Origin of the sequence: Brevundimonas sp. TSRC1-1 (genome assembly GCF_049898245.1) — a bacterium.
In the GTDB taxonomy this organism is placed as follows: Bacteria; Pseudomonadota; Alphaproteobacteria; order Caulobacterales; family Caulobacteraceae; genus Brevundimonas; species Brevundimonas mediterranea_A.
The window spans coordinates 1,112,784-1,199,686 of sequence record NZ_JAFCXI010000001.1; the positions used below are offsets into that span (position 1 = coordinate 1,112,784).

The 86,903-nt window shown below is 66.7% G+C and carries 93 protein-coding genes, 1 tRNA gene and 1 other RNA gene (1 of these 95 only partly in view); 60 read left to right on the forward strand and 35 right to left on the reverse strand.

Annotation, left to right across the window (positions count from 1 at the left end):
* A protein-coding gene (locus ACP7CK_RS05580; RefSeq protein ID WP_426025365.1) for an MBL fold metallo-hydrolase crosses the window boundary here: on the forward strand, positions 1-292 show its final stretch. The gene continues 503 nt to the left of window position 1, outside the view; only the last 292 of its 795 coding nucleotides appear in the window; its start codon lies beyond the left edge, outside the window; the stop codon is at positions 290-292.
* Positions 293-787: 495 nt separating this feature from the next.
* On the opposite strand, the gene ACP7CK_RS05585 is transcribed toward ACP7CK_RS05580, so the two are convergent.
* From ACP7CK_RS05585 to recG, 4 genes are all read right to left on the reverse strand, one after another.
* Positions 788-1,687, reverse strand: coding sequence for a hypothetical protein (locus tag ACP7CK_RS05585; protein WP_426025366.1), 900 nt, complete (start codon positions 1,685-1,687; stop codon positions 788-790).
* A 115-nt stretch (positions 1,688-1,802) separates the two neighbouring features.
* Positions 1,803-2,435, reverse strand: coding sequence for a hypothetical protein (locus tag ACP7CK_RS05590; protein ID WP_426025367.1), 633 nt, complete (start codon positions 2,433-2,435; stop codon positions 1,803-1,805).
* 292 nt (positions 2,436-2,727) lie between these two features.
* Positions 2,728-4,341, reverse strand: a complete 1,614-nt coding sequence (locus ACP7CK_RS05595; protein WP_426025368.1) for an NAD(P)/FAD-dependent oxidoreductase — start codon at positions 4,339-4,341, stop codon at positions 2,728-2,730.
* An 80-nt stretch (positions 4,342-4,421) separates the two neighbouring features.
* Positions 4,422-6,509: an ATP-dependent DNA helicase RecG gene (gene recG, locus ACP7CK_RS05600; protein ID WP_426025369.1), complete on the reverse strand. Its 2,088-nt coding sequence runs from the start codon at positions 6,507-6,509 to the stop codon at positions 4,422-4,424.
* A 192-nt stretch (positions 6,510-6,701) separates the two neighbouring features.
* On the opposite strand from recG, the gene ACP7CK_RS05605 reads away from it, so the two are divergent.
* Both ACP7CK_RS05605 and mfd read left to right on the forward strand, forming a co-directional pair.
* Positions 6,702-6,995, forward strand: coding sequence for a succinate dehydrogenase assembly factor 2 (locus ACP7CK_RS05605; protein ID WP_292147379.1), 294 nt, complete (start codon positions 6,702-6,704; stop codon positions 6,993-6,995).
* A complete protein-coding gene (gene mfd / locus ACP7CK_RS05610) occupies positions 6,995-10,465 on the forward strand; it encodes a transcription-repair coupling factor (RefSeq protein WP_426025370.1) in 3,471 nt (1,156 codons plus the stop codon). The genes ACP7CK_RS05605 and mfd overlap by 1 nt, the downstream gene beginning before the upstream one ends.
* Before the next feature lie 3 nt (positions 10,466-10,468).
* On the opposite strand, the gene ACP7CK_RS05615 is transcribed toward mfd, so the two are convergent.
* On the reverse strand, positions 10,469-11,776 hold the full coding sequence (locus tag ACP7CK_RS05615) for a diguanylate cyclase domain-containing protein (RefSeq protein WP_426025371.1): 1,308 nt from the start codon (positions 11,774-11,776) through the stop codon (positions 10,469-10,471).
* A gap of 289 nt (positions 11,777-12,065) precedes the next feature.
* Between ACP7CK_RS05615 and ACP7CK_RS05620 the strand changes: the two genes are divergently transcribed.
* A complete protein-coding gene (locus tag ACP7CK_RS05620) occupies positions 12,066-12,923 on the forward strand; it encodes a YihY/virulence factor BrkB family protein (protein ID WP_372704782.1) in 858 nt (285 codons plus the stop codon).
* Here the strand turns inward: ACP7CK_RS05620 and ACP7CK_RS05625 are convergent.
* Both ACP7CK_RS05625 and ACP7CK_RS05630 read right to left on the reverse strand, forming a co-directional pair.
* Positions 12,920-13,162, reverse strand: a complete 243-nt coding sequence (locus tag ACP7CK_RS05625; RefSeq protein ID WP_292147384.1) for a sulfurtransferase TusA family protein — start codon at positions 13,160-13,162, stop codon at positions 12,920-12,922. The two genes, ACP7CK_RS05620 and ACP7CK_RS05625, sit on opposite strands and share 4 nt — an antisense overlap.
* Positions 13,159-13,650 (reverse strand): CinA family protein, encoded by a 492-nt coding sequence (locus tag ACP7CK_RS05630; protein WP_426025372.1) that lies wholly within the window; start codon positions 13,648-13,650, stop codon positions 13,159-13,161. The genes ACP7CK_RS05625 and ACP7CK_RS05630 overlap by 4 nt, the downstream gene beginning before the upstream one ends.
* 40 nt (positions 13,651-13,690) lie before the next feature.
* Here ACP7CK_RS05630 and ACP7CK_RS05635 point away from each other — a divergent pair, with 40 nt between their 5' ends.
* Positions 13,691-15,979, forward strand: a complete 2,289-nt coding sequence (locus ACP7CK_RS05635; protein WP_426025373.1) for a spermidine synthase — start codon at positions 13,691-13,693, stop codon at positions 15,977-15,979.
* 1 nt (position 15,980) lies between these two features.
* On the opposite strand, the gene ACP7CK_RS05640 is transcribed toward ACP7CK_RS05635, so the two are convergent.
* Positions 15,981-17,135, reverse strand: a complete 1,155-nt coding sequence (locus tag ACP7CK_RS05640; RefSeq protein WP_426025374.1) for a bifunctional 2-C-methyl-D-erythritol 4-phosphate cytidylyltransferase/2-C-methyl-D-erythritol 2,4-cyclodiphosphate synthase — start codon at positions 17,133-17,135, stop codon at positions 15,981-15,983.
* A gap of 93 nt (positions 17,136-17,228) precedes the next feature.
* Between ACP7CK_RS05640 and dusB the strand changes: the two genes are divergently transcribed.
* The 7 genes from dusB (at position 17,229) to ACP7CK_RS05675 (ending at position 26,138) form a co-directional block, all read left to right on the forward strand.
* On the forward strand, positions 17,229-18,284 hold the full coding sequence (dusB, locus tag ACP7CK_RS05645) for a tRNA dihydrouridine synthase DusB (RefSeq protein ID WP_035305946.1): 1,056 nt from the start codon (positions 17,229-17,231) through the stop codon (positions 18,282-18,284).
* Entirely contained in the window at positions 18,281-20,548 is a 2,268-nt protein-coding gene (locus ACP7CK_RS05650; RefSeq protein ID WP_426025375.1) for an ATP-binding protein, read from the forward strand. The genes dusB and ACP7CK_RS05650 overlap by 4 nt, the downstream gene beginning before the upstream one ends.
* 10 nt (positions 20,549-20,558) lie before the next feature.
* Positions 20,559-21,965, forward strand: a complete 1,407-nt coding sequence (locus ACP7CK_RS05655) for a sigma-54-dependent transcriptional regulator (protein WP_008261747.1) — start codon at positions 20,559-20,561, stop codon at positions 21,963-21,965.
* Positions 21,965-22,828, forward strand: coding sequence for a D-amino-acid transaminase (locus ACP7CK_RS05660; protein ID WP_426025376.1), 864 nt, complete (start codon positions 21,965-21,967; stop codon positions 22,826-22,828). Before ACP7CK_RS05655 ends, ACP7CK_RS05660 begins: the two co-directional genes overlap by 1 nt.
* Before the next feature lie 106 nt (positions 22,829-22,934).
* On the forward strand, positions 22,935-23,180 hold the full coding sequence (gene hfq / locus ACP7CK_RS05665; RefSeq protein WP_003164861.1) for an RNA chaperone Hfq: 246 nt from the start codon (positions 22,935-22,937) through the stop codon (positions 23,178-23,180).
* On the forward strand, positions 23,181-24,494 hold the full coding sequence (gene hflX / locus ACP7CK_RS05670) for a GTPase HflX (RefSeq protein ID WP_426025377.1): 1,314 nt from the start codon (positions 23,181-23,183) through the stop codon (positions 24,492-24,494).
* Between the two features lie 3 nt (positions 24,495-24,497).
* Positions 24,498-26,138, forward strand: coding sequence for a Na+/H+ antiporter (locus ACP7CK_RS05675; protein WP_426025378.1), 1,641 nt, complete (start codon positions 24,498-24,500; stop codon positions 26,136-26,138).
* Between the two features lie 3 nt (positions 26,139-26,141).
* Here ACP7CK_RS05675 and ACP7CK_RS05680 read toward each other — a convergent pair whose 3' ends face one another.
* From ACP7CK_RS05680 to ACP7CK_RS05690, 3 genes are read right to left on the reverse strand one after another with little or no spacing between them, the layout of a single operon-like run.
* Positions 26,142-26,798, reverse strand: coding sequence for an HAD family hydrolase (locus ACP7CK_RS05680; RefSeq protein WP_426025379.1), 657 nt, complete (start codon positions 26,796-26,798; stop codon positions 26,142-26,144).
* Between the two features lie 8 nt (positions 26,799-26,806).
* Positions 26,807-27,601, reverse strand: a complete 795-nt coding sequence (mazG, locus tag ACP7CK_RS05685) for a nucleoside triphosphate pyrophosphohydrolase (protein WP_426025380.1) — start codon at positions 27,599-27,601, stop codon at positions 26,807-26,809.
* Positions 27,598-28,956, reverse strand: a complete 1,359-nt coding sequence (locus ACP7CK_RS05690; protein WP_426025381.1) for an MFS transporter — start codon at positions 28,954-28,956, stop codon at positions 27,598-27,600. Before ACP7CK_RS05690 ends, mazG begins: the two co-directional genes overlap by 4 nt.
* Before the next feature lie 124 nt (positions 28,957-29,080).
* Between ACP7CK_RS05690 and ACP7CK_RS05695 the strand changes: the two genes are divergently transcribed.
* Entirely contained in the window at positions 29,081-29,950 is an 870-nt protein-coding gene (locus ACP7CK_RS05695) for a D-alanyl-D-alanine carboxypeptidase family protein (RefSeq protein WP_426025382.1), read from the forward strand.
* On the opposite strand, the gene ACP7CK_RS05700 is transcribed toward ACP7CK_RS05695, so the two are convergent.
* Positions 29,893-30,420, reverse strand: coding sequence for a hypothetical protein (locus ACP7CK_RS05700; protein WP_426025383.1), 528 nt, complete (start codon positions 30,418-30,420; stop codon positions 29,893-29,895). The two genes, ACP7CK_RS05695 and ACP7CK_RS05700, sit on opposite strands and share 58 nt — an antisense overlap.
* Before the next feature lie 59 nt (positions 30,421-30,479).
* Between ACP7CK_RS05700 and wrbA the strand changes: the two genes are divergently transcribed.
* Both wrbA and ygiD read left to right on the forward strand, forming a co-directional pair.
* Positions 30,480-31,082 carry an NAD(P)H:quinone oxidoreductase gene (gene wrbA / locus ACP7CK_RS05705; protein ID WP_008258668.1) on the forward strand — a complete coding sequence of 201 codons (603 nt, stop codon included), beginning with the start codon at positions 30,480-30,482 and terminating at the stop codon, positions 31,080-31,082.
* 4 nt (positions 31,083-31,086) lie between these two features.
* The gene (gene ygiD, locus ACP7CK_RS05710; protein WP_426025384.1) at positions 31,087-31,845 is read left to right on the forward strand and encodes a 4,5-DOPA dioxygenase extradiol; all 759 of its coding nucleotides are present in this window, start codon (positions 31,087-31,089) and stop codon (positions 31,843-31,845) included.
* 5 nt (positions 31,846-31,850) lie between these two features.
* On the opposite strand, the gene ACP7CK_RS05715 is transcribed toward ygiD, so the two are convergent.
* The gene (locus ACP7CK_RS05715) at positions 31,851-33,404 is read right to left on the reverse strand and encodes an AMP-binding protein (protein WP_426025385.1); all 1,554 of its coding nucleotides are present in this window, start codon (positions 33,402-33,404) and stop codon (positions 31,851-31,853) included.
* A 171-nt stretch (positions 33,405-33,575) separates the two neighbouring features.
* Here ACP7CK_RS05715 and lipA point away from each other — a divergent pair, with 171 nt between their 5' ends.
* The 16 genes from lipA (at position 33,576) to ACP7CK_RS05795 (ending at position 46,364) form a co-directional block, all read left to right on the forward strand.
* Positions 33,576-34,538, forward strand: coding sequence for a lipoyl synthase (lipA, locus tag ACP7CK_RS05720; RefSeq protein WP_426025386.1), 963 nt, complete (start codon positions 33,576-33,578; stop codon positions 34,536-34,538).
* Positions 34,539-34,545: 7 nt separating this feature from the next.
* Positions 34,546-34,992, forward strand: a complete 447-nt coding sequence (locus tag ACP7CK_RS05725; RefSeq protein WP_426025387.1) for a type II toxin-antitoxin system RatA family toxin — start codon at positions 34,546-34,548, stop codon at positions 34,990-34,992.
* Entirely contained in the window at positions 34,989-35,309 is a 321-nt protein-coding gene (locus tag ACP7CK_RS05730) for a hypothetical protein (protein ID WP_426025388.1), read from the forward strand. Before ACP7CK_RS05725 ends, ACP7CK_RS05730 begins: the two co-directional genes overlap by 4 nt.
* On the forward strand, positions 35,303-36,424 hold the full coding sequence (locus tag ACP7CK_RS05735) for an NAD(P)/FAD-dependent oxidoreductase (protein WP_426025389.1): 1,122 nt from the start codon (positions 35,303-35,305) through the stop codon (positions 36,422-36,424). The genes ACP7CK_RS05730 and ACP7CK_RS05735 overlap by 7 nt, the downstream gene beginning before the upstream one ends.
* Entirely contained in the window at positions 36,421-36,981 is a 561-nt protein-coding gene (locus tag ACP7CK_RS05740; protein WP_426025390.1) for a sugar O-acetyltransferase, read from the forward strand. The genes ACP7CK_RS05735 and ACP7CK_RS05740 overlap by 4 nt, the downstream gene beginning before the upstream one ends.
* Positions 36,978-37,502, forward strand: a complete 525-nt coding sequence (locus ACP7CK_RS05745; RefSeq protein ID WP_035305964.1) for a GNAT family N-acetyltransferase — start codon at positions 36,978-36,980, stop codon at positions 37,500-37,502. The genes ACP7CK_RS05740 and ACP7CK_RS05745 overlap by 4 nt, the downstream gene beginning before the upstream one ends.
* Before the next feature lie 145 nt (positions 37,503-37,647).
* Complete coding sequence (gene rpmF, locus ACP7CK_RS05750) at positions 37,648-37,830, forward strand: 50S ribosomal protein L32 (RefSeq protein ID WP_035305966.1); 183 nt, start codon at positions 37,648-37,650, stop codon at positions 37,828-37,830.
* Positions 37,831-37,939: 109 nt separating this feature from the next.
* Positions 37,940-38,557: a hypothetical protein gene (locus tag ACP7CK_RS05755; protein ID WP_035305967.1), complete on the forward strand. Its 618-nt coding sequence runs from the start codon at positions 37,940-37,942 to the stop codon at positions 38,555-38,557.
* Between the two features lie 89 nt (positions 38,558-38,646).
* The gene (gene eno, locus ACP7CK_RS05760; protein WP_035305968.1) at positions 38,647-39,924 is read left to right on the forward strand and encodes a phosphopyruvate hydratase; all 1,278 of its coding nucleotides are present in this window, start codon (positions 38,647-38,649) and stop codon (positions 39,922-39,924) included.
* 139 nt (positions 39,925-40,063) lie between these two features.
* Positions 40,064-40,363, forward strand: coding sequence for an FtsB family cell division protein (locus tag ACP7CK_RS05765; RefSeq protein ID WP_426025431.1), 300 nt, complete (start codon positions 40,064-40,066; stop codon positions 40,361-40,363).
* Positions 40,364-40,496: 133 nt separating this feature from the next.
* Entirely contained in the window at positions 40,497-41,525 is a 1,029-nt protein-coding gene (gene pdhA, locus ACP7CK_RS05770; RefSeq protein ID WP_008260859.1) for a pyruvate dehydrogenase (acetyl-transferring) E1 component subunit alpha, read from the forward strand.
* A 3-nt stretch (positions 41,526-41,528) separates the two neighbouring features.
* Positions 41,529-42,908: a pyruvate dehydrogenase complex E1 component subunit beta gene (locus tag ACP7CK_RS05775; protein ID WP_426025391.1), complete on the forward strand. Its 1,380-nt coding sequence runs from the start codon at positions 41,529-41,531 to the stop codon at positions 42,906-42,908.
* Positions 42,905-44,200, forward strand: a complete 1,296-nt coding sequence (locus ACP7CK_RS05780) for a pyruvate dehydrogenase complex dihydrolipoamide acetyltransferase (RefSeq protein WP_426025392.1) — start codon at positions 42,905-42,907, stop codon at positions 44,198-44,200. The genes ACP7CK_RS05775 and ACP7CK_RS05780 overlap by 4 nt, the downstream gene beginning before the upstream one ends.
* A 69-nt stretch (positions 44,201-44,269) precedes the next feature.
* Complete coding sequence (locus tag ACP7CK_RS05785) at positions 44,270-44,749, forward strand: glutathione peroxidase (protein ID WP_372704540.1); 480 nt, start codon at positions 44,270-44,272, stop codon at positions 44,747-44,749.
* A gap of 2 nt (positions 44,750-44,751) precedes the next feature.
* Entirely contained in the window at positions 44,752-46,158 is a 1,407-nt protein-coding gene (lpdA, locus tag ACP7CK_RS05790) for a dihydrolipoyl dehydrogenase (protein ID WP_426025393.1), read from the forward strand.
* Positions 46,159-46,169: 11 nt separating this feature from the next.
* Positions 46,170-46,364 carry a hypothetical protein gene (locus ACP7CK_RS05795; RefSeq protein ID WP_426025394.1) on the forward strand — a complete coding sequence of 65 codons (195 nt, stop codon included), beginning with the start codon at positions 46,170-46,172 and terminating at the stop codon, positions 46,362-46,364.
* Positions 46,365-46,367: 3 nt separating this feature from the next.
* Here the strand turns inward: ACP7CK_RS05795 and ACP7CK_RS05800 are convergent, their stop codons facing one another.
* From ACP7CK_RS05800 to ACP7CK_RS05810, 3 genes are all read right to left on the reverse strand, one after another.
* Complete coding sequence (locus ACP7CK_RS05800; RefSeq protein ID WP_055753752.1) at positions 46,368-46,550, reverse strand: DUF3606 domain-containing protein; 183 nt, start codon at positions 46,548-46,550, stop codon at positions 46,368-46,370.
* 79 nt (positions 46,551-46,629) lie between these two features.
* A complete protein-coding gene (locus ACP7CK_RS05805) occupies positions 46,630-47,721 on the reverse strand; it encodes a PLP-dependent cysteine synthase family protein (RefSeq protein WP_426025395.1) in 1,092 nt (363 codons plus the stop codon).
* A gap of 94 nt (positions 47,722-47,815) precedes the next feature.
* Positions 47,816-50,194 (reverse strand): ATP-dependent helicase, encoded by a 2,379-nt coding sequence (locus tag ACP7CK_RS05810; RefSeq protein WP_426025432.1) that lies wholly within the window; start codon positions 50,192-50,194, stop codon positions 47,816-47,818.
* A 100-nt stretch (positions 50,195-50,294) separates the two neighbouring features.
* Here ACP7CK_RS05810 and ACP7CK_RS05815 point away from each other — a divergent pair, with 100 nt between their 5' ends.
* Positions 50,295-50,549 carry a hypothetical protein gene (locus ACP7CK_RS05815; RefSeq protein WP_426025396.1) on the forward strand — a complete coding sequence of 85 codons (255 nt, stop codon included), beginning with the start codon at positions 50,295-50,297 and terminating at the stop codon, positions 50,547-50,549.
* Here the strand turns inward: ACP7CK_RS05815 and ACP7CK_RS05820 are convergent.
* The 3 genes from ACP7CK_RS05820 to ACP7CK_RS05830 are packed head-to-tail and all read right to left on the reverse strand — an operon-like array spanning position 50,530 to position 51,912.
* On the reverse strand, positions 50,530-51,249 hold the full coding sequence (locus ACP7CK_RS05820) for an SIMPL domain-containing protein (protein ID WP_035305993.1): 720 nt from the start codon (positions 51,247-51,249) through the stop codon (positions 50,530-50,532). The two genes, ACP7CK_RS05815 and ACP7CK_RS05820, sit on opposite strands and share 20 nt — an antisense overlap.
* Positions 51,250-51,274: 25 nt before the next feature.
* The gene (locus tag ACP7CK_RS05825; RefSeq protein WP_035305995.1) at positions 51,275-51,499 is read right to left on the reverse strand and encodes a ribbon-helix-helix domain-containing protein; all 225 of its coding nucleotides are present in this window, start codon (positions 51,497-51,499) and stop codon (positions 51,275-51,277) included.
* Positions 51,496-51,912: a YbaY family lipoprotein gene (locus ACP7CK_RS05830; protein ID WP_426025397.1), complete on the reverse strand. Its 417-nt coding sequence runs from the start codon at positions 51,910-51,912 to the stop codon at positions 51,496-51,498. The genes ACP7CK_RS05825 and ACP7CK_RS05830 overlap by 4 nt, the downstream gene beginning before the upstream one ends.
* A 107-nt stretch (positions 51,913-52,019) precedes the next feature.
* On the opposite strand from ACP7CK_RS05830, the gene ACP7CK_RS05835 reads away from it, so the two are divergent.
* Positions 52,020-52,910, forward strand: a complete 891-nt coding sequence (locus ACP7CK_RS05835; RefSeq protein WP_426025398.1) for a DMT family transporter — start codon at positions 52,020-52,022, stop codon at positions 52,908-52,910.
* Positions 52,911-52,914: 4 nt separating this feature from the next.
* On the opposite strand, the gene ACP7CK_RS05840 is transcribed toward ACP7CK_RS05835, so the two are convergent.
* Both ACP7CK_RS05840 and ACP7CK_RS05845 read right to left on the reverse strand, forming a co-directional pair.
* The gene (locus ACP7CK_RS05840) at positions 52,915-53,091 is read right to left on the reverse strand and encodes a DUF4169 family protein (protein WP_426025399.1); all 177 of its coding nucleotides are present in this window, start codon (positions 53,089-53,091) and stop codon (positions 52,915-52,917) included.
* A gap of 2 nt (positions 53,092-53,093) precedes the next feature.
* Complete coding sequence (locus tag ACP7CK_RS05845) at positions 53,094-54,338, reverse strand: patatin-like phospholipase family protein (RefSeq protein ID WP_426025400.1); 1,245 nt, start codon at positions 54,336-54,338, stop codon at positions 53,094-53,096.
* Between the two features lie 229 nt (positions 54,339-54,567).
* Here ACP7CK_RS05845 and ACP7CK_RS05850 point away from each other — a divergent pair, with 229 nt between their 5' ends.
* Positions 54,568-54,954, forward strand: coding sequence for a YccF domain-containing protein (locus tag ACP7CK_RS05850; protein WP_292147437.1), 387 nt, complete (start codon positions 54,568-54,570; stop codon positions 54,952-54,954).
* A gap of 2 nt (positions 54,955-54,956) precedes the next feature.
* On the opposite strand, the gene ACP7CK_RS05855 is transcribed toward ACP7CK_RS05850, so the two are convergent.
* Positions 54,957-55,715, reverse strand: a complete 759-nt coding sequence (locus tag ACP7CK_RS05855; protein WP_426025401.1) for an AAA family ATPase — start codon at positions 55,713-55,715, stop codon at positions 54,957-54,959.
* A gap of 4 nt (positions 55,716-55,719) precedes the next feature.
* Positions 55,720-57,111 (reverse strand): class II fumarate hydratase, encoded by a 1,392-nt coding sequence (fumC, locus tag ACP7CK_RS05860; protein ID WP_035306008.1) that lies wholly within the window; start codon positions 57,109-57,111, stop codon positions 55,720-55,722.
* Between the two features lie 105 nt (positions 57,112-57,216).
* Here fumC and ACP7CK_RS05865 point away from each other — a divergent pair, with 105 nt between their 5' ends.
* On the forward strand, positions 57,217-57,573 hold the full coding sequence (locus tag ACP7CK_RS05865) for a RusA family crossover junction endodeoxyribonuclease (RefSeq protein ID WP_426025402.1): 357 nt from the start codon (positions 57,217-57,219) through the stop codon (positions 57,571-57,573).
* Positions 57,574-57,577: 4 nt separating this feature from the next.
* Here the strand turns inward: ACP7CK_RS05865 and ACP7CK_RS05870 are convergent, their stop codons facing one another.
* The 3 genes from ACP7CK_RS05870 to miaA form a co-directional block, all read right to left on the reverse strand.
* Positions 57,578-58,048 (reverse strand): SspB family protein, encoded by a 471-nt coding sequence (locus ACP7CK_RS05870; RefSeq protein WP_008262374.1) that lies wholly within the window; start codon positions 58,046-58,048, stop codon positions 57,578-57,580.
* Between the two features lie 89 nt (positions 58,049-58,137).
* Positions 58,138-58,505: a transfer-messenger RNA gene (gene ssrA / locus ACP7CK_RS05875) on the reverse strand.
* 10 nt (positions 58,506-58,515) lie between these two features.
* Positions 58,516-59,388: a tRNA (adenosine(37)-N6)-dimethylallyltransferase MiaA gene (gene miaA, locus ACP7CK_RS05880; protein WP_426025403.1), complete on the reverse strand. Its 873-nt coding sequence runs from the start codon at positions 59,386-59,388 to the stop codon at positions 58,516-58,518.
* 74 nt (positions 59,389-59,462) lie between these two features.
* Here miaA and ACP7CK_RS05885 point away from each other — a divergent pair, with 74 nt between their 5' ends.
* Together ACP7CK_RS05885 and ACP7CK_RS05890 are read left to right on the forward strand one after the other, a co-directional pair.
* A complete protein-coding gene (locus tag ACP7CK_RS05885) occupies positions 59,463-60,539 on the forward strand; it encodes an Mrp/NBP35 family ATP-binding protein (RefSeq protein WP_426025404.1) in 1,077 nt (358 codons plus the stop codon).
* Positions 60,540-60,614: 75 nt separating this feature from the next.
* Positions 60,615-61,712 (forward strand): NADH:flavin oxidoreductase, encoded by a 1,098-nt coding sequence (locus ACP7CK_RS05890; protein ID WP_426025405.1) that lies wholly within the window; start codon positions 60,615-60,617, stop codon positions 61,710-61,712.
* A gap of 34 nt (positions 61,713-61,746) precedes the next feature.
* Here the strand turns inward: ACP7CK_RS05890 and ACP7CK_RS05895 are convergent, their stop codons facing one another.
* Genes ACP7CK_RS05895 through ACP7CK_RS05910 form a run of 4 tightly spaced genes read right to left on the reverse strand, consistent with a single transcriptional unit; the run spans position 61,747 to position 63,757 of the window.
* The gene (locus tag ACP7CK_RS05895; protein WP_292147442.1) at positions 61,747-62,067 is read right to left on the reverse strand and encodes a YbjQ family protein; all 321 of its coding nucleotides are present in this window, start codon (positions 62,065-62,067) and stop codon (positions 61,747-61,749) included.
* Between the two features lie 9 nt (positions 62,068-62,076).
* Positions 62,077-62,604: a dihydrofolate reductase gene (locus ACP7CK_RS05900; protein WP_426025406.1), complete on the reverse strand. Its 528-nt coding sequence runs from the start codon at positions 62,602-62,604 to the stop codon at positions 62,077-62,079.
* Positions 62,601-62,912 carry a phosphoribosyl-ATP pyrophosphohydrolase gene (locus tag ACP7CK_RS05905; protein ID WP_426025407.1) on the reverse strand — a complete coding sequence of 104 codons (312 nt, stop codon included), beginning with the start codon at positions 62,910-62,912 and terminating at the stop codon, positions 62,601-62,603. The genes ACP7CK_RS05900 and ACP7CK_RS05905 overlap by 4 nt, the downstream gene beginning before the upstream one ends.
* On the reverse strand, positions 62,912-63,757 hold the full coding sequence (locus tag ACP7CK_RS05910; protein ID WP_426025408.1) for a thymidylate synthase: 846 nt from the start codon (positions 63,755-63,757) through the stop codon (positions 62,912-62,914). The genes ACP7CK_RS05905 and ACP7CK_RS05910 overlap by 1 nt, the downstream gene beginning before the upstream one ends.
* Before the next feature lie 253 nt (positions 63,758-64,010).
* Between ACP7CK_RS05910 and hemA the strand changes: the two genes are divergently transcribed.
* The 13 genes from hemA to ACP7CK_RS05975 all read left to right on the forward strand — a co-directional run bounded on the left by hemA (position 64,011) and on the right by ACP7CK_RS05975 (position 74,965).
* Entirely contained in the window at positions 64,011-65,237 is a 1,227-nt protein-coding gene (hemA, locus tag ACP7CK_RS05915; protein WP_426025409.1) for a 5-aminolevulinate synthase, read from the forward strand.
* Between the two features lie 7 nt (positions 65,238-65,244).
* Entirely contained in the window at positions 65,245-65,433 is a 189-nt protein-coding gene (locus ACP7CK_RS05920) for a DUF6898 family protein (RefSeq protein WP_426025410.1), read from the forward strand.
* Between the two features lie 60 nt (positions 65,434-65,493).
* Positions 65,494-65,895 carry a hypothetical protein gene (locus ACP7CK_RS05925; RefSeq protein WP_040349519.1) on the forward strand — a complete coding sequence of 134 codons (402 nt, stop codon included), beginning with the start codon at positions 65,494-65,496 and terminating at the stop codon, positions 65,893-65,895.
* Between the two features lie 88 nt (positions 65,896-65,983).
* The gene (gene glyA / locus ACP7CK_RS05930; protein ID WP_292147446.1) at positions 65,984-67,267 is read left to right on the forward strand and encodes a serine hydroxymethyltransferase; all 1,284 of its coding nucleotides are present in this window, start codon (positions 65,984-65,986) and stop codon (positions 67,265-67,267) included.
* A gap of 8 nt (positions 67,268-67,275) precedes the next feature.
* Positions 67,276-67,761 (forward strand): transcriptional regulator NrdR, encoded by a 486-nt coding sequence (gene nrdR / locus ACP7CK_RS05935; RefSeq protein WP_008264203.1) that lies wholly within the window; start codon positions 67,276-67,278, stop codon positions 67,759-67,761.
* Complete coding sequence (locus ACP7CK_RS05940) at positions 67,761-68,387, forward strand: RibD family protein (RefSeq protein WP_372704527.1); 627 nt, start codon at positions 67,761-67,763, stop codon at positions 68,385-68,387. Before nrdR ends, ACP7CK_RS05940 begins: the two co-directional genes overlap by 1 nt.
* A gap of 90 nt (positions 68,388-68,477) precedes the next feature.
* On the forward strand, positions 68,478-69,068 hold the full coding sequence (locus tag ACP7CK_RS05945) for a riboflavin synthase (protein ID WP_426025411.1): 591 nt from the start codon (positions 68,478-68,480) through the stop codon (positions 69,066-69,068).
* Positions 69,068-70,201, forward strand: coding sequence for a 3,4-dihydroxy-2-butanone-4-phosphate synthase (gene ribB, locus ACP7CK_RS05950; RefSeq protein ID WP_292147451.1), 1,134 nt, complete (start codon positions 69,068-69,070; stop codon positions 70,199-70,201). The genes ACP7CK_RS05945 and ribB overlap by 1 nt, the downstream gene beginning before the upstream one ends.
* Positions 70,198-70,659, forward strand: a complete 462-nt coding sequence (gene ribH, locus ACP7CK_RS05955; RefSeq protein ID WP_008263826.1) for a 6,7-dimethyl-8-ribityllumazine synthase — start codon at positions 70,198-70,200, stop codon at positions 70,657-70,659. The genes ribB and ribH overlap by 4 nt, the downstream gene beginning before the upstream one ends.
* A complete protein-coding gene (gene nusB, locus ACP7CK_RS05960; RefSeq protein WP_008258889.1) occupies positions 70,656-71,180 on the forward strand; it encodes a transcription antitermination factor NusB in 525 nt (174 codons plus the stop codon). Before ribH ends, nusB begins: the two co-directional genes overlap by 4 nt.
* Positions 71,180-72,169 (forward strand): thiamine-phosphate kinase, encoded by a 990-nt coding sequence (thiL, locus tag ACP7CK_RS05965; protein ID WP_426025412.1) that lies wholly within the window; start codon positions 71,180-71,182, stop codon positions 72,167-72,169. Before nusB ends, thiL begins: the two co-directional genes overlap by 1 nt.
* Before the next feature lie 43 nt (positions 72,170-72,212).
* Complete coding sequence (locus tag ACP7CK_RS05970) at positions 72,213-72,644, forward strand: hypothetical protein (RefSeq protein WP_154725498.1); 432 nt, start codon at positions 72,213-72,215, stop codon at positions 72,642-72,644.
* A 173-nt stretch (positions 72,645-72,817) separates the two neighbouring features.
* Entirely contained in the window at positions 72,818-74,965 is a 2,148-nt protein-coding gene (locus ACP7CK_RS05975) for a sodium-translocating pyrophosphatase (RefSeq protein WP_426025413.1), read from the forward strand.
* 78 nt (positions 74,966-75,043) lie between these two features.
* Here the strand turns inward: ACP7CK_RS05975 and ACP7CK_RS05980 are convergent, their stop codons facing one another.
* Positions 75,044-75,523 (reverse strand): outer membrane protein assembly factor BamE, encoded by a 480-nt coding sequence (locus ACP7CK_RS05980; protein WP_008262615.1) that lies wholly within the window; start codon positions 75,521-75,523, stop codon positions 75,044-75,046.
* 91 nt (positions 75,524-75,614) lie between these two features.
* On the opposite strand from ACP7CK_RS05980, the gene ACP7CK_RS05985 reads away from it, so the two are divergent.
* From ACP7CK_RS05985 to ACP7CK_RS06025, 9 genes are all read left to right on the forward strand, one after another.
* Positions 75,615-76,139, forward strand: coding sequence for a ubiquinol-cytochrome C chaperone family protein (locus ACP7CK_RS05985; RefSeq protein ID WP_008259732.1), 525 nt, complete (start codon positions 75,615-75,617; stop codon positions 76,137-76,139).
* 4 nt (positions 76,140-76,143) lie between these two features.
* Positions 76,144-76,662 (forward strand): YceD family protein, encoded by a 519-nt coding sequence (locus ACP7CK_RS05990; protein ID WP_035310147.1) that lies wholly within the window; start codon positions 76,144-76,146, stop codon positions 76,660-76,662.
* A gap of 106 nt (positions 76,663-76,768) precedes the next feature.
* Positions 76,769-77,845: a phosphate acyltransferase PlsX gene (gene plsX / locus ACP7CK_RS05995; RefSeq protein ID WP_426025414.1), complete on the forward strand. Its 1,077-nt coding sequence runs from the start codon at positions 76,769-76,771 to the stop codon at positions 77,843-77,845.
* Positions 77,842-78,819: a beta-ketoacyl-ACP synthase III gene (locus ACP7CK_RS06000; RefSeq protein WP_154726839.1), complete on the forward strand. Its 978-nt coding sequence runs from the start codon at positions 77,842-77,844 to the stop codon at positions 78,817-78,819. Before plsX ends, ACP7CK_RS06000 begins: the two co-directional genes overlap by 4 nt.
* A gap of 76 nt (positions 78,820-78,895) precedes the next feature.
* Positions 78,896-79,204, forward strand: coding sequence for an integration host factor subunit alpha (locus ACP7CK_RS06005; RefSeq protein ID WP_035306862.1), 309 nt, complete (start codon positions 78,896-78,898; stop codon positions 79,202-79,204).
* A 5-nt stretch (positions 79,205-79,209) separates the two neighbouring features.
* Positions 79,210-79,662, forward strand: coding sequence for a MerR family transcriptional regulator (locus ACP7CK_RS06010; RefSeq protein WP_035306827.1), 453 nt, complete (start codon positions 79,210-79,212; stop codon positions 79,660-79,662).
* Positions 79,663-79,703: 41 nt separating this feature from the next.
* Positions 79,704-79,780, forward strand: a tRNA-Pro gene (locus ACP7CK_RS06015).
* Positions 79,781-80,086: 306 nt separating this feature from the next.
* Positions 80,087-81,169, forward strand: a complete 1,083-nt coding sequence (gene rsgA / locus ACP7CK_RS06020; RefSeq protein WP_426025415.1) for a ribosome small subunit-dependent GTPase A — start codon at positions 80,087-80,089, stop codon at positions 81,167-81,169.
* A 98-nt stretch (positions 81,170-81,267) separates the two neighbouring features.
* On the forward strand, positions 81,268-81,594 hold the full coding sequence (locus tag ACP7CK_RS06025) for a hypothetical protein (RefSeq protein WP_154725997.1): 327 nt from the start codon (positions 81,268-81,270) through the stop codon (positions 81,592-81,594).
* 335 nt (positions 81,595-81,929) lie between these two features.
* Here the strand turns inward: ACP7CK_RS06025 and ACP7CK_RS06030 are convergent, their stop codons facing one another.
* On the reverse strand, positions 81,930-82,493 hold the full coding sequence (locus ACP7CK_RS06030; RefSeq protein WP_426025416.1) for a helix-turn-helix domain-containing protein: 564 nt from the start codon (positions 82,491-82,493) through the stop codon (positions 81,930-81,932).
* Positions 82,494-82,826: 333 nt separating this feature from the next.
* Between ACP7CK_RS06030 and ACP7CK_RS06035 the strand changes: the two genes are divergently transcribed.
* On the forward strand, positions 82,827-84,152 hold the full coding sequence (locus ACP7CK_RS06035) for an acetamidase/formamidase family protein (RefSeq protein ID WP_426025417.1): 1,326 nt from the start codon (positions 82,827-82,829) through the stop codon (positions 84,150-84,152).
* A 279-nt stretch (positions 84,153-84,431) separates the two neighbouring features.
* Here the strand turns inward: ACP7CK_RS06035 and ACP7CK_RS06040 are convergent, their stop codons facing one another.
* The 3 genes from ACP7CK_RS06040 to ACP7CK_RS06050 form a co-directional block, all read right to left on the reverse strand.
* Positions 84,432-85,694, reverse strand: a complete 1,263-nt coding sequence (locus tag ACP7CK_RS06040; protein ID WP_426025418.1) for a sugar MFS transporter — start codon at positions 85,692-85,694, stop codon at positions 84,432-84,434.
* A gap of 63 nt (positions 85,695-85,757) precedes the next feature.
* The gene (locus ACP7CK_RS06045) at positions 85,758-86,660 is read right to left on the reverse strand and encodes an amidohydrolase family protein (RefSeq protein WP_426025419.1); all 903 of its coding nucleotides are present in this window, start codon (positions 86,658-86,660) and stop codon (positions 85,758-85,760) included.
* A gap of 9 nt (positions 86,661-86,669) precedes the next feature.
* The coding region (locus ACP7CK_RS06050) for an SDR family oxidoreductase (protein WP_291756718.1) at positions 86,670-86,903 on the reverse strand (234 nt) is incomplete at its 5' end.

The following is an 86,903-nucleotide window of genomic DNA, read 5'->3' on the forward strand; positions in this document are numbered from 1 at the left end:
GGTCGGCTATCGGCTGGGCGACATGGCCTATTCCAGCGACGTGTCGGACCTGGACGAGGCGGCGATCCGTGCGGTGGCGGGGAGCCAGATCTGGATCGTCGACGCCCTGCGCTACACCCCCCATCCGACCCATGCCCATCTGGACCGGACGCTGGAATGGATTGCGGCGGCGGACGTCGAGCGCGCGGTGCTGACGAACCTGCATATCGACATGGATTACAAGGAACTGTCGGCGATTGTTCCGGCAAATGTCGAGGTCGGGTTCGACGGCTGGCGCTGCATGATCGGCTGAGATCCGGTCGGTTTGTCGTAAAAACAGGGTGACAAACCGCCAAACCGCCAAATGCGCCTGGGCGACTGGTGTGGCGTTAGGATCGGCTGAGGTCGGTCGGTTTGGCGCGAAAACAGGGTGACAACCGTGCCAAAGGCGCCAAACGCGCCAGGGGCGACGACTGTGGCGTTGATGGGGGGGCGGACTGCGGCGCGCGCCCGATGTCAAAGACCGGACGACGAGGCTAACACAGTCTGGAAGCGTGGTAGGTCGATGGCGGTTGGGGCGCGTTAGGGTGTTGAAAGGATTAGGTTCAGTTCGACAAATTGGGGGAGGTGACCTTCGTTTGTCTTCCTTGGGTCATCTATGCGAACCGCTCTCCTCACATTTGCATTCAGCAGGGCCGCGCTGGAAAGCGGACGTCCCGAACATCTGTTCGGGGTGGTTAGAGGACATTGGCTTTCCTTGGGCAAACGCCCCAAGGCGACGCTTAAGCCGGAGCGGCGCCGGTTGCGCCTAGTTGGTGTGCTGGCATGTCAGACACATACGTTCTTCGTCGAGAACATTGCCTTTGCAGTCCTCAACTTCACAGTCGGACCGCTCGACGGTGCTTGTAATGCCGCAAACGCGGCAGTCCAACTGGGTCTCGCCCGGCATCTTTGTACGAAGCTGCGCCATTTTGGGAAAATCTTCTGCTCCCCAGTCGCGGTTGGCCTTCGCGTAGCAGGAAGGGCAAAGATACGTCCGTTGCTTCGTTATTCCAAGAAACCGCTCGGCCTCAGCGGGCTGGAGGTGCTCCAAGGCTAACTCCATCTCGCCCATCACATGGTTCACGACATTGTCGCCGCCGTCGTAGAGCCGGATGCGGTTCTCGGCTTCAAGATCAAGGCAGTGCTGGGACCAGCGTTTTTCGCCGTAGAGGGCCTCAGCCGCCTTCAACACATTGAGGATGAGTGTGCCCGGCTCGAAGACATCTTTGGGAACTGAGTGCATCAGCCGGTTTCGCTTGCGGCGAACATCGTCGAAGAAAGCCCGGAAGTGGTCGTCAAATGGCGGGGTCGCGATTGCGTTGTGGACGCGGATCAGGTCCACCGCGTCCACCGTACGAAACTCGCTGAACGGCGAGTCTTCCATCGGCCACTGTCGATGCTCTTGGGCAATCAGGATGAAGGGGGATACTGCAGCGATCCGTCCTTTGATCCCCAGCTCCATTGCCTGTTGAATCAAGCTGAAGGCATTGCCTAGTGGGACTTGGGACTTCTGCCAATATTCTTCGAGGCTCACCTCATCTAGTTCCCAGCCGGTGTATTTCTCATCGGCGTCACGGAGAAGATTTGTCGCCGTTTCCCACGCGAGATGAAGTTGGTTCAGCCCGGCGTCATAAAACTCTTGGGCGGTTGGTATCTCGGTGATCATTGCCGAGTGAGTACCTGATAAATAATGCCTCGCAAGAAGACCTTCCCAATGTCCACAATGGTTCGATTCAAGAAATAGTCGGCGGGCCAAGATCTGATCCCGCACCCGAGAATGGTCATATGTGGCCGCCATCGATTGCGGCGCGCCAACTTTCGTTGTTATGGACTCGGCTGTGTGTGAAGTTGATCTCCTCGCAGCCAACAAATTCGCACGCGATATCCTTGAGGGTCATCGCTAAACTGCGTGGCATGAGCGGACCCAGGGTTACCTTTTTTATCAGCCTCGCTGGCATCGGAAGAGCGTAGGTCACGCCCGCAAATAGGTCTTCCTCCCAGGCAACCACCCGATACTCGCTCTCTGCTTCGAACGTCACGCGCTTAAGAAATGGGAGATCATCGTCCGGTATCGGTGAGAGATCTCTAACTTGCGTAAGATTGAGGTACCTCATCGGCCCATGCAGTATGTCACGCTCTAGGCTATCTAAATGAAGTCTAAATTCATCCAGATCGAAGTGAACGCATACGCCGTGGCTTGATCCAGCAAATAACTGCCAGTGATGTCCGGTCTCGGGGCCAGCCGTCATGCAAAGAGCATATACCTCGCCCGCTCCTCTCCGTTTTCCATACTCACGTAGCCCGTAACTGTCGTTTCGGTCGAACCAAGTATCTGGAGAAAGCAAGGTTAGGCGGTTGTGCTTGAGCATATCAAGCAATGAGAGGACGTCAGTATAACGGCGGAGATAAGTCATCGAACGACGATCTACGACGACTAGGGGGAGTTGCCTAGGGCGGGCCCTTAATTTTTGACGCGAGTCTAGAACCGAGCATCCCCATCACCCTCAAGGGTTTGGGTCCCCTATGGCGGACGTCAGGAATGTCTGAGAGGGGGCGGGATCCGTCTTAGGCTAGCGACCGGCAAGCCGATCAGCGCCCTCTGACGAGGTCCGCATTGTCGCACGATCGCGGCTGCTACGCACGAGTAGCAGCAGGGCAAGGGCATCCAAAAACTGACGATGAGGATCGTGTCTGTGTTCGGCCGATCTACGCCGCCGCCTCCGCCACCATCGACCGAGCGACGGCTTCGGCCACCTTGATGCCGTCAACGGCGGCCGACAGGATGCCGCCGGCATAGCCGGCGCCTTCGCCGGCAGGGAACAGGCCGCGCACGTTCAGGCTCTGGAAGTCGGCGCCGCGGGTCATTCGGATCGGGGATGAACTGCGGGTCTCGACGCCCGTCAGAACCGCCTGGGCGTCGTCGTAGCGGGCGATCTTGCGGCCGAAGACGGGCAGGGCCTCGCGCATTGCGGCGATCACATAGTCGGGCATCAGGGGCGCCAGGTCGGTCGGGCGCACGCCCGGCTTATAGCTGGGGACGACCTCGCCCAGCGTGGTCGAGGCGCGGCCCGCCAGGAAGTCGCCGACCAGCTGGCCTGGCGCGAAATAGTCGCCGCCGCCGGCCGCATAGGCGCGGGTCTCCAGCTCCCGTTGCAGTTCGATGCCGGCCAGCGGATGGTCGCTCCCGTAATCCTCGGGCGAGATGCCGACCACGAAGCCGGAGTTGGCGTTCCGCTCGTTGCGCGAATATTGGCTCATGCCGTTGGTCACGACGCGGCCGGGCTCGCTGGTCGCCGCGACCACCGTGCCGCCCGGGCACATGCAGAAGCTGTAGACGGTGCGGCCGTTCGAGCAGTGGTGCGAGAGCGTATAGGCCGCCGCGCCCAGATCGGGGTGGCCGGCGCAGGGGCCGAACATGGCCCGGTCGATCCACGACTGCGGATGCTCGATGCGGAAACCGATCGAGAACGGCTTGGCCTCGATATGGACGCCACGGTCGTAGAGGGTCTGGAAGGTGTCACGCGACGAATGGCCGATGGCGAAGACGACGTGGTCGGCCTCCAGCGTCTCGCCGGTGTGCAGGCGCACGCCCCGGAGGGCGCCCTTGTCGAGATCGATGTCCGTGACACGGTGCTCGAAGCGGTATTCGCCGCCCAGCTTTTCGATCTTCTCGCGCATGGCCTCGACCATGGTCACCAGGCGGAAGGTGCCGATGTGCGGGTGGGCCTCGGTGAGGATTTCCTCCGGCGCCCCGGCCGCGACGAATTCGGTCAACACCTTGCGGGCCAGGAAGCGCGGATCCTTGATCTGGCTGTAGAGCTTGCCGTCGGAGAAGGTGCCCGCGCCGCCCTCGCCGAACTGGACGTTGGATTCCGGGTCCAACTTGCTGCTCCGCCACAGGCCCCAGGTGTCCTTGGTCCGCTGCCGCACCACTTTTCCGCGGTCGAGGATGATCGGCTTGAACCCCATCTCGGCCAGGATCAGCCCGGCGAACAGGCCGCACGGCCCGGCCCCGATCACGACCGGCCGAAGGCGCTCGGTCTTGGGTGCGACAGCGACCGGGCGATAGGCGACGTCTGGCGTCGGCGCCACGTGCACGTCGTCTGCAAGGCGGGCCAGCACCGCCGCTTTATCCCTCACCTCGACGTCGAGGATATAGACTTTCAGAATCGCGGATTTCCGGCGGGCGTCGTGCGCCCGCTTCCATATCGACCAGGAGATAAGATCGTGCGGCGGCACGCCCAGGCGGGCGGCGATCGCGGCGGGCAAGGCCTCCGGCGGGTGGTCGAGGGGCAGTTTGAGTTCTGACAGGCGCAACATCGGGGGCGTTCTAGCCTGTCGAGTCTTTGGATCCTAGGCGCAAGGCCTAGGATGACGGACGTAAGCGTGGGCGTGGCGCCTCAATCCGCCCCCGCCTTATGCCCCTTCCAGTCGAACAACTCCTCCAGCACCTGAACCGCCTGGCCGCGCTCGGACGCCAGGTCGGGGTCGCGGTTGAGGATCAGGCGGGCGTCGTCGGCGGCGGCCAGCATCAGGGACCGGTGGCGGATCGGGTCGGCGAAGCGGTAGGCGGGGAAACCGCTCTGTTTCAGGCCCAGGGGGTCGCCGCCGCCGCGCAGGCGGAAGTCTTCCTCGGCGATGACGAAGCCGTCTTCGGTGCGGCGCAGGGTTTCGAGGCGTTCTTTCGCCGTTTCACCGAGGGCGCCGTCCTGGCCCCCGTACAGCAGGATGCAGGAGCTGGCCTTTGAGCCGCGGCCGACGCGGCCGCGCAGTTGGTGCAACTGGGCCAGGCCGAAGCGGTCGGCGTGTTCGATGACCATGATGGAGGCGTTGGGCACGTCCAGCCCGACCTCGACCACGGTGGTGGCGACCAGCAGGGGAATGCGGCCGTCGGCGAAGTCGGCCATGACGGCCTCGCGCTCGGCGCCGGGCATCTGGCCGTGGGCCAGGCCGACCTCTACGCCCAGCAGGCGGCGCAGGTCGTCGGCGCGGTCGACGGCGGCGGCGAGGTCTATGGCCTCGGATTCGGCGACCAGGGGGCAGATCCAATAGGCCTGGGCGCCGGCGTCCAGCGCCGTCTTCAGCCGGGCGGCGACCTCGCCGATGCGGGCCAGGGGGACGACGGCGGTGGTGACGGGGGTGCGGCCCGGCGGCTTCTCCATCAGGCGGCTGACTTCCAGCTCGCCGTACTGGGTCAGTTCCAGGGTGCGGGGGATGGGGGTGGCCGACATGGTCAGCAGGTGGACGGCGCCGATGCGCGGATCACCCTTGGCCTGGAGCCGCTGGCGCTCGCTGACGCCGAACCGGTGCTGTTCGTCGATGACGGCCAGGGCCAGGCGGTCGAAGCGGACGGCGTCCTGGAACAGGGCGTGGGTGCCGATGGCGACCTGGGCCTGACCGGAGGCCAGGGCGGCCAGCTTCTCGCGCCGCTGGCCGTTGGTGTCGCGGCCGGTGAGCAGGACGGAGGCGACGCCGGCCGACTCCAGCAGGGGGCCGAGCTTTTCGTAGTGCTGGCGGGCCAGGATCTCGGTCGGGGCCATCAGGGCCGCCTGGAAGCCGCTGGAGGCCGCGTCGGCCAGGGCCAGGGCGGCGACGGCGGTCTTGCCTGAACCCACATCGCCTTGGAGCAGCCGGCCCATCTGTTTGCCGGAGGCCAGGTCGCGGCGGATTTCGGCGACGGCCTGGGCCTGGGCGTTGGTCAGGGTGAAGGGCAGGGCCTGGAGCAGGTGGTCTGAGGCGGAGCCGGGGGCGATGACGGGCGAGGGCTTGATCTCGCGGGCGCGACGGCGGCGGGCCAGGGCCAGCTGATGGGCCAGGAACTCGTCATAGGCCAGGCGCTGGCGGGCGGGGGCGTCGGGCGTCAGGTCCAGCTCGCCCGCCGGGGCGTGCAGGGCGTCCAGGGCGGCGCGCCAGGACAGCCAGTTCTGCTTCTTCAGCCAGGCGGGGTCCTGCCATTCCGGCAGGTCGGGGGCGGCGGGCAGGGCGGCCTGGACCAGTTTGCGCAGCTGGCGCGAGGTCAAGCCCTGGGTCGCCGGATAGACGGGTTCGGAGGCCGGGATGTCGGCGGCCTTGTCCAGGGTGACGATGTCCGGGTGGACGATCTGGACCTCGCCGTTGAAGCGTTCGACCTTGCCCGAGACCAGCCGGGTCTCGCCGCGCGGCAGCAGCCGGTCGATATGCTGGGGCGAGCCGCCGAACCAGACCAGGTGAACGAAGCCGGTCGCGTCGCTGGCGCGGACCTTCAGCGGGGCGCCGGGGCGGCTGGGGACGAACAGGCGGTCGATGACGATCTCGAAGATCCCGACCTCGCCGTCCACGGCGGTCGCGGCCTCCATGGGCCGGCGCACGATGACGCCCGAGGGGCTGAGGAAGACCAGATCGCGCACCAGCGGCCCCGCCACCTTATGCACCAGGGGCAGGATGCGGGGGCCCACGCCCTTCAGGCTGGAGACCTCGGCGAACAGGGGAAAGAGAATCTGCGGACGCATCGCCGGGAACATAGCGTGACCATGACGGGTGGCGAAGTCCGTTCAGGAAGGCTATCTGCGCTTCTTCCATTCCGGGTGCGCGATCGCGCGCCGCGCGGCGGCTCTCTGCTTGAGCGCACCTGGCATATTCAACGGGCAAGGATCCTTGTGACCGACATCGACGCGCGTCCCCTAAACCAAAGTGGCGACGAAATGACTCCTGAGCGGAAACAGCGGCTGGGCCGGATCCAGTTCCGGTCCTGGCGGCGGGGCTTCCGGGAGGCCGACATGGTGCTGGGTCCGTTCTCGGACCAGGTGGCGCCGACGCTGACCGACGCCGAGCTGGACCAGTTCGAACTGCTGATCGACGAGGAGGACCAGTGGCTCTACGGCTGGATCATCGAACGTGACCCGACCCCGCCTGAGTTCGAGACGCCGGTGATGGCCAAGGTGCGGGCCTTCATGCGCGAGCATGTGGCGGCCGAGGTTGGCAAGGGCATCGGCTGATGGATCAGCAGGTCACTGTGCAGCACCGCGCCGACGCCGATCTGGGCGGGGCGCCGGAGGGGCTGGACGCCCTGGTCGTCGCCGAGCGGATCAAGGCCAGCGGCGGGGTCGGCGTCTTCGTGGCGCGCGATTATCAGCGGTCGGGCGGGTTTGTTCAGGCGTTCCGCTTTTTCTCGCAAGATATCGAAATTCTTGAATATCCGGCCTGGGACTGCCTGCCCTATGACCGGCTGAGCCCGACGGCGGGGATCGCCGCCCAGCGGATGGCGACCCTGACGCGGCTGGCCCAGCGCAAGACGGGGGACGCGCCGGTTCTGGTGGTCACGACCGTCGGTGCGGCCATGCAGAGGACGCCGCCCAAGTCGGTGACGACCCAGGCGGGGTTCGAGACCAAGGTCGGGCGTGATCTGGATATCCAGGCGCTGGAGCGGTATTTCGCCGCCAACGGCTATGTCCGGGCCTCGACCGTGTCAGAGCGGGGCGAGTTCGCGGTGCGGGGCGGGGTGGTCGATGTGTACCCGCCGGGCTTCGAGGAGCCGGTGCGGCTGGACATGTTCGGGTCCGAGCTGGAATCGATCCGCACCTTCGATCCCGAGACCCAGAGGTCGACGGGCCAGATGACGGCGGTGTCGCTGGCGCCCGTGTCGGAGGCGTTGCTGGACGCGGATGCGATTTCGCGCTTCCGCACCGGCTATCTGAAGCTGTTCGGGGCGCCGGGCGACGACCCGCTTTATGCGACCATCAGCGAGGGCGCGCGGCGTCAGGGCATGGAGCAGTGGCTGCCGCTGTTCTACGAGACGCTGGATTCGCTGTTCGACTATCTGCCGGATCAGGCGCAAATCTTCCTCGACAATCAGGCTGAGAGCGCGCGGGCAGAGCGCTGGGACCTGATCGCTGACGCCTATGAGGGGCGGACGGAAGCCGCCAAGGCACAAAATGGCAAGGGTGGGGGCCATGCGGCGGCCAATCGCGCGCTGCCGCCCCGATCGCTGTATCTGGACGCCGGCGACTGGAACCAGGCGCTGGCGGGTCGCGCCGTGCGACGGTTCACGCCGTTCTCGGGCGGCGGCGAGGACGCCGGCGGTCGGTTGGGCCGGACCTTTGCGGCCGAGCGGGCGCAGGACAGCGTCAACCTGTTCGAGGCGGTGGCGGCCCATGCCGCGGCGCTGAAGGCCGACGGCAAGCGGGTGCTGTTCGCCTCGTGGACCGAGGGCTCGTCGGAACGTCTGGCGACCATGCTGGCCGATCACGGCCTGGATCATATCGTCGCCGTGCGCGACTGGGCCGATGTGCTGGCCGCGCCCAAGGACCTGTATCTGCGCGGCGTCCTGCCGGTGGAGCACGGGTTCGCGACGGATGAGGTCGCGGTCATTTCCGAGACCGACATCCTGGGCGATCGGTTGGCGCGACCGCGCAAGAAGCGGCGGGCGTCGAACTTCCTGGCCGAGGCCTCAGCCCTGACGACAGGGGATCTGGTGGTCCACCTGGATCACGGCATCGGGCGGTATGAGGGGTTGAAGACGCTGGAGATCCAGCAGGCGCCGCACGACTGCCTGGAGCTGTTGTACGCCGGTGAGAGCAAACTCTATCTGCCGGTTGAAAACATTGACCTCCTGACCCGTTACGGCACGGACGCCGACGGGGTGCAGCTGGACAAGCTGGGCGGCGCCGGCTGGCAGGCGCGCAAGTCAAAGGCCAAGGAGCGCCTGCGGGCCATGGCCGAGGGGCTGATCGCGCTCGCCGCCAAGCGGGCGCTGCGCGAGACCGACGCGGTGGTGCCGCCGCCGGGCCTGTTCGCCGAATTCTGCGCCCGCTTCCCCTATGAGGAGACGGACGACCAGCTGAACGCCATCGGCGACGTGCTGGAGGATCTGGGCAAGGGCACGCCGATGGATCGGCTGATCTGCGGCGACGTCGGCTTCGGCAAGACCGAGGTGGCGCTGCGGGCCGCCTTTGTGGTGGCCATGACGGGTCAGCAGGTGGCCATTGTGGCCCCGACGACCTTGCTGGCGCGGCAACACTACAAGACCTTCACCGAACGGTTCGCCGGCTGGCCTGTGAAGGTGCGCCAACTGTCGCGGATGGTGGGGTCCAAGGAGGCGTCAGAGACGCGGGCGGGGCTGAAGGACGGCTCAGTGGAGATCGTCGTCGGCACCCATGCGGTGCTGTCCGAACAGGTCGGTTTCCGCGACCTGGGCCTGGTGATCGTCGACGAGGAGCAGCATTTCGGCGTCAAGCACAAGGAGAAGCTGAAGTCGCTGCGCGCCGATGTCCACCTGCTGACCCTGACCGCCACGCCGATCCCGCGCACTTTGCAGATGGCCCTGTCGGGCATTCGCGAGATGTCGATCATCGCCACCCCGCCGGTCGACCGTCTGGCGGTGCGGACCTATGTGACGCCGTGGGATCCGGTGCTGGTGCGCGAGGCCCTGCTGCGGGAGAAATATCGCGGGGGCCAGGCCTATTATGTCGCGCCGCGCCTGAAGGACCTGCCGGCCATCGAGAAATTCCTGCGCGAGCAGGTGCCCGAGGTGAAGTTCGTCGTCGGTCACGGCCAGATGTCGGCGACCCAGCTGGAGGAGGTGATGAGCGCCTTCTACGAGGGGGAGTACGACGTGCTGGTCTCGACCACCATCGTCGAGAGCGGGCTGGATATTCCGACCGCCAACACCCTGGTGGTGCACCGCGCCGACATGTTCGGCCTGGCGCAGCTGTACCAGATCCGGGGCCGGGTCGGCCGCTCCAAGGCGCGCGCCTTCGCCTATCTGACCACGGATGCGGTCAAGCCGATGACCCTGTCGGCCGAACGGCGGTTGCAGGTGCTGCAGTCGCTGGACAATCTGGGCGCCGGCTTCCAGCTGGCCAGCCACGACCTGGACCAGCGCGGTGGCGGCAATCTGCTGGGCGACGAACAGTCGGGCCATATCCGTGAGGTCGGGGTCGAACTGTATCAGCAGATGCTGGAGGACGCGGTCGCCGAGCTGCGCGAGAAGGGCGAGGGGGCCAATGTGGATCGTGGCTGGTCGCCGTCGATCAACGTCGGCGCTTCCGTCCTGATTCCAGAGGAATATGTGCCGGACCTGAACGTCCGTCTCAGCCTGTACCGCCGCCTGTCTGACGCCGAACAGGCCGAGGACCGCGAAGCCCTGGCCGCCGAACTGATCGACCGGTTCGGACCCCTGCCGGACGAGGCGCAGCAACTGCTGAAGATCGTCGGCATCAAGTCCAACTGCCGCCGCGCCTGTATCGAGAAGATCGATATCGGGCCGCGCGGCGCGGTGCTGACCCTGCGCGACAACAGCTTCCCCAATCCCGTTGGATTGGTTGGGCTGATCCAGAAGAACCAGGCCTTCTGGAAGATCCGGCCGGATCAGAAGATCGTCGTGTCCGGCGATTGGCCGACGGCGGAAGAGCGGCTGAAGGTCGCGGAACGGATCACCGCCGACCTGGCGCGGGTGGCGGGGGCGTAAGCCCTACCGCGTCTTGTCGAACAGATCGGCGGAGGCGCGTTCCAGCAGGGTGGCGGCGCTCTCGTTCGGCTGCATCTCGGCGGCGCCCACGTCGAATTCGGCGACGAAGGGGGAGCGGTCGGGACCGGCGTCGAAGGCGGTGCAGCCGATGACGGCGGCGATCCGCTCCGCCGCCAGGCGTGCGGCCTCGCCCCGGGTCGCCGGCAGGGCCAGGGCGAAGACTTCCTTGGCCAGGCGGGCGGGCGTGTCCTCGACCCGGACCAGCCGCGAGACCATGGCGCCGATCTGGGGCATGGCCCGATCCAGCCAGCCGCCCTGCCGCGCCCCGGCTACGGCCTCGTTCTCCTTCACGCGCAGCACGCAGACCGACAGGGGGCGGCGGCGGGCGCGTGAGGCGTCGGCGACGCGCGCCAGATGGGCGGCGAACAATTCAGGTGTGAACAAGCCGGTCGAGGCGTCCATTTCCGCCAGCGCCCGGACCGAATCCAGAGCCTTGCGAATGGTCAGGTGACGTCGGTGCGACCCCGCCAGGGCCAGAAGCCGCTCGGCCGTCTCATCCTCGGGCGTGTCGGCGGTGGCGACGTCGGCGAAGCCCCGATTGAACAGTTCGTCGAGACCGATCTCGCTGCCGTCCCGGAGATAGAGCATCAGGGGAATGTGGTAGAGGCGGGTGTTGCGCTTCATGCCCGAGGCGATCGACAGGGCCGGGGCGTGGTCCTTGGCGCCCCACAGGACGGCGGCGTCGAACGGGCTTTCGTGCAGATAGTCGAAAGCGGTGTAGGGGGTGGGCGCAGCGACGACCTCGACGCCGGAGGCGGTGAGGGCGTTGGACAGGGCCAGAAACCGGCGCTCGGCCACGCCGGCGGCCAGGACGCGCAGCGGCGCCCGTTCGTCGCCGCCGGCCTCCAGATCAATGCCGCGAGCGGCGAAGGTGGCGCGGCGCAGATGGAATTCTTCTTCGGCTATCGCGGCGCGGGTCATCTGCTCCAGCCTCAGCGCCGCCTGGGCGGGGTGGGGCGGCAGCGTCACGGCCAGTTCCGCGTCCATGACGGAACCGCGCGGCGCGCCTACAACCATGATCGGCAGACTGCGCGGCTCGGCCGCAGACCGCAGCCGCGCCACGACGTCGTCGGTGAGCGAATCGAAATCGACCACGGCGGCGTCCAGGGGGAAGTCCTGCAAGACAGCCTCGGCCGACGTCAGGTCGCGAGCGGTGACGGTGGTCCAGCCGAGGGCGTCCAGCCCAGCCACCAGCGGCCCGAGCCGACCGTCCTGGGCCGCCAGGATCAATACACGCGCATCGAAAGCCAAGTTGGTCGTCTCCCCCGGACGTCGCAGCGCCCATAGCCCCTTGAAGGCCGCGGGACCATAGCGATGCGTCCCTTAACGAAGCAATGTCTTGGCGTGGAGCGACGGGGAAAAGAGGGGCTCGCGCGGATGGTGTTTTCCTTGCCGATGGAATGGTCTAGGTTTCGCCGCCTGTTCAACGGTTGTGGGAACCGGCTTGAGTGATCACCTGACCCGATCGGTACTGAAGGCGCCCGGATTTTGGGGCGGTCTTGCGGTGCGCGCCTTCACCCGCAGCTGGGGGCGTGACGTCATGCTCTACACCGGCGGCGTGTCATTCTTCGCCCTTCTGGCCGTGTTTCCCGCCATCGCCATCCTGATCGGTTTCTACAAGCTGGGTCTGTCGATCAATGAGGTCAGCGCTCAGGCCGCCGCCCTTTCGGACCTGTTGCCTCGGGCGGCCCAGACGATATTCCGGGATGAGATCGCCCGGTTGAGCAATGCTTCTGCGCGAACGATCTCGACCCAGAGCGCCTTTGCATTGTTCGTCGGCGCCTATGCTGCCCATCGTGGATTCAAGGCCTTGCTGGCGGGCCTTAATCTCATTCATGATGAAACCGAGCCGCACGGCTTCTTCAAGTTCAACCTTCTGGCCTTCTTCGTCGCCGTCTTCGCCTTCGCGCTTTTCACGGTCGTGTCAGGCGCTGTGGTGACGGCCCGAATCCTGGCCCATACGGCGTCGCCGATGACGGACCAGTTCGATGGCGGTTTGCTGCCGCTGGACGCCTTCCTGCCGGCGCTTGGCCTCGCGGTCGGCCTGACCCTTTTGTACCGCTACGCCATGAGCCACAGGTCGCCCGTCGCCTGGCTGCCGGCGATCACCGGCGGGCTGGTGGCGACCCTGATGTCGGTGATCTCGTCCTGGCTTTGCGCCATCTATGTGGAGCAGATCGCGCCCCTGGGGGCGACCTACGGGTCTGTGGGCGCGGTGGTGGTGCTGCTGATCTGGCTGTCGTGGAACGTCAACGCCATCTTCTACGGCGGCGCCTTCGCCACCGAGATGGAGATTGCGGCCAAGGCCGATGAAGCCGCCAAGGCTCAAACCCCGACGGTTCCCGCCGATGTGGTCGATCTGTCGGAGCGGCGGGCCAGCCGCCGGTCGCGCTCCTAACCCGCCTCGACCGTAAGGCGAATCACGCCGTCCGCCTCGTCCACGGCGATCACGCGGCCGTTCTTCTGGGCCATCAGAAAGGGCACGTCGATCCGCGCCATCGGGTCGGTGGCCAGCAGGATGAAGCGACGCCCCGGCGCAGCACCCTCCATCGCCTTCATCAATCGAAGGCTGGGCGTCGGGCAGAGGTGGCCGCGCGCATCGACGACGGAGGCTTCAACCTCTTGGAGGTCGGTCACGACGCCAGTCGGTCGGCCAGCAGGGCCAGGGCGATCCGGACACTGGCGAGACGGACCGCGTCACGGCCGATGTCGCCGAATCGTTCCTGGCGATGGATCAGGCCGCCCGGTCCCTGAGCGGCGAAATGGACCAGTCCGACCGGCTTGTCGGCCGAGCCGCCGCCGGGGCCGGCGATCCCGGTGACGGCGACGCTGACGGCGGCGCGCGAATGGGCGACGGCGCCCTGGGCCATGGCCCGCGCGGTCGGTTCGGACACGGCGCCGTGGGCGATCAGCGTGGCCTCGGGCACGCCCAGCATCTGCTGTTTGGCGTCGTTGCTGTAGGTGACGAAGCCCCGGTCCAGGGCGTCGGACGAGCCGGGAACGGCGGTCAGGGCGGCGGCGACCAGACCGCCGGTGCAGCTTTCGGCGGTGGCCAGCATCAGCCCCCGCGCGGACGCGGTTGCGACGATCTGTTGCGCCAGGCGCTGAATGTCTTCGGGGAACATGATCTTTTCATAGGCCGCGAGTCCCGCTCTAACCAGAGCCATGACCAATGTCGCCGAGGCTCCTGTTCTCCCCCTCGACCGGCCCGCCCGCGCGACCGCGATCCTGTTCGCCGTCGCCGTCTTCACCTCGGCCTGTCTGGTCTTCGTGGTGCAGCCGATGGCGACCAAACTGATCCTGCCGACCCTGGGGGGATCGCCGTCGGTGTGGAATGCAGCCATGGTCTTTTTTCAGACGGCGCTGCTGGCCGGCTATGGCTACGCCCATCTGCTGCAACGGATCGGATCGATGCGGCGACAGGTGGCGGTCCATCTGGGTCTGCTGCTGATCGCGGCCTTGTTCCTGCCGCTGCGGATCAGCGGCCTGCTGGGCGATCCTGATCCCTCGGCGCCGACCCTGTGGATGCTGGCGACCCTGACCCTGTCCCTCGGGGCGCCGTTCGCCGTGCTGTCGGCGACCGCCCCGCTGTTGCAGGCCTGGTATGCGCGGGCCAGCGCCGGGCGGGCGGGGCGCAGCGATCCCTACGTGCTTTACGCCGCGTCGAACCTGGGCAGTTTTCTGGCCCTGCTGGCCTATCCGGTCCTGATCGAGCCGCTGGTCAGTCTGTCGTCGCAGCGGTGGGGATGGACCCTCGGCTACGGTCTGTTCGTGCTGATGGTTGTGGGGCTGGGCCTTGTCGTCTGGCGTCGGCGGGAGACTGTTGCGGCCGAGCCCGCCCCGCTGGCGGCCGGACCGCGCATCGCCTGGCGCGAGAAGGGGCTGCTGATCCTGCTGGCGGCGGCGCCGTCCAGCCTGATGCTGGGCGTGACGGCGCACCTGTCGACCGACGTGGCCTCGGCGCCCTTCCTGTGGGTCATTCCGCTGGCGCTCTATCTGCTGACCTTCGTCATCGCCTTCCAGGCGCGGCCGATCATCCCGTTGCATCTGACCCTGGCGATCCAGGCGGGGACGCTGGCGGCCTGCGCCGCCCTGGCGGCGTTCCGGACGACGGAATGGCTGTTCGTCTTCGGGGTCAATCTCACGGCCTTCTTCTTCACGGCCCTGATGTGCCACCAACGGATGGCCGAGCGTCGTCCCGCGCCGGGCCGGCTGACGGAATTCTATCTGCTGCTGTCGCTGGGGGGCGTGCTGGGCGGGGTGTTCAACGCCCTGATCGCGCCCGTCGTGTTCGACATGGTGTGGGAATATCCACTGATCCTGGTGGCCGTAGGCCTGTTGCGGCCCTGGGGGCGGCGCGAGATGCGATCATGGGAGATCATCTGTTGCGTCGTCGGCGTGCTGATCGCCGTGGCGGGGCCGCTGGGCCTGGCCCTGGTCCGCTATGCGCCTGACATCCGCGCTGTCGTGCCGGACCATGAGCTGGTGCGGATCGCCCAGGCGGTGCTGGGTGTGGCGGCCCTGTTCGCCTTCCTCTTGAGAGATCGGGCGGTGATGTTCACCGTGGTCATCGGGGCCATGGTCTGGTCCGGCTATCATGTGGCGCGCGGTTATGACTGGGTGCTGACCGAGCGGAGCTTCTTCGGGGTGATGCGGGTGGCCAGCACGCCGATCGAGGGCCTGGATGGACCGGTCCATGTGCTGATGCACGGCACCACCCTGCACGGCGCCCAGGCGCAGGCGGCGCGGTATCGCTGCATGCCGACCCTCTATTACGCCACCTCCACCCCCCTCGGTCAGGCGGCCCTGATGACCCAGGCCGGACGGCCGGATGGGGCCGTCATCGGCGTGGTGGGGCAGGGATCGGGCGCCATGGCCGCCTACAAGCGGGCCCAGGACCGAATGAGCTTCTTCGAGATCGATCCGATGGTGGATCGCCTGTCGCGCGACCCCCGCTGGTTCAGTTTCATCAACGGCTGCGCCCAGGGACCGGTCCGGACGGTTCTGGGGGATGCGCGGCTGACGATGGGACGGGAGGCGCCGGCCAGTTATGACCTGCTGATCATCGACGCCTTTTCGTCGGATGCGGTGCCGACCCATTTGCTGACAGTCGAGGCCATCGCCGGCTATCTGCGGCTGCTGAAGCCCGAGGGGGTGGTGGTGTTGCACCTGTCGAACCGGAACCTGGAGATCACCCTGCCGGCCGAGGCGGCGGCGGCGGCCCTGGAGGCGCCGGCCCTGCATCAGATCTATATCGAACGGCGGGACGCCGCCTCCATGTCTGAATCCTCGACCGAGGCGCTGATCGTCGGCAAGAGCGAGGCGGCCCTGGCGCCCTATCGCCAGGATCCGCGCTGGCGCACTCTGGAGGCGACCGGGGTGCGGCCGTGGACCGACGACTATGTCAATCTGTTCGGAGCCCTGGTCCGCCAGATGCAGTACGCGGTCCGGTAGTTCAGGCGGAAACGGGCGTCTCGACCGTCGCAACCGCCTGGGCGGCCAGGCCCTCGCCCCGGCCGGTGAAGCCCAGACCCTCGGTCGTGGTGGCCTTGACGCTGACGGCGTCCAGCGGGAGCGCCAGAAGGCCGGCGATCCGTTCGCGCATGGCCTGGCGGTGCGGCTTCACCTTGGGGCGTTCGCAGATCAGGGTCACGTCAACATTGACGATCCGACCGCCGCGCGCGGCGACAAGCTGGGCGGCGTGCAGCAGGAATAGGTCGGAAGACGCGCCCTTCCACTTCGGATCGGTCGGCGGGAAGTGATCGCCGATGTCGCCCTCGGCGATGGCGCCGAGAAGCGCGTCGGTCAGGGCGTGCAGACCGGCGTCCGCGTCGGAATGGCCGATCAGTGTCTGGTCATGCGGCACCTCGATCCCGCAGAGCCAGACCGAACCGCCCGGACCCCAGCGGTGGACGTCATAGCCGGAGCCGATCCGGGTCTGGTAGCGGGTCTGTTGCGACAACAGGGCCTCGGCCATGGCGAAATCCTCGGGATAGGTCAGTTTCATCAGACGGGGATCGCCCTCGACCAGGGCGACGCGGCCGCCGTGGCCCTGGACGACCGCGGCTTCGTCGGTCGGGGCCTCGGTTCCGGTCCAGGCGGCGTAGGCGGCTTCTATCGTATCGCGCCGGAAGGCCTGAGGCGTCTGGGCCCGCCACAGGCCGTCGCGTTCGACCACGCCCGCCATCAGGCTGTCTGCCCCGCGCCGCAGGCTGTCGGCCACGGGCAGGGCGGGCAGGGCTCCGTCGGCATGGTCCAGGGCCGCGATAAGCCGGTCGATGACGGCGCGGTCCAGCAGGGGGCGGGCGGCGTCATGGATCAACACCGGTCGGTCGGGGCCGCAGGTGAGGGCCGCAAGACCGGCGCTGACCGACGCGGCCCGGACGCCGCCGCCCGTCACGGTCCGCCAGTTCGACAGGCCGGCAAGGGTTTCGGCCGCGCGGTCTTCGGCGCCGGCAGCCACCACGACCACCAGCTCGTCGGCGCCGGCGTTCAGCAGCGCCTCAGCCGACCAGCGCAGCACGGGCTTGCCGCCCAGGGCGCGCCACTGTTTGTCGCCGCCTGCGCGCGAACCGGATCCGGCCGCGACGATGATGCCCGAGAAACTCATGCCGGCCTTCTAGAGCGCGCCGTCGCGCGACGAAACATCAATCCGCCGCCGTCAGGCTTGACGAGGGGGTGTTGGATGCTGCGAAAGGCGCGAATGGCCAAGACTTTACAGATCGGCGACGTGACCGTGCCCGGCCAGGTGCTGATGGCGCCCATGACGGGCGTGACCGACCTGCCGTTCCGTGTGCTCGCCTCGCGGCTGGGCGCGGCCTATGTGGCCACCGAAATGGTGGCGGCCAAGGAGCTGGCGCGCGAACGGCCCGACGTGGTGCGACGCGCGGCGGTCGGCGCCGGCCTGCCGCTGACGGTGATCCAGCTGGTCGGGCGCGATCCGGGCCAGATGGCCGAGGGCGCGCGGATGGCGGAAAAGGCGGGCGCGGACATCGTCGATCTGAACTTCGGCTGTCCGGCCAAGGAGGTCACAGGCTCCGCCGCCGGCTCGGCCCTGATGCGGACCCCGGACCTGGCCTGTCGCATCATGGAGGCGGCGGTCCAGGCGACCAGCCGGCCGGTGACGGTGAAGATGCGGCTGGGCTGGGACGACGACAGCCGCAACGCGGCCGAACTGGCGAAGCGGGCTGAAGAGATCGGGGTCAGGGCGGTGACGGTCCACGGCCGCACGCGCAAGCAGTTCTATACCGGCGTGGCCGACTGGGCGGCGGTGGGCGAGGTCAAGGCGGCGGTCGGCATACCGGTCATCGTCAACGGCGACATCACCACGGCGGAAGCGGCCCGCCAGGCCCTGGCCCAATCGGGCGCCGACGGCCTGATGCTGGGGCGGGGCGTCTATGGACGGCCATGGCTGGCGGCCCACCTGGAGCGGGCGCTGATCGACGGGGTTTCGCTTGATGAGCCGGGGCCAGAGGCGCGACTTGGGATTGTCGTCGAGCATTTGCGGGCGTCGGTGGAATTCTACGGACTCCCGCTGGGGCTGCGTATGTTCCGCAAACACCTGGGCTGGTACATTGAACAGGCGCCCTGGCCGGCTGATCCGCAACACCGCCGCGAGGCAAAGGCAATAATTTGCCGTCTGGATGAGCCTCTGGCCGTCGAGGCGGCGATGGCGGATCTTTGGCGCGAAATTTTGCCGAAGATGAACAAGTCGGATGTTGAAGATGAGCCACAGTTAGTGGACACTGCTGTGGCATGACGGATACGCCTTCACCTGCGGCCTCTTCAACCGACACCGTGTCGGTGGATGAGTCGTTCTGGGGGCGTTTCGACGCGGAACGGGCCCGGGCGGGGTTCGGTTTCGCCTATTTCATCGCGGTCGTCATCACGGCCGCGGCGGTCTGGCTGGTGGCGGCGGCGCCCGGTGCGACGTCCGGCACGGCGCGGGGATCGACCAGCCAGGCGGTGCTGTTCGTCCTGCTGGCCAATCTGGCGCTGATATCGGGTCTGGCCTTTATCGTCGGGCGACGGGTCCTGGCCCTGGCGCGCAGCACGGGTGACGCGGGGTCGCGGCTGCACCTGCGGTTCGTCGCCCTGTTCTCCATGGTGGCCGTCGTTCCGGCGGTGTTGATCGCCCTGGTGTTCGGCCTGCTGGTGACGCGGGGCGTCGACCAGTGGTTCAGCCAGAATGTCCAGGCTTCGGTCGAGAACGGCGCCGTGGTCGGGCGCGCCTATATCCGGGATGTCGCCACGACGGTGGACGCGGATCTGGTGACGATCTCCGATCAGCTGGATAGCGCACGCGGCCTGTTCGACGACCGGATCCAGTTCAATGACGCCCTCGCCCAGGTCGGGGAGATTTTCGGCTATCCCGCCATCTACATCCTGAATGGCGACGGCCAGGTTCTGGCGCGCGCGGAGCGGCCCGACGCGCCGCCTTATCTGGCGCCCCCCCGGACCTATCTGGAGGACGCGGCCCAGGGCGGAAAGCCGCCGACCGACGTGACGCAGAACCCCGACACGGTTCGATCCATCATCGCCCTGCCGGCCTATGGCGACGCCTATCTCTATCTGGTGCGGCCCCTGCAAGATGGGCTGGTCGCGCGTATGAACGCCTCCATTCAGTCGATCGAAGCCTATCGCGAGGCCCAGGAAAGCCGGTCGCGGATCCAGTCGGCCTTCATCCTCAGCTATCTGGAGACCGCGCTGCTGGTTCTGGTCGGCGCCGTCTGGCTGGGCATGTCGGCGGCCAGCAGCATCTCCGCCCCGATCGGGCGTCTCGTGCAGGCGGCGGACCAGGTGGCGGGCGGCGATTTCAGCGCCCGGGTGGACAGCCAGGGCGCCCCGGCCGAAATCGCTTTGCTTTCCGACGCCTTCAATCGCATGACCGGTGATCTTCAGGCGCAACAGACCGCGTTGAAGGCGGCCAGCGACGACGCCCAGAACCGCAGCCGGTTCATCGAGACCGTGCTGTCGGGCGTCAGCGCAGGGGTTATCGGCCTGGACCGGCGTGGGCGGGTTTCGGCGATCAACGACAGCGCCCTGCAACTGCTGCACATCGAAGAAGACGAGGTTCTGGGCCACGAACTGGCGGCGCTTTCGCCCGAGCTGAGCGACCTGGTCGGCCGGGTCGAGGCCCATATCGAAGAAGACATCGATGTCAGCCGAGGCGGCGAGACCCAGAGACTGCGGGTCCGGATCGAGGGCGGGCAGGGCGGCGAGATGGTCCTGACCTTCGACGACATCACCCGGCTGGTCACCGCTCAACGCAACGCCGCCTGGCGTGACGTCGCCCGTCGTATCGCCCACGAGATCAAGAACCCGCTGACGCCGATCCAGCTCTCGGCCGAACGGCTGAAACGGAAATATCGCGACAAGGTGGACGAGGTCGAGATCTTCGACCGCTGCACCGACACCATCATCCGTCAGGTCGGCGATATTGGCCGGATGGTGGACGAGTTCTCGTCTTTCGCTCGCATGCCGGCGCCGCGCTTCGGCTCGGCCAATCCGGCGGAGATGCTGCGCGAGGCCGTGTTCGCCCAGCGGGTCGCCGCCGCCGACATCGTCGTGGATATGGACGAGCCCCTGCCCAAGGCCACGCTGCGTTGCGACGCCCGCATGGTGGGCCAGGCCCTGATCAATATTCTGAAGAACGCAGGCGAGTCCGTCGCCGCTCGGCGTCTGGCGGCCGGGGAAGACGCAGCGTCAGAGGCCGAGGGCATCATCGCCTCCCTGGTCGTTGAAAACGGCACGGCGACCTTCGTGGTCGAGGACGACGGGGTCGGCCTGCCGGCCAAGGACCGCGACCGTCTGACCGAACCCTATGTCACCACGCGCGAGAAGGGCACGGGCCTGGGCCTGGCCATCGTCAAACGCATTTGCGAGGACCACGGCGGCGAGCTGAAGCTGGCCGACGCCGAGACCCTGCGCGGCGCGCGGGTGTGCCTGATTTTTCCCTTGAAACCCCACGGCAAGACCGGCGACGTGACGGAGCGCAAGCTCCAAACCGTCGTCGCCGAATAAGCGAGGCAAGATGCGACCTACCGGTTCCGACATTCTGGTCGTCGATGACGAGGCGGACATCCGCGATCTGGTTTCGGGCCTGCTCGAGGACGAGGGGCACGCCGTGCGCGTAGCCGCAAACTCCGACGAGGCCCTGGCTGCTATCCGCGCGAGGAAGCCGTCGCTGGCGATCCTCGACATCTGGATGCAGGGCGGCGGTCTGGACGGGCTGGAGCTGCTGGAGGTGGTCAAGGAGATCGACCCCGACCTGCCTGTGGTAATGATCTCGGGGCACGGCAATATCGAGACGGCGGTGACGGCCCTGAAGCGCGGCGCCTATGACTTCATCGAAAAGCCGTTCAAGTCTGACCGACTGGTGGTCGTGGTCGAAAGGGCCATCGAGGCGGCGACGCTGAAGCGCGAGAACCGCCGTCTGCGGGCCCAGACGATGACCCCGTCAGGTCTGATCGGCCGGTCCCAGGCGGCCCAGGCGTTACGGGGCACCATCGCCAAGGTGGCCCAGGCCAACAGCCGCGTCCTGATCGCCGGGCCGGCGGGATCGGGCAAGGAACTGGTCGCGCGTCAGATCCACGAGGCCAGCCCGCGCGCCCGGGCCGAGTTCGTCGCCATTTCGGCCGCCGGGATGACGCCGGAGCGGCTGGACGTCGAACTGTTCGGAGAGGAAGGCCAGGACGGCCGTCCGCGCAAGATCGGGGTGTTCGAGCGCGCCCATAACGGCACCCTGTATCTGGATGAGATCAGCGACATGCCGCGTGAGAGCCAGAGCCGCATCCTGCGTGTCCTGGTCGATCAGCGTTTCCGGCGCGTCGGCGGCGAACAGGACGTGCAGGTCGATGTGCGGGTCGTGACCTCCACCTCACGCGACCTGAAGATCGAGATCGCCGAGGGTCGGTTCCGCGAGGATCTGTTCCACCGTCTGAACGTGGTGCCGATCCGGGTGCCGGCTTTGTCGGAACGGCGCGAGGACATCACCGAACTGGTGGAATATTTCGTCGACACGATCAGCGCCTCGCAAGGCCTGCCGCGCCGCATCATCGGCGATGACGCCGTGGCGGTTCTGCAAGTCCATCCCTGGCCGGGCAATATTCGCCAGTTGCGCAACAATATCGAACGGTTGCTGATTCTGGCGACCGGTGATCCGAACGAACCGATCACCGCCGACATGCTGCCGCAGGAGGTGGCGACGTCGAACGGAGGCTCCTCGAACCTGGGGGCCGAACGCACCATCGCCCTGCCGCTGCGCGAGGCGCGGGAAGTGTTCGAGCGGGAGTATCTGGCGGCCCAGATCATGCGGTTCGGCGGCAATATCTCGCGCACTGCCGCCTTCATCGGCATGGAACGCTCGGCCCTGCACCGTAAGTTGAAGTCGCTGGGGGTCTCGCCGGCCCGCGGTGGAGAAGAGGAAGATCCGGCCTGATGTCCCGCGTCGCCTATGTCAACGGAACCTACAGCCAGCATGGTCAGGCCGTGGTCCATATCGAGGATCGCGGCTTCCAGTTTGCCGACGGGGTCTATGAAGTCTGGTCGGTGTTCGACGGACGGCTGGCGGACTTCGACGGCCATATGACGCGCCTGCACCGCAGCCTGAACGAACTGCGCATCGACATCCCCATGTCGGTGGCGTCCCTGACGCGGGTGCTGCGCGAAACCGTCCGTCGCAATCGGGTGAGGAACGGCATCGTCTATCTGCAGGTCACGCGCGGCACGGCGCGCCGCGATCACCCATTCCCCACGCCGGGCACGCCGCCCAGCGTCATCGTCACCGCCAAGTCGATCTCGCCGGCGCGCGGAGAGGCGCAGGCGCAGAAAGGGGTCGCCGTCCTGACCCAGCCCGACATCCGTTGGGGGCGGTGCGACATCAAGACGGTCGGGCTTCTGCCCAACATCCTGGCCAAACAGGCCGCGCGCGAGGCCGGCGCCTATGAGGCCTGGCTGGTGGACGATATGGGCCTGGTGACCGAGGGCTCCTCGACCAACGCCTGGATCGTGGATGAGCACGGCAAGCTGCGGACCCGCGACACCCAGGCCAACATCCTGAAAGGCTGCACCCGCACCAGCCTGATGGCGCTGATCAAGGAACATGGGGTGGAACTGGACGAGCGTCCGTTCAGCGTCGAGGAGGCCAAGCGGGCGCGGGAAGCCTTCTTCACCGCCGCCGGCGCCTTTGTCACTCCGGCGATCTCGATCGACGGAACGAAGATTGGCGACGGCAGGCCGGGACCGATTACGCTGAAGCTGCGTCAGCTCTATCTTGATCAGGCGCGCCGAGACGCCATTTAGGGCGTTGCCGGAGCACGGAGGCGGCGTTTAAGGTCGCTTCCGGCCGCCATCCGGCCCCGACGCCGCTCCCTCGGCGACGAACAACAAAGAACAGGAAAAACCTGCCATGTCGCAAGACAAACGTCAGAACCTTCAGGACACCTTCCTCAACTCGGTCCGCAAGACCAAGACGCCGCTGACCATTTTCCTGGTCAACGGGGTCAAGCTGCAGGGCATCGTGACCTGGTTCGACAACTTCTGTGTGCTGCTGCGCCGCGATGGCCAGTCCCAGCTGGTGTACAAGCACGCCATCTCCACCATCATGCCGTCCGCGCCCGTGCAACTGTACGAGCCCGACGCCGAAGAAGACTGATTGACCCAAAAACTGATCGACCACGCCGTCCCGCTGATCCGGGCGGTCGTCATCCATCCCGACCGACGCTCAGACAGCCCTCGGCTGGCAAGCGAGCGTCTTGAGGAAGCCGTGGGCCTCGCCCGCGCGTTGGACCTTGACGTGCGCGCTGAAGAGATCGTGCGACTGCGTGGGACCACGCCTGCCACCCTGTTCGGAAGCGGCAAGGTCGAGGAACTGGCCGCCCTGGTCCGCGCGGCCGATGCCGAGGCGGTCATTATCGACGACGCCCTGACGCCGGTGCAGCAACGCAATCTGGAGAAGGCGTGGGAGGTGAAGGTCATCGACCGCACCGGCCTGATCCTGGAGATCTTCGGACGCCGCGCGCGCACCAAGGAAGGCCGGCTTCAGGTCGAACTGGCGCGGCTCGACTATGAGCGGTCGCGCCTGGTGCGGACCTGGACCCACCTGGAACGCCAGCGCGGCGGCACCGGCTCGACCGGCGGTCCCGGCGAAACCCAGATCGAGCTGGACCGGCGTCTGATCGCCGACCGGATCGTGCGGCTGAAGGCCGAACTGGAAGAGGTGCGCCGCACGCGCGGTCTGCACCGCAAGCAGCGCCAGAAGGTCCCGTTCCCGACCATCGCCCTGGTCGGCTACACCAACGCCGGCAAGTCGACCCTGTTCAACCGGCTGACGGGATCCGAGGTCTTCGCCAAGGACCTGTTGTTCGCCACCCTGGACACGACCCAGCGCACCATCCGCCTGCCGCAGGGCCGGCCGGCCATCGTGGCGGACACCGTCGGCTTCATCTCCGACCTGCCGCACGAACTGGTCGAAAGCTTCCGCGCCACCCTGGAAGAGGTCGGCGAGGCCGATCTGATCCTGCACGTCCGCGACATCGCCTCGGCCGACAGCGACGCCCAGGCCAAGGACGTCGAGACGGTGCTGAAACAGATCGAGACGCCCGAGGGCAAGACCCGTCGGGTGCTCGAGGTCTGGAACAAGATCGACCTGCTGGACGATGAGGCGCGTGAGGCCGTGCTGGGTCAGGCCGAACGGCTGGCCAAGGACGGCGAGGCGGTCGCCGTCTCGGCCTGGACGGGCGAGGGGATCGAGCCTCTGCGCCAGACCATCGCCGGCCTGATCGACGACGATCCCGAGACCCGGCTGACGCTGGCGCCCGACCAGGGCGAAGCCCTGGCCTGGCTGTATGAACACGGCCGGGTGGTCTTCCGCGACACGGATGACGCCGGCCGCACTCACGTCACGGTCAGGCTTCACCCTGCAGCCCTGGGGCGATTCGAGCGTCTGTATCCCGACCTGGCTGACTGACCTATGCATCTGATCGAGACCGTCCTGCTGCTGCTTCTGGCCGTCGTGGTGTCGGGCTCGGTCGCGCGGATCACGCGCATCGCCTTGCCTCTGGTGCAGATCGGCCTGGGGGCCGCCATCGTGCTGGCGACAGGCACGACGGTGGATCTGGAGCCGGACATCTTCTTCCTCCTGTTCCTGCCGCCCCTGCTGTTTCTGGACGGCTGGCGCATCCCCAAGGAGGCGCTGTTCCGCGACCGGGCGGTGATCCTGGAGCTGGCCCTGGGCCTGGTCCTGTTCACCGTCATCGGTCTGGGCTTCCTGATCTGGTGGATGATCCCGGAGATGCCGCTGGCGGTGGCTTTCGCCCTGGCCGCCATCCTGTCTCCGACCGACCCCATCGCGGTTCAGGCCATCGCCGCCCGGGCGCCGATTCCCAAACGGCTGATGCACATCCTGGAGGGCGAGTCGCTGTTGAACGACGCCACCGGCCTGACCTGCATGCGGATCGCGGTGGTTGCGGCCACGACCGGCGCCTTCTCGATCGGCAGCGCCATCGGATCCTTCGCCTGGCTGGCCCTGGTCGGCGTGGTGACAGGGGTTCTGGTCACCATGGCCATCAGTTACGCCAAGGGTTTCGTCAGTCGCCGCTGGGGCGAGGACGTCGGGGCGCAGATTCTGGTCAGCCTGCTGATCCCCTTCGCCGCCTATCTGGTCGCTGAAGAACTGCACGCTTCCGGCATCCTGGCGGCGGTGGCGGCGGGCGTGACCATGAGCTTCACCGAGCGGGGCGGCGGGATCGGAGGCCAGTCCCTGGCCATGACCCGAATTCGGCGCGGCGTAGTGTGGGACACGGTCCAGTTCGTCGCCAACGGCATCATCTTCGTCATCCTGGGCGAACAGATGCCGTCGATCCTGGCGCGGGCGGCCGAGGTGGTGCGGGGCACCAGCCGGCCGGAAGTCTGGTGGCTGGCCGTCTATGTGTTCACCATCGTCGCCGCCCTGGCGGTCATGCGTTTCGTCTGGGTCTGGACCTCGCTGAAGCTGACCCTGTTCCGGCGGCGCCATCGCGGCCCGCCCGCCAAGGTCGGGTTGCGCCTGACCCTGGTGATGTCGCTGGCGGGCGTGCGCGGGGCCATCACCCTGGCGGGCATATTGACCCTGCCGTTCGTCCTGGGCGACGGATCGCCGATGCCGTCGCGCAACCTGGCCATCTTCCTGGCAGCGGGGGTGATCATTGTTTCGCTGCTGGTGGCGACCTTCGCCCTGCCGCGCCTGATGAAGGGGGTCGAACTCCCGCCTGAGCCGTCGCAGGAACGCGAAGAGGACCGGGGCCGCGTCGCCGCCGCCTCGGCCGCCCTGCGCGCCGTCGAGGACGCCTCCCACGCCATGGCCGAGGGCAAGACCAACCCCGATCTCTATTCCGATGTCGCCAGCCGGATCATGGAAGTCTATCGCCGGCGCATCGAGACCCATACCCGCACCGACGAGGATGACGCGGTTGTGGCGCGCAAGATCGACGCTGTGGAACGCCGACTGTGGCTGGCCGGTCTGGCGGCCGAGCGAGAAGAACTGGGGCGGTTGGCGCGGGCGCGTCAACTGGACGAGGTCGCCGCGCGCAAGATGATCCGTGAAGTGGATCTGCAGGAATTGCGGTATCTTTAGCGGTCAGCGATCCATGAACGCCGCGACCGCCGCGTAGCTGTCGGCGATGTGGTGGGCGCCGCGCGCCACCAGGCGTTCGGCGTGGCCGTCGCGGATATGGCCGCCGGCGGTCAGACCGACCACCGTCATGCCGGCGGCGATCCCGGCGGTGACGCCCGCCTCGCTGTCCTCGATCACCAGGACGCGGGCCGGATCGACGCCCATGCTGTCGGCGGCGTGCAGGAAGATGTCGGGGTGGGGCTTGCCGCGCTCGACCACCAGGCCGGTGAAGACGGCGCCGTCGAAATGATCGGTCAGGCCGAACAGGTCCAGGCCGACGCCGATCCAGTCGGGGCCGCTGGACGAGGCGATGCAGCGGGCCTCGGACCGGGCGGCGACGAAGTCGATCATGCCGGGGACGGGCTTCAGATGGATCGGCGCGCGGGCGCGGCAGGTGGCGAACCAGGTGGTGTGGAAGTCCTCGGGGCAGGGCCGGCCCAAGGCGGCTTCGACCGCCGGCCGGTTGTCGCGCCAGCGCTTGCCCGTATAGGCGGCCAAGACGTCGTCCAAGCTGGTCGGCAGGCCGATGGCGGTCAGTTGCTCGGCCATGACGGTGCTGTTCAGCACCTCGCTGTCGGCGACCACGCCGTCGTAGTCGAAGATGATCAGGTCGTAGGGCATGCGCGGGCTCAGGATGGGGAGCCGGCCTTCTCGGCGACCTTTGCGGCGTCCCAGAGGCGGTCCATCTCCTCCAGCGTCGATTGGTCGGGGGTGCGGCCGTCCTTGGCCAGTTCCGCCTCGATGAAGCCGAAGCGGCGCACGAACTTGGCGTTGGTGGCGCGCAGGGCGTCTTCGGGCTCGACGTCCAGCTTGCGGGCCAGGTTGGCCAAGACGAACAGCAGGTCGCCCATCTCCTCGCGCGCCTTGGCCATGTCGCCGGCCGCGATCTCGACGCGCAGTTCCGCAACCTCTTCGGCCAGCTTGTCGAACACCTCGTCGGTCGAGGGCCAGTCGAAGCCGACGCGGCCGGCGCGCTTGGTCAGTTTGGCGGCGCGGGTCAGGGCGGGCAGGCCGACGGGGACGTCGTCGAGGACGCCGGGCTTCTTGCGGTCCTTGCGTTCGGCGGCCTTGATGGCTTCCCAGGCGACGGTCTGTTCTTTCGAGGTGCGCTGCGCTTCATCGCCAAAGACGTGGGGGTGGCGGCGTTCCAGCTTGTCGGCGATGGCCGTGACCACGTCGTCGAAGGCGAACAGGCCCTGTTCCTCGGCCATGCGGGCATGGAAGACGACCTGGAACAGCAGGTCGCCGAGTTCGCCCTTCAGCTCGTTCAGGTCGTTGCGCTCGATGGCGTCGGCGACCTCATAGGCCTCTTCGATCGTATAGGGGGCGATGGTGGCGAAGGTCTGCTCAACGTCCCAGGGGCAGCCGCCGTCCGGGTCGCGCAGCCGTTCCATGACGCCCAGCAGGCGGTCGATGGGCCTCACGCTCGAGCCTCCGCGTCGCGGGCGTCGAGGGCCTGGCGGATCTCGTTGTGACGCGCCGCCGTCAGCGGATAGTTCTTCAGCGCCCAGCTCGCCAACACCAGCAGCACGCCGGGAACCAGGATGAAGAGGATCTGGAGCGTGAGCAGGGCTGTCTCGCTGTTGCCGGCGAGGCCGGGAACGGCGCGGAAGCCGACCCCCTGGAGGATCAGATAGGGCACGAGGGCCACGACGTGGCCGATCTTGGTCGTGGCCGACAGGATGGACAGCATCAGGCCGGTGCGGTCGACGCCGGTCTCGAACCGCTCCTGGTCGCCGGCGTCGGCCATCATGGCGCGGGTCAGGAACAGGCCCGCGGCATAGGGCAGGCCGGCGATGAACATGACGACGGCGGTCAGGACGAAGTTTCCACCGGGGACCAGGGTGGCGCCGACATACAGAACGGCCGAGACGAGGCTGGCGATCGCCAGGCCGCGGTCCTTGCCGACGCGGGTCGCCAGCCAGGCCCAGAAGGGCGCGCCGCACAGGCCGGCGACGAAGTAGAACAGCATGAACAGGCCGGCCTCGGTATGGTCGTAGCCGCGGATCTGGCCGAAGAAGAAGAACAGCAGCGAGCCGGTGATGCCCGGCGCCACGCCCAGCAGCAGGTCGGCGATCAGCAGTTTCTGCACCACGGGCGTCTTCAGCAGCGTCAGATAGGCGTTCAGGCTGCCGTGCGGCTGGTCGCCGGCGGTGACGGGCTCGGGCACGGCGATCATGGCCAGGCCGATGGTGACGGGCAGGGCGATGACGATGGCCCAGCCCATGATCCGCACCCCGTCGGCATAGGTCCCGATGCCGGTCTGGACCACCACGGTCGGCAGGACCAGGATCAGCACCACCCCGATGATGTTGAACACCTGCCACCAGCCGTAGACGCGGCTGCGCTGATCATACTGGGGCGCGAGGACGGCGGCCCAGCCCAGTTGGCCTAGGGTGCCGATGGAGAAGCCGAGGTAGAGGAACAGCAGCCAGCCGAACAGATAGATGGGCGGCGCGCCGGGCTGGACCACGACGAACATCATGAAGGCGGCCAGCATCAGCATCGGCGTCGAGATCGCCATCCAGGGGCGGTAGCGGCCGAACCGGGTCCTGGTCTTGTCCATGCCCCAGCCGATGAAGGGGTCGAAGACGATGTCGATCAGACGCACGGCCATGAAGACGGCCGCGACCACGCCCAGCTCGAGCCCGACGTAGGTGGCGTAGAATTCCGGCAGGGTGACGGGCAGGGCGACGCCGAAGGCCGCCAGCGGCAGGCAGGGGCCGGAGAAGGCGGCGAGCACGGCGTTGGAGCGACGGGGCGCGGCGGCGACGGTCATGCAGCGGGTCCGGAACAGCCCGGATGAGTCGGGCCGGTTCACCATCGCAGCTTTACGGACGGACGCGGAGTCGGATTTGGGCGCTGCGGTCTCTCTGTGCTTGCTCCAGCGACCGGCTTGGGGCTTGCTGTTCGGCATGTGGCGAAACCTTATTGCCTTTCTGTCGGTCTGTTTCGTCCTGGCTGCGGCCGGCGGCGCGCGTGCGGCTGGACCCTGTCACACCAACGCCGACGTCTGGGGCGGACAGGCCCTGGTCAACGCCGCCTCGGCTTACGCGATGGAATGGACCCCGTTCGGGGCGACCGAATGGGGGTGGCGGACCTATGTTCCCCTGATCCAGCGCGAACTGCACACGACTTGCGGTCCGGGCACGCCGATCTTCGCCTCTCAGTTGGCGGGCTTCCAGCAGACCCATGGCCTTGCGCCGACAGGCCTGTTCGATGCGTCGACCTTTCAGGTCCTGCGGGGGCTGTGGCAGGAGCGTCGACCGTTCGTCATGGCCCGCACCCGCCAGGAATGCCCCGACCCGCCGCCGATCAACCAATTGGGCTATCTGGTCGAATCCGAGGAACACGCTGACCGGCTGACGCGCCTGTTGCGACGCGACGTTCTGGACGCCTATCGCCGGATGGTCGCCGCCGCCCGCGCCGAGGTTCCCGAGGTCGCGGCCGATCCCGAACTGCTGCAAATTTTTTCCGGCTTCCGCGATCCAGAGGCGGACGCCGCGCGCTGCGCCCAGCAGGGCAATTGCGACGGCCTGCGCCGCGCCGTCTGTTCGCCGCATCGGACGGGGACGGCGGTCGATCTCTATGTCGGCCAGGCGCAGGGGCGGGGAGTCGATTCGACCACTTTGGCCAGCCGCGAACATATGGCGCGGACGGCGACCTATCGCTGGCTGGTCGCCAACGCCGGGCGGTTCGGGTTCGTACCCTATGTCTATGAGCCCTGGCATTGGGAGTATGTGCGGCCGTGGGATCCGTCATTCGCGCCCTGACCGAAGGGGAGGCGGCCCTGGCGCGTGAGGCGTTCGGGGCGGCCCTTCGTCTGGATCAGATTCGGTTGATCGCCTGGCCCTTTGGTCGCGCCTTCGTCGCCGGCCGCTGGTTCGGGCGCGACTGGATCGTCTGGCCCAGACGGGCGTTTCAGACGGACTTCGGCCAGGCGTCGCAGCAGATTCAAGGCGTGCTGGTGCACGAACTGACCCATGTCTGGCAGGCGCAGCAGGGGGTGAATCTGCTGTTCGCCAAGCTGAAGGCGGGCGACAGCGCCGCCGCCTACGCCTATCCAGCCGATCCGGACTGCCGCTGGGATTCGCTGAATATCGAGCAGCAGGCCATGGTGATGGAGCATCGCTTTCACGGCCTGCGCGGCGGCGAAACGCCCGGGACCCGCGCATTTTATGATGCGGTTTGTCCCTTCGTGCGGGGAAACCCGCCCGAGGGCTTGCAAGGGCAGGATGGACACGCCAAGTTAGCAACGGTCGTTGTTGCGAATGACGGCCTGTCATTCAATGGAGCCTCCCCATGCCCAAGATTCTCGTCCTCTATCACTCCACCTACGGTCATATCGAAGCCATGGCCGAAGCCGTCGCCGAAGGCGCGCGCGAAGTCGAAGGCGCCGTCGTCGACATCAAGCGCGTGCCCGAACTGGTGCCGGACGAACTGGCCAAGGCGTCGGGCTACAAGCTGGATCAGGCGGCCCCCATCGCCAAGGTCGAGGATCTGGCGAACTATGACGCGATCATCATCGGCGCCGGCACCCGCTTCGGCACCGTCGCCTCGCAGATGCGCAACTTCCTCGATCAGACCGGCGGCCTGTGGTTCAACGGCGCCCTGGTGGGCAAGGTCGGCGGCGCCTTCACCTCGACCGCGACTCAGCACGGCGGCCAGGAAACCACCCTGATGGGCCTGGTTCAGACCCTGATGCATCACGGCCTGATCGTGGTCGGCCTGCCCTATGCCTTCCAGGGCCAGATGAACATGGACGAGATCGTCGGCGGCAGCCCCTATGGCGCCACCACCCTGACCAAGGGCGACGGCTCGCGCATGCCCAGCCAGATCGACCTGGACGGCGCCCGCTTCCAGGGCAAGCACATCGCCGAGATCGCCAAGAAGCAGTTCGGCTGATCCGATGCGCCAGCCCGCCGTCTTCTTCGGCCACGGCTCGCCCATGAACGCGCTTGGCGGTCCCTTCGGGGCCGCTTGGCGCGGGTTGGGTGAAGACATCGGCAAGCCCAAGGGGGTGGTGATGATCTCCGCCCATTGGGAGACGCGCGGGCTGGGCGTTACGGCGCAGGAACGGCCTGAAACCATCCATGATTTCGGGAATTTTCCGCCTGAGCTTCACGCGTTTCAGTATCCCGCGCCTGGTTCGCCCGAATTGGCGGCCCGGGTGGCGGAGCTGACGGGGGCGGTCCAGACGCAACAATGGGGCCTAGATCACGGGACCTGGTCGGTGCTGTGCCATGTGTGGCCGGACGCCGACGTGCCGGTGGTGCAGCTGTCTTTGAATCGTGAACTGACGGCGCGCCAGCACTACGAACTGGCCAAGGCCCTGCGGCCGCTGCGAGACGAGGGAATCGTCATCGCCGGCTCGGGCGACTTCGTCCACAATCTGCGGACCTGGAAGCGCGATGCGGGGGCCGAGCCCTACGCCTGGGCGAACGGCTTCAATGAGGCGGTCAAACAGGCTTTTGTGGTCGGCGACCACGAAGCCCTGATCGATTGGGTCGGCCTGGCCGAGGACGCCCAGCTGAGCGTGCCGACTGACGAACACTACCTGCCGGTGCTCTATATCGCCGCCCAGCAGACGCCGGGCGAGCCGGTGTCCTTCTTCAACGACAGCATCGACGGCGGGTCGATTTCGATGACGGGGGTGCGGATCGGGTAGGGCGGTCAGGCCGCCTTTTCCGCCTCGACCATTTTCTGGATCGCGACATAGTCCGTCTTGCCGCTGCCCAGGACTGGAACCTCGGCGACCTTGACGATCTTCTTGGGCACGATCAGTTCGGGGGCCCCATTCGAGCGGGCCCATTCGGCCAGGGGCGCGACCTCGGCCTCGGCGTGGTCAGTGACCAGGACCAGTTTTTCGCCCTTGCGGGTGTCGGGAATGGAGACGACGGCGTGGCGCTGGTCGGGCCAGACCGCGCCGGCGATGCCTTCGACCGCCGTCAGGGAGACCATCTCGCCGCCGATCTTGGCGAAGCGTTTGGCGCGGCCCTTGATGGTGACATAGCCCTCGGCGTCCACATCGACGATGTCGCCGGTGTCCAGCCAGCCGTCCTCGACCGGGGACCATTCCAGGGGCTCGGCCGAGGTGACGTAGCCGCTCATCACATTGGGGCCGCGCAGATACAGGCGGCCGCCGTCCGCGATGCCCTCCACCGGCTCCAGCTTCCAGTCGATGCCGGGCAGAATCTGGCCCACCGTGCCGGGGGCGTTGCGATCCGGGTGGTTGACGGCGACGACCGGCGAGGCTTCGGTCGCGCCATAGCCTTCCAGCAGTTCGACGCCGCCGAATTTTGAGTTGAACAGGTTGCGGGTTTCCTGGCGCACCTTTTCGGCGCCGGCGACTACAAACTTCAGGGTGGCGAAGTCGTCCGCCTCGGCGACGCGACCATACTGGTTCAGGAAGGTGTCGGTCGCGAACAGGATCGAGGCCTTCACCTGGGGCAGCAGGTCGGTTATCTGTTTGGCGTGCAGCGGCGACGGATACTGGAAGGCCTTCAAGCCTTGAAGCAGCGGCAGGATGACCCCGCCGGTGAGGCCGAAACAGTGGAAGGTGGGCAGGGGATTGAACATCACCCATTCCGGCAGCAGGTCGATATGGGCCGCCACCTGGCGGGCGTTGGCGACCAGGTTCCTCTGGCTCAGCACCACGCCCTTGGGCGTTCCGAAACTGCCCGACGTGAACAGGACTACGCCGGGCGCGTCCGGGTCGGTCTTGACGCGGAACCGCTTGGGCGCAACGCCGGCGCTGAGGCCGTACAGCTTGTCGGCCAGGCCGATGGTCTTGCGTACGTCATCCAGCCAGACGACCTCGGCCACCGTCTTCAGCTCGACGATCAGGTCGTCCAGCTTGGCCTGATCGATGAAGCGTTTGGCGGTCAGGACCTTCTTGACGCCCGAGGCCTTGATGGCCGCCTTCAGATTTGTCTCGCCCGCGGTGAAGTTCAGCATGACCGGCACGCGGCCGTGGGCGTGCAGGCCGAAGAAGGTGACGACGACGCCCATCGACGACGGCAGCAGGATGGCGACCCGGTCGCCCGGATCGGTCATGTTCGCGATCTTGCGCCCCAGGACGAAGGCGGCGCGGATCAAGCCGGTGTAGGTGAGGGGGTGGCGATCCTGGTCCTCCAGAATTTCCTTGTCCCCGAACCGGGCGCGCGCGTCGATCAGCGCGTCGATCAGCGTGGTGTCGTACAGCGAGGAATCCAGGGCCTGGCGCAAACGCGTCTCCTGCGGAGGGCGCGAGAGGCCCTCTCTGTTGTCGGGCGTCCGTCATTAATGACGCGACGGTGTCTTGAAAAGATAGGTTACGCGGCGTGAGTTCCCAAGCGCGCCATCATCTGTAACCGGCCGTGGCTTGCCATCGGGGCGCGGAAGGCCGAAATACCGGCCATGGTCACACTGATCGACACCCTTCAGCGCAAGCCGTCGGAGCTGCGCCACCCGGAAAAACAGAACCGCCCGGAGTCGGTGGTTCTGAAAAAGCCCGACTGGCTGCGCGTCAAGGCGCCGGGCTCGGGGGAATACAACGCCACCAAGGACATCGTCCGCTCCAAGGGCCTGCACACGGTCTGCGAAGAGGCGGCCTGTCCGAACATCGGCGAGTGCTGGAGCCAGAAGCAGGCCACCCTGATGATCATGGGCGACACCTGCACGCGGGCCTGCGCCTTCTGCAACGTCAAGACGGGCCTGCCCCAGCCGCTGGACCCGGAGGAGCCGGGCAAGGTCGGGCTTGCGGTGTCGCAGATGGCCCTGAACCATGTGGTGATCACCTCGGTCGATCGCGACGACGTGGCGGACGGCGGCGCGGCCCATTTCGCCGAAGTGGTGCGCCAGATTCGCCTTCAGGCGCCGAAGACGACCATCGAGATCCTGACGCCCGACTTCCTGCGCAAGGACGGCGCCGCCGCAGTGATGATCGACGCCAAGCCCGACGTCTTCAACCACAACCTCGAGACCGTTCCGCGCCTGTATCTGAAGATCCGGCCCGGCGCCCGCTACTTCCATTCCCTGCGCCTGTTGCAGATGGTCAAGGAACGCGACCCGGAACAGTTCACCAAGTCCGGCATCATGGTCGGCCTGGGCGAGACCAAGGAAGAGGTCATGCAGGTGATGGACGACATGCGGTCCGCCGGCGTCGACTTCATCACCATCGGCCAGTACCTGCAGCCGACACGCAAACACGCCGCCATCGACCGGTTCGTCACGCCGGAAGAGTTCAAGGCCTATGAGGCGATCGCCCGGGCCAAGGGCTTCCTGATGGTGTCCTCGTCGCCGCTGACGCGCTCGTCGCACCACGCCGGCGACGACTTCGCCCGGCTGAAGGCCGCGCGTGAGGCGCGGCTGCGCCGCTAAGGTTCGAATGGCCGTCCACCGCGTAACGCGCATCCTTCCCTATGCGCCCGAACAGCTTGCCGATCTGGTCGCCGACGTGCGCGCCTATCCCGACTTCGTGCCCTGGGTCACGTCGATGCGGGTCTGGAACGAGCGGGCCGAAGGCGAGGGCGTCTCCGTGCTGGACGCCGAGGCCGGGGTCGGCTTCTCCTTCCTGAAGGAGCGGTTCTCCACCTGGGTCCGGCATGATCGCAATGCGCCCAAGGTCGAGGTCGGCCTGTTGCGCGGGCCGTTCAAGCACCTGAAGAATCGGTGGGAGTTCTTCCCGCATCCCGATGGCGCCAGGCTGGAGTTCATGATCGACTTCGCCTTCAAATCACGCATGCTGGATCTGATGCTGTCGGCCAACTTCGACCGGGCGGTGGAAAAGCTGATCGGCTGTTTCGAAGCTGAGGCGAAGCGGAGGTACGGATGATGGACCGCGCAAGCGCTCGTCAATTTACCCTGGCAGCTCTCATTGCGACCACCATGGGCGGGCTGTTTGCTGCCTTTTTGCTTGTGCCCATAGCCCTGTACTCGATGCTCGCAGTCGTCGCTGTCGAATGTGGCGTTGTTAAAGGGCTTGGACTGATCGGCTCGATGTCGCCCGTGATCGTATTGGTCGCCATAGGGTTCGCGTGGCGAGCTTGGATAACCTGGAGCCGAAGACCTGCGATCATCGCCGCCCTGATCTTGGTTGTTCCCGCTTTGCTAGCGGGAGCGCTGACAGTGCTCGGACCGGCGGTATGCTGACAGGCTTCGATTTCGACGCGACCGTCGTGGGCGCCGGGGCGGTTGGCCTGGCCTGCGGTCGGGCGTTGTCGAAACGGGGCCTGACGGTGCTGGTGCTGGAGAAGGAAGGCCACATCGGCCAGGGCGTCTCGTCGCGCAATTCCGAGGTCATCCACGGCGGCCTCTATTATCCGTCCGGTTCGTTGAAGGCGCGGTTCTGCGTCGAGGGGCGGCGGGCGCTTTATGACTTCCTGGCCAGCCGCAAGATCGACCATCGGAAGTGCGGCAAGCTGGTCGTGGCCACGCAAGAGGCCGAGGTCGAGCGGATCGAGGCCATCTTCGAACAGGCGACGGCGAACGGGGTCGAGGGGCTGGCGCATCTGACCGGCGCCCAGGCGCGGGCGCTGGAGCCCGAGCTGAACGCCCACGCCGCCATCCTGTCGCCGGAGAGCGGGTTGTTCGACAGCCACGGCTATATGCTGGCCCTGCAGGGCGAGATCGAGGATGCGGGCGGCTCCGTCGTGGTCTCGGCCCCGTTCGGGGGCGCTGAATCGCGGCCGGGCGGCGGCTTCACGATCCGCGTGGGCGGGGAGGGGGCGATGGAGGTCTCCAGCCGCCTGCTGGTGACGGCGCCCGGTCTGTCGGCCCAAGCCGTCGCGGCGGCTGTCGAGGGCTATCCGGCCGGCGACATTCCGGCGGCCCATTTCGGCAAGGGCGTCTACTTCCGGCTGGTCGGCAAGGCGCCGTTCGACCGACTGATCTATCCGCCGCCGATTCCCGGCGCCCTGGGCACCCATTATCGCAAGGATCTGGGGGGGCAGGCGGTGTTCGGCCCCGACCTGGCCTATGTCGAGACCGAGGACTATTCGGTCGATCCGGCCAAGGCGCAGGTGTTCGCCGCCTATATCCGCCGCTTCTGGCCCGGCTTGCCCGACGGCGCCCTGACGCCCGACTACGCCGGGATCCGGCCGAAGCTGCATGGTCCGGGCGAACCGCAGCCGGACTTCCAACTGCACGGCGTCGAGCACCACGGGATCGAGGGGCTGATGGCCCTGTTCGGCATAGAAAGCCCCGGCCTGACCAGTTCGCTGGCGATAGGCGAGGCGGTGGCCAAGACCCTGACGAGCCCGTCGTGACCGAGCGCGAGAAGATGCTGGCGGGCCTGCCGTACAATCCGGGCGACCCGGACCTGCGCGACGGCCGCGCCCGCGCCGTGGGCCTGACCATCGCCATCAATACAGAGCCGGATCGCGACAAGCGCCGCGTCCTGGTCAATGAACTTGTGCGCGCGGCCGACGGCGGGGCGATCATCATGCCGGGCTTCTTCTGCGACTATGGCGTCAATATCCAGTTCGGAGCGAACGCCTTCGTCAACGCCAACAGCGTCTTTCTGGACTGCGCCGAAATCCGAATCGGCGACAATTTTCAGGCCGGACCAGGGGTGCAGTTGTTGACGCCGGAACATCCGCTGGACGCCGTCGAGCGGCGAGGGCTGGAATCCGCTCGACCGATCACGATCGGCGACGATGTGTGGATCGGCGGCGGGGCGATCGTTCTGGCGGGCGTGACGATCGGCGATCGCGCCGTCGTCGGAGCAGGCAGCGTCGTGACCAGGGACGTGCCGCCCGACGTTGTCGTGGTCGGCAACCCGGCCAAGGTGGTCAAACACCTGACGCGGAACGCCGCGCAATGATCTCTCAACTCGTCACGCCGCGCCTGATTCTGCGACGGGCGAGGCCGGACGATGTCGATGATCTGCATCAGGTCTTTTCATCTCCGGAAGCGATGCGGTGGTGGTCGACCATGCCGCATGCGGCCAGGGAAAAGACGGCGGAGTGGCTGGAGAGCATGATCGCCGCCGCCCCGGAAACCAGCGACGATTTCGTCATTGAGGCGCAAGGCCGAGTCATCGGCAAGGCGGGGTTCTGGCGGCTGCCAGAGATCGGCTACATCCTGCATCCCGACTATTGGGGGCGAGGGCTGGCGAAGGAGGCGCTGACCGCCGTGATCGATCATGTCATGGTCACGCGGGATATCGATGCGATCACCGCCGACGTGGACCCCTCCAATGCGGCGTCCATTCGCCTGCTGGGGCGTTTGGGCTTCGAACAGACGGGGGCCGCCAGCCGGACCTGGCAGGTTGGGGGCGTCTGGATGGACAGTCTTTACTTCGGGCTGGACCGTGATCGCTGGAAGTCGCTCAAGACGCCTTGAAATCGTCGTGCGGTTCATGCATAAGCCGCGCCTCGCGTGGCGGCTCGGCGTTCTTCTCACGAAGGACCGGGGCCGCCGCTATCGTTTTCGCGCTTGATCAGGCTTCGGCTCTGGGCGGCGCCCGACTTAGAAGATTGAGACGGACATGGCCGTTCCGAAGCGGAAAGTATCCCCCTCGCGTCGCAACATGCGCCGCGCCCACGACGCCCTGAGCTCGAACGTCTATGTCGAGGACAAGGACACCGGCGAGCTGAAGCGCCCGCACCACATCGACCTGAAGACCGGCACCTATCGCGGTCGCCAGGTCATCACGCCGAAGGAAGACTAGTCTTCCACGGCCCGGTTTCGACCGGACGAAGTTTATTACGGCGCGCGGTCACCCGCGCGCCGTTTTCGTGCGTTCTGTGCTGTGAAGCTTCTCAGAAGGACGCACGCCCATGATCCGTTTCGCCGCCGTCAGCGCACTTGCGCTGCTCACACTCGCCGCCTGTGAACGCCGTGACGACCCCGTGGCCCAGCCGCCTTCCGCTGCGGCTCCTGCGCCGGCCGAAGCACCGCCGCCGCCGCCGGCCAATGCTTCGACCCTGACGGCCGATGGTCTGGGGGCGGCGCGAATCGGCATGACCCGCGCCGAGCTGGTCCAGGTCTGGGGCGAGGATTCCCAACCAAACGCCGTCGGCGGGGCCGATCCGGAGACCTGCGACGAGTTTCATCCGGTCGATGCGCCCAAGGATGTGCGCGTCATGATCCAGAACGGCGTGCTGACCCGTATCACCGCCGCGCGCGGCGCGACGATCAAGACCGACCGCGGGTTCGGCGTCGGCGACACGGGCATGGCGATCAAACAGGCCTATGGCGGCGCCGTTTTCGCCCAATCGCACAAGTATCAGTCGGCGCCGGCGGAGGACCTGTTCGTCTGGTCGCGCGGCGGATCGACGACCTATGTGACCGATCCGGCCGCGCGCGGGATCCGTTACGAGGTCGGCTCTGACGGCAAGGTGATGATGATCCACGCCGGCGATCCGTCCATTCAACTGGTCGAGGGCTGTTCCTGACGACCAAGGGCGACGCAGGCATTGGCGATTCGCGGGGAGACGTCTAAACCCCTCGGACCTGTTTTCCGCCTGAGCCAAAGAGCCGAGCCATGACCGACATCGCCGACATCGTCGCCCGCCAGATCCTCGACAGCCGGGGCAATCCGACGGTGGAAGTCGACGTGATCCTGGATGACGGCTCATTCGGTCGCGCCTCTGTGCCGTCGGGCGCTTCGACCGGCGCTCACGAAGCCGTCGAACTGCGCGACGGCGACAAGGATCTGTGGGGCGGCAAGGGCGTGCAGAAGGCGGTCGACGCCGTCAACGGCGAGATCTTCGACGCCCTGTCCGGCATGGACGCCGAGGATCAACGCCGTATCGACGAGGCGATGATCGACCTGGACGGCACGCCCAACAAGGCCCGTCTGGGCGCCAACGCCATCCTGGGCGTGTCCCTGGCCGCCGCCAAGGCCAGCGCCATTTCGGCCGGCCTGCCGCTGCACCGCTATGTTGGCGGCGTCTCGGCCCGCGTCCTGCCGACGCCGATGATGAACATCATTAACGGCGGCGCCCATGCCGACAATCCGATCGACATCCAGGAGTTCATGATCCTGCCGACCGGGGCTGAGACCTTCACCGACGCCCTGCGCATGGGCGCGGAAATCTTCCACGCCCTGAAGAAGCAGCTGAAGGACGCCGGCCATAACACCAACGTCGGCGACGAGGGCGGCTTCGCCCCGAACCTGGCCTCGGCCGAAGAAGCCCTGAGCTTCATCACCAAGGCGGGCCAGGCGGCCGGTTATCTGGCCGGCGAGGACTTCCACCTGGGTCTGGACGTCGCCTCGACCGAGTTCTTCAAGGACGGCAAATACGTCATGGCGGGCGAAGGCAAGACCGTCGACGCCGAGGGCATGGCCGCCTATCTGGTGGACCTGTGCGAGCGGTTCCCGATCGTCTCGATCGAGGACGCCATGGCCGAGGACGATTTCGACGGCTGGCGCCTGCTGACCGAGCGGCTCGGCGACCGGGTCCAGTTGGTCGGCGACGACCTGTTCGTGACCAACCCCGCGCGTCTGGCCGCCGGCATCGGCGAGGGCCTGGCCAACTCCATCCTGATCAAGGTCAACCAGATCGGCACCCTGTCCGAGACCCTGGACGCCGTCGATATGGCCCACCGCGCCGGCTATACCGCCGTAATGAGCCACCGTTCGGGCGAGACCGAGGATTCGACCATCGCCGACCTGGCCGTGGCCACCAACTGCGGGCAGATCAAGACCGGCTCGCTGGCCCGCTCGGACCGGGTGGCGAAATACAATCAGCTGCTGCGCCTGGAAGAGATGCTGGGCGACCAGGCCGTCTATTTCGGCGACGGCATGCTGCTGCGCTAAACCTGTGAATTGTCGGCGAAGAATCAGCGTTCTTCGTCGACGTCCTTACGGCCAAGCTACATTTTGTTAGGCATTTTCGGGCACGGTTCCTGAACTGTGTTTTTCGCGCTCAGAAGGAGCGTCGGTCGTGCCTGAACGGATGAAACCTTACCGCCTGTCCCTCGCCCTGTTGTTGCTGCTCGCCTATCTGGGCGTTCAGGCTCTGACGGGCGAGCGAGGCCTGCTGAGCGGATCGTCGCGTGACGCCCTGATGGGGCGGCGTGAGAACCAGCTCGCCCATCTCACAGAACAGCGCCGCGACCTTGAGACGCGGGTGCGCTATCTCCGCACCGACAGCCTGTCGAAGGACTTGCTGGAGGAGCGCGCACGCGCCGTTCTCGGCTTTTCGGACCCACGCGACTATGTGATCCGCGTTTCGGCGCAACCCGTTCAGGGATGAAAACCTTCGCCGCTTGAACTATTGTTACAGTCGAGCCCGCACCCCTTTGCGTTCCGGGAAGGAAGGCTGCTAAAGCCCCCTTCCGTAACGATAAGAAGGCGTCGCTTCCCGACGCCTAGCCGGGAGATGCCGGATGGCGAAAGCCCCAGCCAAAGCCGCTCAGACCACTGCGCCTGACAAGCTTTCAAACACGCCTTCGGCGTCCAAGGAGGACCTCCTCCGCTTTTACCGCGAGATGGTTCTCATCCGCCGCTTCGAGGAGCGTGCGGGCCAACTTTACGGCATGGGTCTGATCGGGGGCTTCTGCCACCTGTATATCGGCCAGGAAGCCGTGGCCGTCGGCGTTCAGGAGAGCGTCAGACAGGGCCACGACAAGATCATCACGGGCTACCGCGACCACGGCCACATGCTGGCCGCCGGCATGGACCCCAAGGAAGTCATGGCCGAACTGACCGGCCGCATCGGCGGTTCGTCGCGCGGCAAGGGCGGTTCGATGCACATGTTCGACGTGCCGACCGGCTTCTACGGCGGTCACGGCATCGTCGGCGCCCAGGTGTCGCTGGGCACCGGCCTGGCCTTCGCCGGCAAGTATCGCGGCGATGATTCGGTGGCCTTCGTCTATTTCGGCGACGGCGCCTCGAACCAGGGGCAGGTCTACGAGAGCTTCAACATGGCCCAGCTGTGGAAGCTGCCGGCCATCTACATCATCGAGAACAACCAGTACGCCATGGGTACGAGCATCGAGCGCTCGTCGTCCACGACCCAGCTTAGCCAGCGCGGCGCCAGCTTCGGCATTCCGGGCGAGCAGGTGGACGGCATGGATGTTCTGGCCGTGCGTGATGCGGTCAAGAAGGCCGTCGAGCGCGCCCGCGCCGGCGAGGGGCCCTACATCCTCGAGGTCAAGACCTACCGTTATCGCGGTCACTCGATGTCCGATCCGGCCAAATACCGGACCAAGGAAGAGGTGGACGAGGTCAAGAAGACCCGCGACCCGATCGACCACATCAAGACCCTGCTGGCCGCCGCCAATGCGACGGAAGACGAGCTGAAGGCCATCGATAACGAGATCAAGGCCATCGTCGCCGAGGCCGTTCAATTCGCCCAAGAGAGCCCGGAGCCCGATCCGTCCGAGCTCTATACCGACGTCTACGTGGAGGCCTGATCCGTGACCGACATCCTCATGCCGGCGCTGTCCCCCACGATGGAAGAGGGCACGCTGACCAAATGGCACATCAAGGCAGGCGACACCGTGTCGGCCGGCCAGGTGATCGCCGAGATCGAAACCGACAAGGCCACGATGGAAGTCGAGGCCGTGGATGAAGGCGAAGTGCTGGAAATCCTGGTCGCCGAGGGCTCCGAGAACGTGAAGGTCAATACGCCCATTGCGCGTCTGGCCGGCGAAGACGGCGCGGCTGCGCCCGCGCCGAAGGCCGAGGCCGACAAGGCTCAGGCCGATACGCCCAAGGCGACGGCCGAAGGCAAGACCGGCGATCCCGAGAAGGCGCCGACCCAGACCTCGACCCCCAAGGTTGAACTGCGCGATCCGGAAATCCCGGCCGACGCCAAGCTGGTGAAGACGACCATCCGCGACGCCCTGCGCGACGCCATGGCCGAGGAAATGCGCCGCGACGACAAGGTCTTCCTGATCGGCGAGGAAGTCGCCCAGTATCAGGGCGCCTACAAGGTCAGCCGCGAACTGCTGCAGGAGTTCGGCGACCAGCGCGTCGTCGACACCCCGATCACCGAGCACGGCTTCGCCGGCCTGGGCGTCGGCGCGGCCATGGCGGGCCTGAAGCCCATCGTCGAGTTCATGACGTTCAACTTCGCCATGCAGGCGATCGACCACATCATCAACTCGGCCGCCAAGACCCTGTACATGTCGGGCGGTCAGATCCGCGCGCCCATCGTCTTCCGCGGCCCGAACGGCGCCGCCTCGCGCGTCGGCGCCCAGCACAGCCAGGACTATTCGGCCTGGTACGCCCAGGTGCCGGGCCTGAAGGTCGTCGCGCCCTATGACGCGGCCGACGCCAAGGGCCTGCTGAAGGCCTCGATCCGCGACCCGAACCCCGTCGTCTTCCTCGAGCACGAGATGATGTACGGCCTCGAGTTCGACGTGCCGGAGATCGAGGACTATGTCGTGCCGATCGGCAAGGCCAAGGTCCGTCGCGAAGGCAGGGACGTCACCATCACGGCGCACAGCCGCATGGTCGGCTTCGCCCTCCAGGCCGCCGAGAAGCTGGCCGAGGAAGGCATCGAGTGCGAGGTCGTGGACCTGCGCACCCTGCGTCCGCTGGATCACGAGACCATCGTCGAGAGCGTCAAGAAGACCAGCCGTCTGGTCTCGGCCGAAGAGGGCTGGGGTCCGATGGGCGTCGGCGCCGAGGTCGTGGCGCGGGTCATCGAACACGCCTTCGACTATCTGGATGCGCCGCCGCTGCGGGTGCACCAGGAAGACGTGCCGCTGCCTTACGCCGCCAATCTGGAAGCCCTGTCGCTGCCGGGCGTGGACAAGATCATCGCGGCCGTGAAGCAGGTGATGGCATGACTGATATCCTGATGCCCGCCCTGTCTCCGACCATGGAAGAGGGCGTCCTGGCCAAGTGGCACGTCAAGGTGGGCGACGTCGTCTCCGCCGGCGACGTGATCGCCGAGATCGAAACCGACAAGGCCACGATGGAAGTCGAGGCCGTGGACGAGGGCGAGATCACCGACATCCTGGTCGCCGAAGGTACCGAAGGCGTGAAGGTCAACACCCCGATCGCCCGTCTGAAGGACGAGGGCGGGGCCGCTGCGCCCCAGAAATCTGAAAAGCCGGCCGCCAAGGCTGAGGAGGCCCCGAAGGCCGCACCGGCCGCAGTCGAGGCGCCCAAGGCGTCCGCACCGGTCGCGCCGGCTCCGGCCGCGCCGAAGTCGGACAGTGGCGAACGCATCTTCTCGTCGCCGCTGGCGCGGCGCATCGCCGCCCAGAACGGCGTCGATCTGAAGTCGGTCAAGGGCACGGGCCCGCACGGCCGGATCGTCAGACGCGATGTCGAAGCCGCAGGCAAGGGCGCGGCCCAACCCGCCGCCGCGACGACCGCCGCCGCCGCGACTTCGGGCATTGCGCCGCGTCAGGTGCAGTCGCTGGCCCAGATGGGGATCCCGGACGGCAGCTACGACCTGATCCCGCTGGACGGGATGAAGAAGGCCGTGGCGCGTCGCATGGTCGACAGCATCCAGAACGTGCCGCACTTCCCACTGTTCATCGACTGCGAGATCGACCAGCTGATGGCGGTTCGCGCCAAGGTGAACAAGATGCTGGAGCCGCAGGGGATCAAGGTCTCGGTCAACGACTTCATCATCAAGGCTGCGGCCCTGGCGCTGAAGATGGTGCCGGAGGCGAACGCCTCCTACACCCCCGAAGGCATCGCCATGCACCACAACGCCGACGTCTCGATGGCGGTGGCGATCGACGGCGGCCTGATCACCCCGATCATTCGCAAGGCCGAGACCAAGGGCCTGGCGCAGATCGCGACCGAGTCCAAGGACCTGGCCAAGCGCGCCCGCGAACGCAAGCTGAAGCCCGAAGAGTTCCAGGGCGGCACCTTCTCGGTGTCCAACCTGGGCATGTTCGGCATCAAGCAGTTCACCTCGATCATCAATGAGCCCCAGGGCTGTATCATGAGCGTGGGCGCGGGCGAGCAGCGCGCGGTCGTCAAGAACGGACAGATCGTGCCGGCCACGGTCATGACCGTGACCCTGACCTGCGATCACCGCGTTGTGGACGGCGCGACCGGCGCCCGTTTCCTGCAGGCGTTCAAGCCGCTGATCGAAGATCCCGTCGCGATGCTGGCGTAGTCGCATGATCCCGAAAAGTGTCAGCGGTTTTCGGAATAGATCATGCGCTGAAAATGACAGGGTGAGGTCATGACCTCGGTCTATGACTTCTCCGCCCGCGCCATCGACGGCACGGAGGTTTCGCTGGACCGTTTTCGCGGTCAGGCGCTGCTGATCGTCAATACGGCGTCCAAGTGCGGCTTCACCGGCCAGTATAATGGTCTGGAAAAGCTGCACCGGACGTTCGCCGACCGGCCGTTCGAGGTGCTGGGCTTTCCCTGCAACCAGTTCGGCGAGCAGGAGCCGGGACGGGCGGCGGAGATCGCCGCCTTCTGCGCCACCAGTTTCGACGTGACCTTCCCCCTGTTCGACAAGGTGGAGGTCAATGGGCCGAACCGGCATCCGCTCTATGCCTGGCTGACCAGGCAGAAGCGCGGCTTCCTCGGCTCGCAATCCATCAAGTGGAACTTCACCAAGTTCCTGACCGACCGCGAGGGCAGGGTGGTCGCCCGCTACGCCCCGCAAACAGAACCCGAGGCCATCAAGGCCGACATCGAGAAGTTGATCTGATCATGGCTGCTGAATTCGATCTCGTCGTCATCGGCTCGGGCCCCGGCGGTTACGTCGCGGCCATCCGCGCCAGCCAACTGGGCCAGAAGGTCGCCATCGTCGAGCGCGAGAACCTGGGCGGCATCTGCCTGAACTGGGGCTGTATCCCGACCAAGGCCCTGCTGAAGTCGGGCGAGAAGTTCGAGAGCCTGAGCCATCTGAAGGAATACGGCCTGTCGGCGTCCGGCGCGTCGTTCGACTTTGACGCTATCATCCAGCGCTCGCGCGGGGTCGCGGCGACGATGAACAAGGGCGTCGCCTTCCTGATGAAGAAGAACAAGATCGAGGTGATCGAGGGCTCGGCCAAGCTGGAGAAGGGCGCTGCGGCGCCCAAGGTCGTCATCGCCCTGAAGGCCGGCGGTTCGCGCACGGTCGAGGCCAAGGCGGTCATGCTGGCCGTCGGCGCGCGGGCGCGCGCCCTGCCGCAGATCGGCCTGGAGGCCGACGGCGACAAGATCTGGGCCTATCGCGACGCCCTGGCGCCGAAGAAACTGCCCAAGTCCTTCGTCGTCATCGGCTCGGGCGCCATCGGCATCGAGTTCGCCAGCTTCTATCGCGCCCTGGGCGCCGAGGTGACGGTCGTCGAGGCGGTCGAGCGCATCATGCCGGTCGAGGACGAGGAGGTCTCCAAGGCCGCCCAGAAGTCGTTCGAGAAGCGCGGCATCAAGTTCAAGCTCGGCGCCAAGGTGACCAAGGTCTCCAAGACCGGCGCCGGCGTGAAGGTGGACATCGAGGTCGGCGGCAAGGCCGAGTCGCTCGAGGCCGAGGTCTGCATCTCGGCCGTCGGCATCACCGCCAACACCGACGGCATCGGCCTGGAGGCGCTGGGCGTCGAACTGGACCGCGGCCACATCAAGACCGACGGCCACTGCCAGACCAACGTCAAGGGCCTGTTCGCCATCGGCGACTGCGCCGGCGCGCCCTGGCTGGCGCACAAGGCTAGCCACGAAGGCATCCACGCCGCCGAATTCATCGCCGGCTACAAGACCCCGAACGTCCATTCGCCCATCGCCGGCTGCACCTACGCCCAGCCGCAGGTCGCCTCGGTCGGCGTCACCGAACAGGCCGCCCGCGCCGAGAAGCGCGAGGTCAAGATCGGTCGCTTCCCGTTCCGCGTGAACGGCAAGGCCGTGGCCGCCGGCGAGATCGACGGCTTCGTCAAGGTGATCTTCGACGCCAAGACCGGCGCCCTGATCGGCGCCCATATGATCGGCCACGAAGTGACTGAGATGATCCAGGGCTATGTCACCGCCATCACCATGGAGGCGACGGAAGAGGACATTCACGGCATCGTTTATCCGCACCCGACCATGTCGGAAGCCATGCACGAGGCGGCGCTGGACGCCTACGGGCGGGTGCTGCACATCTGATGGAGAGGCCGATGTTCGCCAAGGTCACCGAGACAAACGGCGTGGTTCACTGGGTCAACCTGAACCAAGTCCGCGAATTGATCGTGAAGGACGGCAAACATGGTCAGCCGACGCTGACGGAAGTCAGCATCGATAACCAGTTCGTGGCCAAGGTGTTTCGCGTCAGGGAAACGCCCGAGATGATCCTGACACAGACCTGGGACTAAGGATCAGCGCTTCTTGCCCAGCTCCGCCGCGATGTCCTTGGTCATGCGGCCAACCTTGCGGTGGGCGGCGGTGATCTGGTCTTTGGTCACGCCCCAGCGCTTCATCCAGTATTCGACCGACTGCCGCTCTGACAGGTCGATGCGGTCCTTGTCGATGAAGCCGCGCTTGTCCTTTAGTCCCGCCATGGTCGGCTCCTGTTGAGGTTTTGACCGGTCCGGCCGCTTGGGCCTTCTTAGACCTGTCCGCCCCGACGAAACAGGCGGTTCAGGCGTCCGGCAAGACTCCCGTTTCGAAGAAGGCGTCCAGGCGGGCCTCCCACGGGGCGGTGTCCAGGCCCTGGGCGGCGATCCAGGCGTCGTCGAAATAGGTGGAGGCGTAGCGGTCGCCGTGGTCGCACAGGATCGACACGATCGAGCCGCACTCGCCCGCGCGCGCCATTTCCTGAACCAACTGAACACAGGCCCACAGGTTGGTGCCGGTCGATCCGCCGCAGGGGCGGCCGAGACGCCGGCTCAGCACGCGCGTGGCGGCGATGGAGGCGACGTCGGGCACGACGATCATCCGATCCACCAAGCTGGGGATGAAGGAGGGTTCAACCCGCGCCCGGCCGATGCCCTCGATCAGGGACGGACGGTCGAGGCTGGTCTGGACCGTCGCATCGGCCCAGTGACGGTGAAAGACGGAGGCTTCCGGATCGGCCACGCAGATCCGGGTGTCGTGGCGGTTGAAGCGGGCGAACCGGCCGATGGTCGCCGAGGTGCCGCCGGTGCCCGCGCCGCACACGATCCAGCGCGGGACGGGGCAGGGCTCGCGTCGCATCTGGGCGAAGATGGACTCGGCGATATTGTTGTTGCCGCGCCAGTCCGTCGCCCGCTCGGCATAGGTGAACTGGTCCATGTAGTGGCCGCCCAGTTCGTCGGCGAGCCGCTGGCTTTCCGAATAGGCCTGGCCCGGAACGTCCACGAAATGGCAGCGGCCGCCATAGAATTCGATGGCGGCGGTCTTCTCCTGAGCGGTGGAGCGCGGCACCACGGCGATGAAGGGCAGGTTCAGCATCCGGGCGAAATAGGCTTCGGACACGGCGGTCGAACCGCTGGACGCCTCGACGATGGTCATCCCCTCGCCGATCCAGCCGTTGCTGAGGGAATAGAGGAACAGCGACCGCGCCAGACGGTGCTTCAGGCTGCCGGTCGGGTGGTTGGATTCGTCCTTCAGATACAGGGCGATGTCCGACAGGGCCGGCATGTCCACCGGGATCAGATGGGTGTCGGCCGAGCGGTTGTAGTCCGCCTCTATCCGCCGCATGGCCCAGCTCAGCCAGGCGCGATCGACGGTAGGACGGGCAGGGGCGGACATGGCGGACTCGGTCGAAGACGGGAAGGCGATGGCTTAGGCCAAAGCTTGGCCGCGGCAAAGGCGGTTGAGGCCCGGCGCGTGGGTTTGGACCCGTCTACTCCGCCTTCTCCACGAAACTGTCGATGACCCGTTTCTCGCCGGCTTTTTCGAAATCGACCAGCAGTTTGTTGCCCTCGATGACGCGGACGTGGCCGTAGCCGAACTTCTGGTGGAAGACGCGTTCGCCCTTTTTCCAGCCGGAGCCGGACTTGGGATCGGCGGTGGCGATCAGGCGGCCGTCGCCCTCGATCACGGCCTTGCGGGCGGGGATCTTGTTCGGCGTCTGGGCGGCGGTGAAGCTTTGGGCGCGTTTCCAGCCGGGCGAGGAATAGCCGCTGCCGAAGCTGGGTGCGTCGTCCCAGCGGCTCTTGGCCTCCTTCATGCCGGCGGAGGCGCCGTAGTAGCCGGTGTCGGATTGCGGATCGACGTGGGCGATCGGCAGTTCGTCGACGAAGCGGCTGGGCAGTTGCGAGGTCCAGCGGCCGTAGACCAGACGGTTGGCGGCGAAGCTGATCCGCGCGTCCTGCTTGGCGCGGGTGACGCCGACATAGGCCAGGCGGCGTTCCTCCTCGAGCCCCTTCTCGCCCTTCTCGTCGATGCTGCGCTGGCTGGGGAAGACGCCTTCCTCCCAGCCGGGCAGGAAGACCAGCGGGAACTCCAGCCCCTTGGCGCCGTGCAGGGTCATGATCTGGACCGCCCCGTCGCCGTTCGGATCGTCGCTGTTGGCGCGCTCCAGATCCATGACCAGGGAGACGTGCTCCAGATAGGCCTGCAGCGTCTCAAACTGCTGCATCGACTGGGTCAGTTCCTTCAGGTTGTCCAACCGGGTCTGGCCGCAGGTCCGGTCGGCCTTCTGCATGTCGGTGTAGCCGCTCTCTTCCAGCACTGTCTCCATGACCTCCCAATGGGGCGTGGTCTCGGACAGGGCGCGCCAGCGGTCGAGGTCGCGCACGAAGTTGGACAGGGCGGTGCGGGTGCGGGCCTGAAGCTCGTCGGTGTTGATCAGGCCGCGCACCGCCGTCAGGGCCGACAGGTCGTGTTGGCGGGCCAGTTGTAGGATCTTCTGTACGCTGGTGTCGCCGATGCCGCGCTTGGGCACATTGACGATCCGCTCGAAGGCCAGATCGTCGTCCTCGGACTGGATCAGCCGCATATAGGCGTGGGCGTCGCGGATCTCGGCCCGTTCGAAGAAGCGCGGGCCGCCGATGACGGCATAGGGGATGGCCAGCATGACCAGCCGTTCCTCGAAGGCCCGCATCTGGAACGAGGCGCGGACCAGGATGGCCATGTCCTTGTATTTCAGCCCCGGTTCGCCGGCGTGGGGACGGCGCGCGGTCTCGATCTCGTCGGCGATCAGACGGGCCTCGGCCTCGCCGTCCCAGACGCCGCGCACCCGCACCTTGTCGCCGCTGTCGTCCTCAGTCCACAGGGTCTTGCCCAGCCGGTCGCGGTTGGCGGCGATCAGGCCCGAGGCGGCGCCGAGGATATGGCTGGTCGAGCGATAGTTGCGCTCCAGCTTGACGATCTTGGCGCCGGGGAAGTCGCGTTCGAAGCGCAGGATGTTGTCCACCTCGGCCCCGCGCCAGCCGTAGATCGACTGGTCGTCGTCGCCGACACAGCAGACATTGCCGGTCGAGGCCGTCAGCAGCCGCAGCCACAGATACTGGGCGACGTTGGTGTCCTGATATTCGTCGACCAGGATGTAGCGGAAGCGGCGGCGATATTCGTCCGCCAGGTCCGCATGTTTGGACAGGATAGTGATGTTGTGCAGCAGCAGGTCGCCGAAGTCGCAGGCGTTCAGGCTGCGCAGGCGGGCCTGATAGGCGGCGTAAAGACCCTGGCCCTTGCCGTTGGCGAAATCCTCGCCGGGCGGCAGTTTCTCGGGCGTCCAGCCGCGGTTCTTCCAGTGGTCGATCAGGCCGGACAGCGACTTGGGCGTCCAGCGCTTGGTGTCGATATTGGCGGCTTCCAGCAGCTGTTTCAGCACCCGTTCCTGGTCGTCGGTGTCCAGGATGGTGAAGCTGGACTTCAGCCCGACCAGTTCGGCGTGACGGCGCAGGATCTGGGCGGCGATGGAGTGGAAGGTGCCCAGCCAGCGCAACCCTTCGGCCGAGGGGCCGATCAGATGGGTGATCCGCTCGCGCATCTCGCGGGCGGCCTTGTTGGTGAAGGTGACGGCCAGCAGCTCCCACGGTTTGGCCCGGCCGGTCGCCAGGATGTGCGCCAGCCGCGTGGTCAGCACCCGCGTCTTGCCTGTGCCGGCGCCGGCCAGAACCAGGACCGGCCCCTCGGTCGTCTCGACCGCCTCGCGTTGTTCCGGATTCAGCCCTTCGAGATAGTCGCGCGGTCCCGCCCCGTCGGGCGCTCGTGCGCGGGCCAGGTCGGAGATGCGGGGGGCGGGAAGATCGGTCACAGGCTTTGAGACATCCGGCAGGCAGAATCAAAACCGGAACATAAGGGGACCGGAGGGCGATGTCAGGGCCGTCGCCCAAATGAAACCTTGGAACTGGCTTCGGCGCAGGCCGGTTCCTTGGATGATGAGACGAGACGACCAGAAGATCGAGGAGACGCCGGATTGCACCCCCAAGGCTGCGAAGGCGGGTTGGCGCGCCTTCGCCTTGGGCATGATCGGCATGTTCGCGCTCATCATCCTGTGGATCGTCATGGCCGAAGCGGCACACGATCCCCACGGCGACGCGGCGTTGATCGAACGGCCGCAATCCGCCGAGGAGAGGACGCTGGAACGCCGCGAGGCGCGGGCCGATCGGCCTATTTCAGACCATAGGTGATGGTGGTCACGACCCGGACCTTCTTGTCGATCGAGGCGGCTTCGTCTCCGCCTGCACCGTCACGCGGCAGGATTTCGAAAGAGCCCTGGGTGGCCTGACGGATCGGGCCAAGCGGGGTGCCGGAATCCTTGGCGAACTGTTCGGCCCCGGTTCGCGCCGCCGCCGTGCCCTCTGCGATCATCTGGGGCCGAACATCGTTCAGCTTGGTGAAGACATAGGAGGGACCCTGGAAGTCCTGCAACACCACGCCCTGCCGCACCAGATCGTTCAGGGCGCGGGTCGTCGTCTGAACCCGGGCGACGTCGTTCGTGCGGACGATGACCGTCTGGGCCAGGATGAAGCGCGGCCCGCCGTTCTGGGCGGCGTATTCGCGCGACCGGGTGTCGGCCACCTCAAGCCGGCCCAGATCGACGGCGTCGGCCGGATAACCCTGAGCCGTCAGGAACTGCCGCACCAGGGACAGGTCGCCGTCGATGCGTGTCTGAACTTCAGACAGAACATCGCCCGATGCGGTGAAGCGCAGCGGCAGGACCGCCAGATCGGCCTTCACATTGCGTTCCGACAGGCCGCGAACCGTCACGGTCCGGTCCCCGGCTCGCGCATGGATCACGCCCTGACCGACCAGGGCGCCGGCGCCGATGAGCCCCAGGGCCAGAAGGCTCCCGATGACGGTGGCGGGAATGAGACGGCTATTGTCCATGGCGGCTTCCTTTTATGCTCAAGGTTTACGCTTTTACGCCATGCTCCGCCACCCAGTTCAGCGCCAGCAGGCGGCAGGCTGAAGCCAGGGGACGGCGTCCCCGGCCGGCGTCGATGTCGGCCAGAAGCTGGGCCTTGCTGAGGCTGCGGGTCTGGGCAATCCGGTCCAGAACCGCCCAGAACTCGGGCTCCAGCGCGACCGAGGTGGCGTGGCCCGCCAGAACGACGGACCGTTTGGCCAGGCCGCTCACCGCGCCGACTTCAGCACGATCTCGGCGAAGGCCGGAGCGCCCTGGGTCAGGACCGCGTGACGGGTGTCGGTGACGAAGACCAGGGCGCCGGCGGCGTCGCGGATCTCGGCGCGCGCGGCATAGGCATGGCGCGGGTCGATCTGGGCCGTGGGGAGGCCCAGGCTGACGCGATAGGGCGGGGCGCCGGTCAGGGGCTCGCTGGCCTCGGCCAGGACCAGGGCCGGGGCGTCGGCCCGGCTGACGTCCTCGACCCGCACCGTCAGCACATGGCCGGGCGGCAGCATGATTCGCTCGCGGTACAGGGCGGTGACCGTCACGACGGTCGTGCCTGCGCTCATCTCCGGACCGGTCGGCGCGACGGCGCAGGCGGCCAGCACCAGACCGGCGGGCAGGATCAGGGGGGCGTAACGCATGGCGGTCTCCTCTAGAGGAAAATCAGTCTGTCATACTCGGGCGCAAGACGTGAGCGGCGCTTTCGCGACGTCGGTGATAAGCGGACTTCGCCCGCCGGAGACAGTCCATGAGTCGCCCCATCACCATCCTCGCCATCGCCGTCTGCGCCCTGATCTGGGGCACGACCTGGTTCGCCATCACCCTGCAGCTGGGCGTGGTGGATCCGATCGTCTCCATCGTCTGGCGGTTCGGTCTGGCTGCGGTCGTTCTGTTCGCCTTCTGCGCCCTGACGCGGCGTCCGCTGCGCCTGACCCGCGCCCAGCATCTGGCCGCCGTGGGGCAGGGCGCCTTCGTCTTCGCCGTCAGCTACGGCTTCGTCTATGCGGCGGAGGAACGCGTGGCCTCGGCCGTCGTCGCCGTCATCTTCGCCGCCCTGGCCTTCGTGAACCTGATCCTGTTTCGGGTTATGGAGCGCCAGAAGGCCGCCGCCAGCGCCTGGCAGGGGGCGATCCTGGGGGTGTGCGGGGTCGCCGTCCTGTCGTTCGGACAGTTGTCGGGGGCAGGCGTCTCCGCGGGCGTGGCGCCCGTTCTGGGCGTGGTCTTCGCCTTGATCGCCGTCCTCGCCTCGGCCTTCGGCAACTGGTTCGCCTGGCGCGGCCAACAGGCCGGCGCGCCGGTCATGGCCGCGACTGCCTGGGCCATGGCCTATGGCACGGCCATGGTGGCGGTCTATGGGTTCGCGACCGGCGTGGAATGGCGGATCGAGCCGACCCCGGCCTATATTCTGTCTCTGCTGCACCTGTCCCTGTTTGGATCGGTGATCGCCTTCGGGCTGTATTTCACCTTGGCGCGGCAACGCGGCTATGCCCTGGCCAGCTATATTTCGGCGCTGACCCCGCCGATCGCCGTCATCATGTCGGTCCTGTTTGAGGGCGCCCATGTCGGCGTGACCATGCTGATCGGCCTGATCCTGGTGCTGGGCGGCCAAGTCCTGTTGATCCGCGCGCCGAAGGCCTAGGGGATCAGTCGTCTAGCTTCTGTCCATCGAGCTGCCGGGCCGCGCGCTCGCGCTCCTTGTCCGCAGACTGTCTCTGAGCCTTGGTGCGGCCATGGGCGGCGCGGTTGGCGGCGGCGCGGGTCTTGTCCTCGGCCTTGGTCCGCGCCTTTCGCGCCCGGTTCAGATTTATGATCTCGGCCATGTCTAGGGCTGCGGCGCGGCGGAAGTCGGCGTCTCCGGCTCCTTGGGCCTTAGGGCCTCGGGCACTTGATCCTCCGGAAGGACAGCGGGGGGAATGAAGACGGGACCCGACGCGGCCTGGTCGAGCCGGGTCCAGCCGTCCGCTGACCGGCCCCGCTCGCGGCCCAGGTTGAACAGGGCGGTCATGGTCGGCTGGTCGAATTTCAGGCTGGACGCCTCGACGTTGTCGGGGATGGCCGCCAGCGACATGGTCATGCCGTTGCGCTGGGCGAAAGCCGCCGTGGTCGCCAGATGGGTTCGCAGCGAGGCCTTGCTCATACTGTCGTAGCTTCGCATCAGAATGGCCGTCAGCCGGCCCGAGGTGACCCCGTCATTGCGACCGACCTGTCCATTGACGACGACGTACAGGCTGCCGACGCCCCGCTCTTCGCGCTTGCGGGTCCATAGGGTCAGGTTCTCCGGAATGGCGAGGAAAGGGGTGTTCACGCCGCCGTCGGCGTGCATCTCCATCACCACGGTTTGGTCCGGTTGCAGCCCCGCGATGAGGACCGGCGGGAAGACGCCGGGAATACTGGCCGAGGCCACCAGCACTTCCTTGAACAGGGCGCGCGAATTCTCGTCGTTCTGGCTGGCCAGCAGGCCCATGTCCCAGATGACGGTCTCTTCGCTGTCGAGGTTCGTCGTGGCCACCAGCAGGCGGCGGCCCTTGGCGTGTTCACGGGCGATGGCCTGCAACAGGTCCAGGGTGACGTTCTCGTCCACCAGCTTGCGCAGGGCGCCGGCGCTGAACAGGCTGGGGTAGAGGAAGATCGCCAGACTGCGCCAGCTCAACAGGCTGCTGGCGCCCCCTCCCGTATAGGCATAGCCCAGTTGCGGATCCCATTCGGACCCGGCGAAGGCGAAGGGCGCGGCGAGAGCGCCCGTGCTGACCCCCGTGACGATGTCGAAGACCGGACGGTCGCCCCGCTCGGTCCAGCCCACCAGAAGCCCGGCGCCATAGGCTCCGTTGGCGCCGCCGCCGGACAGGGCCAGGATCGAAAGGGGCCGCCCCGTGGATAGCCGCTCGCCCACTTCCTGGGAGAAAGCCGCCAGCCGGGCCGCGTCATTGGCGCGAATGCGCGGATCGCGCGCCGGTATCAGGGCGCCGTCCGCGAGGCGCAGCGGTCCTGTCGGCCGGTCCAAGGTGCCGCATGACGCCACCGACAAGGCCATGACGACCGCCAGCAGACTCGAACAGATTCGTCTCATCCGATGCGTTCTCATTGAAAATCCCCGTCAGCGTTCATACCGCTGCGACGGGCCCCTTGTCATCACCGGGGGGTGCAAGGGCGGTCTCAAAGCACTGCGTTTTGACGTCGAGCGGGTGACCGGTCCCCCTGAGCCAGGAGAGCCGGGTGAAAGCGAATTAACGAATGCCCCGCTGTCGCAGGCGGGGCGTTTTGGCTATCTGTATGGCCACGCCTGCCGGAGAGCTGAAATGATCCGCCTGATCCTGAATATCCTGTGGTTCATTTTTGGCGGCTGGCTGTCGGGTCTGCTGTGGTTGCTGGGCGGTGCGATCCTGGCCCTGACCATCGTCGGCCTGCCGTGGAGTTTTGCGGCCTGGCGGATCGCCAGCTATTCCTTCTGGCCGTTCGGGCGGGAGATCGTCTGGCAGGACACCCATCCGGTGGCGGGCTGCTTGGGACTGGTGCTGAACGTCGTCTGGTTCGTCGTGGCCGGCTGGTACATCGCCCTCTCGCACCTGATCATCGCGGTGGCCGAGTTCGTATCCATCATCGGCATCCCCTTCGCCCTGAAGGACCTGGAGCTGGCCAAGCTGGCCCTGGCGCCGGTGGGACGAACGATCCGCGACAAGCCCTGAGCTCAATCGAGTTCCAGCAAGATGTCCAACATCATGTCGCGACGAGTAAGGAAGTTGCGAGTGACCTGATAATGGTCGGTATCCTCGTACTCGATCCGTTCGAGCCCATGGTCTGACGCCTGATAGATCCAGGCGTTGGGATAGCCGAGCAGGATGGGCGAATGGGTGGCGATGATCAGCTGCGACCGCGCCAGGACCAACTCGTGCATTTTAGCCAGAAAGGAAAGCTGGCGAGTGGGCGACAGGGCGGCCTCGGGTTCGTCGAGGATGTATAGACCGTCGCCGCCAAACCGATTGTCAAATAGGGCGAAGAAGCTTTCGCCATGAGACTGTTCGTGCAGCGACTTACCGCCATAAGAAGCCTTGATCGGCACCCCCGCGCCAGGAATCGCATCTAATCGCTCAATCTCCGAGGCAAGATTGAAATAGCTTTCTGCTCTAAGGAAAAAGCCGTCGCGGGCCCTACTCGACGACCTGACCGGGCGTACAAAGCTGTGAAGGGGTGAATGGGCATGGTGCGTGGAAAAACTGAAGTTCTTCGTCCCACCTTCAGCATTGAATCCCCACGCCACCGCCAAGGCCTCGATCAAAGTGGACTTTCCGGAGCCGTTTTCACCGACCAGAAACGTCACGTTCGGATGGAAGGCCAGCCGGTCGAGCGTGCGCACGACTGGCAGGTTGAAAGGATAGACGGAAGCGTCCCAGCCGTCTCGGCGCTCGAAAACGGCCTCGATCCAGTAGGGACGCTCCAGCGCGGTCATCGCATCAGCCCGGCGAGATCATCTTCTCGGGTCGGACCGCTTCGTCGAACTCGGCGTCGGTCAGATAGCCGCCGCCGACGGCTTCCTCGCGCAGGGTGGTGCCGTTCTTGTGCGCGGTCTTGGCGATCTTGGCGCAGAGGTCGTAGCCCAGCTTGCCGTTCAGGGCGGTGACCAGCATCAGCGAGTTGTTCAGGCCGCGGGCGATATTGTCTTCGCGGGCCTCGATGCCGACGACGCAGTTGTCGGTGAAGCTGATGGCCGCGTCGGCGACCAGGCGGACCGACTGCAGGAAGTTGTAGGCCATGACGGGGTTGTAGACGTTCAGCTCGAAATGCCCCTGCGAGCCGGCGAAGGTCAGGGCGGCGTTGTTGCCGAACACCTGGACGCAGACCTGGGTCAGGGCTTCGCACTGGGTCGGATTGACCTTGCCCGGCATGATCGACGAGCCGGGCTCGTTCTCCGGCAGGGCCAGTTCGCCCAGGCCCGAGCGGGGGCCGGAGCCCAGGAAGCGGATGTCGTTGGCGATCTTGAACAGCGAGGCGGCGACCGTGTTGATCGCGCCGTGGCTGAAGACCATGGCGTCATGGGCGGCCAGGGCCTCGAACTTGTTCGGCGCCGTGGTGAAGGCAAGCCCGGTGATCTCGGCGATCTGGGCGGCGACCTTTTCCGCGAAACCGATAGGGGCGTTCAGGCCGGTGCCGACGGCGGTGCCGCCCTGGGCCAGTTCCATCAGCTTGGGCAGGGTCTGTTCGATCCGCTCGATGCCGTTGGCGACCTGCTGCGCATAACCGCCGAACTCCTGACCCAGGGTCAGGGGGGTGGCGTCCTGGGTATGGGTGCGGCCGATCTTGATGATGTGGGCCCAGGCCTTGGCCTTGGCGTCCAGGGCGGCGTGAAGGTGCTTCAGCGCCGGGATCAGGTCGTTGACCACCTGTTCCGCGCAGGCCACGTGCATGGCCGTCGGATAGGTGTCGTTCGACGACTGGCTCATGTTGACGTGGTCGTTGGGGTGGACGGGCTTCTTGGAGCCCATCTCGCCGCCCAGGATTTCGATGGCGCGGTTCGAGATCACCTCATTGGCGTTCATGTTCGACTGGGTGCCCGACCCCGTCTGCCAGACGACCAGGGGGAAGTGGTCGTTCAGCCTGCCTTCGATGACCTCGTTGGCGGCCTTGATGATGGCGTCGGCCAAGGCGGGATCCAGCTTGCCCAGATCGCGGTTAGTCTCAGCGGCGGCGCGCTTGACGATGCCCAGGGCGCGGACAACCGGCAGGGGCTGTTTCTCCCAGCCGATCTTGAAATTGCCCAGCGACCGCTGCGCCTGGGCCCCCCAGTAGCGATCGGCGGCGACCTCGATGGGGCCGAAGGTGTCGGTTTCGATGCGGACGTTGCTCATGGGCGGACTCGTCTCTCAGGCGTGGCGATTGTGTGCGCGCGGGTGTAGCACGGCGGTCATGCAGGGCAAGAAGAGCGCGGACATCCTCAGATCGGCAGACGTGGCATGACCGCCGGCTGGATAGGGACGGGCAAGGTGCGGGCGCGCGAGGACGGCGAGGCGGTCGAGATCGTCATCGACGGCCTGACCACCCAGGCCAAATACTACAAGCCGCTGGTCTATGAGTTCATGCGCAAGGAATGGGCGTCACGCCCGTCCTGGGGCGATCATGTCGTCGAGATCCACATGGAGCATGTGGGCGAGCCGCCGTGGATGGATCTGGACAACCTGGCCAAGGCCCTGCTCGATTCCATCAAGGGCTATCTGTTCCACGACGACAGTCAGGTCGCCCGCCTGCTGGTCGAGCGACGCGAGGGCGAGAGGGAGCGGATCATGATCCGCTCCTATCCCCGTCGGGACTGAGCCGTCACTTTTTCCGGAACTGGTCCAGCGACACGACCTTGGGGCCGTCGGAGCCCGGCGTCGGATCCTCGGGCGGCGTCGCTTCTTCGACCGCCTCGACGATTTCGGGCTCGTCGAACTGAAGCAGGAACTGGACGCTGGGGTCGTAGAATCGGGTCACGGCCGAATAGGGCATGGCCAGGGTGCGCGGCACGCCGCCGAACCGCAGCTTGACGGAGAACCGGTCGGCCTCGACCTGCAGGTCCTCGTACTGATGTTGCAGCACCACCGTCATCTCGTCCGGGTATTTGGCCAGCATGTCCGGCGGGATGCTGACCCCGGCGGCGCGGGTCTTGAAGGTGATGTAGAAGTGGTGGGCGCCCGGCAGGCCTTCGGCCAGAACATGGTCGAGCGCAGAACGGATCACGCCGCGCAACGCCTCGTGCGCCAGCCGCTCATACTGCATCTCATCGACCGGAGGGGTCTGGTCGGTCATCGTCACCTCGCAATTCAGCGCGACTGATAGCGTCGCCGGTCCCGCCGCGAAAGATGCGAATAGGGTAAACGGACAGTATGTGCGGAAGAAACGCCGGGATTCTGTTGCCAGGCTCCCGACAGGCCCCGCCCAAGGATCTGAACCCCTAGGACTTAAGATTCGAAATCACCCGAACCGCATTACGCGGCGAGAGCGACTTCTCCAGCGAAGTTATCGTTCGCAGTTAGAAAATGGCCCGATACGGTGGGCCAGGACGAGCGAAAGCAATCCTCTTTACACGTCCGTCGATGCTAGTCGGCCCCATGCTGCCTCCGCCGATAACGCGGGGAGAAAGTTGGTGGAGCCGCCGGGAATCGCACCCGGGTCCGGTCCGCTTATTACAAGCGCGTTTATCGCTATAGTCCGGCCGAAACCGGACAGGTCCAATATAGGCGTTGCGCGGACGCTTTCCAAGCGCCGCGTGCGTTTCAAACCCGCGCCCAGCCCGGGGTCTGGTTCCTGAACCAGGTCAGCTGGCGTTTGGCGTAGTTTCGGGTCGCCTGTTTCAGGGCGTCGATCGCTTCATCCCGACCGATTTCTCCGGCCAGATGCGCCGCCAATTCGCGCACCCCGACCGCCTTCATAGCGGGCAGGGCCGGGGACAGATTCCGCGCAGTCAGGGCGCGCACCTCGTCGAGCGCGCCGTTCTCCATCATCAGGTCCACACGCCGGTCGCAGTTGGCGTAGAGGTCCGCACGGTCCGGTTCGATGACCCGTCCCCTCCATGACCCCGGCGACAGCAGGGGGCGAGTGTCCGCCTTCCAGTCGCTCAAGGCGCGGCCGCTGGCCGAATGGACGCTCATGGCGCGGACCAGCCGTTGGCGGTCGCCCTGTTCGATGGAACGGGCGGCTTCGGCGTCGATTTCAGCGAGACGGGCGCGGAATGCGGCTTCGCCCTGCGCCATATAGTCCGCCTCGACCGCGTCGCGGACGCTCTGAGGCACAGGGGGAATCTCCGCCAGTCCGCGGGTCAGGGCGGTGAAATAGAGACCGGTGCCGCCGACCAGGATCGCCGGCCGCCCGTCGGCGCGTGCGATATCCAGCAGATTCAGGGCCGCACGGCTCCATTTGCCCACCGACCAGGCGTCCGCCGCATCGGCGACGCCATACAGTCGGTGATCGGCTTGGGCCTCGTCTTCAGGCGACGGGCGGGCGGTCAGGACGCGCAGATCGGCGTAAAGCTGCTGACTGTCGGCGTTGATGATCAACGCCCCGGTCTCGCGCGCCAGATTCAACGCCAGGGCCGACTTGCCCGAGGCGGTCGGACCCGCGATCAGGGTGACTGAAGGCGGCTGGGACAAATGGAGGCTCGCAGGCGACATCCATGGGCGATAGAACGCGGCCCTTGTCGCCTGCAAGTCTTCTGGAGACCGCCTTGGTCGAACGTTCCGCCGTCATCGCCGCCCTCGACGCCGTCATGGACCCGGTCTCCGGTCAGGGGTTGTTCGCCTCGGGCCTCGTGCAGGGACTGGTGGTCGCTGAGGACCGCGCCGGCTTCGCTCTTGAGGTGGATCGCAGCCTGGTCGCGACCTATGCGCCCGTTCGCGACGCGGCCGAGGCCGCGCTGAAGGTCCTTCCCGGCATGAACCGCGTGTCGGTGATCCTGACGGCCGAAGCCAAACCCGGACTCGCCAGGCCGGCGGCGCGCACCGCAGGCCTTTCGAAGGCCGCCGTGGATCAGGGGCGCGCCAAGGCGCCGGTCCCCACTGATCGTCCGGCTCATGTCCGTCGCGTCCTGGCCGTCGCCAGCGGCAAGGGCGGGGTGGGCAAGTCGACCGTGGCGGTGAACCTGGCCGCCGCCCTGGCCGCGCGCGGCCTGTCGGTCGGGATCCTCGACGCCGACGTCTATGGGCCGTCGCTGCCCACCATGCTGGGCATCAGCGGCCAGCCCGCCTATGAGGACGGCGCCATCGTTCCGCATCAGGCGCACGGGCTGAAGGCCATGTCGGTCGGCCTGCTGACCAGGATGGACGACGCCATGATCTGGCGCGGCCCCATGGCCTCCCAGGCCATCACCCAGATGCTGACCCAGACCCGGTGGGGCGTGGCCGAGGCGCCGCTGGACGTGCTGGTGGTCGATCTGCCGCCGGGCACCGGCGACGTGCAACTGACCCTGATCCAGAAGACGCCGCTGGACGGCGCCGTCATCGTCTCGACGCCGCAGGAGGTGGCCTTGGCCGACGCGCGGCGGGCGCACACCCTGTTCCAGCGCGTGAACGTGCCGACCCTGGGCCTGATCGAGAACATGACCGGACCGATCTTCGGTCAGGGCGGGGCGAAAGCCGAGGCCGAACGTCTGTCGATTCCCTTCCTCGGCGACCTGCCGCTGGACGCCGGCCTGCGCGAAGGGGGGGACGCCGGTCGTCCTCCGGTCGCAGCCGATCCCTCGGGGCTGATCGCGGGCCGTTTCGCGGCGATCGCTGAACAGGTCGCCACGGCGCTGGGCCTCTAGAAATCGTCGGGACGGGGGTTTTCAAACGCAACCCTATTCGCCACCTTGGGGCTTACATATCACCGAGGAGTTCCGATGAGCGTCGACGCCCTGTTCCGCCCGTTCACCGTCAAGGGTCTGACCCTGCCCAACCGGATCGTCATGGCCCCCATGACCCGGTCTTTCTCCCCGAACGGGATTCCGACGTCCGACGTCGCCGGCTATTATCGCCGCCGGGCCGAGGGCGGGGTCGGGCTGATCGTCACCGAAGGGACGGTCGTTGAACGGCCCGCCGCCCGTAACGACGCCAATGTTCCGGTCTTTCACGGCGACGCCCTGCCGCACTGGAAGACGGTGGTGGACGAGGTCCACGCCGCCGGCGGTCTGATCGCGCCGCAGATCTGGCACGTCGGATCGGCGCGCGGCCAGGGCGAGAACTGGGCGCCGCTGGGCAGGGTGGACAGTCCGTCGGGCCTGACGGCGCCGGGCAAGGACAAATATGAGCCGATGACCGAAGAGGATGTGGCTGACACGATCGCCGCCTTCGGCCGGTCGGCGCGCGCAGCGCGCGAACTGGGCTTTGACGCCGTCGAAATCCACGGCGCCCATGGCTATCTGATCGACCAGTTCTTCTGGGGCGGCGTCAATGTGCGCGAGGACCGCTGGGGCGGCCCGACCATCGCCGACCGCGCCCGGTTCGGCGCCGAGGTGGTCAAGGCGGTGCGCGAAGGCGTGGGCGACGACATCCCCGTCATCCTGCGTCTGTCGCAGTGGAAGCAGCAGGACTTCACCGCCCGGATCGCCGAGACGCCGGAGCAGATGGTCGAATGGCTGACGCCGCTGTCGGACGCCGGGGTCGACGTCTTCCACTGTTCGCAGCGCCGCTTCTGGGAGCCGGAGTTCGAGGGATCGGACCTGAACTTCGCCGGCTGGGCCAAGAAGCTGATGAACAAGCCCACCATCACCGTCGGCTCGGTCGGCCTGGACGGCGAGTTCATCGCGGCCTTCGGCGGCGAAGGATCGAAGCCCGCATCCCTGGACGGCCTGCTGCGCCGGCTGGAGAACGAGGAGTTCGATCTGGTGGCTGTCGGCCGCGCCCTTCTGGCCGATCCGCACTGGGTGCAGAAGATCCGCGACGGGCGCACCGACGAGTTGCGCAACTTCGAGCGCTCGGACCTGATGACCCTGTCGTGACGCGATTGGTCGAGTCGGTCCGTCTCTGCGGAGGTCAGGCCGGCTCGACGATCACGGCCGTGCCGTAGCACAGCACTTCGGTCACGCCGGGCATGATCTCGGTGGCGTCGTAGCGGACGGCCAGGATGGCGTTGGCGCCGTGTTCCTGGGCATGTTTGACCAGTTCGTCATAGGCTTCCTGACGCCCGGCCTCGGCCAGTTTCACATAGGCGCCGACACGTCCGCCCAGCATCGACTGGACCCCGCCTATGGCGTCGGAAATGGCGTTGCGGGACCGCACCGTCACGCCGCGCACCAGGCCGATATGGCGGGTGACGCGGAAACCGGGCAGATCGTTGGTGGTGGCGACGTACATCAAGGGCTCCTAGCGACGTTCCAGCACACGGAAGGTGAAGGCGTGGTCATCCTTCTCGCCCGCCGTGTGGACTTCTGACGATACCTCGGTCCAGGCCGTTTCGTCGAACGGCGGAAAGACCGCGTCTCCTTCGGGGGCGGCGTCCACCTCGGTGATATAGAGGCGACGCGCGCGGGGCAGGGCGGCGGCGAACAGGGCGGTGCCGCCGATGACGCAGATCTCGTCCACGCCGTCCTCCTCGGCCGTCTCCCGCGCGATCTCGATCGCCTCATCCAGTGTGGCGCAGACCAGGGCGCCCTTGGACATGCCGTCGGCCTCGTAGGATTCGTCCTTGGTCAACACCAGGTTCAGCCGGCCGGGCAGGGGTTTGAGCGGCAGGCTCTCCCAGGTCTTGCGCCCCATCAGACACGGCTTGCCCACGGTGATGGCCTTGAACTGCTGCAGGTCCGAGCGCAGCCGCCAGGGCAGGTCGCCGTCACGGCCGATGACGCCGTTGCGCCCGCGGGCGACGACCAGGGAGATCAGGGGAATGCTCATGGCGTGTCTTCCGTCTGGGGTTCGAGCCATTTGAGCCATTTGCGCCGCATGGCCGTTTCCAGATCAACGCCTGCGCCCGCGCAATAGATCAGCAGCATGCCCAGAACATCGGCCGCCTCGTCGCCCAGGGCGTCAGCGTCGGGCGTTCCGCGCGCCCGTCCGGACAGACGCAGATGCTCGGCCGTCAGCTCGCCCAGCTCTTCCTGGAGCTTCAGCAAAGCCCAGTCGCGGTCGCGGTCGATCTGGTGTTCGGCGGCGTAGATGTCGGAGATGCGCAGGACGTCGGCCTGCAAAGATCTGAGGTCCATCAGACGGCTACGGCCGCCTTGATGTGCGGCCAGGCTTCGTAACCCTCAAGCGTGAAGTCCGACAGTTCGAAGGCGAACAGGTCGGTCTTGGGCGCGATGCGCATGACCGGCAGGGGCAGGGGCTCGCGCGTCAGCTGAAGCTCGGCCTGTTCCAGGTGGTTCAGGTACAGGTGGGCGTCGCCGAAGGTGTGGACGAAGTCGCCGGGCTCCAGCCCGACCACCTGGGCCAGCATCAGGGTCAACAGGGCGTAGGAGGCGATGTTGAAGGGCACGCCCAGGAAGACGTCGGCGCTGCGCTGGTACAGCTGGCAGCTCAGCTTGCCGTCTGCGACGAAGAACTGGAACAGGCAGTGACAGGGCGGCAGGGCCATGTCGTCGACGTCGGCCGGGTTCCACGCCGTGACGATGTGGCGGCGGCTGTTGGGGTTGGTCTTCAGGCCGTGAACCAATTTCTCGATCTGGTCGATGGACCGGCCGTCCGGCGCCGTCCACGACCGCCACTGCTTGCCGTAGACCGGGCCCAATTCACCCTCGGCGTCCGCCCATTCGTCCCAGATGCGGACGCCGTTGTCCTTGAGCCAGCCGATATTGGTCTCGCCGCGCAGGAACCACAGCAGTTCGACGATGATCGACCGCAGGTGCAGCTTCTTGGTCGTCAGGACGGGGAAGCCCTTCGACAGGTCGAACCGCATCTGGCGGCCGAAGACGCCCAGGGTCCCCGTGCCGGTGCGGTCGTCGCGTCGCACGCCATTGTCCAGGATGTCGCGCAGCAGGTTCAGATACTGCCGCTCCGGATGGTCGGCGGGCGCGGCCGCGCTGCGCGCCTGGAGGTCGGCTTGGATCATCTGAACGGTCATGACCTCAAACTGCCCCAGAATTCGATTCGTGACCGGGCAAATCGGCTGCGGCGGTTGGGCGTCCACAGGAATCGAATCGGTCGCTGGACGGCTTCAAACGTCGAACACTCAGCCGACGAAACCTGAGAACCGTTATCAATGAAGGTTTTAGGTCGTTTTGTCCATGCTCAGGACATGGACAAGCTTCGGTGTCGGGCGCAAAGAAAAGACAGAGATCGCCATAAGCGAAAGAACGAATATCGTGTTCGACTATAAGGCCGCCTTTGAAAACTCGGTGGAGCAGGTGCGCAGCGAAGGACGGTATCGCGTCTTCGCCGACCTGAAGCGCGTTCGCGGGCAATTCCCGCAGGCTGTGCGCCGCCGCGAGGACGGGTCCGAGCAGGACGTAGTCATCTGGTGCTCGAACGACTATCTGGGCATGGGCCAGCACCCGGTCGTGCTGAAGGCCATGCAGGACGAGATCGACGCCGTGGGCGCGGGCGCCGGCGGCACGCGCAATATCTCGGGCACGACGCGATCGGCGGTGGATCTGGAGGCCGAGCTGGCCGACTGGCACCAGAAGGAGGCGGCGCTGCTGTTCACCTCGGGCTATGTCGGCAACGAGGCGACCCTGTCGACCCTCCAGAAAATCCTGCCCGGCCTGATCACCTTCTCCGACGCGCTGAACCACGCCTCGATGATCGCCGGCATCCGCCAGGGCGGCGGCGAACGGCACATCTTCAAGCATAACGACCTGGCCCATCTGGAGGCCCTGCTGGCCGCCGCTCCGGCCGGAGCGCCCAAGCTGGTCGCCTTCGAGAGCGTCTATTCGATGGACGGCGACATCGCCGACCTGGCCGGCACCATCGCCCTGGCCAAGAAATACGGCGCCATGACCTATCTGGACGAGGTCCATGCGGTCGGCCTGTATGGCGAAACCGGCGCCGGCGTGGCCGAGCGTGACGGCCTGCTGGACCAGATCGACATCATCGAATGCACCCTGGGCAAGGCCATCGGCGTCATGGGCGGCTATATCGCCGCCGACGCCGTGATCATCGACGCCGTGCGCAGCTGGGCCTCAGGCTTCATCTTCACCACCAGCCTGCCGCCCGCCCTGACGGCGGGGGCCCTGGCCTCGGTGCGGCACCTGAAGACCCATCCGGAACTGCGCGAACAGCATCAGGAACGGGCGGCGACGCTGAAGGCGCGGTTCGCCGCCGCCGGGATTCCGGTGATGGACTCGGAAAGCCATATCGTGCCGGTGCACGTCGGCGATCCGGTCCACTGCAAGATGATCTCGGACATGCTGCTGGACGAGTACGGCGTCTATGTTCAGCCGATCAACTATCCGACCGTGCCCAAGGGGACCGAGCGGCTGCGCTTTACGCCCTCGCCGAACCACACGGACGAGATGATGGACCATGTCGTCCAGGCGATGGACCGCCTGTTCGCCCACTGCAATGTGGCGCGCCGGTCGGTGGCGGCCTGAGACAGACGTGGCGGACGACGACGACCTCGGCGAGGTGATCGTCGAGACCGTGCGCAACGGCCCCTATATCAAATGCTCGGCCATCCATGTGGCCACCGGCCGCGAGGTCAGCGCCATGGGACCGGTCAACGAGCCCAAGGCCGTCGAGCGCGTAGCGATCGCGAAGTTGAGGCGGGCCTTAGAGACAGGTCGATAAGGCGCCCTAGATCGACTTTAACGTCGAACGGTGATTTCCTGCGTGTCGTGGGAGGCGATCATGCTGCAACCAGGCGGACCGGCGGTTCTGGGGTTCGGAGCCTTTTCGATCTTCGCCATGCTCGGCGGCCTGGTGCTTCTGACCGGAGCCGACCATGCCGCGCCGGGCTGCACAGGGCCGGAGGTCAGGCGCTGTGACTTCATCGAAACCGCAAAAGTTGCGGTGGCGAACGATCCGCGCCCCAATCGCAAGTTTGATCCGGACTTAGGTTTCGAGATTGTCGAAATGGGCTCGTCCGTCCGTGTGCAGCAATATCTGCCCAACGGATCGCTGGCCTTGTTCGAGGGGCCAGCCGTTCTGATTGATCGCAAGAGCTGCCGTCCCTGTAGTGTGGAGGTTCGCGCGACCACGGACGGCGACGCTACGGCGCGGTTCATACGCCTTCCTCCGTCGGGCGTTTGAGCCTGACTAAGGGGGCTCACCACAAGATATTGTGGTTCGGCGCGCTGCGGCCTAGATAGGCGGCCTTCTCAGACGCGGGGATTCCGACGTGACCGCCTTCACCCATGACGCCTATTTCACCAAGACCTTGGCCGACGCCGATCCGGACGTCTTCAAGGCCATTCAGGGCGAGATGGGGCGGCAGAAGGAGCAGATCGAACTGATCGCGTCGGAGAACATCGTCTCCCAGGCGGTGCTGGACGCGCAGGGCTCGGTTCTGACGAACAAATACGCCGAGGGCTATCCTGGTCGTCGCTATTACGGCGGCTGCGAATTCGTCGATGTGACCGAGGATCTGGCGCGCGAACGGGCCAAGAAACTGTTCGGCGCGGCCTTCGCCAATGTGCAGCCCCACTCGGGCGCCCAGGCCAACCAGGCGGTCTTCTTCACCCTGCTGCAGCCCGGAGACACATTCCTGGGCATGGACCTGGCCTGCGGCGGGCACCTGACGCACGGGTCGCCGGCGAACCAGTCGGGCAAGTGGTTCCGGCCCGTGACCTACAAGGTCCGCGAAGACACCCATCTGATCGACTATGACCATGTGGCGGAGATGGCGCAGAAGGAGAAGCCGAAGCTGATCCTGGCGGGCGCCTCGGCCTATAGCCGTCACATCGACTTCAAGCGGTTCCGCGAGATCGCCGACAGCGTCGGCGCCTATCTGATGGTGGACATGGCCCACTACGCCGGCCTGGTGGCCGGGGGCGCCTATCCCGATCCGATCCCGCACGCCCATGTCGTGACCACGACGACGCACAAGACCCTGCGCGGTCCGCGCGGCGGCATGATCCTGTCCAACGACGTCGAGCTGGGCAAGAAGATCAACTCGGCCGTCTTCCCCGGCCTGCAGGGCGGGCCGCTGGAGCATGTGATCGCGGCCAAGGCCGTGGCCTTCGGCGAGGCGCTGCAGCCCGAGTTCAAACTGTACGCCCAGCAAGTGGTCAAGAACGCCCAGGCCCTGGCCGGCGTCCTGGTCGAGCGCGGCCTGGCCATCGTCTCGGGCGGCACCGACAGCCACCTGGCCCTGGTCGATCTGCGGCCCAAGGGCGTGACCGGCAAGGCGACCGAGCACGAGCTCGAGAAGGCGCTGATGACCTGCAACAAGAACGGCGTGCCGTTCGACACCGCCCCCTTCACCGTCACCTCGGGCGTTCGCCTGGGCACGCCGGCGGGCACGACGCGCGGCTTCGGCGAGGACGAGTTCAAGCAGATCGGCCACTGGATCGCCGACGTCGTCTCGTCGATGAACGGCGGCGATGAAGCCGATCCGGCCGTGGTCGCGGGCGTGGCGGCCCAGGTGCGGGAGCTGACCAACCGCTTCCCCATCTACCGATGATCTGACCGATGAAGTGCCCCTTCTGCGGTCATCAGGACACCCAGGTTAAGGACAGCCGGCCGTCGGACGACGGCTCGGCGATCCGACGCCGTCGATCCTGTCCGAACTGCAACGGGCGCTTCACCACCTTCGAACGGGTGCAACTGCGCGAACTGGTGATCCTGAAGCGCAACGGGCGGCGCACGCCGTTCGACCGCGACAAGCTGGAGCGGTCGCTGGGCGTGGCCCTGCGCAAACGGCCGGTCCAGCCCGAACAGGTCGAGCAGATGGTCAACCGGATCGTGCGCCAGCTGGAGAGCCTGGGCGAGACCGAGGTGCCCTCCAGCACGGTCGGCGACTTCATCATGAAGGCGCTGAAGGGCGTGGATGAGGTGGCCTATGTCCGCTACGCCTCGGTCTACAAGGACTTCCGCCATACCGGTGATTTCGCCAAATTCCTGGGCGCCGAAGGTTTTGCCGATGGGGGCTTCGACGAGCCCTCCGACAAGGCCTGATGCGCGTCACCCTGAAGCTGGCCACGTCGCTGGACGGGCGTATCGCCACGGCCACGGGCGAAAGCCGGTGGATCACCGGCGAGGCGGCGCGGCTGGAAGGCCATCGGCTGCGCGCCGGCCATGACGCCATTCTGGTGGGCGTCGAGACGGTGCTGAAGGACGACCCCGAACTGACCGCGCGCCTGCCGGGACGCAGCGTGGACCAGCCGCTGCGGGTGGTGCTGGACAGTCGGCTGCGCACGCCGGCGACGGCGAAACTGGCGGGCGAGAACACGCTGATCCTGACGACGGTCGAACCGAAGCCCGTCGGCGCAGCCCAGGTGCGGCGGGTCGATGCCGAAGACGAGGACGGACGTCCTGCGATCCCGGCGGTGCTGAAGGCGCTGAAGGCGGCGGGCGTGGACTCGGTGCTGATCGAGGGCGGGGGGCAGGTCGCGGCCGCCTTCCTGAGGGCCGGGGCTGTGGACCGGCTGGAGTGGTTCCGGGCGCCGATCCTGCTGGGCGGGGAGGGGCGGCCCTGCGTGGCGGCCCTGGCTCTTGCAAAGCTGGCCGACGCCCCCAAGTTCCGTCGCCTGGGCGTCACGCCCGTCGGAGACGATCTGTGGGAGCGCTACGAGCGATCGTGACGCCGCCGCCGGACGTTTTCGCCGGTCGATTTCAGACAATTCAGACTATTCAGACTATGTTTTTTGGGTCCGGAAGGGACCGGAGCCGAAATGTTCACCGGAATCGTCACCGACATCGGGCGCGTTCGCGACGTCCGCGAGACGGAGCGGGATCGCCGCTATGAGATCCAGACCGCCTGGGACGTGGCCGGGATCGACCTGGGCGCCTCGATCAGCCACGCGGGCTGCTGCCTGACGGTGACGGAGAAGGGGACGGATTGGTTCGCGGTCGAGGTGTCGAACGAGACCTTGTCCAAGACCACCCTGGGCGCGTGGAAGGCCGGCGACGGCGTCAATCTGGAACGCGCCGCCAAACTGGGCGACGAGATGGGCGGCCATGTGGTCTCGGGCCATGTCGACGGCCTGGGCCGCGTCGTCTCGATCACGCCGGAGGGCGGGTCGCACCGGGTCGAGGTCCAGGCGCCGGCGCCCCTGCACCGCTATATCGCCGCCAAGGGCTCGATCACCGTGGACGGGGTGTCCCTGACGGTGAACAGCGTCGCGGGACAGGTGTTTTCGTTGAATATCATTCCGCATACGTGGGATGTGACGACCCTGGGCCGTCTGAAGGCGGGCGATCCGGTCAATCTCGAGATCGACATGCTGGCGCGATACCTCGCGCGGTGGCAGGAGACGGCGTGATGCAATTGGCCGCAAACATGAACGACAGCCCGATCAGTCCCATCGAGGACATTCTTGAGGATGCCCGCAACGGCCGTCCCTACATCCTGGTGGACGCCGAGGACCGCGAGAACGAGGGGGACATCATCATCCCCGCCCAGTTCGCCACGCCCGACCAGATCAATTTCATGATCCGCCAGGCCCGCGGGCTGGTGTGCCTGGCCCTGACGGCCGAGCGGGCCAACCAACTGCGGCTGCCGCCGATGGCGGCCGACAATCGCGAGAGCATGAAGACCGCCTTCACCGTCTCGATCGAGGCCAAGGACGGCGTGACCACGGGGATTTCGGCGGCCGACCGGTCGCGCACCATTCATGTGGCGACCGATGCGTCCAAGGGCATGGACGACATCGTCTCGCCCGGCCACATCTTCCCCCTGGTGGCGCGCGACGGCGGGGTTCTGGTCCGCGCCGGCCATACTGAGGCCGCCGTGGACATCAGCCGGATGGCGGGCCTGACCCCGGCCGGGGTGATCTGCGAGATCATCAAGGACGACGGCGAGATGGCGCGGATGCCCGATCTGGTCGCCTTCGCTCAACTTCATGGACTGAAGATCGGCACCATCGCCGACCTGATCGCCTATCGCCGCCGCACTGAGCGGTTCGTCGAGCGGATCATGGATACGCCGTTCGAAAGCGTCCACGGCGGCCCGTTCCGCCTGATGCTGTACCGGAACACCATCGAGGGCGCGGAACACGTCGCCCTGGTGCACGGCAAGATCGACCCGTCCAGGCCGACCCTGGTGCGGATGCACCAGGTGGATTTCGCCTGCGACCTGCTGGGCCATGTCGAGACGCGCCAGGACTATGTGCCCAAGGCGCTGAAACAGATCACCGACCATGACGGGCCGGGCGTGGTCGTCTTTCTGCGCGATCCGTCGCTGACCTCGCTGGCGGAGCGTCTGGCGGGCGTGGACAAGCCTGCGGCGGTGGACCGGTCGCTGCGGGCCTATGGCGTCGGCGCGCAGATCCTGCTGGACCTGGGCGTCAGAGACATGATCGTGATGAGTTCGACGCGACCCGAACCGACGGCGCTTGAGGGCTATGGCCTGCGCATCGTCGGCTGGCGCGACATGGATGGAGAAGACAAGGCGTGACCGAGGCCCCCCGTATTCTGATCGTCGAGGCGCGCTTCTACGACGAATTGGCCGACGCCCTGCTGGAGGGCGCCAAGGAGACGTTGAAGGCGCGCGGCGCCGAGTTCGACGTCGTCACCGTGCCGGGCGCCCTGGAGATACCGGCCGTCATCGCGATGGCCGAGGAGGCCGGACGGTTCCCGACCGCGCCGCGTTACGACGGCTATGTCGCCCTGGGCTGCGTGATCCGCGGCGAGACCTATCATTTCGAGATCGTCTCGGACCAGTCGGCGGCCGGCCTCATGGCCCTGGGCGTCAAGGGACTGCTCATCGGCAACGGCATCCTGACGACCGAGGACGAGGACCAGGCCTGGGCCCGGGCGCGGCTTTCCGAAGGGGATAAGGGGGGCGGGGCGGCCAAAGCCTGTCTCGAGCTCATTGCATTGAAGAAGCGGTTGCGGCTAGGCCTCGGCGCATGACTGAACCGAACAGCGTCAAAGCCGTCCTCGAACAACTGGCCGAGGCCGAGAAGCAGCGGGCCGAGCCTCATCTCAGCTCCAAACAGCGCCGTGCGCGCACGGTGTCGCGTCTCGCCGCCGTCCAGGCCCTGTACCAGATGGAGCTGGCGGGCGAGGGCGTTGAGACGGTGATCACCGAATTCGCCAACTTCCGCTTCGATACGGATATCGAGGGCGAGGCCCTGGCCGAGGCCGACGAAGCCTATTTCGCCGACATCGTGCGGGGCGTGATCGAGAGCCAGCGCGACATCGACACGGCGATCAAGGCCCGCCTGGCGTCCAACTGGAAGCTGGAGCGGATCGACGCCACCCTGCGCGCCCTCCTGCGCTCGGGCGCCTGGGAGTTGATCAAACACCCGGAGACGCCGCGCGAGGTCGTGATCGACGAATATGTCGAACTGGCCAAGGCCTTCTTCGACGATTCCGAGGCGCGGTTCGTCAATGCGGCGCTGGACGGCGTGTCCAGAGACACGCGCAAATAATGCCGTCGCTCGACGTCGCGGGCGAATTCGAGACGATCGAGAGGCTGCTGCGGCCCCTGGCCCATCCCGAATGGGGCAGGGGGCTGGCCGATGATGTGGCGGTGCTGCCGTCCCGGCCCGGTTACGACCTGGTCCTGACCAAGGACGTCATCGTCGAGGGCGTGCATTTCCTGCCCGACGATCCGCTGGACACCGTGGCCAAGAAGCTGCTGCGGGTGAACCTGTCGGACCTGGCCGCCAAGGGCGCCGAGCCTTTCGGCTATCTGCTGGCCTGCTGCTGGTCGGACCGCTGCGGCTGGCCCGAACGCGAGGCCTTTGCGGCCGGGTTGGCGCAGGATCAGGCCCTGTTCGGGGTGTTTCTGATGGGCGGCGACACGGTCAGGACGCCGGGGCCGGCGGTGTTTTCCCTCACAGCCCTTGGCTGGGTTCCGGCGGGTGGGGCGGTGTCGCGCGCGGGCGCCCAGGTGGGAGACCTGGTCTTCGTCACCGGAACCATCGGCGATGGCCTGCTGGGGCTTCAGGCGGCGCAAGCCAAGCTGAAGCTGGACGCCGAACGGCTTGCGCGCCTGATCGACCATTACCGCACCCCCATGCCGAGACTGGACTTCGCGGAGGTCGTCCGGAACCTGGCGACGGCGGCGGCGGACGTGTCCGACGGTCTGGCGGCGGACCTGAACCATATCGCCAAGGCCAGCGGCGTCGGCATTGCCCTGAACCTCAGCGTCCTGCCCCTGTCCGCCGCCGCCCAGGCCTGGTTCGAGGACCGGGTCGATCCGCAGGCGGCGCTGGAGGACCTGGCGACCGGCGGCGACGACTACCAGATCGTCTTCACCGCCCACCCTCGCCATGAAGAGACCCTGCGTCGCGAGGCCGAACGCCGCCTGCTGCGCCTGACCCGGATCGGGGCGGTTACGGCGGGCGAGGGCGTTGCGGTCGACTATGGGGGACGGCGGATAGAGTTGGCGCGGCGGGGCTGGACCCATGGCTGAGCCGGCAACACAATCCTAACCGCGCACCGCTAGGGTGGCGGTCATGGATCGCAGAACCTTGATCACGTCTGGAACAGTCGCCCTGGCCGGCGTCGCTGCTACATCGGCCCGGGCCTCATCCAGCAAGACCCCCGCCGAGGCCCCGGCCTTGAGCATCCCCGGCGTCGGCCTGCCGGTGATCGCCGATGGTCGCCTTAGAAACTACGTCTTCGTCTCGCTGAAGCTGCATATCGGCGGGGGCAAGACGGTCGAGCAGATGCGGCCCAAGGAGGCGTTCTTCCGCGACGCCTTGGTCAAGGCGGCCCACCGCACCCCCTTCACTGTTGCGGGCGACTGGACGCGGCTGGACGAAAACCGGATGTCTGCGGCCCTGGTCGCGGCTGCGAACGCGATCTCTGGACGGGGCTCCGTCGCACGGGCCGAGATCATCGCCCAAAACCCGCGCCTGCGCGCGGGCATGACGCCGGGCGTCTGAAGGTCCGCAACCATGGTTGCGTCAACTTGACGCCCATGACACGCTCCCTCTGCAAATCCCAAGGGACGCACTGACGCGTCCGCCGCGCTCGGGGGGACCGGACGTCGGACAGAGGCGATAACGCCCGCCGTCGCAAGGATCCGTGCGCTTGTTGCAAGGGCATGGAAACGTCAATGACGAACTCACTTACGCTGGTCTTCGCGGCAGGCGTTCTGGCGGTGCTGTACGGCGCCGCACAGACCGCAGTGCTGATGAGGGCGAGCACCGGCAATGACAAGATGCGAGAGATCGCCGCCGCCATTCAGGAAGGCGCCTCGGCCTATCTGAAGCGGCAATATCTGACGATCGGCATGGTCGGGGTCGTGATCCTGATCGCCGCCTATCTGCTGATCGGCGTCTATGCGGCGGTCGGCTTCGTGATCGGGGCCGTCCTGTCGGGCGCCGCCGGTTACGCCGGCATGCTGATTTCGGTGCGGGCCAATGTGCGCACGGCGCAGGCGGCGTCCGAGAGCCTGTCCAAGGGACTGAACCTGGCGTTCCGCTCGGGCGCCATCACCGGCATGTTCGTGGCGGGCGGCGCCCTGATCGGGGTGTCCGGCTACTTTATCGTGCTGACCCATCACCTGGGTCTGGGCTCGACCAGCCGCGAGGTGATCGACGGTCTGGTGGCCCTGGGCTTCGGCGCCTCGCTGATCTCGATCTTCGCCCGTCTGGGCGGCGGCATCTTCACCAAGGGCGCCGACGTGGGCGGCGACATGGTGGGCAAGGTCGAGGCCGGCATCCCCGAGGACGATCCCCGAAACGCCGCGACCATCGCCGACAATGTGGGCGACAATGTCGGCGACTGCGCCGGCATGGCGGCCGACCTGTTCGAGACCTATGCGGTGACGACGGTGGCGACCATGGTGCTGGCGGCCATCTTCTTCCGCGATCAGCCCTATGTGGGCGCCCTGATGGTGCTGCCGCTGGCGATCTGCGCAGTCTGTATCGTCACCTCGATCATCGGCAGCTTCTTCGTGCGGCTGGGCAAGAGCCAGAACATCATGGGTGCCCTGTATCAGGGGCTGATCGTGACCGGCGTCCTGTCCATCGGCGCGGTCTGGTGGGTGATCAACCAGATGGTGACGGGGCCGATCGTGACCGGAAGCGGCCTGACGATCCAGCCGATGGCCCTGTTCTGGTCCGGCATGGTCGGGCTGGCGGTGACGGCGGCCATCGTGGTGGTGACGGAATACTACACGGGGTCGAAATTCCGGCCGGTGCAGTCGGTGGCCAACGCCTCGGTCTCGGGTCACGGGACCAATGTGATCCAGGGGCTGGCGGTCTCGCTGGAGGCCACGGCGCTTCCGGCCCTGACCATCATCGTCGGCATCGTGGCCAGCTTCCAGCTGGCGGGTCTGTTCGGCATCGCCATCGCCACCACCACCATGCTGGGCGTGGCGGGGATGATCGTGGCGCTGGACGCCTTCGGGCCGGTGACGGACAACGCCGGGGGGATCGCCGAAATGGCGGGCCTGCCCAGCGAGGTGCGGCGGTCGACCGATGCGCTCGACGCGGTGGGCAACACCACCAAGGCCGTGACCAAGGGCTACGCCATCGGTTCGGCCGGCCTGGGCGCCCTGGTGCTGTTCGCGGCCTATACGTCGGACCTGCAGTATTTCTCGGCCAATCCGGCGGACTATCCCTTCTTCGCCGACATGGGGCCGATCGCCTTCGACCTGACCAACCCCTATGTGGTCGTGGGCCTGCTGTTCGGGGGACTGCTGCCCTTCCTGTTCGGCGGCATGTCGATGATGGCGGTCGGGCGTGCGGCCGAGGCCGTGGTGGCCGAGGTGCGGCGGCAGTTCCGCGAGAACCCGGGCATCATGACCTATCAGGTCAAGCCGGAGTACGGACGGGCGGTGGACATCCTGACCAAGGCGGCGATTCGCGAGATGATCGTGCCGTCGCTGTTGCCGGTGCTGTCGCCCATCGTCCTGTTCGTCGCGGTGCTGGCGATTTCGGACAAGGCCAACGCCTTCGCCTCGCTGGGCGCCATGCTGATGGGGGTGATCGTCACCGGCCTGTTCGTGGCTGTGTCGATGACCTCGGGCGGCGGCGCCTGGGACAACGCCAAGAAGGTGATCGAGGAAGGCTTCACCGACAAGAACGGCGTGGTCCACGGCAAGGGCTCCGAAGCCCACAAGGCGGCCGTGACCGGCGATACGGTGGGGGATCCTTACAAGGACACCAGCGGCCCGGCGGTGAATCCGATGATCAAGATCACCAATATCGTCGCCCTGCTGCTGCTGGCGGTGCTGGCGAGCGGAAATATCGGCTAAGCTTGTACGAAGACGCCCCGGAGAGTGATCTCCGGGGCGTTTTTTCGGCGATGCGTCGGACCCTAGTCCGGGCGGCGCTTAGTCTGGGCGGCGTTGGCCGGGGGTGTCGTCCTCGGTGCGCGGCAGCTGGCCGCGACCGACGTTGCCCAGCAGCTGTTCGAGCACGGTCAGGGCGCGGCCGCGGGTCGGCGTCTCGGTCCGGTTCATCGCGATCTGCTCGCCGTCGGCCAGGCCCAGGGTGCGGACGGCGGCGACCTTGTCGCCGTTCGGCTCGAAGGTGACTTCGGTGATGGTGCGGCTGGCGACGACCGGGCGGTTGTAGGTGTATTTCTCGGTCGTCTGGCTGATGTAGTACCAGACCTGATCCGGTTCGAAGGTCGAGGTGGTCGACGGCGAACCGAGGCGGGCCAGGACGGTTTCCTTGGTGTCGGTCCCCGCGACGATGTCCTGGGGCTTGGCGTCGATGGCCTGGAAGCCGTTGGAGCCGATCATGGGCGCGCAGGCGGCGGACAGGCCGGCCAGGGAAACGGCGACGAAAAGCGGGACGAAACGAGACATGATCGGGCGCCTGCGAGAGAACAAGGTCTTTGACCTAGACGGACCTGCGTCCTAGTTCAACGGCGCGGCGGAAAAGGGGCCGTATAAAACCATGCTGAAATACCTGTTCAAACCCCGGCCCGGCGTCCGCATCGGCGACGCCCTGTACGCCCTGGCGGTGGAACAGGCGCGCCATCTCGGCTTTTACACGCGTCTGGGCGTGGCCGACCGGATCGACGCCCGCTTCGAGCTCTATACGCTGCACGTGCTGCTGCTGGTGCTGAGGCTGCGCGACGAGAACACCGAGGCCGGGCGGGACGCGGCCCAGGCCCTGTTCGACGCCTATGTCTCGGCCCTGGACCATGCGCTGCGCGAAGAAGGCGTCGGCGACGTCTCGGTCGGCAAGAAGATGCGCAAGCTGGGCGAGGCCCTGTACGGGCGGATGAACGCCTATGAGACGCCGCTGCGCGACGACGACGCGACGGCGCTGGCCGAGGCCCTGGCGCGCAATGTCTATGCAGAGACCGGGGCGGAACGGGCGAATGATCTGGCGCGCTACGCCCTGGCGGCGCGGGCCGGCCTGGCCGCGCAGGAATTCAATGATGTGCTGGCGAAGCCGGCCTGGACGGATGTTTGAGACGATGAGCGTGAGCCTTCCCTACAGCGAGACGGTGCGGATCAACCAGATCGGCGCCGGACTGAGCCGGCGGCTGGAGCCGGACGCAGACACGCGCAAGCGAATCGCTCGCGCCCTGGACCTGCAAGGTCTGGAAGATTTCACGATCGACGTGGAGGTGAAGCCGACCCCGTCGACCAGCGAATGGACGCTGAAGGGCCGGGTCAGCGCCCATGCGGTCCAGACCTGCGGCCTGACGCTGGAGCCGCTGCCGGTCGACGTGGATCGCCGCTTCTCTATCCAGCTGGCCGAACGTGCGCCCACGGAGACCGACGAGATCGAGGTCACGCTGGACGAGGAGGACGCCGATCTGATCGAGGACGGCAAGATCGACCTGGGCCAGTACGCCGTCGAGCAACTGGCCCTGTCGTTGGATCCGTTCCCGCGCAAGCCAGGCGCGGAGTTCGTGCAACCGGAAGAACCGGCCGAAATCTCGCCCTTCGCCGCCCTGAAGGCGCTGAAGCCGCAGGACGGCCAAGGCTGAGGTTGACGTTAGGGCCGGGTGGTTGCATCCCCCGGCTTGGGCGCTATCGTCCAGCGCCCTATATCAAGCGTCGCGCGACAAGACGACGCGGCTATTCGAGGTCCATTTGCCAGCCCCAGTTACGATCTCGCTTGACGCCATGGGCGGCGATCACGGCCCATCCGTCGTTATTCCCGGCGTCCGCAGCTATATCCTCACCCATGGCGGGGAGGGGGTTCGCTTCCTGCTGCACGGTGACGAAGCCCAGATTCGGCCTGAGTTGGCGCGCGCCGACCTGTCGGACGCTGTCGCCGAGATCCGCCATACCGAAAAGGTCGTGGCCATGGACGAGAAGCCCGCCCAGGCCATGCGCCGGGGCAAGGGCTCCAGCCTGTGGAACGCCGTCGAGGCGGTGAAGACGGGCGAGGCCGGCGGCGTCGTGTCGGCCGGCAACACCGGCGCCCTGATGGCGATCTCCAAACTGATTCTGCGCATGTCCGCGCCGGGGCTGGAGCGGCCGGCCATCGTCGCCAGCTGGCCGACCTTCAAGGGCCATACGGCGGTGCTGGACGTGGGCGCCAATATCGGCAGCGACGCCGAGCAACTGGTCGAGTTCGCCATCATGGGCGAAGCCTTCCAGTCGGCGGTGCGCGGCATCGCCCGGCCGACCATCGGCCTGCTGAACGTCGGTTCGGAAGACATGAAGGGCAACGAACAGGTCAAGGAGGCGCACGCCATCCTGCGCGACGGGCCGTTCGACCTGAATTATCACGGCTTCGTCGAAGGCGACGACATCGCCAAGGGCACGGTGGACGTGGTCGTGACCGACGGCTTCACCGGCAATATCGCCCTGAAGACGGCCGAGGGCACGGCGCGCTATATTTCCGCCCTGCTGCGCGAGGCCCTGACCTCGAACCTGCAGTCCAAGCTGGGCGCCGCCATCGCCATGCCGGCTCTGAAGAAGATGCGCGAGAAGATCGATCCCAGCACCATCAACGGCGGCCCGCTGCTGGGGCTGAACGGGATCGTGGTGAAGAGCCACGGGGGCGCCGACGCCAAGGGCTTCGGCAATGCGATCCGCATCGCGGTCGATCTGGCCCGCAGCGACTATATGACCAAGGTGGGCGCCAATCTGGGCAAGCTGGACGCCGTGTTCGACCATTCCAGCCCGCCCGCCGCCCCCGCCGGAGAACCCCTTCAGTGAGCGTCACCCGCAGCGCCGTGACCGGCGTCGGCTCCTATCTGCCGGAGCAGATCGTCACCAACGCCGACCTGGCCAAGTTCGTCGATACGTCCGACGAGTGGATTCAGGAGCGCACCGGCATCAAGCAGCGCCACAAGGCGCGCGACGACCAGCCGACCAGCGATCTGGCTGTCGAGGCCGCCAGGAAGGCCCTGGCCGACGCCGGCAAGACGGCGGCGGACGTCGATCTGATCATCGTGGCCACGACCACGCCGGACATGACCTTCCCGGCCGTGGCCTCGATCGTTCAGCACAAGCTGGGCGCCGGGGTGGGCGTGGCTTTTGACGTCCAGGCGGTCTGTTCAGGCTTCGTGTATGCGCTGAGCGTGGCCGACGGCTTCGTGGCGCGCGGCCTGTCCAAATGCGCCCTGGTGATCGGCGCCGAAGAAATGACGCGGCTGATGGACTGGACCGACCGCACCACCTGCGTCCTGTTCGGCGACGGCGCGGGCGCCGTGGTGCTGGAGCCGCGCGAAGGGCAGGGGACCTCGGCCGATCAGGGGATGCTGGGCTTCGCCCTGCGCGCCGACGGCTCGAAGACCGATCTGCTCTACGTCGACGGCGGTCCGGCCACGACCGGGACCGTGGGCCACCTGCGGATGGCCGGGAATCAGGTGTTCCGTCATGCCGTGGTCAATATCGCCGAAGGCATCACCGCCGCCTGCGCCGCCGCCGGCATAGAGATCGCCGACGTGGACTGGTTCGTGCCGCATCAGGCCAATCAGCGGATCATCAAGGGCGTCGGCGACCGGCTGGGTCTGGACGAGACCAAGGTGATCTCGACCGTGGCCCTGCACGCCAACACCTCGGCCGCCTCGATCCCCCTGGCGCTGGACGCGGCGATCCAGGACGGACGGATCAAGAAGGGCGACATGGTCCTGCTGGAGGCCATGGGGGGCGGCCTGACCTGGGGCGCCTGCGCGCTGCGCCTCTAAGTCCGGCAGAGGCATTGATTTTTCGGAGACTTTGCGTCCCTATACGCCCAGCCTACCGCTACCAGACGGGGATATGATGTCAGGCCTACAGACCGTAACGCGCGCCGACCTTTGCGAAGCCGTGCATGAAGAAGTCGGTCTGTCCCGGCAGGAGTGTTCGGCCCTTGTCGAGCGCACCCTGGAACTGATCGTTGAATCCCTGGAACAGGGCGATACGGTCAAACTGTCGGGCTTCGGCGTGTTTCAGGTTCGCGAGAAGCGCGCCCGCATGGGGCGCAATCCCAAGACCGGCGAACCGGCGGCGATCAATCCGCGCCGGGTCATCAGCTTCCGCGCCTCTCAGATCATGAAGAGCCGGGTTCACGACGCCGTCGTCGAGGCCTGAGTCCCTTGGCCAAGAGCCCAGACGCCTTCCGCACGATCTCCGAGGCGGCCGAGGAAGTCGGGGCGCCGCAGCATGTGCTGCGCTTCTGGGAAACCAAGTTCAGTTTCGTGGTTCCCGTGAAACGGGCCGGGGGGCGCCGGTTCTATCGACCGCAGGACATAGCGGTGCTGAAGGCCGTGCGGCGGCTGCTGCACGACGACGGCCTGACGATTCGCGGGGTTCAGCGCCTGCACAAGGAGCAGGGGCTGAAGAAGCTGGTCGGCGCCGAGGCGGCGGCCCTGATCGAGGATGGCGAGACGTTCGCCGCCATCGCGACGCCGGTCCCGGCGCGCCCCGTCTCGATGTCGCACGCCGGGCGCGCTGAACATGCGGACCTGCAGGGTGTTCTGGCCGATCTGGAGCAGGCGAAGGCGCGTCTGGACGCCGTGCTTTCGCGGTCGGTGGAAAAGTCGTTTTAGCGTTTGCGGTCAACGGTCGCCCCGTCTATAGGGAGCGCCTTCGGAGCGTGGCGCAGCCTGGTAGCGCACTTGACTGGGGGTCAAGGGGTCGCAGGTTCGAATCCTGTCGCTCCGACCATTTCCTCTAAGGAAACGGTTGGTTAGAGGGGCCGCTTTCGGGCGGCCCCTTTGCAATTCGGGTCGCTGTCGGCCCGCCGTCCTTTTACCAACTGCGGTGAGCGGTCATAGCCTCCGCCCTGGCCCAAGCCTCGCGCCCCGCATCATTCCAGGCCGACCCCAGTCGGCGCAGCTGTCGATGTGAGCCGTTGTCGGGGCGGATGAAATGACAGGGCGTGAGCGCCCTTGCGTGCTGAGCCTCCTGCGAGATGCTATCAGGGTAAACGGCAGGGACATTGTCGCCGCAACCAACAGGGATTCCCTTGATTTGATCGGACAATATGGATGGTCGACGTCTCTGGCGTCGGCCTTCGAGCCCCATGAGCGTGCGGGCCACACGCCGGGCCGCATCATTCTTCACCAGCGGGACGGTTACGTCGTCGCGACCGACAACGGCGAAATACGCGCCAAGGTTTCGGGGCGGCTACGTCATGAGGCGGGGGAAATCGGGCATCCGGCGGTCGGGGACTGGGTCGCCCTTTCGTTCGGCGCGCAGGAGCGCACGGCCACGATCCACGCCTTCCTGCCGCGCCGCACGGCCTTCGTCCGCAGGGCGGCCGACAGTATGCGGAAACTGCAGATCCTGGCCGCAAACGTCGATGTGGCCTTTATCGTCACCTCCCTGAACGGTGATCTCAACCTGCGCCGGATCCAGCGATATCTGGCGGCGGCCTGGGAAAGCGGCGCCCGGCCTGTCGTGGTGCTGACGAAATCGGACCTGTGCGCCGATCCGGAGGGCCAGGCGGCCCGCGTCGCAGCCCTGGAGCCGGGCTGTCCTGTGTTGATGGTCTCGGCACGCCAAGGCGTGGGCCTCGACGCCTTGCTCGCCCAGGTGGGGAGGGGGGAGACCTGCGTGCTGATCGGCTCGTCCGGCGTCGGCAAGTCGACCCTGGTCAACGCCTTCCTGAACGAAGACCGGATGGCGACGCAGGCCATCCGCGAGACCGACGATCAGGGGCGGCACACCACCAGCCACCGCCAGCTCATCCTGCTTCCCGGCGGCCGGTTGATGCTGGACACGCCCGGTATCCGCGAAGTCGGTCTGATCGACGCCGAAGCGGGCGTGAGCGCCGTGTTCGAAGACATCGAGGGTCTTCTCCAGACGTGCCGGTTCACCAACTGCAGTCACGCCAACGAGCCGGGCTGCGCCGTGCAGGCCGCCGTGCAGAGCGGCGCGCTCGATCCCGCGCGGTGGGCGCATTACCAGAAGCTGACCCTCGAGGCGGCTGCGGCCGAGCACGAGCAGGAGCGGGCGGCGAAGGCGGTAGAGCGTCGCCGGCTCGGCGCGCTGCAGAAGGTGTACCGCGCCACCAAGAGGAACGACCGGGCGGCGGCGACTGATCGTCCGTGATCGGTTCCAATCCTCCTCAAGACGGGTTCGGACGAATTATGGCCTTTCCCGCAGCCAATCAGGCTAGTCGAGAGATTCAAACCTGAAAGAGTTCAAAAATGCCCGCGTACACCATCGTAACCACCAGTGCGGTCCAGGGCGGCGACACCGCCGAGGTCAACACGCTGACGGACGACTTCGCCAATGACAGCGAGGCGCTGGGCTATGCGCGTCGGATGGCCGACGAGATGATCGACATGGCCCATCAGCTCCTGCTGGATTTCGATTACAGCAATGTCGGCGTCTATGACGGCGATCTGATCGACGAGGACATCACGCCCGACCACGCATCCCTGATCGGCGTATGGGTGCTCGACGAAGACGGCTCCGCTTGCGTGACCGCAGAAGAATTCCGCGAGGGGGCGACCGAGGTCGAGCCTTCCTGATCGTCACGCCGTCGGATGCAGTCGCGGACTATAGCTATCGTCGAATTTTGGGTTGACCGCACTGCGCACGACGGTGAGAGGAGAGCCTGCGGCCTTGGTAGCGGCCCTGTCCCAGTCGGCGACAATCAAGGGCAGATAGGCAAAGGAAGCAGTCCCAACGGTCTACTCAACAGTCGGTAGACGGAGAAGGTCTGCTAGGGGGCGGTGTGCGAAGTAGGCATAGCGCCCGAAGCGGACCTCCGGCTCACGCGGAATGTCGCGTTTATGGCAAGGTCCGCATGATCGCCAATTGGCGCAAGATGGTGGCGGGGAAGGATAGCTCAGCGCGCCGGTGTCTAGACCACAGTGTAGAGGAGCGGGTCGCCTGCGGACTCCTTTGCGCGGACATAGTCCGAACGGCTTATGCCGGTCAGGTCGCGAAAGTCGCGGTCCAGATGGGCCAGGTCATGATATTCCAGAACCGCATCGTGCCCGGATTTCCCATTCCACGGCCGCGGATGAAGGGAGCGCAGCACGCGTTGCAGTCGCGCCAGCCTCAGAAGCCGCTTGGGAGAGCAACCGACCTCCCGCTCGAACGCCTTCGAAAGGCCACGCGGCGTGAGGCCGACCGACCGGGCGATCTCATGCACGGGCGCGCGCAGTTCGCCGAGGAGGATTCGGTCGCTCAGCGCAAGCGTCGGCGACACGGGCGCGGCCACAAGCGCCAGACGACGTCTGAACCAGTCGCAAACGATGCGCTGTCGGGCATGGAAATCACCGGCCTCGAGCAGTGGACGAATCAGACTGTCGTCAGCAGCCGCGTCTATGGCCGTCAGCAGAACTCGACGTCCGGCAAGGCGCGAAAGCTGCATTCCGGACAAGGCCACAGCGCCACGGCCCGTCAGAATGGCGGTAAACACCGTCGCCGGAACATCGGTCCAGGCGGCCGTTGGCGTGAGAACCGGCCCCCCAGGGCCACCCGCGGAGCCGGCCCGACGCCGGCCAAGTGGTAATCGCCGCCGGTCATAAACTGGAGCATGGGATGAGCGACGGGCAACTCACGCAAGTCGTCGAAGCCCTGTGCGTCGCGACGTTCCGCAAAGCCTGAAATCCAGGGCCCGAGATCGGACGGCGGTGGTGCAAAGGCGACGTACAAGGCGACTTTCCGTTGGTCCGGTTCCGATTTCTACATGGCTTCCGCAACGGGACGGCTTAATTCGACGACAGGAACGCCACCGCCAGAGGATCCTTCGATGCGCACCATCCTGATCGCCGGATTGTTGACCCTGTCGGGTGGGCTTCAGGCCGCCGCGGAGCCGCAGACATGGCTGCTGTCGGTCGACCGTTGGGGCAATGCCGAACACAGTCTGCTGACGCTGGACGCGGACGGCGAAACGCTGTTCGGCGACGTCAACGGCTGGGCCCTGAGCGGCCGCCGGGATGGCGACCAGATCCACTTCGCCGCAACCGACTCCCATGGCGTTCCGTATCGGTTCGAGGGCCGTCTGGAGAAGGGCGCCCTTTCGGGTTGGGCCGACTATCCCGACACCAGCAATACCGGCCCGCGCGCCCGGCACGCTCTTCGCGGGCTTCGGCTGGAGATGCCTGATGGCCCGCCGGGCCGCCGGTCCTATTCGCCGGAGGCCTTCTCCAATACCTTCACCGCCGACCTGCCGCCGGTCATGGTCATCCAGCCGGGCGACATCGTGACCACGCGCACGATCGATTCAGGCGGCGTCGATGAACACGGTCGCGTCGCTGCCCTCTACGGCAATCCGCAGACGGGGCCGTTCTTTGTCGCCGGGGCGAAGGCGGGGGATGTTCTGGCGATCCATATCCGCAGCCTGCACCTGAACCGGGACTATGCCGACAGCCTGGACGGCGTCGCGAGTCGGGCCATGTCACTTGGTCTGGCGTCCCGGGCGGGCGGCCTAGGTAAGAGGGTGCGCTGGCGTCTGGACCGGCAGGCGGGCACGGCCCGACTGGAGAATCCGCCGGAGAACCTGAAAGACTATGTCGTGCCGGTCCGCCCCATGCTGGGCGGTCTGGGCGTGGCGCCCGATTTCGGCTTCGCGGCCCAGTCGGCGGGCGACACCGGTCGGTGGGGCGGCAACATGGACTTCAACCAGATCGGGGAGGGGGCGACGGTGTACCTGCCCGTGTTCCAGCCGGGCGCCATGCTCTTCCTTGGCGATGGTCACGCGCTTCAGGGGGACGGGGAGACGACGCAGTGGGCGCTCGAGACCTCACTCGACGTTGAATTCAGCGTTGAGGTTCTCCCGGCCCGCCCGCTCGCCGCGCCCCGGGGCGAGACCCGCGACCGGATCAGCGTGATCGGCCAGGCCTCGTCGCTGGACGAGGCTGTCCGCGCCGCGACCGCAGCCATGATCCAGTGGCTGGAACAGGATTACGACCTTAGCGTTTCGGAGGCTTCGCTGATCCTCGGCACGGCCGCCGAATATCGGGTGGCGACGCTGGCGGGCCGCAATGCCGGCCTCACCCTCAGCCTGGACAAGGCCCGGCTCAAAGGCTTGGGGACGAGCGAACCCCTGGATGCCGCCTTCCCGCCGTCCCGATAGTCAAGTCGAGGCGGGGGCGGCCAGCGCCATCTCGATGTCCGAGAAGGTCTGGCCGCCGCTCCCGCAAAAGGCTGTGTCGAGACCCTCGGGATCGACTCCAAGCCGGGCCGCGAGCGCCGCCGCCGATGCTCTCGGCAATGCCGTCAGGGCGGCGACGCGGGCGTCGGTCGTGTCATCCTCGGCATGCCGGTGTCGCGGACCCTCACCGTGGATTCGAAGGCGGCGGGAAGACACCTGCGGGGCTATGAACGGCGTCCGACTGGCGACACGAGCCGACGATCAAGCGCGTGAACGGACCCCAAGCGTTGCGCCCTTCCAACCGTACCAAGCCACCACCGCGAAGCAGACTGCGGGCAGCAGGAAGGCGACGTTGGCGCCGTAGAGATCGGCGATCTTGCCCATGGGCCAGGGCAGCAGGACGCCGCCGCCGATGGCCATGACCATCAGGGAAGACGCCTTCTTGGTGCCGGCGCCGAGGCCGGTCGTGCCCAGGGCGAAGATGGTGGCGAACATGGTGGACATGAAGAAGAAGACGGCCAGAAGGGCGATGGGCGACACCTTGTCGATGCCGGCGGCGACGATCAGGGTCAGGACCACATTGATCAAGCCGTAGGTGGTCAGCAGGACACGAGGCTTGATCTTCAGCAGCAGGGCGGTGGCGAAGAAGCGACCGACCAGATAGCCGATGGCCGCGAGCGACAGCATGAAGGCGCCTTGCTGCGACGTCAGACCCTGCCAGTTGTGGGTCACCAGATTGATGAAATAGGCGCCGATGCCGACCTGGGCGCCGATATAGAGGGCCTGGGTGATCACGCCGGCGATGAAGTGCGGCTGCTTCGAAAGGGGCAGGGCGGGGGTGTCGCCTTCCGCCGCGCCGCCGTGGTCCGACAGGCCGGTCTCCGGCAGGCGGGCGCGCCAGACGGCGATGGCGAAAAGGACCACGCCGACGGCGATCAGGCCGTAGACGATCTGAATCGAGCGCGTCGCGCCGCCCAGAGCCTGGGTCGTCGTCGGGCTGAAGAAGACCGCGCCGCCGATCAGCGGGCCGAAGAAGACGCCCAGGGCGTTGAACGACTGGGCTAGGTTCAGCCGCTGCGAGGCCTTGGCCGGATCGCCCAGGACGTTGACGTAGGTGTCGGCGCTGGTTTCAAGGATGCACAGGCCGGCGGCGAGAACGAACATCGAGCCGACGAAGGGCAGGAAGGCGCCCGCGCCCGCCGCCGGGATGAACAGCAGGGCGCCGATGGCGGTGACCGCCAGGCCCGACACGATGCCGAACTTGTAGCCGCGCGCGTGCAGCAACATGCCCGCCGGAATCGACAGCAGAAGATAGGCACCGAAATAGGCGATCTGCAGCCAGGCGCTGTCGGCCTGGCTGATGCTCAGCGTCTCCTGGAAATGCTTGTTCAGCACGTCCAGCAGACCATAGGCCAGGCCCCAGATCAGGAAGCAGGCGATGGCGAAGGCCAGCGGACCCTTCAGGTCGCCGACGGGTTTGGCAAGGCCTCCGGGCGTGTGGGCGGCGTCGGTCTCGATGACCATGGGATACTCTCCTGGATTTCCTCGGGGGCCTGGCCGTCTTGCTGCGGCTTCGGCGGAGTGGGGCTAGATGCGGTAGATCGCCTCGGCGTTGGCGGCGAACAGGTGGTTGCGCTCGTCGGTCGAGAAGTCGGCCGTGATCGCGTCGAAGGCGGAATAGAAGGCTTCGAAGCTTCCGTGGACGCTCTCGACCGGGAAGTCCGAGGCGAACATGGCCCGCTCGGTCCCGAAGATGTCGATGCATTCCAGCACGGTCGGACGGATGGTTTCGGGCGTCCAGGCGCGGTCGGTGATGCCCAGGCCCGAGATCTTGATCGAGACCTGGGGCTGGGCGGCCAGCAGACGCAGACCGATCCGCCAGCGCTCCATGCCGACGTCGTTGCGATCCGTCGGCAGGCCGGCGTGGTTGACGATCATCGGGATGTCGGGGTGGCGCGCGGCGATGATGGCGGCGGTCGCCATCTGCGACGGATAGAGCTGCAGGTCGAACGACAGGCCGTGGCGGGCCAGTTTGGCGAAGCCCGCGACCCATTGCGGATTACGCAGCAGGTCGCGGTCGGTATAGGTCCTCAGCGGATCCTCGTGCCAGCAGACGATCTGGCGCACGCCGCGCACGTTCGGACGCGCGGCATGGGCCTCCAGCAGGGCGTCGAGGTCGGGATCGAGCAGGTCGGCGCCGGCGACGATGGCGTGCGGCCAGCCTCGGTCATCGGCGAGGGACTGGAGCCAGTCGGTCTCGGCCAGTTGCCGGCCCCTAGGCTGGCCGGCCTCGACGTGGACGATCTTGTCCACGCACCAGCCCGCCGTATCGGCCAGATAGTCGTCCAGTAGGTAGTCCTTGTGCGCGATGGGCGACATGTCCCCCGCCGGATTGTTCGGCAGGGGATCGTCCTGAATCCAGCCATAGCGCGCACGCGACAGGTCCCACAGGTGGACGTGGCTGTCGACGATGCGAAGATCCGAAGCCACCCGCGCGCCCTAGTACGTCGTGCGTCCGCCGGACGTGTCGAACGTCGAGGCGGTGGTGAAGCTGCATTCTTCGGAGGCCATGAAACAGACCATGGCGGCGCTTTCCTCGACCTCGCCCAGGCGACCCATCGGGATCTTGGAGCGCATGTATTCGACCTGGCTGGGCGGAAGCTGTTGCAGGATCGGGCTTTCGAAAGTGGCGGGGGTCAGGCTGTTGGCGATGACGCCCTTGTCGGCCAGTTC

Coding starts and splice junctions, on each gene's coding strand:
- ACP7CK_RS05585 (WP_426025366.1), bottom strand. CDS start 1,687: ATGATCACCGAGATACCAACCGCCCAAGAGTTTTATGACGCCGGGCTG.
- ACP7CK_RS05590 (WP_426025367.1), bottom strand. CDS start 2,435: ATGACTTATCTCCGCCGTTATACTGACGTCCTCTCATTGCTTGATATG.
- ACP7CK_RS05595 (WP_426025368.1), bottom strand. CDS start 4,341: ATGTTGCGCCTGTCAGAACTCAAACTGCCCCTCGACCACCCGCCGGAG.
- recG (WP_426025369.1), bottom strand. CDS start 6,509: ATGCGTCCGCAGATTCTCTTTCCCCTGTTCGCCGAGGTCTCCAGCCTG.
- ACP7CK_RS05605 (WP_292147379.1), top strand. CDS start 6,702: ATGACTCCTGAGCGGAAACAGCGGCTGGGCCGGATCCAGTTCCGGTCC.
- mfd (WP_426025370.1), top strand. CDS start 6,995: ATGGATCAGCAGGTCACTGTGCAGCACCGCGCCGACGCCGATCTGGGC.
- ACP7CK_RS05620 (WP_372704782.1), top strand. CDS start 12,066: ATGCTCTACACCGGCGGCGTGTCATTCTTCGCCCTTCTGGCCGTGTTT.
- ACP7CK_RS05630 (WP_426025372.1), bottom strand. CDS start 13,650: ATGTTCCCCGAAGACATTCAGCGCCTGGCGCAACAGATCGTCGCAACC.
- ACP7CK_RS05635 (WP_426025373.1), top strand. CDS start 13,691: ATGACCAATGTCGCCGAGGCTCCTGTTCTCCCCCTCGACCGGCCCGCC.
- ACP7CK_RS05640 (WP_426025374.1), bottom strand. CDS start 17,135: ATGAGTTTCTCGGGCATCATCGTCGCGGCCGGATCCGGTTCGCGCGCA.
- dusB (WP_035305946.1), top strand. CDS start 17,229: ATGGCCAAGACTTTACAGATCGGCGACGTGACCGTGCCCGGCCAGGTG.
- ACP7CK_RS05650 (WP_426025375.1), top strand. CDS start 18,281: ATGACGGATACGCCTTCACCTGCGGCCTCTTCAACCGACACCGTGTCG.
- ACP7CK_RS05655 (WP_008261747.1), top strand. CDS start 20,559: ATGCGACCTACCGGTTCCGACATTCTGGTCGTCGATGACGAGGCGGAC.
- ACP7CK_RS05660 (WP_426025376.1), top strand. CDS start 21,965: ATGTCCCGCGTCGCCTATGTCAACGGAACCTACAGCCAGCATGGTCAG.
- hfq (WP_003164861.1), top strand. CDS start 22,935: ATGTCGCAAGACAAACGTCAGAACCTTCAGGACACCTTCCTCAACTCG.
- ACP7CK_RS05675 (WP_426025378.1), top strand. CDS start 24,498: ATGCATCTGATCGAGACCGTCCTGCTGCTGCTTCTGGCCGTCGTGGTG.
- ACP7CK_RS05680 (WP_426025379.1), bottom strand. CDS start 26,798: ATGCCCTACGACCTGATCATCTTCGACTACGACGGCGTGGTCGCCGAC.
- ACP7CK_RS05690 (WP_426025381.1), bottom strand. CDS start 28,956: ATGACCGTCGCCGCCGCGCCCCGTCGCTCCAACGCCGTGCTCGCCGCC.
- wrbA (WP_008258668.1), top strand. CDS start 30,480: ATGCCCAAGATTCTCGTCCTCTATCACTCCACCTACGGTCATATCGAA.
- ygiD (WP_426025384.1), top strand. CDS start 31,087: ATGCGCCAGCCCGCCGTCTTCTTCGGCCACGGCTCGCCCATGAACGCG.
- lipA (WP_426025386.1), top strand. CDS start 33,576: ATGGTCACACTGATCGACACCCTTCAGCGCAAGCCGTCGGAGCTGCGC.
- ACP7CK_RS05725 (WP_426025387.1), top strand. CDS start 34,546: ATGGCCGTCCACCGCGTAACGCGCATCCTTCCCTATGCGCCCGAACAG.
- ACP7CK_RS05730 (WP_426025388.1), top strand. CDS start 34,989: ATGATGGACCGCGCAAGCGCTCGTCAATTTACCCTGGCAGCTCTCATT.
- ACP7CK_RS05735 (WP_426025389.1), top strand. CDS start 35,303: ATGCTGACAGGCTTCGATTTCGACGCGACCGTCGTGGGCGCCGGGGCG.
- ACP7CK_RS05745 (WP_035305964.1), top strand. CDS start 36,978: ATGATCTCTCAACTCGTCACGCCGCGCCTGATTCTGCGACGGGCGAGG.
- rpmF (WP_035305966.1), top strand. CDS start 37,648: ATGGCCGTTCCGAAGCGGAAAGTATCCCCCTCGCGTCGCAACATGCGC.
- ACP7CK_RS05755 (WP_035305967.1), top strand. CDS start 37,940: ATGATCCGTTTCGCCGCCGTCAGCGCACTTGCGCTGCTCACACTCGCC.
- eno (WP_035305968.1), top strand. CDS start 38,647: ATGACCGACATCGCCGACATCGTCGCCCGCCAGATCCTCGACAGCCGG.
- ACP7CK_RS05765 (WP_426025431.1), top strand. CDS start 40,064: ATGAAACCTTACCGCCTGTCCCTCGCCCTGTTGTTGCTGCTCGCCTAT.
- pdhA (WP_008260859.1), top strand. CDS start 40,497: ATGGCGAAAGCCCCAGCCAAAGCCGCTCAGACCACTGCGCCTGACAAG.
- ACP7CK_RS05780 (WP_426025392.1), top strand. CDS start 42,905: ATGACTGATATCCTGATGCCCGCCCTGTCTCCGACCATGGAAGAGGGC.
- ACP7CK_RS05785 (WP_372704540.1), top strand. CDS start 44,270: ATGACCTCGGTCTATGACTTCTCCGCCCGCGCCATCGACGGCACGGAG.
- lpdA (WP_426025393.1), top strand. CDS start 44,752: ATGGCTGCTGAATTCGATCTCGTCGTCATCGGCTCGGGCCCCGGCGGT.
- ACP7CK_RS05795 (WP_426025394.1), top strand. CDS start 46,170: ATGTTCGCCAAGGTCACCGAGACAAACGGCGTGGTTCACTGGGTCAAC.
- ACP7CK_RS05800 (WP_055753752.1), bottom strand. CDS start 46,550: ATGGCGGGACTAAAGGACAAGCGCGGCTTCATCGACAAGGACCGCATC.
- ACP7CK_RS05805 (WP_426025395.1), bottom strand. CDS start 47,721: ATGTCCGCCCCTGCCCGTCCTACCGTCGATCGCGCCTGGCTGAGCTGG.
- ACP7CK_RS05815 (WP_426025396.1), top strand. CDS start 50,295: ATGATGAGACGAGACGACCAGAAGATCGAGGAGACGCCGGATTGCACC.
- ACP7CK_RS05820 (WP_035305993.1), bottom strand. CDS start 51,249: ATGGACAATAGCCGTCTCATTCCCGCCACCGTCATCGGGAGCCTTCTG.
- ACP7CK_RS05830 (WP_426025397.1), bottom strand. CDS start 51,912: ATGCGTTACGCCCCCCTGATCCTGCCCGCCGGTCTGGTGCTGGCCGCC.
- ACP7CK_RS05835 (WP_426025398.1), top strand. CDS start 52,020: ATGAGTCGCCCCATCACCATCCTCGCCATCGCCGTCTGCGCCCTGATC.
- ACP7CK_RS05840 (WP_426025399.1), bottom strand. CDS start 53,091: ATGGCCGAGATCATAAATCTGAACCGGGCGCGAAAGGCGCGGACCAAG.
- ACP7CK_RS05845 (WP_426025400.1), bottom strand. CDS start 54,338: ATGAGACGAATCTGTTCGAGTCTGCTGGCGGTCGTCATGGCCTTGTCG.
- ACP7CK_RS05850 (WP_292147437.1), top strand. CDS start 54,568: ATGATCCGCCTGATCCTGAATATCCTGTGGTTCATTTTTGGCGGCTGG.
- ACP7CK_RS05855 (WP_426025401.1), bottom strand. CDS start 55,715: ATGACCGCGCTGGAGCGTCCCTACTGGATCGAGGCCGTTTTCGAGCGC.
- fumC (WP_035306008.1), bottom strand. CDS start 57,111: ATGAGCAACGTCCGCATCGAAACCGACACCTTCGGCCCCATCGAGGTC.
- ACP7CK_RS05865 (WP_426025402.1), top strand. CDS start 57,217: ATGACCGCCGGCTGGATAGGGACGGGCAAGGTGCGGGCGCGCGAGGAC.
- ACP7CK_RS05870 (WP_008262374.1), bottom strand. CDS start 58,048: ATGACCGACCAGACCCCTCCGGTCGATGAGATGCAGTATGAGCGGCTG.
- ACP7CK_RS05890 (WP_426025405.1), top strand. CDS start 60,615: ATGAGCGTCGACGCCCTGTTCCGCCCGTTCACCGTCAAGGGTCTGACC.
- ACP7CK_RS05895 (WP_292147442.1), bottom strand. CDS start 62,067: ATGTACGTCGCCACCACCAACGATCTGCCCGGTTTCCGCGTCACCCGC.
- ACP7CK_RS05900 (WP_426025406.1), bottom strand. CDS start 62,604: ATGAGCATTCCCCTGATCTCCCTGGTCGTCGCCCGCGGGCGCAACGGC.
- ACP7CK_RS05905 (WP_426025407.1), bottom strand. CDS start 62,912: ATGGACCTCAGATCTTTGCAGGCCGACGTCCTGCGCATCTCCGACATC.
- ACP7CK_RS05910 (WP_426025408.1), bottom strand. CDS start 63,757: ATGATCCAAGCCGACCTCCAGGCGCGCAGCGCGGCCGCGCCCGCCGAC.
- ACP7CK_RS05925 (WP_040349519.1), top strand. CDS start 65,494: ATGCTGCAACCAGGCGGACCGGCGGTTCTGGGGTTCGGAGCCTTTTCG.
- nrdR (WP_008264203.1), top strand. CDS start 67,276: ATGAAGTGCCCCTTCTGCGGTCATCAGGACACCCAGGTTAAGGACAGC.
- ACP7CK_RS05940 (WP_372704527.1), top strand. CDS start 67,761: ATGCGCGTCACCCTGAAGCTGGCCACGTCGCTGGACGGGCGTATCGCC.
- ACP7CK_RS05945 (WP_426025411.1), top strand. CDS start 68,478: ATGTTCACCGGAATCGTCACCGACATCGGGCGCGTTCGCGACGTCCGC.
- ribB (WP_292147451.1), top strand. CDS start 69,068: ATGCAATTGGCCGCAAACATGAACGACAGCCCGATCAGTCCCATCGAG.
- nusB (WP_008258889.1), top strand. CDS start 70,656: ATGACTGAACCGAACAGCGTCAAAGCCGTCCTCGAACAACTGGCCGAG.
- thiL (WP_426025412.1), top strand. CDS start 71,180: ATGCCGTCGCTCGACGTCGCGGGCGAATTCGAGACGATCGAGAGGCTG.
- ACP7CK_RS05970 (WP_154725498.1), top strand. CDS start 72,213: ATGGATCGCAGAACCTTGATCACGTCTGGAACAGTCGCCCTGGCCGGC.
- ACP7CK_RS05975 (WP_426025413.1), top strand. CDS start 72,818: ATGACGAACTCACTTACGCTGGTCTTCGCGGCAGGCGTTCTGGCGGTG.
- ACP7CK_RS05980 (WP_008262615.1), bottom strand. CDS start 75,523: ATGTCTCGTTTCGTCCCGCTTTTCGTCGCCGTTTCCCTGGCCGGCCTG.
- ACP7CK_RS05985 (WP_008259732.1), top strand. CDS start 75,615: ATGCTGAAATACCTGTTCAAACCCCGGCCCGGCGTCCGCATCGGCGAC.
- ACP7CK_RS05990 (WP_035310147.1), top strand. CDS start 76,144: ATGAGCGTGAGCCTTCCCTACAGCGAGACGGTGCGGATCAACCAGATC.
- ACP7CK_RS06005 (WP_035306862.1), top strand. CDS start 78,896: ATGTCAGGCCTACAGACCGTAACGCGCGCCGACCTTTGCGAAGCCGTG.
- ACP7CK_RS06025 (WP_154725997.1), top strand. CDS start 81,268: ATGCCCGCGTACACCATCGTAACCACCAGTGCGGTCCAGGGCGGCGAC.
- ACP7CK_RS06035 (WP_426025417.1), top strand. CDS start 82,827: ATGCGCACCATCCTGATCGCCGGATTGTTGACCCTGTCGGGTGGGCTT.
- ACP7CK_RS06040 (WP_426025418.1), bottom strand. CDS start 85,694: ATGGTCATCGAGACCGACGCCGCCCACACGCCCGGAGGCCTTGCCAAA.